This is a genomic window from Vibrio sp. 10N.286.48.C11, from assembly GCF_041469805.1.
Classification (GTDB): domain Bacteria; phylum Pseudomonadota; class Gammaproteobacteria; order Enterobacterales; family Vibrionaceae; genus Vibrio; species Vibrio crassostreae_C.
Map to the genome: position 1 here is coordinate 1 of NZ_JBFRLK010000001.1, position 115343 is coordinate 115343.

95 protein-coding genes, 8 tRNA genes, 2 pseudogenes and 1 riboswitch (1 of these 106 running past the window's edge) are annotated in these 115343 nt (G+C 44.7%); of the genes and pseudogenes, 59 read left to right on the forward strand and 46 right to left on the reverse strand.

Annotated features, from left to right (window positions below):
* The coding region (locus AB4209_RS00005) for a LuxR C-terminal-related transcriptional regulator (protein ID WP_372054374.1) at positions 1–573 on the forward strand (573 nt) is incomplete at its 5' end.
* A 102-nt stretch (positions 574–675) separates the two neighbouring features.
* Here the strand turns inward: AB4209_RS00005 and AB4209_RS00010 are convergent.
* A tRNA-Pro gene (locus AB4209_RS00010) sits at positions 676–752 on the reverse strand.
* A 255-nt stretch (positions 753–1007) separates the two neighbouring features.
* Here AB4209_RS00010 and AB4209_RS00015 point away from each other — a divergent pair.
* The 3 genes from AB4209_RS00015 to rluF all read left to right on the forward strand — a co-directional run bounded on the left by AB4209_RS00015 (position 1008) and on the right by rluF (position 3210).
* Entirely contained in the window at positions 1008–1148 is a 141-nt protein-coding gene (locus AB4209_RS00015) for a DUF3149 domain-containing protein (RefSeq protein ID WP_017062321.1), read from the forward strand.
* Between the two features lie 170 nt (positions 1149–1318).
* Positions 1319–1900, forward strand: coding sequence for a DNA endonuclease SmrA (smrA, locus tag AB4209_RS00020; protein ID WP_017062320.1), 582 nt, complete (start codon positions 1319–1321; stop codon positions 1898–1900).
* Positions 1901–2076: 176 nt separating this feature from the next.
* On the forward strand, positions 2077–3210 hold the full coding sequence (gene rluF / locus AB4209_RS00025; protein ID WP_017064161.1) for a 23S rRNA pseudouridine(2604) synthase RluF: 1134 nt from the start codon (positions 2077–2079) through the stop codon (positions 3208–3210).
* Between the two features lie 103 nt (positions 3211–3313).
* Here rluF and ybaK read toward each other — a convergent pair whose 3' ends face one another.
* The 8 genes from ybaK to hemA all read right to left on the reverse strand — a co-directional run bounded on the left by ybaK (position 3314) and on the right by hemA (position 11556).
* Positions 3314–3787 (reverse strand): Cys-tRNA(Pro) deacylase, encoded by a 474-nt coding sequence (gene ybaK, locus AB4209_RS00030; RefSeq protein ID WP_050651812.1) that lies wholly within the window; start codon positions 3785–3787, stop codon positions 3314–3316.
* 118 nt (positions 3788–3905) lie between these two features.
* Positions 3906–5567 (reverse strand): bifunctional UDP-sugar hydrolase/5'-nucleotidase UshA, encoded by a 1662-nt coding sequence (gene ushA / locus AB4209_RS00035; protein ID WP_017064163.1) that lies wholly within the window; start codon positions 5565–5567, stop codon positions 3906–3908.
* A gap of 454 nt (positions 5568–6021) precedes the next feature.
* Positions 6022–6876, reverse strand: a complete 855-nt coding sequence (kdsA, locus tag AB4209_RS00040) for a 3-deoxy-8-phosphooctulonate synthase (protein WP_017069619.1) — start codon at positions 6874–6876, stop codon at positions 6022–6024.
* A 22-nt stretch (positions 6877–6898) separates the two neighbouring features.
* Positions 6899–7708 carry a SirB1 family protein gene (locus AB4209_RS00045; RefSeq protein ID WP_017062315.1) on the reverse strand — a complete coding sequence of 270 codons (810 nt, stop codon included), beginning with the start codon at positions 7706–7708 and terminating at the stop codon, positions 6899–6901.
* A 27-nt stretch (positions 7709–7735) separates the two neighbouring features.
* On the reverse strand, positions 7736–8119 hold the full coding sequence (locus AB4209_RS00050) for a SirB2 family protein (protein ID WP_009848726.1): 384 nt from the start codon (positions 8117–8119) through the stop codon (positions 7736–7738).
* A 194-nt stretch (positions 8120–8313) separates the two neighbouring features.
* Entirely contained in the window at positions 8314–9174 is an 861-nt protein-coding gene (prmC, locus tag AB4209_RS00055; RefSeq protein ID WP_017062314.1) for a peptide chain release factor N(5)-glutamine methyltransferase, read from the reverse strand.
* Between the two features lie 5 nt (positions 9175–9179).
* Complete coding sequence (gene prfA, locus AB4209_RS00060) at positions 9180–10268, reverse strand: peptide chain release factor 1 (RefSeq protein WP_017062313.1); 1089 nt, start codon at positions 10266–10268, stop codon at positions 9180–9182.
* 28 nt (positions 10269–10296) lie between these two features.
* Entirely contained in the window at positions 10297–11556 is a 1260-nt protein-coding gene (gene hemA, locus AB4209_RS00065) for a glutamyl-tRNA reductase (protein WP_017062312.1), read from the reverse strand.
* Positions 11557–11716: 160 nt separating this feature from the next.
* Between hemA and lolB the strand changes: the two genes are divergently transcribed.
* From lolB to AB4209_RS00130, 13 genes are all read left to right on the forward strand, one after another.
* Positions 11717–12364 carry a lipoprotein insertase outer membrane protein LolB gene (gene lolB, locus AB4209_RS00070; protein WP_017067135.1) on the forward strand — a complete coding sequence of 216 codons (648 nt, stop codon included), beginning with the start codon at positions 11717–11719 and terminating at the stop codon, positions 12362–12364.
* Positions 12361–13236: a 4-(cytidine 5'-diphospho)-2-C-methyl-D-erythritol kinase gene (ispE, locus tag AB4209_RS00075; RefSeq protein WP_170962373.1), complete on the forward strand. Its 876-nt coding sequence runs from the start codon at positions 12361–12363 to the stop codon at positions 13234–13236. Before lolB ends, ispE begins: the two co-directional genes overlap by 4 nt.
* 27 nt (positions 13237–13263) lie before the next feature.
* Entirely contained in the window at positions 13264–14208 is a 945-nt protein-coding gene (locus tag AB4209_RS00080) for a ribose-phosphate pyrophosphokinase (RefSeq protein ID WP_004739814.1), read from the forward strand.
* Positions 14209–14431: 223 nt separating this feature from the next.
* A complete protein-coding gene (pth, locus tag AB4209_RS00085) occupies positions 14432–15022 on the forward strand; it encodes an aminoacyl-tRNA hydrolase (RefSeq protein ID WP_004739815.1) in 591 nt (196 codons plus the stop codon).
* A gap of 10 nt (positions 15023–15032) precedes the next feature.
* Positions 15033–16124 (forward strand): redox-regulated ATPase YchF, encoded by a 1092-nt coding sequence (ychF, locus tag AB4209_RS00090; RefSeq protein WP_010439159.1) that lies wholly within the window; start codon positions 15033–15035, stop codon positions 16122–16124.
* A 280-nt stretch (positions 16125–16404) separates the two neighbouring features.
* Positions 16405–16481, forward strand: a tRNA-Met gene (locus AB4209_RS00095).
* Positions 16482–16546: 65 nt separating this feature from the next.
* A tRNA-Leu gene (locus AB4209_RS00100) sits at positions 16547–16631 on the forward strand.
* 29 nt (positions 16632–16660) lie between these two features.
* Positions 16661–16735: transfer RNA gene (locus tag AB4209_RS00105), tRNA-Gln, on the forward strand.
* Positions 16736–16812: 77 nt separating this feature from the next.
* Positions 16813–16889 (forward strand) — tRNA-Met (locus tag AB4209_RS00110).
* A 72-nt stretch (positions 16890–16961) separates the two neighbouring features.
* Positions 16962–17046: transfer RNA gene (locus tag AB4209_RS00115), tRNA-Leu, on the forward strand.
* A gap of 42 nt (positions 17047–17088) precedes the next feature.
* Positions 17089–17163: transfer RNA gene (locus AB4209_RS00120), tRNA-Gln, on the forward strand.
* 54 nt (positions 17164–17217) lie between these two features.
* Positions 17218–17302 (forward strand) — tRNA-Leu (locus tag AB4209_RS00125).
* Between the two features lie 158 nt (positions 17303–17460).
* Positions 17461–18507, forward strand: coding sequence for a lactonase family protein (locus AB4209_RS00130; RefSeq protein ID WP_017062324.1), 1047 nt, complete (start codon positions 17461–17463; stop codon positions 18505–18507).
* A gap of 68 nt (positions 18508–18575) precedes the next feature.
* Here AB4209_RS00130 and AB4209_RS00135 read toward each other — a convergent pair whose 3' ends face one another.
* Positions 18576–19751 carry a 2-octaprenyl-3-methyl-6-methoxy-1,4-benzoquinol hydroxylase gene (locus AB4209_RS00135; protein ID WP_017062325.1) on the reverse strand — a complete coding sequence of 392 codons (1176 nt, stop codon included), beginning with the start codon at positions 19749–19751 and terminating at the stop codon, positions 18576–18578.
* A 308-nt stretch (positions 19752–20059) separates the two neighbouring features.
* On the opposite strand from AB4209_RS00135, the gene miaB reads away from it, so the two are divergent.
* The 5 genes from miaB to lnt all read left to right on the forward strand — a co-directional run bounded on the left by miaB (position 20060) and on the right by lnt (position 25792).
* Positions 20060–21484, forward strand: a complete 1425-nt coding sequence (gene miaB / locus AB4209_RS00140; RefSeq protein WP_065584439.1) for a tRNA (N6-isopentenyl adenosine(37)-C2)-methylthiotransferase MiaB — start codon at positions 20060–20062, stop codon at positions 21482–21484.
* Positions 21485–21647: 163 nt separating this feature from the next.
* Positions 21648–22769, forward strand: a complete 1122-nt coding sequence (locus AB4209_RS00145; RefSeq protein WP_017064169.1) for a PhoH family protein — start codon at positions 21648–21650, stop codon at positions 22767–22769.
* Positions 22770–23231 carry an rRNA maturation RNase YbeY gene (ybeY, locus tag AB4209_RS00150; protein ID WP_012603383.1) on the forward strand — a complete coding sequence of 154 codons (462 nt, stop codon included), beginning with the start codon at positions 22770–22772 and terminating at the stop codon, positions 23229–23231.
* A gap of 120 nt (positions 23232–23351) precedes the next feature.
* On the forward strand, positions 23352–24242 hold the full coding sequence (corC, locus tag AB4209_RS00155) for a CNNM family magnesium/cobalt transport protein CorC (RefSeq protein ID WP_012603382.1): 891 nt from the start codon (positions 23352–23354) through the stop codon (positions 24240–24242).
* A 32-nt stretch (positions 24243–24274) separates the two neighbouring features.
* Positions 24275–25792 carry an apolipoprotein N-acyltransferase gene (gene lnt, locus AB4209_RS00160; RefSeq protein ID WP_102394094.1) on the forward strand — a complete coding sequence of 506 codons (1518 nt, stop codon included), beginning with the start codon at positions 24275–24277 and terminating at the stop codon, positions 25790–25792.
* Positions 25793–25882: 90 nt separating this feature from the next.
* On the opposite strand, the gene AB4209_RS00165 is transcribed toward lnt, so the two are convergent.
* Entirely contained in the window at positions 25883–26353 is a 471-nt protein-coding gene (locus AB4209_RS00165; RefSeq protein WP_017062329.1) for a zinc ribbon-containing protein, read from the reverse strand.
* Positions 26354–26616: 263 nt separating this feature from the next.
* Here AB4209_RS00165 and leuS point away from each other — a divergent pair, with 263 nt between their 5' ends.
* From leuS to lipA, 12 genes are all read left to right on the forward strand, one after another.
* Positions 26617–29193 carry a leucine--tRNA ligase gene (gene leuS / locus AB4209_RS00170; protein WP_017071282.1) on the forward strand — a complete coding sequence of 859 codons (2577 nt, stop codon included), beginning with the start codon at positions 26617–26619 and terminating at the stop codon, positions 29191–29193.
* Positions 29194–29372: 179 nt separating this feature from the next.
* Positions 29373–30011 carry an LPS assembly lipoprotein LptE gene (gene lptE, locus AB4209_RS00175; RefSeq protein WP_102333779.1) on the forward strand — a complete coding sequence of 213 codons (639 nt, stop codon included), beginning with the start codon at positions 29373–29375 and terminating at the stop codon, positions 30009–30011.
* Between the two features lie 12 nt (positions 30012–30023).
* A complete protein-coding gene (gene holA, locus AB4209_RS00180; protein WP_017068505.1) occupies positions 30024–31049 on the forward strand; it encodes a DNA polymerase III subunit delta in 1026 nt (341 codons plus the stop codon).
* Between the two features lie 66 nt (positions 31050–31115).
* The gene (gene rsfS / locus AB4209_RS00185; protein WP_004735247.1) at positions 31116–31433 is read left to right on the forward strand and encodes a ribosome silencing factor; all 318 of its coding nucleotides are present in this window, start codon (positions 31116–31118) and stop codon (positions 31431–31433) included.
* A gap of 3 nt (positions 31434–31436) precedes the next feature.
* Positions 31437–31907: a 23S rRNA (pseudouridine(1915)-N(3))-methyltransferase RlmH gene (gene rlmH / locus AB4209_RS00190; RefSeq protein ID WP_136978998.1), complete on the forward strand. Its 471-nt coding sequence runs from the start codon at positions 31437–31439 to the stop codon at positions 31905–31907.
* A 6-nt stretch (positions 31908–31913) separates the two neighbouring features.
* The gene (gene mrdA, locus AB4209_RS00195) at positions 31914–33806 is read left to right on the forward strand and encodes a penicillin-binding protein 2 (RefSeq protein ID WP_017068507.1); all 1893 of its coding nucleotides are present in this window, start codon (positions 31914–31916) and stop codon (positions 33804–33806) included.
* Entirely contained in the window at positions 33806–34927 is a 1122-nt protein-coding gene (rodA, locus tag AB4209_RS00200) for a rod shape-determining protein RodA (RefSeq protein WP_017062334.1), read from the forward strand. Before mrdA ends, rodA begins: the two co-directional genes overlap by 1 nt.
* Before the next feature lie 3 nt (positions 34928–34930).
* A complete protein-coding gene (locus AB4209_RS00205; protein WP_136974115.1) occupies positions 34931–35770 on the forward strand; it encodes a septal ring lytic transglycosylase RlpA family protein in 840 nt (279 codons plus the stop codon).
* 93 nt (positions 35771–35863) lie between these two features.
* Entirely contained in the window at positions 35864–37045 is a 1182-nt protein-coding gene (locus AB4209_RS00210) for a serine hydrolase (protein WP_372054380.1), read from the forward strand.
* Positions 37046–37277: 232 nt separating this feature from the next.
* The gene (gene ybeD, locus AB4209_RS00215; RefSeq protein WP_026084358.1) at positions 37278–37556 is read left to right on the forward strand and encodes a DUF493 family protein YbeD; all 279 of its coding nucleotides are present in this window, start codon (positions 37278–37280) and stop codon (positions 37554–37556) included.
* 195 nt (positions 37557–37751) lie between these two features.
* Positions 37752–38411, forward strand: coding sequence for a lipoyl(octanoyl) transferase LipB (gene lipB, locus AB4209_RS00220; protein ID WP_017068510.1), 660 nt, complete (start codon positions 37752–37754; stop codon positions 38409–38411).
* A 4-nt stretch (positions 38412–38415) separates the two neighbouring features.
* A complete protein-coding gene (lipA, locus tag AB4209_RS00225) occupies positions 38416–39381 on the forward strand; it encodes a lipoyl synthase (protein WP_017064177.1) in 966 nt (321 codons plus the stop codon).
* Between the two features lie 204 nt (positions 39382–39585).
* Here lipA and AB4209_RS00230 read toward each other — a convergent pair whose 3' ends face one another.
* The 3 genes from AB4209_RS00230 to AB4209_RS00240 all read right to left on the reverse strand — a co-directional run bounded on the left by AB4209_RS00230 (position 39586) and on the right by AB4209_RS00240 (position 42593).
* On the reverse strand, positions 39586–40947 hold the full coding sequence (locus tag AB4209_RS00230; protein ID WP_372054382.1) for a sodium-dependent transporter: 1362 nt from the start codon (positions 40945–40947) through the stop codon (positions 39586–39588).
* Between the two features lie 289 nt (positions 40948–41236).
* Positions 41237–42031 (reverse strand): YggN family protein, encoded by a 795-nt coding sequence (locus AB4209_RS00235; RefSeq protein WP_372054384.1) that lies wholly within the window; start codon positions 42029–42031, stop codon positions 41237–41239.
* An 88-nt stretch (positions 42032–42119) separates the two neighbouring features.
* Positions 42120–42593 (reverse strand): GreA/GreB family elongation factor, encoded by a 474-nt coding sequence (locus AB4209_RS00240; protein WP_372054386.1) that lies wholly within the window; start codon positions 42591–42593, stop codon positions 42120–42122.
* 145 nt (positions 42594–42738) lie between these two features.
* Between AB4209_RS00240 and AB4209_RS00245 the strand changes: the two genes are divergently transcribed.
* Entirely contained in the window at positions 42739–44673 is a 1935-nt protein-coding gene (locus AB4209_RS00245) for an ATP-dependent DNA helicase RecQ (protein ID WP_372054388.1), read from the forward strand.
* Between the two features lie 64 nt (positions 44674–44737).
* Here the strand turns inward: AB4209_RS00245 and dinB are convergent, their stop codons facing one another.
* Entirely contained in the window at positions 44738–45814 is a 1077-nt protein-coding gene (gene dinB, locus AB4209_RS00250; RefSeq protein ID WP_029235195.1) for a DNA polymerase IV, read from the reverse strand.
* A 162-nt stretch (positions 45815–45976) separates the two neighbouring features.
* Here dinB and AB4209_RS00255 point away from each other — a divergent pair, with 162 nt between their 5' ends.
* The gene (locus tag AB4209_RS00255; protein WP_102333772.1) at positions 45977–47215 is read left to right on the forward strand and encodes a response regulator; all 1239 of its coding nucleotides are present in this window, start codon (positions 45977–45979) and stop codon (positions 47213–47215) included.
* 135 nt (positions 47216–47350) lie between these two features.
* On the opposite strand, the gene nqrM is transcribed toward AB4209_RS00255, so the two are convergent.
* The 9 genes from nqrM to bolA form a co-directional block, all read right to left on the reverse strand.
* Positions 47351–47605 (reverse strand): (Na+)-NQR maturation NqrM, encoded by a 255-nt coding sequence (nqrM, locus tag AB4209_RS00260; RefSeq protein WP_009848378.1) that lies wholly within the window; start codon positions 47603–47605, stop codon positions 47351–47353.
* 16 nt (positions 47606–47621) lie between these two features.
* The gene (locus AB4209_RS00265; protein WP_017059913.1) at positions 47622–48626 is read right to left on the reverse strand and encodes an FAD:protein FMN transferase; all 1005 of its coding nucleotides are present in this window, start codon (positions 48624–48626) and stop codon (positions 47622–47624) included.
* A gap of 174 nt (positions 48627–48800) precedes the next feature.
* On the reverse strand, positions 48801–50027 hold the full coding sequence (gene nqrF / locus AB4209_RS00270) for an NADH:ubiquinone reductase (Na(+)-transporting) subunit F (protein ID WP_017059912.1): 1227 nt from the start codon (positions 50025–50027) through the stop codon (positions 48801–48803).
* Between the two features lie 29 nt (positions 50028–50056).
* A complete protein-coding gene (nqrE, locus tag AB4209_RS00275; RefSeq protein ID WP_009848375.1) occupies positions 50057–50653 on the reverse strand; it encodes an NADH:ubiquinone reductase (Na(+)-transporting) subunit E in 597 nt (198 codons plus the stop codon).
* A 7-nt stretch (positions 50654–50660) separates the two neighbouring features.
* On the reverse strand, positions 50661–51293 hold the full coding sequence (locus AB4209_RS00280) for an NADH:ubiquinone reductase (Na(+)-transporting) subunit D (protein ID WP_008223083.1): 633 nt from the start codon (positions 51291–51293) through the stop codon (positions 50661–50663).
* On the reverse strand, positions 51293–52060 hold the full coding sequence (locus tag AB4209_RS00285) for a Na(+)-translocating NADH-quinone reductase subunit C (protein ID WP_017059911.1): 768 nt from the start codon (positions 52058–52060) through the stop codon (positions 51293–51295). Before AB4209_RS00285 ends, AB4209_RS00280 begins: the two co-directional genes overlap by 1 nt.
* Positions 52050–53294 (reverse strand): NADH:ubiquinone reductase (Na(+)-transporting) subunit B, encoded by a 1245-nt coding sequence (locus AB4209_RS00290; RefSeq protein ID WP_010439046.1) that lies wholly within the window; start codon positions 53292–53294, stop codon positions 52050–52052. The genes AB4209_RS00285 and AB4209_RS00290 overlap by 11 nt, the downstream gene beginning before the upstream one ends.
* Before the next feature lie 5 nt (positions 53295–53299).
* Complete coding sequence (locus AB4209_RS00295; RefSeq protein ID WP_372054390.1) at positions 53300–54640, reverse strand: Na(+)-translocating NADH-quinone reductase subunit A; 1341 nt, start codon at positions 54638–54640, stop codon at positions 53300–53302.
* A gap of 519 nt (positions 54641–55159) precedes the next feature.
* Positions 55160–55468, reverse strand: a complete 309-nt coding sequence (gene bolA / locus AB4209_RS00300; RefSeq protein WP_017059909.1) for a transcriptional regulator BolA — start codon at positions 55466–55468, stop codon at positions 55160–55162.
* 174 nt (positions 55469–55642) lie between these two features.
* On the opposite strand from bolA, the gene AB4209_RS00305 reads away from it, so the two are divergent.
* The 4 genes from AB4209_RS00305 (at position 55643) to AB4209_RS00320 (ending at position 59390) form a co-directional block, all read left to right on the forward strand.
* Complete coding sequence (locus AB4209_RS00305) at positions 55643–56794, forward strand: methyltransferase (protein ID WP_017059908.1); 1152 nt, start codon at positions 55643–55645, stop codon at positions 56792–56794.
* Between the two features lie 66 nt (positions 56795–56860).
* Positions 56861–57430 carry a YajG family lipoprotein gene (locus AB4209_RS00310; protein ID WP_017059907.1) on the forward strand — a complete coding sequence of 190 codons (570 nt, stop codon included), beginning with the start codon at positions 56861–56863 and terminating at the stop codon, positions 57428–57430.
* On the forward strand, positions 57430–57978 hold the full coding sequence (locus tag AB4209_RS00315; protein WP_017059906.1) for a peptidylprolyl isomerase: 549 nt from the start codon (positions 57430–57432) through the stop codon (positions 57976–57978). The genes AB4209_RS00310 and AB4209_RS00315 overlap by 1 nt, the downstream gene beginning before the upstream one ends.
* 53 nt (positions 57979–58031) lie before the next feature.
* Entirely contained in the window at positions 58032–59390 is a 1359-nt protein-coding gene (locus tag AB4209_RS00320) for an AmpG family muropeptide MFS transporter (protein ID WP_372054392.1), read from the forward strand.
* A gap of 66 nt (positions 59391–59456) precedes the next feature.
* On the opposite strand, the gene AB4209_RS00325 is transcribed toward AB4209_RS00320, so the two are convergent.
* Complete coding sequence (locus AB4209_RS00325) at positions 59457–60803, reverse strand: DUF4397 domain-containing protein (protein WP_372054394.1); 1347 nt, start codon at positions 60801–60803, stop codon at positions 59457–59459.
* A gap of 705 nt (positions 60804–61508) precedes the next feature.
* On the opposite strand from AB4209_RS00325, the gene AB4209_RS00330 reads away from it, so the two are divergent.
* From AB4209_RS00330 to csdA, 3 genes are all read left to right on the forward strand, one after another.
* Positions 61509–62243 carry an outer membrane protein OmpK gene (locus AB4209_RS00330; protein ID WP_372050946.1) on the forward strand — a complete coding sequence of 245 codons (735 nt, stop codon included), beginning with the start codon at positions 61509–61511 and terminating at the stop codon, positions 62241–62243.
* A 110-nt stretch (positions 62244–62353) separates the two neighbouring features.
* Positions 62354–63247: a 2-dehydropantoate 2-reductase gene (gene panE, locus AB4209_RS00335; protein ID WP_372054396.1), complete on the forward strand. Its 894-nt coding sequence runs from the start codon at positions 62354–62356 to the stop codon at positions 63245–63247.
* An 87-nt stretch (positions 63248–63334) separates the two neighbouring features.
* A complete protein-coding gene (gene csdA / locus AB4209_RS00340; protein ID WP_372054398.1) occupies positions 63335–64546 on the forward strand; it encodes a cysteine desulfurase CsdA in 1212 nt (403 codons plus the stop codon).
* Positions 64547–64615: 69 nt separating this feature from the next.
* On the opposite strand, the gene csdE is transcribed toward csdA, so the two are convergent.
* The 4 genes from csdE to AB4209_RS00360 all read right to left on the reverse strand — a co-directional run bounded on the left by csdE (position 64616) and on the right by AB4209_RS00360 (position 67672).
* Positions 64616–65044, reverse strand: coding sequence for a cysteine desulfurase sulfur acceptor subunit CsdE (csdE, locus tag AB4209_RS00345; protein WP_372054440.1), 429 nt, complete (start codon positions 65042–65044; stop codon positions 64616–64618).
* Between the two features lie 37 nt (positions 65045–65081).
* A complete protein-coding gene (gene tcdA, locus AB4209_RS00350; protein ID WP_048657895.1) occupies positions 65082–65891 on the reverse strand; it encodes a tRNA cyclic N6-threonylcarbamoyladenosine(37) synthase TcdA in 810 nt (269 codons plus the stop codon).
* Positions 65892–66004: 113 nt separating this feature from the next.
* Positions 66005–67117 carry a murein transglycosylase A gene (gene mltA, locus AB4209_RS00355; RefSeq protein WP_017059898.1) on the reverse strand — a complete coding sequence of 371 codons (1113 nt, stop codon included), beginning with the start codon at positions 67115–67117 and terminating at the stop codon, positions 66005–66007.
* Between the two features lie 81 nt (positions 67118–67198).
* A complete protein-coding gene (locus AB4209_RS00360; protein ID WP_017064193.1) occupies positions 67199–67672 on the reverse strand; it encodes a DUF2850 domain-containing protein in 474 nt (157 codons plus the stop codon).
* Positions 67673–67833: 161 nt separating this feature from the next.
* On the opposite strand from AB4209_RS00360, the gene argA reads away from it, so the two are divergent.
* Positions 67834–69171 (forward strand): amino-acid N-acetyltransferase, encoded by a 1338-nt coding sequence (gene argA / locus AB4209_RS00365; protein WP_017064194.1) that lies wholly within the window; start codon positions 67834–67836, stop codon positions 69169–69171.
* A gap of 283 nt (positions 69172–69454) precedes the next feature.
* On the forward strand, positions 69455–69646 hold the full coding sequence (locus AB4209_RS00370) for a hypothetical protein (RefSeq protein WP_046224581.1): 192 nt from the start codon (positions 69455–69457) through the stop codon (positions 69644–69646).
* Between the two features lie 81 nt (positions 69647–69727).
* On the opposite strand, the gene recD is transcribed toward AB4209_RS00370, so the two are convergent.
* The 4 genes from recD to AB4209_RS00390 form a co-directional block, all read right to left on the reverse strand.
* Entirely contained in the window at positions 69728–71938 is a 2211-nt protein-coding gene (gene recD / locus AB4209_RS00375) for an exodeoxyribonuclease V subunit alpha (RefSeq protein WP_017064195.1), read from the reverse strand.
* Positions 71938–75612, reverse strand: a complete 3675-nt coding sequence (gene recB / locus AB4209_RS00380) for an exodeoxyribonuclease V subunit beta (RefSeq protein ID WP_372054401.1) — start codon at positions 75610–75612, stop codon at positions 71938–71940. Before recB ends, recD begins: the two co-directional genes overlap by 1 nt.
* A 409-nt stretch (positions 75613–76021) precedes the next feature.
* The gene (gene recC, locus AB4209_RS00385) at positions 76022–79498 is read right to left on the reverse strand and encodes an exodeoxyribonuclease V subunit gamma (protein ID WP_372054403.1); all 3477 of its coding nucleotides are present in this window, start codon (positions 79496–79498) and stop codon (positions 76022–76024) included.
* Between the two features lie 127 nt (positions 79499–79625).
* Complete coding sequence (locus tag AB4209_RS00390; RefSeq protein ID WP_170960879.1) at positions 79626–80576, reverse strand: TDT family transporter; 951 nt, start codon at positions 80574–80576, stop codon at positions 79626–79628.
* A 208-nt stretch (positions 80577–80784) separates the two neighbouring features.
* Between AB4209_RS00390 and AB4209_RS00395 the strand changes: the two genes are divergently transcribed.
* The 9 genes and pseudogenes from AB4209_RS00395 to AB4209_RS00435 all read left to right on the forward strand — a co-directional run bounded on the left by AB4209_RS00395 (position 80785) and on the right by AB4209_RS00435 (position 91275).
* Positions 80785–81681 carry a LysR family transcriptional regulator gene (locus tag AB4209_RS00395; RefSeq protein WP_048657887.1) on the forward strand — a complete coding sequence of 299 codons (897 nt, stop codon included), beginning with the start codon at positions 80785–80787 and terminating at the stop codon, positions 81679–81681.
* An 88-nt stretch (positions 81682–81769) separates the two neighbouring features.
* On the forward strand, positions 81770–82063 hold the full coding sequence (locus AB4209_RS00400; protein ID WP_008223840.1) for a YebG family protein: 294 nt from the start codon (positions 81770–81772) through the stop codon (positions 82061–82063).
* Positions 82064–82218: 155 nt separating this feature from the next.
* A riboswitch (Fluoride riboswitch) is annotated at positions 82219–82303 on the forward strand.
* A gap of 194 nt (positions 82304–82497) precedes the next feature.
* Positions 82498–83190: an iron-sulfur cluster assembly scaffold protein gene (locus AB4209_RS00405; protein ID WP_102432259.1), complete on the forward strand. Its 693-nt coding sequence runs from the start codon at positions 82498–82500 to the stop codon at positions 83188–83190.
* Between the two features lie 21 nt (positions 83191–83211).
* Entirely contained in the window at positions 83212–84201 is a 990-nt protein-coding gene (locus AB4209_RS00410; RefSeq protein ID WP_136984408.1) for a GGGtGRT protein, read from the forward strand.
* Between the two features lie 211 nt (positions 84202–84412).
* Positions 84413–84556 (forward strand): annotated as a pseudogene (locus tag AB4209_RS00415) (MarC family protein); the annotation flags it as partial.
* A 258-nt stretch (positions 84557–84814) separates the two neighbouring features.
* A complete protein-coding gene (dapD, locus tag AB4209_RS00420) occupies positions 84815–85846 on the forward strand; it encodes a 2,3,4,5-tetrahydropyridine-2,6-dicarboxylate N-succinyltransferase (RefSeq protein WP_017059885.1) in 1032 nt (343 codons plus the stop codon).
* Between the two features lie 530 nt (positions 85847–86376).
* Complete coding sequence (locus tag AB4209_RS00425) at positions 86377–86727, forward strand: EF-hand domain-containing protein (protein ID WP_017059884.1); 351 nt, start codon at positions 86377–86379, stop codon at positions 86725–86727.
* Positions 86728–86851: 124 nt separating this feature from the next.
* Positions 86852–88174, forward strand: a complete 1323-nt coding sequence (locus AB4209_RS00430; RefSeq protein ID WP_032545691.1) for an efflux RND transporter periplasmic adaptor subunit — start codon at positions 86852–86854, stop codon at positions 88172–88174.
* Positions 88171–91275, forward strand: coding sequence for an efflux RND transporter permease subunit (locus AB4209_RS00435; protein ID WP_372054406.1), 3105 nt, complete (start codon positions 88171–88173; stop codon positions 91273–91275). The genes AB4209_RS00430 and AB4209_RS00435 overlap by 4 nt, the downstream gene beginning before the upstream one ends.
* 372 nt (positions 91276–91647) lie before the next feature.
* Here the strand turns inward: AB4209_RS00435 and purL are convergent, their stop codons facing one another.
* Positions 91648–95556 carry a phosphoribosylformylglycinamidine synthase gene (purL, locus tag AB4209_RS00440; protein WP_372054408.1) on the reverse strand — a complete coding sequence of 1303 codons (3909 nt, stop codon included), beginning with the start codon at positions 95554–95556 and terminating at the stop codon, positions 91648–91650.
* A 329-nt stretch (positions 95557–95885) separates the two neighbouring features.
* On the opposite strand from purL, the gene mltF reads away from it, so the two are divergent.
* Positions 95886–97454: a membrane-bound lytic murein transglycosylase MltF gene (gene mltF, locus AB4209_RS00445; protein WP_102394075.1), complete on the forward strand. Its 1569-nt coding sequence runs from the start codon at positions 95886–95888 to the stop codon at positions 97452–97454.
* Positions 97455–97770: 316 nt separating this feature from the next.
* Positions 97771–97902, forward strand: a complete 132-nt coding sequence (locus tag AB4209_RS00450; protein ID WP_017059878.1) for a hypothetical protein — start codon at positions 97771–97773, stop codon at positions 97900–97902.
* A gap of 61 nt (positions 97903–97963) precedes the next feature.
* Here AB4209_RS00450 and tadA read toward each other — a convergent pair.
* The 7 genes and pseudogenes from tadA to AB4209_RS00485 all read right to left on the reverse strand — a co-directional run bounded on the left by tadA (position 97964) and on the right by AB4209_RS00485 (position 104732).
* Positions 97964–98568: pseudogene (tadA, locus tag AB4209_RS00455) on the reverse strand (tRNA adenosine(34) deaminase TadA).
* An 86-nt stretch (positions 98569–98654) separates the two neighbouring features.
* The gene (locus tag AB4209_RS00460) at positions 98655–99944 is read right to left on the reverse strand and encodes a hemolysin family protein (protein WP_372054410.1); all 1290 of its coding nucleotides are present in this window, start codon (positions 99942–99944) and stop codon (positions 98655–98657) included.
* A 214-nt stretch (positions 99945–100158) separates the two neighbouring features.
* Positions 100159–101721 carry an AbgT family transporter gene (locus tag AB4209_RS00465; RefSeq protein WP_017059875.1) on the reverse strand — a complete coding sequence of 521 codons (1563 nt, stop codon included), beginning with the start codon at positions 101719–101721 and terminating at the stop codon, positions 100159–100161.
* Positions 101722–102019: 298 nt separating this feature from the next.
* Complete coding sequence (locus tag AB4209_RS00470; RefSeq protein WP_372054412.1) at positions 102020–102430, reverse strand: prepilin-type N-terminal cleavage/methylation domain-containing protein; 411 nt, start codon at positions 102428–102430, stop codon at positions 102020–102022.
* The gene (locus tag AB4209_RS00475) at positions 102420–103655 is read right to left on the reverse strand and encodes a hypothetical protein (protein ID WP_372054413.1); all 1236 of its coding nucleotides are present in this window, start codon (positions 103653–103655) and stop codon (positions 102420–102422) included. The genes AB4209_RS00470 and AB4209_RS00475 overlap by 11 nt, the downstream gene beginning before the upstream one ends.
* Positions 103652–104254, reverse strand: coding sequence for a PilW family protein (locus AB4209_RS00480; RefSeq protein WP_372054415.1), 603 nt, complete (start codon positions 104252–104254; stop codon positions 103652–103654). Before AB4209_RS00480 ends, AB4209_RS00475 begins: the two co-directional genes overlap by 4 nt.
* Entirely contained in the window at positions 104232–104732 is a 501-nt protein-coding gene (locus tag AB4209_RS00485; RefSeq protein ID WP_017095315.1) for a GspH/FimT family pseudopilin, read from the reverse strand. The genes AB4209_RS00480 and AB4209_RS00485 overlap by 23 nt, the downstream gene beginning before the upstream one ends.
* Before the next feature lie 102 nt (positions 104733–104834).
* Here AB4209_RS00485 and AB4209_RS00490 point away from each other — a divergent pair, with 102 nt between their 5' ends.
* Positions 104835–105266: a type IV pilin protein gene (locus AB4209_RS00490; RefSeq protein ID WP_102497419.1), complete on the forward strand. Its 432-nt coding sequence runs from the start codon at positions 104835–104837 to the stop codon at positions 105264–105266.
* A gap of 128 nt (positions 105267–105394) precedes the next feature.
* On the opposite strand, the gene dnaJ is transcribed toward AB4209_RS00490, so the two are convergent.
* From dnaJ to grpE, 5 genes are all read right to left on the reverse strand, one after another.
* Positions 105395–106543 carry a molecular chaperone DnaJ gene (dnaJ, locus tag AB4209_RS00495; protein WP_017068546.1) on the reverse strand — a complete coding sequence of 383 codons (1149 nt, stop codon included), beginning with the start codon at positions 106541–106543 and terminating at the stop codon, positions 105395–105397.
* A gap of 284 nt (positions 106544–106827) precedes the next feature.
* A complete protein-coding gene (dnaK, locus tag AB4209_RS00500; protein WP_017059868.1) occupies positions 106828–108741 on the reverse strand; it encodes a molecular chaperone DnaK in 1914 nt (637 codons plus the stop codon).
* A gap of 389 nt (positions 108742–109130) precedes the next feature.
* Entirely contained in the window at positions 109131–110168 is a 1038-nt protein-coding gene (locus AB4209_RS00505) for a polysaccharide lyase family 7 protein (protein ID WP_017059866.1), read from the reverse strand.
* 257 nt (positions 110169–110425) lie between these two features.
* A complete protein-coding gene (locus AB4209_RS00510) occupies positions 110426–111700 on the reverse strand; it encodes a dicarboxylate/amino acid:cation symporter (protein WP_102333754.1) in 1275 nt (424 codons plus the stop codon).
* Between the two features lie 388 nt (positions 111701–112088).
* Positions 112089–112670, reverse strand: a complete 582-nt coding sequence (gene grpE / locus AB4209_RS00515; protein WP_019823922.1) for a nucleotide exchange factor GrpE — start codon at positions 112668–112670, stop codon at positions 112089–112091.
* Positions 112671–112813: 143 nt separating this feature from the next.
* On the opposite strand from grpE, the gene nadK reads away from it, so the two are divergent.
* Together nadK and recN are read left to right on the forward strand one after the other, a co-directional pair.
* Positions 112814–113698, forward strand: a complete 885-nt coding sequence (nadK, locus tag AB4209_RS00520; protein ID WP_017066747.1) for an NAD(+) kinase — start codon at positions 112814–112816, stop codon at positions 113696–113698.
* A 294-nt stretch (positions 113699–113992) separates the two neighbouring features.
* Positions 113993–115343: the 5' portion of a DNA repair protein RecN gene (recN, locus tag AB4209_RS00525; protein ID WP_017098044.1), read on the forward strand. 314 nt of this gene lie beyond the right edge of the window; the window shows 1351 of its 1665 coding nt (coding positions 1–1351); it begins with the start codon at positions 113993–113995; its stop codon lies off the right edge, out of view.

A 115343-nucleotide genomic window follows, 5' to 3' on the forward strand; every position in this document is an offset into this window, starting at 1 on the left:
CAAAGTATGCTCCCGCCCTGGGAAAGGCTCAGTGCTAAATCCCTAAAAAACGATGACTTAGTTCTGATTATTATTGATTTCCCGACAATGAGTAAGCAATACATTGAGAAATACCAGGAGCTCAGAGATGACGTAGCAAGTGATGTCCATGAAGTGCTACTCAATACACCAGGCGATTTCCCGCACTCTGAAATGCTTAAATGGCAGTATCTTGTCGGCATTTTTTATACGTCGGACACCCTTGAAAAGCTCGTGGCCGGCTTTAACTGCATTTTGCAAGGCGAGATGTGGATGAGCAGAAAGCTGATCTATAAATACATCCGTTTTTATAGAGACAGACAATGCGCCAAAACCAGCCCTCATTACCTCAAGCTGACCAAACGCGAGCAGCAGATCATTAAGTTACTCGGTGATGGAGCATCTAACACTCAGATAGCAGATACCCTCTATGTCAGTGAGAATACGGTCAAAGCACACCTTCACAACACGTTTAAAAAAATCAAGGTGAAGAATCGCTTACAAGCTTTGATCTGGGTTAAGAACAACGTTGCGACAAATGAGTTTGTCCAATAGACCTAACTCTCTGCCCTCAACCATAAACAGTCAATGCAGTTAGAATGTAGAAATCCCAAATACAAAAAAGCCGTAGCATCTCTGCTACGGCTTTCTTTAATGTGGTCGGTGAAGAGGGATTCGAACCCCCGACCCTCTGGTCCCAAACCAGATGCGCTACCAAGCTGCGCTATTCACCGAGATATCTAACTGGCTCATTGCCTGTCGATGGAGCGTATAATACGGGTTCTGAATTTATCCGCAAGGGCTTTTTCTCATATTTATTGCGATTTTGAATCGTTCGAACAAAAGACATACAACAACGAGCATGATGTGACGAAAAACACACAGTTACCAACAAGTATTTAACTTATGAAACAGGATTGATCCAGATCAGTGAATTGATAATGCTTGTTAATACACTAAGCCATGTCATATAACTTTGAGGTATACACATGGACTTTTGGCTAGATCTCCTATTTGGTAATGCGGTGGGACTATCTTCAATGATAGTAATCTTCGGGGCTCTGGGTCTCATGATGTTTTATGGAGGCTTCTTCATATACAAAGTTATGACTGAAAAATCTCCTCACTAGAATCGCTCTGCCTAAATCATTTACTTTTAAGTATTCTTTTACTTTATAAGTAAATGTCAAAACGCTTTGCACCGGAGCAGACTTATTGTCTTCTCCGGTTTTTTCATTTTTAAACCTAACCTCAACTTAGGTATACTTACCCTATCCTTCTCCAACTTGAGATACACACTATGTCTCATGATGATGACTTAGATCTATTCCAAGAAATGATGGGCGATGTTAAACGTATCGACCATGACACCGCTGAACACCAGAAAGTACACCGAGTCACCGAATCTCACCTTGCTAAGCGTGAAGCCGCTATGTGGCTGTCTGACGACGAGAAAGACTACTTATCATTAGACTATTCGCCAATGATCAAGCCAGACGATGTTGTTGCTTATAAAAAAGACGGTGTACAAGAAGGCGTATACAAAAAGCTGCGCCTAGGAAAATACCCTATTCAAGCCAAGCTCGACCTTCATAGGAAAACACTGAAAGACGCACGTAACGAAGTGCTTTCATTTTTGCGTCAGTGTTTAAGAATGGATGTTCGTACCGTCATCATTGTTCATGGTAAGGGTGAGCGTTCGAATCCACCTGCAATGATGAAAAGCTACGTGGCAAATTGGCTAACACAAATCAACGACGTTCAATGTGTTCATTCTGCTCAGCAATTTCATGGTGGTACGGGCGCAGTCTACGTAATGCTCAGAAAGAGTAATGAGAAAAAGCTAGAGAACAGAGAGCGCCATCAAAAACGCACCAGTTAATAGGTTGAGATAGATAAATGGACTAGTAACGATTTTGCATCAAGATCGATATTTCGTGCCTAGACTCACACCAAGTGCTAAAATTACCTCAGTTAACGAATTTCAACTCAAAGCAACTATCCAAAGGTTGCTTTTTGTTTATCTACATTTCCGTTGTGAAACGCTAAGAGAATATCATGTCACAAGAATCCCAAGCTAAACGCCTTAATAAATACATCAGTGAAACTGGTTTTTGCTCACGCCGCGAAGCCGATAAACTGATTGATGCAGGCCGAGTTACTATTAACGGTAAGATCCCTGAAATGGGTACTAAAGTCTTGCCAGGTGATGATGTTGAGATCGACAATAAGCCTGTTCGCTCAAAAGAGAAGCCGATTTACATTGCTCTCAATAAACCAACAGGTATCACCTGTACGACTGAGCGTGATATTCCTGGCAACATCGTCGACTTTATTGGCCACCACAAGCGCATTTTCCCGATTGGTCGTCTAGATAAGCCTTCTGATGGCCTTATCTTCCTAACCAATGACGGCGACATCGTAAACAAGATCCTACGTGCAGGTAACAACCACGAGAAAGAATACGTGGTGCGTGTAGATAAGCCGATTACGACGGAATTCTTGAAGCAAATGGGCGCTGGCGTTCACATTCTCGATACAGTCACTTTGCCATGTAAAGTAGAGAAAGAGACTAAGTTCTCATTCCGAATTACGCTAACACAAGGCCTTAACCGCCAAATTCGCCGTATGTGTGAAGCGCTCGGTTATGAAGTATTTAAACTGCGTCGTGTTCGTATTATGAATATCTCACTAGACGGTATTCCTAACGGCAAATGGCGCTACCTGAGCGACGAAGAGATCACTGAAATTTTAGCGATGTGTGAAGGCTCAGTAAGTACGGAAGATGCGTCAAAAATGAACGCGAAAGGTCAACGCATTCGCAAAGCGACTGACGCGAAACTTTTTGATAGCCGTGAAGAGAACCAAGCTTCAACAGCGCGCCGTAATCAAAACGAGAACCGTACACGCACCTACCGCGGTAACAATGCGGATGAATTCCGTCATGCACCTAATTCAAAGCGTGGCCGCAATTCATCGAATGGTGAAAGCGGTGGTAATACCGAGAACTGGAAATCGAACTCTCGTTCAGAGCGTTCTAATTCAGATAGAAATCGTTCGGATCGCAATCGCACAGATCGCGATAATACCGATCGTAGAAGCGGGAAGCCGGCAAACCGCAGCCAAGATTCAAACAGACCGAACAAACCTGCACCAAAGCGTGTTGGTGGTACTTTAGGTCTGAAGAAGTAGTCTGAATCAGTAAGACGAGACTCTCGATATAAAAACGCCCGCTAGATTAGTCTAGCGGGCGTTTTTGTTTGTCATTCGATAGTTTTATCATCATGACAACAATCTATAAACATAGATCAGCAAACTGGCCGCGAGTCAGCAGTGTTAAGTCTTTTGGGTCTAATTCAATCTCTAGCCCACGCTTACCTGCACTCACACATATCGTTTCAAAACCTGTCGCACTGGAATGAACGAAGGTAGGTAGTGCTTTCTTCTGACCAAGCGGACTAATTCCCCCCACGACATAACCCGTGGTTTTCTGAGCAATATCTGGATCAGCCATCTCTGCTTTTTTGCCTTTCGCCGCTTTTGCTGCCAGCTTTAGGTTTAGCTTCTGGTCGACAGGAATAACGGCGACTGCCAAATCTTTCGCCACACCATTCAAGCAGAACAACAGCGTTTTGAATACACGTTTGGGATCTTGACCAAGCGCTTCAACGGCTTCTAAACCATAGTTCGTATTATTGGCATCATGATGGTACTGATGCACGCTATGAGCGATTTTCTTTTTCTTGGCGAGATTGATTGCTGGGGTCATAACAAATCCAAACGATAGATAAACAAAAAGCGACGCCGAGGCGTCGCTTTAGTTAAATTTATCATGGTGCTAGAGTCAATCTAATTTAGCACCTATTGATACAATTGCTTGGATTCAATTACTTGTAAACCATTTGGCCTGAAGGCGCGTACTTGTTCACGTCAACCGGGCTGTTTGCTTCTAGGTACTCTTTCAGTACTTCAGCATCAACAAAACCAGTATTTACGTAACCTGGGTGATCAGACAGTTTAGGGTAACCGTCACCACCAGCAGCGTTAAAACTTGGTACTGTGAAACGGTAAGTTTCGTCTAGACGAAGCTGTTTGCCACCGATGAATACATTCGATACTTCACCGTTCGCTACTGTCATAGAGATACCAGCAAACTGAGCGTAAGCACCAGAATCGATTGGTTTAGTCGCTACTACATTTAGGTAATCCAGAACTTCTTTACCCGTCATGTCTGTGTAAGTCAGGATGTTTGCAAAAGGCTGTACCTTCAGTACATCTTTGTAAGTAACATTACCGGCTTCAATTGAGTCACGAACGCCACCAGAGTTCATCACAGCGAAGTCTGCTTTTGCACGCTCCATGTGAGAAGTCGCAATCAAACGACCTAGGTTGGTCTGTTGGAAACGAACGACGTTACGATCGCCTTCAAGCTTGCCATTTGTCTCAGCGATTTGAACTTCTAGCTGTGCCTGACCTTGCTCTTGGAAAGGACGTAGGAATTCAAGTAGCTCTGGGTCTTGTGCGATTTCATCTTGAATAAGAACACGTTGCTTCTTACCGTCGATCTTAACTTTCTTCTTAAGGTTAACTGGAATCAGGTCGTAGCTCACCATCTCTAGCTCGCCATTACGGAATTCGTAATCAGCACGACCTACGTACTTGCCCCACTCGTGAGCTTGAACGATGTAAGTACCGTTCTGTACGTCAGGCTTACACTCATCACCCGGCTTGAAGTTTTTCTTCGCAACGTTAGGGCCTTCCATACATACAGGCTCTTGAGAGTGACCACCAACGATCATGTCTAGATCGCCTTCGTTTAGGTAACGAGCAAGTGCGACATCACCCGGAGCATTAACACCACGTTGGCCATTTTCGTAGTGACCCATATGAGTCACAGCAAAGATTAGATCCGGTTTTTCTGTTTCTTTAAGTTCAGCGATTAGCTTCTTCGCTTCTTCTTTAGGATCACGGAAGTCGATGCCTGCGATAAATTCAGGGTTACCAATCTTTTGGGTATCTTCAGTTGTTAAACCAATAACCGCAATCTTGATGCCTTGCTTTTCGAACATCTCGTAAGCTTGGAACTTACGTTCACCTGTCGCTTTATCGTAGATGTTTGCAGATAGCATTGGGAAGTTAGCCCAGTCGATCTGCTTTTGTAATACGTCTAAAGAGTTATCAAACTCGTGGTTACCCAATGCCATGGCATCGTAACCAATTTTGTTCATACCTTTAAAATCAGGTTCTGCGTCCTGAAGGTCTGACTCTGGAACACCCGTGTTGATGTCACCGCCAGATAGAAGCAACACGCTACCGCCTTCTGCTTCAACTTCTGAACGAAGTTGGTCAACTAGCGTTTTACGTGCAGACATGCCGTATTCGCCATATTTATTCTGCCAGAAACGACCATGGTTATCGTTTGTGTGAAGAATCGTTAGCTTGTAAGTTTCGTCTTGGTTCCAATCATGAGCTGATTGAGACGCACACCCAGCTAGAGTAGCTAGAATTGCAGCACTTAGTGCTGTCTTTAGAATAAGGCGTTGCTTCATTGTCATACCTTTGAACTTTTTAGGGAATCCACTGCTTTTTATAATCTATTGCGACCCCTTTCCTGGAGTTCGAACAATAAGACTTCAACATGACTAATCTTAAATTAACATTCTAGATGTAACACGACGATTTCATATTTATGTCGAATTGGTCACGCATAGGTCAACAGTTAAGTGTAACAAAATTATGAGATTACACTCAAACTTCCCCTGCATCACAAGCAATCGTTTACTTACAAAGTGTGATGAATATCAGCAATTTACTGCAAACAGGACTGACCTCACACTCATATAAGAGTTTCTTAGGTAATAACCCGCCACGTTAACAACTCTTTAAATGAACGGTTTATGTTCGGCTGCTTTTACGAGATTAAAAAAAGCCCAATTCAGAGAACTGGGCTTTCTTAGATCAACTTTGTGAAATAACGTTTCCGTTACTTCACATCCATCTCAATTATTTAATATCAATATGCTCAAAGCCTTTGATAAGGTCATCAAGTGCTTTCATCTGCTTCAAGAACGGCTCTAGTTTGTCTAGAGGTAGCGCAGATGGGCCATCACAACGAGCTTGGTCTGGGTTTGGGTGAGCTTCAATGAACAGACCCGCAATACCCGTAGCAAGACCCGCTTTAGCAAGTTCAACCGTTTGCTCACGACGACCGCCAGATGCAGCACCTGATGGGTCACGCATTTGTAGAGAGTGCGTCACGTCGAAGATGATTGGGCTACCGTTTGAAGACTTCTTCATTACGCCAAAGCCAAGCATATCCACAACAAGGTTATCGTAACCCATGCAAGCGCCACGCTCACAAAGGATGATGTTGTCATTACCGCACTCAGCGAACTTATCAACGATGTTGCCAACTTGATTCGGGCTCATGAACTGAGGCTTCTTCACGTTGATTACTGCGCCAGTCTTAGCCATTGCTTCAACAAGATCAGTTTGACGAGCTAGGAATGCAGGTAGTTGGATTACATCAACCACATCCGCAACAGGCTGAGCTTGAGCTTCTGTGTGGATATCAGTAATGATCTTCACGCCGAAAGTATCTTTCAGCTCTTGGAAGATTTTGAGACCTTCTTCCATTCCTGGACCACGGTATGAATGAACTGAGCTGCGGTTCGCTTTATCAAAAGACGCCTTAAATACGTAAGGGATGCCCAGCTTCTCGGTTACTTTTACATAGTGCTCACAGATCTGCATAGCAAGATCACGAGATTCAAGAACGTTCATGCCTGCAAATAGCGTAAATGGCTTGTCGTTAGCAATTGGCATATCGCCAATGTGAACTGTTTTTTGTTCCATCATATTCTCTCTAAATAATTATTAATTAGTGAACGACCACTGTCTTTTCGTTCATGACGTTCACTTGAGATTTCAGTAACTCAGATGCCGGGTCATCTGGGCATTGGTCGATAAAGTATTGATAATCGGTTGCGGCTACTTGGTGACAGTCTAGCTGCTGATAGATAAAACCGCGGTCACGGATTTCATACGGATCATCCGGCACAAACGTTAACGCAAGATCGGTACACTTCAATGCAAGTGTATAACGCTCTTCTCGCAGCAGTGCACTCTTGAGCAGGGCTAACCACTTACCAATAATCGTTGGGTGGTCGGCGACTTCTAGGTGCTCAGGTTTCACCTTAGCGAGTGGGCCATCATGGCCAATTAGCCATGCTCGCAGCGTTTGTTCGCCAACGTACTCACCGTTATAAGGGTTAATGTAGGCCGCAGCTTGCCCGTACCAACTTACTTTAAGTAAGAATTGAGTCGGAAAAGAGACGCCCTCTACAGGAAAGCCTAGCTTGCGACCTAGAAAAAGAAAGATCGCCCCCAGACTCACTGGAATGCCTTTCTTTCTCTCAAGCACTTTATCGATGAACGCGTTTTCCGAAGAGAAATACGCATCTTTATCGCCAGCAAAGCCCCACTCATAAAAGAATAGTCGAATAAAAAATTCAAACTTCTGCTGTTCATCGGTTTCATTAACCAAAGCAAACTCGGCGTCTTTTAACAATCTCGCCAGCTCTTGCTCTGCCCAACTGTCTTGAGTTTCTGGGTTAATCGCTTTATTTAAGATCAATGCACCTTCAGCTAATTCTAGCTGGTCAAAGTCTTCATCAAAAAATTCGTACATAGATAGTTAACCGAAATAAGGAGATAATTAACCGAAAAATGTTGGTGTCTTGGTCATTGCGATTTTGCCTGCCATCGCTAACCAGCCAAGCGCACCAAAGAAAGAGAATACTCTCAGTAGCTTGTTTTTACCTAACTTAAGCGCAAAGAAACCTAATGCGATGTAAGCCATAACACAAGTTAGTTTTTCGGTTAACCATGGTGCTGCTGGTGTAAATGGAATAAAGCCAGTGATGAAAATCAAACCAATACCCGATAGCAATAGCAACGAGTCATTGATATGAGGGAAACGCTGCAAGAAAGGATGCTTAAGCTTAGGTGAGTTAGCCATCATAAGAGCGAAACGAATCGAGAGAAGTAGCGCACTTATAGCAATCGTTAATAGGTGAAAATGTTTTAGACCTTCGTACATGGTATTCCTTTATATTTTTATATGTGCTTTCGTTAACACGAGCCTCACAATACCCGTTAATGCTCTGTATTTCTGCGTTAATTCTCTGTATTTCCGCGTTAAGTGCATTATCGAGTTAAGTGTATTGTCGAGTTAAAGGTATCAATTTAGCAAGTTCATCATCCATTGCTCACAAGACGATTAACAATCACTAACTATGAACAGTAACGACCCAATGTCACTCGGTCATTACCACCGTAATCTTTCTCTGTGACAACATCGAGATAACCGAGCGCCTGCATAATCTCACGAACTGCCAAACCTTGGTCATAGCCGTGTTCAAATGCTAACCAACCTTCATTTTCCAAAAAGCCACGTGCGTTTTCAGAAATGTATCGAATATCTGCAAGCCCTTTCTCTTCAGCAACCAGTGCTGTGATCGGCTCAAAACGCACATCGCCTTGAGACAAATGAGGATCATTCTTCTCAATGTATGGCGGGTTAGAAACAATCAGAGAGAATTTCACAACGCCTTCAGAGCTCAAAGGCTCAAACCAACTACCATGCAAAAAAGTCGCATTGGTGATGTTGAGACGCTGTGCATTCTCTGTCGCAAGCTGCTGCGCTTCAGGGCGAAGATCAATACCCGTCACCTGTCGATTCGGCATCTCAGACGCCAATGCTAACGCGATAGCACCTGTACCTGTCCCTAAATCGAGAATCGCGCCTTGCTTGCCAAAGGTTTTATCCAACGCTACTTCAACCAAACGCTCGGTATCTGGGCGTGGGATTAATGTAGAAGGGGAAACTTTTAACGGCAGTGACCAAAACTCACGCTCACCGATAATGTAAGCCACAGGCTCACCGGTTAAGCGACGTTTTAGAAGGGCATTGAATTCAGACTCTTGCTCAGAGGTGAGATGCTTCTCAGGCCAAGTCAGTAGGTAAGATCTTGGTTTATCTAAGGCGTGACAAAGCAGTACCGCGGCATCAATAGAGGGTGATGTGTTATCACCCTCTTGAAGCTTTACGATTGCTGCTTTTAAAGCACTTTCAACCGTATATGCTGACTGCATACTGGTTAGTTGTTCTCTGCAAGTGCAGCAAGCTGATCGGCTTGGTGCTCTTGAAGTACAGGATCAAGCAAGCTTTGCATGTCACCTTCAAGTACTTCGTTAAGACGGTAAATTGTAAGGTTGATACGGTGATCCGAAACACGGCCTTGTGGGTAGTTGTACGTACGAATACGGTCACTACGGTCACCCGAACCTAGTAGATTACGACGTGTATCAGAAACCGCTGCCGCGCGGCGCTCTTCTTCTGCTTGAACAATACGAGCAGCAAGAACAGCCATCGCTTTCGCTTTGTTTTTATGCTGAGAACGCTCGTCCTGACACTCTACTACTGTACCCGTTGGTAAGTGAGTAATACGGATTGCTGAATCCGTGGTGTTAACGTGCTGACCACCCGCGCCTGATGCACGGAAAGTATCAATTTTAAGGTCGCCCGCTTTGATTTCTGGAAGATCCGCTTCTGGGATCTCAGGCATAACCGCAACCGTACATGCTGACGTGTGAACACGGCCTTGAGATTCGGTTTCAGGTACACGTTGTACACGGTGACCGCCTGACTCAAACTTCATGGTGCCGTAAACAGCGTCGCCACTAACCTTAGCGATCATCTCTTTGTAGCCGCCTTGCTCAGAAGCATTGCTGCTCATGATTTCAACACGCCAACCTTTCTTCTCAGCAAACTTAGAGTACATACGGAACAGGTTGCCCGCGAAGATACCTGCTTCATCACCACCCGCACCTGCGCGGATTTCTAGGAAACAGTTACGCTCATCGTTTGGATCTTTTGGAATCAGAAGGATCTGTAGCTCATCAGTCAGACGCTCAATTGCTGCTTTCGCATCTTTGATTTCATCTTGAGCCATTTCACGCATTTCTGCGTCGTCTTCGTTTGCCATCTCTTCAGCAGCTTCTAGATCTTCTTTCGCTTGCTGGTATGACTGGAAGCAAGCTGTCACTTCTTCAAGTTGAGAGTATTCTTTCGAAAGTGCACGGAATTTGTCTTGATTCCCGATTACATCTGGATCACCAAGTAGATGTTGAACTTCTTCATAGCGTTCAACAAGTGTTTCAAGCTTTACTAGAATCGAGGCTTTCATAATGTCTTATCTTGTTGGAGGTCTAATATTATTGAGGGTTTTCTAAGCCCAAACTCTGTCTAATGACCATTAATTTTGCAGGTTCTCCTTGCTCAGCTGCACTTTGAAGTGCGCGCGTTGGAGCATGGATCAATTTGTTTGTGAGCTTATTGCTGAGCTCGAGTAAAACTTTTTCAGGGTCACCGCCAGCGGCAAGCGATTGTAAACTTTTACTTAATAATTCTTCGCGGATTTCGTTAGCCGATTTACGGTAATCTCGAATACTGTCTACCGCTTGTAAAGAGCGCATCCAACTCATGAACGCGGCACTTTCTTCACTGACGATCGCTTCAGCTTGAATCGCTTCAACTTTACGTTGTTCGATATTGCCATCAACAATCGACTGCAAATCATCAACCGAATAAAGGTAGGCATCATTTAGATCACCAACCTGCGATTCCACATCACGTGGAACGGCAATATCAACCAATAACATCGGCTGATGCTTTCTTGTTTTTAGAGCAGTCTCAACCATACCCTTACCGATAATAGGCAATGGACTTGCGGTTGAGCTAATTACGATGTCCGCTCGATGAAGATGATCAGGGATCTCATTCAAGCTGATCACTTCAGCACCAAATTCTTCTGCTAGCCCTAGAGCACGTTCTCGAGTTCGGTTCGCCACAATCATTTTTGTACAGCCATTCGCCGAAAGGTGCTTAGCCACCAGCTCAATGGTTTCACCCGCACCAACCAGTAACACGGTTGAATCTGCGATGGATTCAAAAATATGCTTGGCTAAGGTACAGGCTGCGTAAGCTACAGAAACCGCGCTTCCGCCGATTTCAGTTTCAGTTCGAACACGCTTCGCAACAGAAAATGATTTCTGGAATAGTTTTTCCATTGAAGCATCAACGGATTTGTTCTCTCGCGAGTCCGTATACGCTTGCTTCACCTGACCTAAGATCTGCGGTTCACCCAAGACTAAAGAGTCCAAACCACAAGCAACGCGCATTAAGTGTTTAATCGCCGCCTGCTCTTCATGGATATAAAGGCTTGGCTTTAGCTCTTCTGGGCTAACTTGATGGAAAACCGACAACCAATCGATGAGTTTGTTTTTAGCCACGCCTTTAACGTCGCAATACACTTCAGTTCGATTACAGGTAGAAAGTATGACACTTCCATTCACGTGTGCATTTGCGTTAAGTTGCTTGAGTGCCTCAGATAATTTATCTGGACCAAAAGCGACTTTTTCTCGCAATTCAACCGACGCTGTATTGTGATTGATACCTACGGCAAGCAAAGACATGTATCAGAAGTTCTCGATCAGGGAATGGAAACAAGGGGCGAATTTTACTTGATGCATGGCTCTATTTAAAGAGCAAGCGGGATTTGTTTTCCTGAGTTCGTGAATTCAATGCTATAGTTGAAGCGTTTTTTAGATAAATTTGAACAAGTTGTGAGCAAACATGAGCAAGCTTCTCAAAATCGCGTCTCTTATTTTTATGGCCATAACTATGGTGGGTTGCTCGTCTATCCCAGAACAACCAACCAGCGTTGAATGGCAAAGTCATCAAGATCGGCTTTTACAGATAGACAACTATCAAGCCTCAGGCAAGCTCGCTTACATTTCCCCAGAGCAACGTCAAAGCCTAAATTTCATTTGGAAACATTCACCAAATCAAAGTCAATTAAGGCTCACTACTTTTCTCGGTCAAACTGCACTGAACCTAACCATAGATCCATCGGGTGCAAAAGTCGTGACCTATGGCGATCAAGTATTTACTCATGCGAGCGCTTCAGTCTTGGTTGAGCAGCTGACAGGTTTACAGATCCCTATTGATCACCTGCCACAATGGTTCCTTGGCATTCCAGACCAAGCCGATAGCTACCAATTGAACACGACCAACACGCTTGAATCTCTCACCAAACAAGTCAGCAACCAATTATGGACACTGAGTTTTGCTAACTATCGCAATACAGAGATGCCGAATAAGCAACTATCGGGTGAAGACAACACTAAGGTAGAGATAATCCCACTCCCTACTCGATTGTCATTCAAGCAAGACAATAACAAAATCAACATTGTAGTTTCGAAGTGGACACTGAAAAGATGATAACAACGCCAACCCATTGGCCTTCTCCGGCTAAACTGAATTTATTTCTCTATATCACTGGTCGACGTGACAATGGCTATCACGAACTTCAAACTTTATTTCAGTTTGTCGATTTTGGTGATGAACTGACGGTTACCGCAAACTCAGAAACTAGCTCGATAACAATCACACCAGAAATCCCTGGGGTAGCACTTGAAGACAACCTGATCTGGAAAGCCGCTACTGCGCTACAGCAATATACCTCAACCTGTTTCGGTGCCGATATTGAACTCAAGAAAGTACTGCCTATGGGTGGCGGTATTGGCGGAGGCTCTTCAAATGCAGCAACCGTGTTGGTCGCTCTGAATTATTTATGGCAACTCAACCTGTCAGACGATCAACTCGCCGAGATCGGTTTGAAGCTTGGTGCTGACGTTCCTGTCTTCGTTCGAGGCCACGCCGCCTTTGCTGAAGGGGTTGGAGAACAATTGTCACCAGCTAATCCGGATGAAAAATGGTATCTAGTCGCCAAACCTCAAGTGAGCATAGCAACTGCAGACATATTCAAACATTCAGAATTAACTCGAAATACGCCAAAGCGAGCGCTAGCAACGCTTCTAGAGCAAGAATACGTAAACGATTGCGAAAAAATTGTGCGAATGCTGTACCCAGAGGTTGATAAGCAACTTTCATGGCTGCTACAATACGCGCCGTCGAGATTGACTGGTACAGGTTCGTGCGTTTTTGCTGAATTTAACAGCAAAAAAGAAGCCGAATTGGTGCGAGAACAACTGCCTGACACAGTTTCCGCTTTCGTAGCGAAAGGAAGAAACATTTCTCCTTTAAAAGAAACTCTGGCTGAATACCAATCAGCCCACCCACAATCTATTTAAAACTGGACGCAACCCGAGGTTTCCACCGTGCCTGATATGAAGCTATTTGCTGGTAACGCAACACCTGAACTAGCCCAACGTATTGCTGATCGTCTATACATCTCTCTTGGCGATGCTACTGTAGACCGTTTTTCTGATGGCGAAGTCGCTGTTCAAATCAATGAAAACGTTCGTGGTAGCGATGTATTCCTGATTCAATCAACTTGTGCACCAACCAATGACAACCTTATGGAATTGGTGGTAATGATTGACGCAATGCGCCGTGCTTCTGCTGGCCGTATTACTGCTGTAATCCCTTACTTCGGTTATGCCCGTCAAGATCGTCGTGTACGTTCTGCTCGTGTGCCAATTACTGCAAAAGTTGTTGCAGACTTCCTTTCTAACGTTGGCGTTGACCGCGTTCTTACTATCGACCTACACGCAGAGCAAATCCAAGGCTTCTTCGATGTACCTGTTGATAACATCTTCGGCACTCCAGTTCTTCTAGAAGACATGGCTAACCGTGGCCTAGAAAACCCAGTAGTGGTTTCTCCAGACCTTGGTGGTGTTGTACGTGCTCGTGCAACGGCTAAAGCGCTAGGTGATGTTGACATCGCTATCGTTGATAAGCGTCGTCCACGTGCTAACGTTTCTGAAGTAATGAACCTAATCGGTGATGTTGAAGGTCGTGACTGTGTTATCGTTGATGACATGATCGATACGGGTGGCACACTATGTAAAGCAGCTGAAGCGCTTAAAGAGCGCGGTGCTAAGCGTGTATTCGCTTACGCAACTCACGCTGTTTTCTCTGGTACTGCTGCGAACAACATCAAGAACTCTGTTCTAGACCAAGTTATCGTAACGGATTCTATCTCTCTATCTCCAGAGATGGCTGCGACGGGTAAAGTGACAACACTTAGCCTTTCTCGCATGCTTGCTGAAGCGATTCGTCGTATCAGCAACGAAGAATCAATCTCAGCGATGTTCAACTAATCAAAGCCCAATAGCTTTTTTTACAAAAGCTTGGTTTTAGAAACACGCGAGAGAAAGATATTAAGCACTTCAGTCAATGAAGTGCTTTTTTTATGTCTGAGTAATATTGCACTGCTAGTTATCACAAACAGGAATAATCGCGCAGCTATCAGCTAGCTCGCACCTTTTTCATAAACTGTGATATCATACGGCGCTTTTTGAAATCCCAAGAGAGATCCATACCTTGAGCCAACAAATAAAACTTCTCGTTGGACTGGCTAATCCAGGTCCAGAATACGCCAAAACTCGCCACAACGCGGGCGCTTGGGTAGTTGAAGAATTAGCGCGTGTACATAACGTGACACTAAAGAACGAACCAAAGTTCTTTGGTCTAACGGGTCGTATCATGGTTCACGGTGAAGATCTTCGTTTGCTGATCCCAACGACTTTTATGAACTTGTCAGGCAAAGCAGTTGCAGCCTTAGCAAAGTTCTACCAAATTAAACCAGAAGAGATCATGGTCGCTCACGATGAGTTAGATCTGCCTCCTGGTATTGGAAAGTTTAAAAAAGGTGGTGGTCATGGCGGACATAATGGTCTGAAAGACATCATCAGCAAGCAGGGTAACAATAAAGAATTCTATCGTCTTAGATTAGGCATCGGCCATCCAGGACACAAAGATAAAGTTGCAGGTTATGTATTAGGCAAAGCTCCTCAAAAAGAGCAAGAGTGTATCGAGGCCGTCGTTGACGAATCGGTTCGCAGCCTAGACATCTTATTAAAAGATGGCCTACCAAAAGCACAAAATCGCTTACATACGTTCAAAGCAGAATAAGGTTTATATCATGGGTTTTAAATGTGGCATCGTTGGTCTACCAAACGTTGGTAAGTCAACTCTGTTTAACGCACTGACTAAAGCAGGCATCGAAGCAGCAAACTTTCCATTTTGTACGATCGAACCAAACACAGGTATCGTTCCGGTTCCAGATCTACGCTTAGATGCATTAGCAAAAATTGTTAATCCACAGAAGATCCTTCCAACGACAATGGAATTCGTAGATATCGCGGGCCTAGTTGCTGGCGCATCTAAAGGTGAAGGTCTTGGTAACAAATTCCTAGCTAACATCCGTGAAACTGACGCTATCGGTCACGTTGTACGCTGCTTTGAAAATGAAAACATTGTTCACGTTGCTGGCAAAGTATCTCCAATTGAAGATATCGAAGTGATCAACCTAGAACTTGCACTGGCTGACTTAGACAGCTGTGAGCGTGCAATTCAACGTAACGCGAAGAAAGCGAAAGGCGGCGACAAAGACGCTAAATTCGAAATCACTGTACTAGAAAAGCTACTTCCAGTTCTAACTGAAGGTGGTATGGCACGTACTGTTGAACTTGGCAAAGAAGAAGCGGCAGCAATCGGCTACCTAAACTTCCTAACGCTTAAGCCAACAATGTACATCGCAAACGTTGCAGAAGATGGTTTTGAAAATAACCCATACCTAGACGCTGTTCGTGAATACGCAGAAAACGAAAACAACGTTGTTGTTGCTGTTTGTGCAGCAATCGAATCAGAGCTTTCTGAGCTTGATGACGAAGATCGCGAAGAGTTCCTTGCGGATATGGGTATCGAAGAACCAGGTCTTAACCGAGTGATCCGCTCTGGTTACGAACTACTGACTCTTCAGACTTACTTCACAGCTGGTGTTAAAGAAGTTCGAGCTTGGACAATCCCTGTAGGTGCAACTGCGCCACAAGCAGCGGGTAAGATCCACACAGACTTCGAGAAAGGTTTCATCCGTGCTGAAGTTGTTGGATTCGATCACTTCATCGAATTTAACGGTGAGAGCGGTGCGAAAGACGCAGGTAAATGGCGCCTTGAAGGTAAAGAATACATCGTTAAAGATGGTGACGTTGTTCACTTCCGCTTCAATGTATAATTCTGATTAAACATCTAGAAAAAAGGCCAGTGAATTCACTGGCCTTTTTGTTTTTCCCCTTTCTAAATTGTCCCTCACCAGAAACTTAACTTCCTATATATATCGCCTTTTAGACCTGTTTTTTGTCGACAAATACGCCTCTTTGCCTAAAAAGAAACCGAACAGATGTTTATTCGCGATTTATTCAAAAAAAAAGTTGACGGGTTTCACTCAACTCCGCATAATGCGCCCCGTTCACAGCGAAGCGGCAACGTTTCGAAATGAGCAACAATATGGAAATGGCTACTTAGCTCAGTTGGTTAGAGCACATCACTCATAATGATGGGGTCGCAGGTTCAAATCCCGCAGTAGCCACCATTTCCTAAGCACTCTATTTGATATTAAAGTTTGTCTTTAGTAACAAAGAGTTTTTAGGAAATAACGCGGTCGTGGCGGAATTGGTAGACGCACCAGATTTAGGTTCTGGCGCCGAGAGGTGTGAGAGTTCAAGTCTCTCCGACCGCACCATATTGAGATATCTTAATTGATATCATTGTTGGGCTATCGCCAAGCGGTAAGGCACCGGCTTTTGATGCCGGCATTCCCTGGTTCGAATCCAGGTAGCCCAGCCACAATTTAAAGTGTAATTATCTTTAAAAAGATAATGGCATTGAAAGCAAGATTATATTATATTGTCTCGCTCTCAGATGGCTACTTAGCTCAGTTGGTTAGAGCACATCACTCATAATGATGGGGTCGCAGGTTCAAATCCCGCAGTAGCCACCATTCTTTCTTCGAGAAAGAAAAGACAACGTTGTATTGAATCACCAATATTCAGTATGACTATAAAGATTTGCTGCGGTCGTGGCGGAATTGGTAGACGCACCAGATTTAGGTTCTGGCGCCGAGAGGTGTGAGAGTTCAAGTCTCTCCGACCGCACCATTATTTAGAATGTGTTTCTTTCATTAGATGACCATTCATTGTTGGGCTATCGCCAAGCGGTAAGGCACCGGCTTTTGATGCCGGCATTCCCTGGTTCGAATCCAGGTAGCCCAGCCACATTACAACGTTATATTGAATCACCAATATTCAGTATGACTACAAAGATTTGCTGCGGTCGTGGCGGAATTGGTAGACGCACCAGATTTAGGTTCTGGCGCCGAGAGGTGTGAGAGTTCAAGTCTCTCCGACCGCACCATCATTAAATAGAACCCAGCTTTTTAGCTGGGTTTTGTTTTATCTGGAATATGCAAATCTGCTAGCCAAGTCACCAAGTATTCTCTTCTATAACCTCACTTTTAATACGATTTTATAAGACAATGTCAGCTCCATTTTCTAATTGAGTATGACTAGCCTATGAAACCCCTCCCCTTAACGATCGGTTGCTACACAGATACACCAAGTAAAAGCCGAGGTGTTTATCAAACTCAGTTAGATCTAGAAACAGGAAAACTATTACCTCTAGAGCTGATCATCAAATGTACTAACCCCTCTTTTATTACTGTAACAAAGACTGGGATCTATACTGCATCGGAAGTGGACCAGCAAAAACAGCCCCAGCTCATTCATATACCTAATGTTGATTCACAGCTAACACACAATACAAGCCTCATCTCGGGAGATCACCCTTGTCACGTCGCGATAGATCCACACAATAAGTTTGCTATCACGTCGCAATACTCATCAGGCACATTCGATATTTTTAGCTTAAGTATCAACGGCAGCATCGATAAACGACTCAAAACAATCCAGATGGTTGGTTCCGGGCCAAACAAAGAGAGACAAACTAGCCCACACGCCCATCAATGCCTGTTCTTACAAAACTCACCACAGTTTGTGACTGTCGATCTCGGCACCGATCGCATCAACTTCTATTGCTTTGATGAAGAGCAAGAAGAGTTCCTTGATGAGCCAATGCAGTCTATTAAGGTGCCCGCCGGCAATGGACCTCGCCATTTAATCTTTAACAAAGCTGAAGACAGAGCCTATGTGGTCTGTGAACTCTCTGAAACGTTGCTGACTTTGGAAAAGGTTTTAGGCATTTGGAATGTAGTGGAAGAGATTGATGCATTGCCTAATATGGAGAAGGGAGAAGCCGCAGCTGCGATTAAGCTATCGCCTGATGAGCAATTCCTTTATGTGTCATGTCGACACCAATCAAGAATCAGTAGCTTCAAAATCGACTCTGAGACTCAAAGGCTGACTTTCATTGATAGCTACGACACTGAAGGCAAATTCCCAAGAGACTTCCATATAACGAACGATGGGAAATGGCTTATCGCCGCCAACCAGCACTCCAACAACATCACCTCATTCAAGCGAGATAATGAAGATGGGTCTTTGGTTTATACAGGGTACTCTTTAGAGATCGATGCACCGGTTTGTGTGACGCAACAGCGATAGTAGTCATCTGATACAAAAAAGGAGAGCATTCGCTCTCCTTCTCTTTATAAAGTGTCTGTAATACTCAATTAAAGGCCCAGGGCATACTTCAACACTTGAGCTTTAATCGGCCCTGAGTTCTCTGCTAGCTTGAGTGCAGCATTACGCACAAACTTAAGTGGACCAATGTCGTTGCTGAATGTCTTATAGAAGAAATCCATACCGCTTTGCATCACTAAGTTGTCACCTCTTCTCATCACCTCGTAGCGTCTTGCTACAGACTGGTTCAATTCACCCTTTTCTTTGGTGACATCCAGCAGTACTGATACATCTTTGAAGCCTAAGTTAACACCCTGCCCAGCCAAAGGGTTGATGGTATGCGCAGAGTCTCCGACCAAAATACAGTTATTCTTCGAGTATGATTGAGCATGACGTCGTGTCAGAGGAAAAGAACCCGAATTCAAGACTTTGATATCACCTAACTCTTTAGGAAAGTGAGTAAGTACTTCGTTACGTAGTTTTTCAGGGGCCATTGCTGACAGTTGCTTAATACGCAGTGGAGAATCATACCAAACTAACGAGCCCAGCCCGACTTCTTGACCGTCAGAGGTTAGAGAACACAAAGGCAAAAATGAACGAGGGCCACTTGGTAGAAATTGCTGCCAAGTAATATCTTGCTGAGGTTGTTCTGTTTCTACATTGATAAGCATACAGTGTTGTCGATAATCCCAAGCCGTGATGCCAATGCCAGCTTGTTGGCGAACGGCTGAATTCGCACCATCAGCACCAACCACCCACTTCGCAGACAACTCAGCCCCTGATTGAAGCTTTACGATATTGATTTCACCAAACTCAATCACATCGAGCTTTTCTGGGCATAACAGTTCGAGATTGTCGTAGGCATCAAATTGAGACCATAAACCTAATTGAATGAGTCTGTTCTCAACGATATAGCCCAAACGAGGAAGGTCTAGTGAGGCAGCATCAAATCGAGTACGACACTCTGGGTGCTCCCACGTCTCTAAACGTTTATAAGAACACACTCGCATTGCTGCAATACTTTGCCATGCACCAAGATTTTCAAGCAAATCGACCGATGCTTGAGAAATCGCTGACACACGAATGTCCATCGCTTGCGATTCATCAAAAGCTTGTGGGGCAAAACCTTCGATCACCGCAACACTCAGACCTTGCTTTGCAAAACCGATTGCTGTTGCTGCGCCAACCATGCCGCCACCGACTACTACAATATCGTAACTGTTCATATTTCGTACTTATCAGTTTGATTCTTTGACTGTTTTTGATTGTACTTTTTCATAACTAACTTGTAACCAAAAACCTTATTCGAAAAAAGGGTTATCCCTTATGGCATATGGCGTTAACGATAATAAAAACCACTACATAAGAGATTTGTTCAGACTACTAGTCAGTCGGTTTTGAAACCAGTACAATACGCCGCTTGCCGCTAGAGCCTGTCATAAAATTGAATACCGAATTATGACAAACGGGGCTAGCGGATGAATAATGGGCGATTTGCTCCCTTAAATTAAACTAACGATCGAGCGAACATATAATGAGTAAGAAACTGCTAATTAAAACTTGGGGCTGTCAGATGAATGAATATGATTCATCAAAAATGGCCGACCTGCTTAACGCTGCAAATGGCTATGAGCTAACTGAAGTACCTGAGGAAGCAGACGTACTACTATTGAATACTTGTTCTATCCGCGAAAAAGCGCAAGAAAAAGTATTCCACCAGCTTGGTCGTTGGAAAACGCTTAAAGATAAAAAAGAAGGTGTGGTGATCGGTGTGGGTGGCTGTGTAGCGACTCAAGAAGGTGATCACATTCGTCAACGTGCACCTTACGTAGACGTTATCTTTGGCCCACAAACATTACACCGTTTGCCAGAGATGATTAAATCATCACTGTCTAACGAAAAGCCAGTAATGGATATCTCTTTCCCAGAGATCGAAAAGTTCGATAACCTGCCAGAGCCAAAAGCTGAAGGCGCGACGGCGTTCGTTTCTATCATGGAAGGTTGTTCTAAATACTGTACTTACTGCGTTGTACCATACACACGTGGCGAAGAAGTTAGCCGTCCAATGGATGATGTACTTTTCGAAGTTGCTCAACTTGCAGAGCAAGGCGTACGTGAAGTTAACCTGCTAGGTCAAAACGTAAACGCATACCGCGGTCCAACACACGAAGGCGATATCTGTTCATTCGCAGAACTGCTTCGTCTTGTTGCTTCTATCGACGGTATCGACCGTATTCGTTTCACAACAAGCCACCCGCTTGAGTTTGGTGACGACATCATTGAAGTTTACAAAGACACACCAGAGCTAGTGAGCTTCCTTCACCTACCAGTACAAAGTGGTAGTGACCGTATTCTTACGATGATGAAGCGCCCACATACGGCTATCGAGTACAAATCTATTATCCGTAAACTGCGTAAAGCTCGCCCTGACATTCAAATCAGCTCTGACTTTATTGTTGGTTTCCCTGGTGAGTCTAAGCAAGACTTCCAAGATACAATGAAGCTAATTAAAGACGTTGATTTCGATATGAGCTTCAGCTTTGTTTTCTCTCCACGTCCAGGTACGCCAGCGGCAGATTACCCATGTGATGTACCAGCACAAGAGAAGAAAGATCGTCTGTACGAACTGCAGCAAACGGTAAACACACAAGCTATGCGTTTCTCTCGTCTAATGTTAGGCACAGAGCAACGTATCCTTGTTGAAGGCCCATCAAGAAAGAACCTAATGGAACTTCGCGGCCGTACAGAAAACAGCCGTGTTGTGAACTTCGAAGGTTCTGCAGACCTAATCGGTCAATTCGTAGATGTGAAGATCACTGAGGTTTACACCAACTCACTACGTGGTGAGCTAGTTCGCACAGAAAAAGACATGGGTCTACGCGTTGTTATGACTCCAGCAGAAATGATGGAAAAAACAAAACGTGAAGACGAGCTAGGTGTAGCGACATTTACGCCATAGGCAATACAACTGTTTGAGCACAAAGCGCAAACACAAAGCTTGAAATTACCTAACTAAGTGACCATCTTAGAAATAGGGATATCACCATCAGAAGCCCGGTCTAAATCGGGCTTTTTGCTCTTTGTTTTATTTAAGAGTGAGTGGCACAAAATGAGAGGCTAATTTGAGCAATAAAATCGTTACCTTAGAGATAAATCTAGAACCAGCAGACAACAAGCGCTTGGCAAGTTTATGCGGACCATTTGACGACAACATCAAGCATCTTGAGCGTCGTCTGGGCGTTGAGATTAATTACCGTAGCAACTTTTTCACCATTGTTGGTAAGCCTCACACTACAGCCGCTGCTTTAGACATCATCAAACACCTCTATGTTGAAACGGCTCCAGTTAAAGGCAACATAATCGATATCGAACCAGAGCAAATACATCTGGCGATCACCGAGTCAGGCATTTTGGAGCAACACGTCGAGTCTGAAATTGACTACGGCAAAGAAGTGACCATTAAGACTAAAAAAGGCGTCATCAAACCTCGAACGCCAAACCAAGCACAGTACCTAATGAACATGGTGACTCATGACATCACCTTTGGTATTGGGCCAGCAGGTACAGGTAAAACCTACTTAGCCGTTGCTGCAGCAGTTGATGCACTTGAACGCCAAGAGGTTCGCCGAATCCTACTGACTCGTCCTGCTGTTGAAGCCGGTGAGAAGCTTGGTTTCCTACCGGGTGATTTAAGCCAAAAAGTAGACCCATATTTACGTCCACTTTACGATGCGCTGTTTGAGATGCTTGGCTTTGAGCGAGTTGAGAAGCTGATTGAACGTAACGTAATTGAAGTTGCGCCACTGGCTTACATGCGTGGTCGTACATTGAATGATGCGTTTATCATTCTTGATGAGAGCCAAAACACCACGGTAGAACAGATGAAGATGTTCTTAACCCGTATCGGTTTTAACTCACGCGCTGTGATCACAGGTGATATTACGCAAATCGATTTACCTCGTGGTGCAAAATCAGGCTTACGCCATGCGACTGAAGTGCTCAATGAAGTCGACGACATTAGCTTTAACTTCTTCATGTCTGAAGACGTCGTTCGTCACCCTGTAGTTGCTCGTATCGTCAACGCATACGAGAAGTGGGAAGCAAAAGACCAGAAAGAGCGCAAAGAGTTTGAAAAGCGTAAACGTGAAGAGCGTGAAGCCAAACTTCTTGAGGCTCAGCAGGTAGTTACGACACAATTAGCAACACAAAATAGCTCTGTAATTGCAGAACAAGGTGATAAATAGATGTCTATTGAACTAGACCTGCAATTAGCGGTCGAAAATGAGCAAGGTCTTCCAACTGAGCAAGATATTCAGCTTTGGTTGGACAAGACAATTCCTCAGTTTCAAGAGAACGCTGAGTTGACGGTTCGTATCGTTGATACACAAGAAAGTCACCAGCTCAATCATGAATATCGTGGCAAAGATAAGCCAACTAACGTGTTGTCTTTTCCATTCGAGGCTCCTCCAGGGATCGAGTTAGATCTACTGGGCGACCTCATTATCTGCCGCCAAGTTGTCGAAAAAGAAGCAGAAGAGCAAAGTAAGCCTCTGCTAGCACACTGGGCTCATATGGTTGTACATGGCAGTCTGCATCTGCTAGGTTATGATCATATCGAAGATGATGAAGCTGAAGAGATGGAGTCACTCGAGACAGAAATCATGCAATCTATGGGGTTTGAAGACCCTTACATTCTAGAAAAGTAAATTGATTCTAGTAAAGTAGGTTGCAGAGAAACAATAACTCATCGAACCTGTGATTTTCACAGGAATCTGAGTTGTAACGTGTGCTATCACACTTCTGATAGCGTTATTTTTTGAGAAATCATGAACGAAGGTAACCCCCCCACTTCTGAGGGAAGTAAAAAATCTGAAGGTCCGAGTAGAAAGTCCTTCTTTGAACGCCTAGGCCAACTATTTCAAGGTGAAGTAAAAGATCGCCAAGAGCTCGTAGATGTAATCCGCGACTCAGAAATTAATGACCTAATTGACCACGACACACGCGACATGCTCGAGGGTGTTATGGAAATTTCAGAGATGCGAGTACGCGATATCATGCTGCCTCGCTCTCAAATGGTTACAGTTGAACGCACAGATGATCTAGATACATTGATTGCGCTCATTACTGATGCTCAACACTCTCGCTACCCAGTGATCAGTGAAGATAAAGACCATGTTGAAGGCATTCTATTAGCGAAGGACCTACTTAAGTATTTGGGTTCAGAAAGTGCTCCATTTGATATCGAACAAGTGATTCGCCCTGTCGTGGTTGTTCCTGAAAGTAAGCGAGTTGATCGCCTGCTTAAGGAGTTCCAAGAAGAGCGTTACCACATGTCTATCGTTGTCGATGAGTTTGGTGGAGTTTCTGGCCTGGTAACCATTGAAGATATCCTCGAAGAAATCGTTGGTGAAATTGAAGACGAGTTCGACGATGAAGAAGAGCTAGATATTCGTAAGCTGAGTAAGCATACCTTCTCTGTAAAAGCTTTAACCACTATTGAAGAGTTCAACGATACGTTTAACACTGCCTTTAGTGACGACGAAGTGGATACGGTAGGCGGCATGGTTATGACAGCACTCGGCCACCTGCCGGTTCGTGGCGAAATTGTAGAAATCGAAAACTACCATTTCAAAATAACATCAGCAGATAACCGTCGTGTGATTCAGCTACAGGTAACCATTCCTGACGAACAGCCTCTTCCGACTATCGAAGAATAACAACTTCTCTCTAAAGAGATGACAGAAATTAGATGACTAATACCTTTATTCATCGCCTATTACGGCCGCTTGCGGCCGTTTTTGTTGGCGCTATAACCACCCTTTCATTCGCTCCATACTCTATATGGCCTCTTGCTATTCTCAGCCCAGCTTTGTTGCTGTTACTGATCCACAACCGCTCTCCTAAAAGTGCGCTTTGGATTGGCTACGCATGGGGTTTAGGTCAATTCACCACAGGTATCAGCTGGGTATACGTCAGCATTGATGGTTTTGGCGGCATGCCACTGGCAGCCAACCTATTTTTGATGGCATTGCTTGTTGGCTACCTAGCCGTTTATTCAGGGCTATTTACCTGGGGTTTGAATAAATTCTTCCCTGCCAATAACCTAAGCCGCTTTTTCCTCGCAGCTCCTGCATTGTGGTTAGTCAGCGATTGGCTGCGTGGATGGGTAATGACGGGCTTCCCTTGGCTTTGGTTAGGCTACAGCCAAATCGATTCGCCATTAGGTTCATTTGCACCGATTGGCGGCGTAGATCTAGTAACTTTAGCGATCATTGTTTCAGCCTCTGCATTCACTTATGCGATTGTTAACCGAGCTTGGAGCATCGCTCTCATTCCCGCCGTCGTATTTAGTGCAGGCTTTGGTATTCGCAACATCGACTGGGTCACGCCGAACCCTGAAAAAACCACGTCAGTCGTCTTAATCCAAGGCAACGTCGATCAAGACAGCAAATGGCTGCCGAGTCATCGCTGGCCAACCATGATGAAGTACACCGACCTAAGCAGAGAAAATTGGGGAGCGGACATCATCATCTGGCCTGAAGCCGCTATTCCAGCATTCGAAGTTGAGATCCCATCTTTCCTACGTAACTTGGATAGCGCAGCGAAGATGAACAACAGCTCGATCATTACCGGTGTACTGAATCAGTCTGAAGATAAGAAATACTACAACAGTGTTCTTTCTATCGGCGTGAATCCATATGGTGAGTACAGCTACGATCCAGACGAACGCTACCATAAACACCACCTGTTACCATTTGGTGAGTTTGTGCCGTTTGAAGATATCTTGCGCCCATTAGCACCTTTCTTTAATTTGCCAATGTCATCATTTAGCCGTGGCGACTTTGTTCAACCCAACATCGTGGCAAATGGTCGTCACTTAGCGCCTGCGTTGTGTTACGAGATCATCTTTAATGATCAAGTTAGACAGAACGTAACCGACGAGACTGACTTTATTTTAACGCTCTCTAACGATGCGTGGTTTGGTCGTTCGATTGGCCCTCTGCAACATATGGAAATCGCACAGATGCGTGCTCTGGAGCTTGGTAAGCCAGTTATTCGCTCGACCAACAATGGTGTGACGGCAGTTACCGATTACAAAGGCAACATCCTCAAACAAGTACCTCAGTTTGAAACGGCAGTGTTAAAAGCTGAACTCATTTCAACGGATGGTCAAACGCCTTATCACACAGTAGGTACTTGGCCACTGTATATCTGGGCGATGCTCAGCTTGGTGATTGGTTGGGTAATTAGAAAGCCAAAAAGCTAGATTCGACGAAAAGTGATTTGAGGGTTGACTGATCGGGTCAACCCTTTTTCATTGCTGTGGTTTTGCGTTGATACGCTATGGTTCAGAAGCTTACGGTTTAAGGGCTTTACGACTAAACCCTTTAGAACCACATTTAATGCATGGAATGATATTGGTTGGGTGGTTATATTCGGTTTGGTGACCACACTCGTCACATACTAAGGTTCCCAAGCCAATGACTTCACCCGCTTGATACAAGCCTTGGTGTTCTAAGTCTTGGAACAGTTCAACCCATTCCACCTTAGTACGATCAGTAATATCCAACAGCCCTTGCCAAATAGAGTCCGCAATCATCAAATAGAATGGACCGCTTTTACTCTCTTCATAGCTTTCGGAAAACTCTTTTAAGTCCGACTTCACGTAGGCAGAGATCAATGAAAGCTCATCTTTAGTCATATCATTAGCTGCTTTCGCAAACTTGCCCGACGTTTCGATTTTGTTGTTGAGCTCTTCAGGGCTATGCTTCAGCGTTTCAATCACCTCTTCGACGACTTCTTCATAGAGCGCTTTTTTCTTCGGCATAACAACCTCCTTAAGATAACCAACCTTTTAGTGAGCAAACGGATGCGCTGCAATGCACTCCCGCTTACAAACAAATGCAATTCATACTCTTAAGTATAGTTGCCCTGCGAAATTCAGTGAAAATTACACAATCTACTAAGCGGTAACTGCAAGTATGAAGGGTATAACTATTGTTGTACTCAGCTCCTTTAGGTATTCTATGACGATCTGTAAGATTCTGTTCTAACCGAACTCACAAATTCCAAGATAACCGGATACCATCGATGCAAGAACAATATAACCCGCAAGAGATTGAACAAAAGGTTCAACAACACTGGGATAACAGCGAGACTTTCGTTGTAAGTGAAGACCCAAACAAAGAAAAATTCTACTGTCTTTCTATGTTCCCTTACCCAAGTGGCCGACTGCACATGGGTCACGTGCGTAACTACACCATCGGTGATGTGGTATCTCGTTTCCAACGTCTACAAGGCAAAAACGTAATGCAGCCAATTGGTTGGGATGCATTCGGCCTACCTGCAGAAAACGCCGCTGTTAAAAACAATACAGCACCTGCACCATGGACTTACGAAAACATTGAGTACATGAAGAACCAGCTTAAGCTTCTAGGCTTTGGTTACGACTGGAACCGTGAATTCGCAACGTGTACTCCAGAGTACTACCGTTGGGAACAAGAGTTCTTCACTAAGCTTTACGAAAAAGGCCTGGTTTACAAGAAGACATCTTCAGTGAACTGGTGTCCAAACGACCAAACAGTACTGGCAAATGAGCAAGTAGAAGACGGTTGTTGCTGGCGTTGTGACACTCCAGTAGAGCAAAAGAAAATTCCACAGTGGTTTATTAAAATCACTGAGTACGCTCAAGAGCTACTAGACGATCTAGACAACCTTGAAGGTTGGCCTGAAATGGTTAAGACCATGCAGCGCAACTGGATCGGCCGCTCTGAAGGTGTTGAGCTATCTTTCGCTGTTAACGGCGAAGAAGCACCATTAGAAGTGTACACAACACGTCCAGATACACTAATGGGTGTTTCTTACGTTGGTATCGCTGCAGGTCACCCTCTTGCAGAGAAAGCATCGAAGAACAACCCAGAGCTTGCTGCATTCGTTGAAGAGTGTCGTAACACTAAAGTTGCTGAAGCTGAACTCGCAACGATGGAAAAGAAAGGTATGGATACTGGCCTAACGGCTATCCACCCTCTTAACGGTCGTGTTGTTCCTGTATACGTAGCAAACTTCGTACTTATGGATTACGGCACAGGTGCGGTAATGGCGGTTCCTGCTCACGATCAACGTGACTACGAGTTCGCAACTAAGTACGGCATCGATATCATCCCAGTAATCAAACCTGAAGATGGTTCTGAACTAGACGTGTCTGAAGCGGCTTACACTGAAAAAGGTGTACTGTTTGATTCTGGTGAATTCGATGGTCTTGCGTTCCAAGAAGCATTCGATGCAATTGCTGCGAAGCTTGAAGCTGAAGGCAAAGGTAAGAAGACAGTAAACTTCCGTCTACGTGACTGGGGTGTATCTCGTCAACGTTACTGGGGCGCTCCAATCCCAATGGTAACCACTGAAGACGGTGAAGTTCACCCAGTACCAGCAGACCAACTGCCAGTCATTCTTCCTGAAGATGTAGTAATGGATGGCGTAACGAGCCCAATCAAGGCTGACAAGTCTTGGGCTGAAACAACATTCAACGGCGAACCCGCTCTACGTGAGACTGACACGTTCGATACGTTTATGGAGTCTTCTTGGTACTACGCACGTTACTGTTCACCGCAAGCAGACGACATTCTAGATCCAGAGAAAGCAAACTACTGGCTACCAGTTGACCAATACGTTGGTGGTATCGAGCACGCTTGTATGCACCTGCTTTACTCTCGTTTCTTCCATAAGCTTCTACGTGATGCTGGCTACGTGACGTCTGATGAACCGTTCAAGCAACTACTATGTCAAGGCATGGTTCTGGCTGACGCGTTCTATCACGAAAACGAAAAAGGCACCAAAGAGTGGATTGCACCGACTGACGTAACGGTTGAACGTGACGGTAAAGGTCGCATCGAAAAAGCAGTCGACAACCAAGGCCGCGAAGTTGAACACTCAGGCATGATCAAAATGTCTAAGTCTAAGAACAACGGTATCGACCCACAAGAGATGGTAGACAAGTACGGCGCTGATACAGTACGTCTATTCATGATGTTTGCATCACCTGCAGACATGACGCTTGAGTGGCAAGAGTCTGGCGTTGAAGGGGCTAACCGCTTCCTTAAACGTGTTTGGAAATTGGTTCACGCTCACTCTTCTAAGGGTGCTGCTGAATCTGTTGATGCTTCTGCTCTGTCTGGTGACCAAAAAGCACTTCGCCGTGATATCCACAAGACTATCGCGAAAGTAACGGACGATATCGGCCGTCGCCAAACGTTCAACACAGCAATCGCTGCGATCATGGAATTGATGAACAAGCTAGCGAAAGCACCTCAAGAGTCTGTACAAGATCGTGCAATCCTTGATGAAGCGCTAAAAGCTGTTGTTCGCATGCTTTACCCAATGACGCCACACATCTCTTACGAAATGTGGATTGCACTGGGTGAATCAAACGTAGACTCAGCAACATGGCCAACTTTCGATGAGAAAGCGCTAGTTGAAGACGAGAAAACTATCGTTGTTATGATCAACGGTAAGCTACGTGCGAAACTAACCGTTGCTGCTGATGCAACAGAAGAGCAAGTTCGTGAGCTTGGTCTAAACGATGAGAACGCTAAGAAGTTCCTAGATGGCTTAACTATCCGTAAAGTTATCTTCGTACCAGGTAAGCTTCTAAACATCGTTGCTAACTAATTTCGTTAGCACAATGCAATTGCTAAAGAATTAACGAACTTAATTCATCAAAAGCAGTCTGTAGACAGGGTAGCTAATTGCCCTGTCTACTTATTTAAGCGCTTTAGACTTGAGCCTAACCACTCAAACGAACTAAAGCCTTTAAATAAGTATTCTACCTTCATGAGAGCCATCAAATAATGCGCCTGATTTCACTATCTTCATTGAAAGTTACTGTTGTTGTTTTAACCGTCAGCCTATTAAGTGCGTGTGGTTTCCACCTACGTGGTGATTACTCCGTACCAGAAGAACTCAACAAGATCTCCGTAACCAGTTACGACCAATACAGTACGTTTACACGTATGATGAAAGGTCAACTGCGTATGAATGATGTAGAAATTGTGCTACCGGCTGAGAATACACCTAACCTGCATATTATTAGTGAGAGCGTAGGTGAGCGAACTCTGTCTCTATACCAAAACACTCGTGCAGCAGAGAAAGAACTGACATTCCGCGCTTCATACCGCGTAACTGTCCCGGATCTAGGCTCAAAGACGTTCTCAACCAGCGTAACCCGTAGTTACCTAGATAACCCGCTAACTGCACTTGCGAAGTCGGTTGAACGAGACATGATCGAAGATGAGATGCGTAAGTTGGCAACAAGCCAAATCCTTCGTCAGATGGCTCGACTAAAAGCGAACATTGCAGCTGATAGCATGGACCTAGATGCACTAGAGCACGTTCAAGTGAAAGAACTCGAAAAGCAATACAACATCAAGAATGTTGAGATCGTACCAGCTTCAGAAGAACAACCAACACTTAGCGATTCGGCTGAGTAATAGGTTTATTTGATGCGTATTTTTGCTGACCGCTTATCAGAGCAACTTATTAAACAGTTGAGTAATGTTTACCTAATTTTTGGTAACGAACCGCTACTGTTGCAAGAGAGCCGAGAAGCGATTCAAAAGGCTGCAAAACAGCAAGGCTTTGAAGAACGTCACCGCTTTGCGATTGATAGCAGTCTCGACTGGAATCAAGTCTACGACTGCACTCAAGCACTGAGCCTATTCTCTAGCCGTCAGGTCATCGAGCTTGAACTGCCAGAGTCAGGCGTCAATGCCGCAATAGCGAAAGAGCTACTCGCAATCTCCGAGCATATCCACAGTGATATCTTGTTAATCTTGGTGGGCACTAAGCTCACCAAAGCTCAAGAAAGCGCTAAGTGGTTTAAGGCTCTTTCGAATCAGGGTCACTGGGTCAGTTGCCTAACGCCAGATGTCAGTCGGTTACCTCAGTTTGTCCAAGCGCGTTGCCGTCAAATCGGTTTAACGCCAGACCCTGAAGCGATTCAAATGCTGGCGCAATGGCATGAGGGTAATCTATTTGCTCTCACCCAAAGCCTAGAAAAACTGGCTCTCCAATACCCAGATGGAAAACTCACGTTAGTACGCTTAGAAGAATCGCTGAGTCGACACAACCATTTTACTCCATTCCATTGGAGTGATGCGTTATTGGCAGGCAAAGGTAACCGAGCACAACGAATCCTGCGTCAGCTAGAAGCTGAAGGTGTCGAACCCGTCATTTTATTACGTAGCATACAACGAGAGCTTGCTCTGCTATTACAAATGCAGCAACAAATGAAACAGATGCCGATTGGTCAGGTCTTCGAAAAACACCGTATCTGGCAATCTAAAAAGCCTCTTTATAACGCCGCGCTAACAAGAGTTTCGATTTCTCAATTACACTCTTTGTTCGCGTTGCTCACTCAAGCTGAATTGATGACAAAAACTCAATATGAGCAGTCGCCTTGGCCACTAATTCATCAGTTAAGCGTAGAGTTTTGTATCCCTTCAGCTTCAATACCATTCCACGCATAAAAGCGTGTTATATTCTAGGGTCAACAAGCCCTAAACAAAGCTAAATTCAGATTAAAGGAACACCCAGTGTTACGTGAAGAACTAAAAGATTTTCTTGCAGACAAAGCCGACGACATGAAAGCAGAATCGATTGTAACTATCGATGTAGAAGGCAAATCAAGCGTTACTGATTACATGATTGTTTGTACTGGCACCTCTAAACGCCATGTTGCCTCTATTGCACAGCATGTTGCTGATGAAGTGCGTAAAGCGGGTATGCAACCTCTAGGTATGGACGGTCAGCAAGAAGGTGAATGGGTTGTTCTAGATATGGGCACAAGCATGCTTCACGTTATGCAAGAAGAGCATCGTGAGCTGTACCAACTAGAAAAACTTTGGGGCTAAGCTTTGAAGATCCAGTTAATCGCAGTTGGCACAAAAATGCCAAAGTGGGTTGAAGAAGGCTTTAAAGAATATAAACGCCGCTTCCCTCATGATATGCCATTAGAGCTCATTGAAATTACTGCGGGAAAGCGCGGTAAAAATGCGGATATTGCACGCATTCTTCAAAAAGAAGGCGAAGCGATGTTGGCAGCGGTTCCAAAAGGCAACCGCATTGTCACGCTTGATATCCCAGGTAGAAAGTGGGATACACCTCAACTTGCTGAGCAATTAGAAAGTTGGAAGCTGGATGGACGTGACGTATCTATCCTAATTGGCGGGCCTGAAGGATTAGCACCTGCATGTAAAGCGGCCGCAGACCAAAGTTGGTCTCTGTCTGCGCTTACTCTCCCTCACCCATTAGTACGCGTTATCATGGCTGAAAGCTTGTATCGAGCTTGGAGCATCACTGCTAACCACCCTTATCATCGAGAATAAGCGTTAATGTTACGTAAACGTAGCCAAATCCGCGATTACAAAGCAGAAGCACGACTATTTACTAGCCGTGCTTTTGTTGCGTTTGCGGGGATCATAGTCATGATGTCGATGTTGGTTGTTAACCTGTACAACATTCAGGTCAATCAATACCAAGACTATAAAACTCGTTCTAACGACAACCGTATCAAGGTCGTTCCGATCGCCCCTAACCGTGGTTTGATTTACGATCGCAACGGTATACTTCTTGCCGAAAACCGTCCTGTTTTCAATCTAGAAATCATACCCGAAAAAATTAAAGATATGGATGACACGCTTGCTCGTCTGCAAGCATTAATTGAGATCCCGCCAGAGCGTATCGAGCGCTTTAATCGTGATCGTCGTAATTCACGACGCTTTAAATCAGTACCTATTCTTAATCAACTGTCTGAAGAACAAGTTGCCGTCTTCTCTGTAAACCAACACAAATTCCCAGGTGTTGAAGTTACGGGAACTTTGAAGCGTTTCTACCCTTACGGTGATGTGCTCACTCACGTAATAGGCTATGTATCGCGCATCAATGACCGTGATATGCAGCGCTTGATGCGAGAAGAAAAAGACGCCAATTACCAAGCTACACGTGATATCGGTAAGTTGGGTATTGAGCGTTATTACGAAGATATGTTGCACGGTACAGCTGGCTACCAAGAAGTCGAAGTTAACAGTCGTGGACGAGTGATTCGTACCCTCAAATTTGTCCCTTCGGTTCCAGGCAAAGATATCGTACTTAACTTGGATATCAAGCTACAGCTATACGTACATAAGTTACTTGATGGCCGCCGTGGTTCAGCTATCGTTCTCGATCCGAAAGACAATGGCGTGTTAGCCATGGTATCGAGCCCAAGCTACGACCCAAACGCATTCGTGCATGGTATCTCGTCTAAAGGCTATAACGCGCTACTTCAAGACAAAAACCGCCCTTTGGTTAACCGTGCCACGCTAGGGATTTACCCACCAGCATCGACGATCAAACCCTTCATTGCTGTTGCTGCTCTGCAAGAAGGTGTTATTACACCAAACACTACGCGCAATGACCCAGGCTATTGGAAGATACCAAACTCAAAAACGAGACCATTCCGTGACTGGTTGCGTTGGGGACACGGTGTCGTGGATATAGAAAAAGCGATTGAAGAGTCGGTGGATACCTTCTTTTACCAAATTGCTTATGATCTCGGCATTGATCGCATATCCAAATGGATGATGATGTTCGGCTTTGGTGATTATACTGGCATCGATATCTACGAAGAAAGCAAAGCCAATATGCCAACTCGTGATTGGAAGATGGCCAGACACCGTGTGCCTTGGTATCAAGGTGATACTATTCCAGTTGGTATTGGACAGGGCTACTGGACTGCAACACCCATGCAGATTGCAAAAGCCACATCAGTTTTGGTCAATGAAGGTGAAGTAACCGCACCTCACCTACTTCGTTCAACCATTGATAACGGTCGTCCATTCGATGAACAAATCATGTCGGACATTGAAACTTACCCACCGCTAACCGGGGTTAAGAAGAAGTATTGGGATATCGCTCAGGAAGGTATGAGGCTGGCTAACCACGGTAAAAAAGGCACGGCAAGACGTTCATTCCAGAAAATGTCTTACCAAACCGCTGGTAAATCGGGTACCGCGCAGGTATTCGGCTTAAAAGAAGATGAAGAGTACAACGCGGATGAAATCGCAGAGCACTTACGCGATCACGCCCTCTTTACGGGTTACGCGCCTTTTGAAGATCCTGAAGCCGTCGTGACTATCGTTCTAGAGAACGCAGGTGGCGGTTCTTCTAACGGCGGCCCAGTAGTAAGAAGGATTTTAGACCATATTATCCTTGCAGAAGATTATCAAAGTGAGCCAATTAAATAATGAAACTTGATCCTTCAACTGGACGAAATAGAGCCCTATTCGAAAGGCTGCATATCGACCTGCCGCTTTTGCTTGGCATTCTGGTTTTAATGGGCTTTGCCCTGCTGATCATGTACAGCGCAAGCGGACAAAGCCTTGCGATGATGGACCGCCAGGCGATGCGCATGGCTCTGTCTTTAGGTGTGATGATCTTCCTAGCGCAAATCTCACCTCGTACTTATGAAACCTTGGCACCACTGCTATTTGTAGGTGGTGTCATCTTGCTATTGGGCGTGTTGTTCTTTGGTGAAGCCTCTAAAGGCGCCCAGCGTTGGTTAAACTTCGGCTTTGTTCGATTCCAACCGTCAGAGCTATTAAAGCTCGCGGTGCCTTTGATGCTGGCACGATTTATCGGTAAGCGCTCACTTCCACCAACATTCCAAACATTAGCGATCTCGCTAGTGATGGTGTTTGTACCGACGATTCTAATCGCAAAGCAGCCTGACCTAGGTACATCTATCCTTATCGCCGCATCAGGTATCTTCGTGATATTCCTGGCAGGAATCAGTTGGAAAATCATTGCTAGCGCCGCAATCGCGTTAGGGGCATTTATTCCAATCTTATGGTTCTTCTTGATGCGTGAATATCAAAAGGTACGTGTAAGAACCCTCTTTGATCCTGAATCAGATCCATTAGGTGCGGGTTACCACATCATTCAAAGTAAGATTGCGATAGGCTCTGGTGGTATTTCAGGAAAAGGTTGGCTGCAAGGCACTCAATCTCAACTAGAGTTTATTCCAGAGCGTCATACCGACTTCATTTTTGCGGTCATTGCCGAAGAGTGGGGCATGATTGGTATATTGTTCTTGCTTGCTATCTACTTGTTCATTATTGGACGTGGCTTAGTGCTTGCGAGCCAAGCTCAAACCGCATTCGGTCGAATGATGGGCGGCAGTATTGTACTGAGCTTCTTCGTTTATATTTTTGTAAACATTGGCATGGTAAGTGGCATTCTACCTGTGGTTGGTGTTCCTCTTCCTCTAGTCAGTTATGGCGGTACTTCAATGGTTACCCTCATGGCTGGTTTTGGTATTTTAATGTCGATCCATACACACAGAAAAGCATTCTCAAAGGCGACCTAATCGATGTCTATTACAACGTTTCCAAAAAAAGCATCCTTGGTTGATGAGCTGCCAATCAAAAAAATAGCCTCTATCTTAGGGCTAGCGATTTTAATCAATGGTTGTTCTTCAAAGCAGCCAACAGGCCGCTACGATATTGATTCAGATATTGCACCAGACGCACCTATCTCAGTAGAGCATCTCGAGGATGCTCACCCTCAGTATGAACCTTATAGTTTAGGTGGTAACACGGATTACACTTTACGTGGCGAAGACTACAAGATCGTAAAGAAGACCGAAGGGTTTACTGAGAAAGGCAAAGCCTCTTGGTACGGTAAGAAATTTCATGGTCACTTAACGTCTAACGGCGAGATCTATGACATGTATTCGATGTCTGCGGCGCACAAAACATTGCCAATTCCAAGCTATGTAAAAGTGACGAATACCGACAATAACAAAACGACGATTGTTCGTATCAATGACCGCGGCCCATTCCATGAAGGCCGAATCATTGACCTTAGTTATGCGGCAGCTTACAAGCTCGATGTGTTGAGAACCGGCACGGCAAATGTTGAGATTGAAGTCATTACTGTGGCTATGCCAACCGACGCAAATAAAAAGGCTGCTTTACCGCAATTTATTATTCAAGTCGCAACATCTCCACATGAAGATAGAACAGAGAAGTTAGCGAAAGATCTAGCCGAAAAGCTAGAAGTAGCAACGTTCTTGCAGCCAAATGATGACAACTACCGTCTGATGATTGGGCCATTTCATGACTATGCTCTGACTCAAGAGAAATTAGAACAAGTTAAGCTAATGGGTTACCCGTCAGCTTATATAAAAAAACACACCCTAACTCGCTAATTAATCTAACAGTTACTTCTGGTAATCAGCGCTCTGGTGTGACAGAGTGATTCTGTTAATATATGAATAGTTCACCAAATAATTGCATTCAAAATGATTAAATCTAATAAACTTGTTAAATCGATTTTTGCTACTTCTGTTGCTCTTTCTGCAACGATAGCTACATCGTCATTCGCCGCTCCTATTGTTGTTCCTGATGCACCTCAAATCGCCGCTAAAGGTTTTGTTCTGATGGATTACCATTCAGGCAAAGTACTAGCAGAGAAAGAGATGAATACTCAGCTTTCTCCAGCAAGTTTAACCAAGATGATGACGAGCTACGTGATCGGCCAAGAGCTCGACCGTGGCAACATCAACCTAAACGACGATGTTGTAATCAGTGAAAATGCTTGGGCTAAAAACTTCCCAGATTCATCTAAGATGTTCGTTGAAGTGGGCACTACGGTTAAAGTTGAAGAATTAAACCGCGGTATCATCATTCAATCAGGTAACGACGCATGTGTTGCTATGGCTGAACACATCGCTGGCTCTGAAGATGCATTCGTTGACCTAATGAACGCTTGGGCAAGCTCTATCGGCATGAAAGACACGCACTTTGCTAACGTGCACGGTCTAGACAACCCGAACCTATACTCAACGCCTTACGATATGGCGCTACTTGGTCAGGCGCTGATTCACGACGTACCAGACGAGTACCGTATCTACTCAGAGAAGAAATTCACATACAACGGCATCACCCAATACAACCGTAACGGTCTGTTATGGGATAAGAGCATGAACGTTGATGGCATCAAAACGGGCCACACAAGCAATGCAGGTTACAGCCTAGTAAGCTCAGCGACAGAAGGCAAAATGCGCCTAGTGGCTGTAGTTATGGGCACCAAGAATGCGAATGCTCGTAAAACAGAAAGCAAAAAACTGCTTAGCTACGGCTTCCGCTTCTTTGAAACAGTGGCACCACACACAGCCGGTGAAACCTTCGTAGAAGAGAAGATCTGGATGGGTAGCAAGGACACAGTTGCACTGGGTGTCGACGAAGATACTTTCGTAACGCTACCTCGTGGTCAAGCTAAGAACCTGAAGGCAAGCTTCGTTCTTGAGAAAGAGCTAGAAGCGCCAATCAGCAAAGGCGATGTAGTTGGTAAACTATTCTACCAAGTAGACGGTGAAGACGTTGCTGAATACCCACTACTAGCACTTGAAGATGTAGACCAAGGCAGCCTATTCAGCCGTCTATGGGACTACCTAGTTCTTCTGTTCAAGGGTTTATTCTAAACAAGCAAAAGGTTTGTTCTAGGTAAAACCCAAGCTTGTTGTATAGCTAACCTAATGAGTAAGTTCATGATTTACTCATTAGCGAACCAAAAGCCGCCATGTGCGGCTTTTGTTGATCTTGAGTTCGGTGATATTTACACGTAATATTCCGCCTTATTACTCGTGTCTGTTGACCGAACACGCTTTTTATCGACATTTCGCCAATTTGCGAGAGTCTAGCCTTTTGGAGCTAATCATGAACATCAATTCTGATGCAAAACTAAAAGACCTCTTAGAGTTCCCTTGTTCATTCACTTACAAAGTAATGGGCCACGCTAAGCCAGAACTGACTGAGCTAGTACTAGAAGTGATCCAGCGTCATGCTCCTGGTGACTACAGCCCAACGCTAAAACCAAGTGCGAAAGGTAACTACCACTCTGTTTCTATCAATATTACTGCGACTTCAATTGAGCAAGTAGAAACTCTTTATAAAGAACTGGGCGAGATCGAAATCGTTCGTATGGTTCTGTAATCTCCGATTACACATGAAAAACAGCGGCTTATTGCCGCTGTTTTTGTTTAAAGCGCCCTATCTAGCTCAAATTCATTCAACTTAATTTTCAATAAATACAAAGAAAGTTGAAAAACCTTGCAGTCCGTCTGTAGTTAGAATCATGTTTCGCGTTTATAATGCGTTCACTTTATTAATCCTTGAGGGAGTGCAGCTTTGCAAAATAAGCTAATCGTAAAAAAATTAGGCCGTCAGGATTACGAACCTGTATGGAAAGCCATGCATAAGTTCACAGACGAACGCACGGAAGAAGACCTAGACCAAGTTTGGTTGGTTGAACACAACCCTGTCTTCACTCAAGGACAAGCAGGCAAAGCTGAGCATGTATTAAATGCCGGTGATATCCCTGTAATACAAAGCGATCGCGGTGGCCAAGTGACTTACCACGGCCCAGGCCAATTAGTGGCTTACTTTCTGATTAACATCCGCCGCAAGAAATTCGGAGTACGTGATTTGGTGACTCATATCGAGAACCTCGTAATCAATACTCTGAAAGCTTACAATATAGATTCAGCTGCCCGACCTGACGCTCCTGGTGTTTATGTCGATGGCAAGAAAATCTGTTCACTTGGATTACGTATTCGACGTGGCTGCTCGTTCCACGGGTTAGCACTCAACGTCGATATGGACCTGTCTCCATTCCTACGTATTAACCCATGTGGTTACCAAGGTATGGAAATGGCGCAGGTAAGCCAACTCGGCGGACCAAGTGAACTAGAAAACGTTGAGCAACAGTTAATACAAGAGCTCGTAGAGCTACTCGGCTATGACCAAGTAGACATTCAAGCCACCAGTAACATTACAGCAGAAGCATAAAATCATGAGCAAACCAATCCAAATGGAAAAAGGCGTTAAATATCGTGACGCTGACAAAATGGCATTAATTCCCGTAAAGAATATGCCTGCTGAACAGAAAGAAGTTCTACGTAAGCCTGAATGGATGAAGATTAAACTTCCTTCAGACAGCCATCGTATTCAAGAAATCAAATCAGCAATGCGTAAAAACAACCTGCACTCAGTTTGTGAAGAAGCGTCTTGCCCTAACCTAGCCGAGTGTTTCAACCACGGTACGGCAACGTTTATGATTCTTGGCGCTATCTGTACTCGTCGCTGCCCGTTCTGTGATGTTGCCCATGGTCGTCCTGTTGCTCCTGAAGCTGAAGAGCCGAAGAAACTGGCTAAAACAATTCAAGACATGAAACTGAAGTACGTTGTAATCACTTCAGTTGACCGTGATGACTTGCGTGACGGCGGTGCTCAGCACTTTGCTGACTGTAACCGTGAGATTCGCGAACTCAACCCAAATATTCGTATCGAAACACTGGTTCCAGACTTCCGCGGTCGTATGGACGTTGCGCTTGACCTAATGAAAGACAACCCGCCAGATGTTTTCAACCACAACCTAGAGACAGCGCCACGTCTATACCGTAAAGCGCGTCCAGGTGCGAACTACAAGTGGTCTCTTGATCTACTGAAGAAATTCAAAGAGCAGCACCCTGATATCCCAACAAAATCAGGTGTGATGATGGGTCTTGGCGAGACAAAAGAAGAGATCGTTCAAGTACTGAAAGACCTTCGCGAACATGGTGTGACTATGCTGACACTAGGTCAATACCTAGCACCAAGCCGTCACCACTTACCAGTAGAACGCTACGTGCCGCCTTCTGAGTTCGATGAGCTGAAAGAGATTGCTCTAGAGCTAGGCTTTACTCACGCAGCGTGTGGCCCGTTTGTACGTTCTTCTTACCATGCGGACTTGCAAGCTCAAGGTATGGAAATTAAGTAATCACGATTGCTTAACGAACAATGCAAAGGCGCTGAATATTATGTTCAGCGCCTTTTTTCTATCTTGTTCGTGCCGCTATAGCTTTATATTTCGTGCCACTAAGCTTTATATAAAAACAACAAAGCCACTCTTTATGAGTGGCTTTGTGCTTAATATTTCAAGTTCAGAGGAGGTAATTTCAAAAAGCCCAGATAGGGTTCTGCATTAACCGAAAGATGCCCAGATAACCGTTGCTACCAAAATTGGGCACACAAACTTCACATACATTGGCCAAACCTTACCAAACCAACCAAGTTGAAAATCAGGACTGCCTTGTTCAAGCTCTTTCACTTTTGAAGCTCGGCTCCATACCCAACCACCAAACACACAGAACATCAGTGCAGCGACTGGTTGAAGATACTGAGTTGCAATCATCGCTACCATGCCAAACATCGCAGCAAAGTTGTAAACAATCACCACACTAAACATCGCGATAGCACCACCAATCACCCAGCTTGTTGGCGTTCGTCTAGTATTGAAACGCTCACTCACTAGCGCAACCGGGCCTTCAAGCATCGAAATCGAAGAAGTCAGTGCAGCAATCGTTAGTAGTAAAAAGAACACAATCGCAAAGATCTGTCCAAGCACACCTAAACTATCAAACATCAACGGCAAAACCGTGAATACTAGCGTGTCAGAGCTTAATAGTGAGCCGTCTTCAGCGTAGATTTGAACGCCTTTTTGCATCGCAACAAACATTGCTGGCATCACCACTAATCCAGCAATAAAAGCGACAGCAGTATCCACCAGAGTTACGTTCATCGCCATTTTTGGTAGGTTCTCTTTCTTGCTTAAGTAAGAGCCATAAACCAACATCGAGCAACCGCCAATAGTGAGTGAGAAGAACCCCTGTCCCATTGCCGCCAGAATCAGTTTTCTATCCCACACTTTCTCAAAGTCTGGAATAAGGTAATGTTTTAGGCCTTCCATCGCGCCAGATTGCGTCATGATGTAAACAAACAATAAGCCAAATAAAACAAACAGCGCAGGCATCAAACGAGTCGACCATTTCTCGATGCCTTGCTTAACACCGCCCTGCACAATCAAGATAGTCAGTACATAGAACGCGACGGTACCAAATACGTTGCGCTCAACACTGAAGCCCTTAAACCAATCAGCAATCGCTTCTAGGCCGATAAGATCCGCGACCGCACCAATTAGGAAACAGATCAACCAGCCACCAACAATACTGTAAAACGCCAACACTGCGCTTGGTACACTCAGTCCAACCCAACCGACAAACTCACCGACTTTCTTACCCAAAGGGTTTGTCGTCAAAGATCGCATGCTATCAACTGAGTTTGCTTGGCCGTGACGGCCTATAGCCATCTCAACCACCAACATAGGGAAAGCAACCACGAAGATCATGATCAAATAGACTAAAAGGAAAGCGCCACCACCGTTGCTAGCAACTTGAGTCGGGAAACCCCAAATATTACCCAAGCCAACCGCTGCACCAGCCGCTGCTAAAATAAAACCTAAACGAGAGCTAAAGTGCTCTCTTGAAGAGGAAGATTGTTGGTCCATATCGCCCGCATTAAAAATCAGTGAACTAGTTGAGAAGTACAGTAATAAAAAGCAATGATAGGCACAACCAATAAATGAACAATTCTCTGATTTTTACAATCAATGCGCTATTTAGAACAACAAAATTAACAAAAAACCAGTCTTATCGTTCAATTATAAGCAAAAAAGCGAAGCAGTAGGCTTAAGAAGGAAATGGATTGAATTGAGATAAATACTCGCCGTGTGGTTCCATTTATACAAACAAAAAGAGCACCGACCGGTGCTCTTACTATTCATCACTAGACTCGAATTAAATTGTGAAGACTTGGTAATCTTTTAAGTTCGGAATGATTTCATGCAGCTCTTGCTCTTGTTCTGCCATCTCATCAAGTGAATCACAGAACTCATTCGCTTCCTCCTGTACTTGTTGAGAGTGTTCTTTCATTCGCTCTTCAACTTTCAGCTTTAATTCAGCCATACTGTCAGCCAGTTCAGTCAGGTTTAGGCCACCGTCTTGTTTCATTTTTTCTGACATCGCATTAAAAGCGCTAGAGATAAATTCTTGGTTAAAGATTTCTTTCGCCTTCTCGAAATCTTCAGACCAGCCATTGGCCATCGAATCAAAGCTTTCTGCAGGCAACACTAATTCGCCATCTTTGTAATAACGCGCTTCCAGTTCTGCAAAGTAGGTTTTCATTGATTCTTTTACATTATCAAATGACTCAGGTGAATCCAGGCTAGCCGCGATATCATCAATCACGTCATTGGCTAACGCTAAGCTATCGTTGGCCATTTGTTTCGCTCGAGGTAAGTACTCACTCATGTTTTCGCGATATTTCTCAATCGCCGCTTGTTGGTCGGCATCAAGCTCAACCTTCTCACCATGAATATAGAGGTCGTTGTTATCATCAAAAACGGCCGTATCACCATTCACTTGATGAATTTCGACTTTTTGGTCATCGATTCGCAATTCATTTTTCAAATCAACTCGACACTGAGCAGCAAAAGTTGGCAGGCTCACAAAAGAGATTACCGCTGTTAACGATGCGATTAATACATTGTTTTTAATAAATATTTTGTTTTTCATAAATACATTGTTTTTCATAACATCCTCTCATCAATCTGACAGATTACTATACCCTTGGTATATGCTCCTTTGTCAGAGAAACGTTTTATATCTATTAGTCAGTTAGTTAGTCGATAGAGATAACTTCGTAGCAAAACTGTTTATCTGCGACCTTAAACTCAATCTCATCACCAACTTCTTTACCCATTAGAGCCTGGCCAAAAGGTGCATTTGCCGTCACGATGGCAATCTCATTCTCATTCCACGTGACAGAAAGTCCGCCGACTCTCGGCCCCATAAAAAAGTGTTTATATTGATCATGCTCGTCAATGACCACAACGTAACTGCTCACCGTAACCTTCTGGCTATCACGCAACACTAAGTTACGATAACACTGAATATCGTCTTCACACTCTTGTACCCTCACCGCTTGACCATGGGCGAGATACGAAGCTTCTAATGCCAATGTATCGTACTTATGTTCAGGCACAGTCTCTTCATCGGTCGCAGCATCAATCGCACGCTGAGTCGCAGATTGTGCGATACGTAATCGGGATTCGAGTTGCTCTATGATTATTTGGCGAAGCTCAGACTTATTCATACTATTGGGGTGCTTTTCTATAGGAGCTACAGAATAGAATTAGGTACAATCAGGTGCAAGACATTTGATTCATCAAGCGACGCTATCATGAATAGGCGCCCGCTTTAGCATCAATACGACACTTAATAACTCAGGTAGAACATAAATGATTGAGCAGAAGCTAAAACAAGTATTCGGATTCGACTCACTGCGCAATGGGCAAAAGCAAGTCATTGATAACGTTCTATCTGGTCACTCGACTGCCGCGATATTCCCGACAGGCTCAGGTAAATCGCTGTGCTATCAATTACCAGCATTAGAGTTACCGCACTTAACCTTGGTGATATCGCCACTGTTAGCCTTGATGAAAGACCAACTCGCTTTCCTGCACAGTAAAGGCATTAGCGCAGCGGCAATCGAATCAAGCCAAGACCGACAAACCACACAACAGGTTATGCAGTCAGTGCGTAACGGTGACACCAAGATCCTCATGATCTCCGTCGAGCGCTTGAAGAACGAACGCTTTCGTCAGTTTATCTCCCAAGTGTCGATCTCACTGCTTGTGGTCGATGAAGCGCACTGTATTTCAGAATGGGGACACAACTTCAGACCCGACTACCTGAAGCTTCCTCAATACCAAAAACAGCTCAATATTCCTCAGGTTCTACTACTGACAGCCACTGCGACTACAGCGGTTATCCAAGATATGAAGTCAAAGTTTGAAATTGATGAGGAGCGCGTTGTGGTTACGGGTTTCTATCGTCAAAATCTCGATCTGTCGATTCAACCTTGTGAACAAACCAGTAAGCTAGAAATCTTGTGCAATGTGGTTAACCAAGCTTCTCTCGCTCCGACTATTGTTTATGTCACCCTTCAACAAACGGCAGAGATGGTGGCTCAGCAGCTTCGCAATGCTGGCGTTAATGCAGTGGCTTACCATGCGGGTCTTAAGCCTGAAAATAGAGATGCTATTCAACACCAATTCATGAATGATGACGTGAGCTGTATCGTCGCAACTATCGCGTTTGGTATGGGCGTGGATAAGTCCAACATTCGCCGAGTGATTCACTTTGACTTACCAAAATCGATCGAAAACTACTCACAAGAGATCGGCAGAGCTGGTCGAGATGGGCAAGCGTCTGAATGTATTTTACTGGCTAACAAACACGGTTTAAGCACACTCGAGAACTTCGTTTTTGGTGATACGCCAGACAACATATCGATACAAGCGGTATTAAAAGAGATCTACGAAAATCAAAACATTGGCGCTTCTGGCTCGAATCAATGGGAGATCATGCTTAATCAACTATCACGTGAATCCAACATTCGTCAGTTACCGCTAAAAACACTACTGGTGTACCTCGAAATTGAAGGTGTGATTGAGCCCAAGTACAGCTACTTCGCAGACTACAAATTTAAGTTCATTCGTCCGAAACAGCAGATCACAGAGCAATTTCAAAGTGAACGTCGTCAATTTGTCGAAGCGATTTTCCAATGCTCTCCTCAAGCAAGAGTGTGGTGCCAAGTCGACTTCGATGCGCTTTGGACACACTTCCAAGCCGATCGTCAGCGTGTGATTGCGGCTATCGACTACTTCAATGAACAAGGTTGGATTGAACTAGAAAGCAAGCAGATCACCGATGTCTACGCGATCCACAATACTTCTGAAGATATGATGCAACTGTCAGAGCGTCTAACTGAGTTGTTTAAAGCAAAAGAAAACAGCGAGATAAACCGCCTTAACCAAATGCTGAATTTCTTTGAGGCGGATACTTGCCTAAGCTCACGCCTTGCGAGTTATTTTGCCGATGATAAAGCACCAACAAACTGCGGTCACTGCTCTGTATGTCGAGGAGAAGTGGCAATCTTACCAACCGTTGATGTTGAACCTATCGATGATGAGACGGTGATGACATGGATACATGAGTTTATTTCGGCTAGCCAACAACTGATTACCGACGAGGCAATTACTCGCTTCTTATGTGGAATCGCCACCCCGCTTTCAACCAAACTCAAAGCCAGTAAAATGGTCGGTTACGGCAAGCTAGAGCAGCAACCGTTCAGTGATACCTTAGCGCGAGTAAAACAACTTCCTAGGTAATTCTTACTTATAAAAAACCGACTAGGCTATGAAGCGTAGTCGGTATTCATCTCACTCATTATCTTTAAAAGAAGCTCAACTGACGCATTTGGTCTTTAGGTTGCAGCATTACGCTTAAACCAAGCAGGCGTATTTCTCGCCCCTGTTGTCTTTTCAGTATTTCACTAAGCAGCTCTTTGAAGTGTTCACGATCGAGAGAGGCATGGATGTGTTCAATCGTGGTTTGTTGAAAGTCGGCGAACTTGAGCTTAATGCCCTGCTTGATGATCGCTTTGCTTGGGCTAGCCTTTTCTAAGCGAGTCTCGAGTTCAGGAAATAGCTTATCTTCGATTACCTGCCAACATTCTGCGTAGCTTGAAATGTTTTGGGTAAAGGTGCGCTCTACACCTACCGATTTTCGCTCGCGCTCGATGATAACTTCTCGATCATCAATGCCATGACTGCGCTTCCAGAGTGATGCACCTTGACGGCCAAACTTGAGTAGCAGGTCTCGATAGTCAGACTCTTTGATATCCTTACAAGTAAAGAAACCCGCTTGGTGCAGCTTTTCTATGCTCACTTTGCCGACACCGGGAATCTTTTCAAGTGGTAGCTCATCGATCACTGATTGCACGTCTTGTGGAGGGATAACAAACTGACCATTGGGCTTATTCAGATCTGAGGCCACTTTCGCCAAGAATTTAATCGGTGCAATTCCTGCAGAAGCTGTCAGGTTCAGTTCGTTCCAAATATCACGGCGAATAGACTCGGCAATAAGTGTTGCTGAACCGTGACACCGCTTAGAATCGGTGACATCAAGGAAAGCTTCATCCAAGGAAAGTGGTTCAATGATTGATGTGTATCGAGAGAAGATTTCACGGATCTTTTTAGATATCTCGACATAGACCGACATTCTTCCCGGCACAACCAATAGATTAGGACAAAGCTGTAGGGCCTTTCCGGTAGGCATTGCAGAGCGAACACCAAACTTGCGGGCTTCATAATTACAGGTGCTCAAAACGCCGCGTTGCTTTTCATGCCCACCAACAGCTAACGGGCGATTTCGGTAAGCAGGGTTATCACGCATTTCTACAGCCGCGTAAAAACAATCCATATCGACATGGATTATTTTTCTGACTTTCTCTTGGTCCGAACTGCACATTTGGAAATAACTCAACCTTACAACTGTATCTATGAACAGTATAATCAATTATTCTCAGATTTAAAATGATCTGGAGTCCAGCTCAACAGGTTTCACTTCATTCGCCGCCCACTATTCTGATAGTATTGTTAGGAGTATTTAGTCTATAAGTAGGGATAGCTTTTGAGTGAAAAAATACTAGTGGTAGAGGATAGTCGCGCATTCAGAAACTATCTTTACCAACAATTTAAGAACGATGGCTATGAAGTTGCGTTGGCGGAATCTGTAGAAGAAGCCAAAGCGATCTTAGAGCAAGAAACGGATTTCTTGTGTGCAGTCCTCGACTACTGTTTACCTGACGGCCAAGACGGCGAGATCATTGATCTCGTCTTAGGCTATCAACAGAAAATCATTGTCCTGACCGGGATGTTCGACAATCAACTGCGAGAGCAAGTCCTAGCCAAAGGCGTTATCGATTACATACTTAAAGACAGTATGTCATCAGTAAGCTACCTACTTCCCCTGGTTCAAAGAATTTCGAATAATCGCCATCACAAAGCATTGGTTGTCGATGATTCAGCGGTCGTTCGCCGTTACATAGCTCAACTTCTAGAACACCAATATATCCAAACTATCCAAGCCGAAGATGGCGAACAAGCATTAAAGCTCCTTCATAACGATCCCGATATTACGTTCGTTGTTACAGACCATGATATGCCGAAGAAAGACGGTATAGCGATGATCCGTGAGATACGACGCGATCACGACAGAAACCAGTTGGCTATTCTAGGGTTATCAGGCAGCGATGATCGCACCATGACAGCTCGATTCCTTAAAGCGGGGGCTAACGACTTCCTTTACAAGCCTTTTAACCAAGAAGAATTTTTTTGCCGTATCCATCAACTGCTTGATATGAAAGAAGCGGCCAACGAGCTATTTCGACATGCCAACGAGGATGCTCTTACTGGCTTATGGAACCGTCGTTACCTGTTCAATCAAACATGTAAAGGTTGTGAGCAGCGCAGTATAGCCATGATGGATATCGACTTCTTCAAGAAAGTGAACGACACCTACGGTCACGATGGTGGTGATGCAGTCCTCGTGGAAGTCGGCAAGATCATCAAAGACCATTTTAAAGATGATGTTGCTGTACGCTTCGGTGGCGAAGAATTTTGTATTCAGTCGTGTGGTTCGTTTGAGAGCTTTGTTGACAACTTAGAGTCCATGAGAGAAGCCATTGAAAGCCATGTTGTTGAGCATGACTCTCAAAGAATCAAGGTCAGTATCAGTATCGGCGTAACCGATTTAGACGCGAAGCTAGATGAGCAGATCAAAGCCGCTGATGAGCTTCTTTATACGGCAAAAGAGCAAGGTAGAAACCAACTAGTGTTTGCGCGTAACAGCATGCAAATCGAACAATAGTCATTCGCCTCTGTTTCCATTTTTGGTATACCAAGATTAATTGCTAGACCTCAAAACTAAAAAAGCTCAAGACGATAATCTTGAGCTTTTCAATTTGAGGGCATAGATAACTCTATCCCCTATGACTGTCACCAATTAAGCGATACGGTCTTTACTCCAAGCCGCTTCTTTTTGTTGACGCTCAGCCAGCTTCTCTTCACGGTAAGCTTCACGTGCTTCACGCTTCTTACGCGCGTCACAAGGTTCAGGGCAGTTACATACTTTATCAATACCAACAGCACCTAAACCGCCACAGCTACCTTTCACAACTTTCTTTTGGATAATGTAGCCAATTGACATCGCTGCGATTACTGCAAGAAAAACACCAAATGTAATCAGAAATGTATTCATAATTATCTCGCTTACCTTATTTACCTAAGTATGGCTTAAATGCTTCAGAAGCAATTTCTTTAAAGCCATCTGCTGTTTTTACCACCATGAACACTGGGATGTTATGTTGGTTTGCGACTTCCATTCCTTTTTCCTCACCTAAGACCATAAGGCCCGTAGATAAGCCGTCTGCAGTCATTGAAGACGGGTTTAAAACAGTCACAGAAACCACTTTATGGTGAAGAGGCTTTCCTGTTTCAGGGTTGATGATGTGTGAGTAACGAACACCATCACGTTCAAAATAGTTACGGTAATCACCAGAGGTTGCGATAGCCATATCACCCGGCTCGATGATCTCTTGGATATTACGCTCATCAACGCTTGGTTTCTCAATCGCGATACGCCAGCCCACGTTCTCACGGTTTAAACCTTTCAGACGAATTTCGCCACCAACTTCAACCATGTAGTTGTGAATACCGATAGAATCAAGGTAGTCAGCGACGACGTCAACACCCCAACCTTTTGCAATCGTGGATAGATCGACATACAGGTTAGGTAGGTCTTTCTTCAACATGTTGCCTTCAACACTAAGATGATGGATACCAATCTTAGCCTTGCGAGCCGCCAGCTCTTCATCTGATGGCACAACTTCAGGACGAGCTTCAGGACCAAAACCCCATAAGTTAACTAACGGACCAACCGTTACATCCAGAGCTCCTTCAGTAAGACCGTTCAAACGAATCGCTTCTTTCACAACCGTCGCTGTTTGCTCAGATACTTCGAACGCATCCGCACCTTTATGCTGGTTGAAACGGCTTAATTCGGAATCTTCACGGTAAGTCGACATCTGGTCGTTTACTTCTTCAAGTAGACGATCGATCTCTGTATGAACTTCATTAGACTCAGGAAATTCATCACCATTGATGTATTTAATATTGTAACTCGTGCCCATCGTTGGGCCACTCAAATGCACTTGCTCTCTTGACTGCTCACAGCCCGCAAGAAAAATCAAAGAAGTTAATGCAACAAGCCAAATTCTCACTTGCTTACTCCTGTCTAATGTTGAGGATTTATATAAGGAAAAATAAGAGTAAAAAATAGGTATTTTGAATGCCTTACTCTTTCTTATATAAGCCAGTATGTTGTCAAAAGCTGTCTTAGAAAAACAAATGGCTGACTCGTAGGAGTCAGCCATAATATCAATCACTTAAGTGGATTAACCACCGAAGTCATCTAGTAGGATGTTTTCATCTTCTACACCAAGATCTTTCAGCATGCCGATAACAGCAGCGTTCATCATCGGTGGACCACACATGTAGTACTCACAATCTTCAGGAGCTTCGTGATCCTTCAGGTAGTTTTCGTACAGTACATTGTGGATGAAACCAGTGTAACCGTCCCAGTTGTCCTCTGGTTGAGGATCAGACAGTGCACAGTGCCACACGAAGTTTTCGTTTGCAGCCGCTAGGCCATCGAAATCTTCAATGTAGAACATCTCACGCTTAGAACGTGCGCCATACCAGTAAGACATCTTACGAGTAGACTTAAGACGCTTAAGTTGGTCGAAGATATGAGAACGCATAGGCGCCATACCTGCACCACCACCGATGAATACCATTTCATTGTCTGTGTCTTTAGCAAAGAACTCACCAAATGGACCAGAAATAGTACACTTGTCGCCTTCTTTAAGAGACCAGATGTATGAAGACATCACACCAGGAGCAACATCAGGGTTGTTTGGCGGCGGAGTCGCGATACGAACGTTCAACTTGATGATACCTTTCTCTTCTGGGTATGAAGCCATTGAGTAAGCACGGATTGAATGTTCTTTAACGATAGACTCGTAACGGAATAGGTTGAACTTATCCCAGTCACCACGGTATTCCTCAGGAATATCGTAATCTGCGTATTTCACGTGATGTGGTTCAGCTTCAATCTGAATGTAACCACCCGCGCGGAACGGTACTTCTTCACCTTCAGGGATTGCTAGCGCAAGTTCTTTGATGAAAGTAGCTTCATTGTTATTCGAGATAACAGTACATTCCCACTTTTTAACACCAAAGATATCTTCGTCTAGTTCAATCTCCATGTCAGTTTTCATAGCAACTTGACATGCAAGACGTTCGCCTTCGCGAGCTTCACCTTTTGTGATGTGATCAAGTTCAGTTGGAAGGATGTCGCCACCACCAGACTTAACTTTTACACGACACTGACCACAAGAGCCACCGCCACCACAAGCAGAAGATACGAAGATACCAGCGCCAGCCAGGGCACCAAGTAGCTTGCTACCAGGTTGAGTAACGATCGCCTTTTCAGGGTCGCCGTTTACTGAAATAGTGATGTCACCTGATGGTACTAACTTAGACTTAGCGAAAAGAATCACTAGTACTAGAGCCAGTACAATAATGGTAAACATCGCTACGCCAAGAATAATACTAAACATTTGTTATTCCTTATTACTGGGTGCTTACCCTACAGTTGAACACCAGAGAAAGACATAAAGCCTAACGCCATCAGACCAACAGTAATGAACGTGATACCAAGGCCACGAAGACCTGGAGGTACGTCAGAGTACTTCATCTTCTCACGGATACCCGCAAGAGCAACGATAGCTAACATCCAACCCACACCAGAACCGAAGCCGTAAACAACAGATTCAGCAAAGTTGTAGTCACGAGTTACCATGAAAGATACACCACCAAAGATTGCACAGTTAACTGTGATCAGTGGAAGGAAGATACCTAGTGCGTTGTACAAAGGTGGGAAGAAACGGTCTAGAACCATCTCTAGGATTTGTACAAGTGCCGCGATAACACCGATGAATGCGATGAAGTTAAGGAAACTTAAATCGACACCTTCAACAAGCGCGTTTTCTTTCAGGATGTGTGTGTAAACAAGGTTGTTTACAGGAACAGCGATTGTAAGTACTACAACTACCGCAACACCAAGACCAAAAGAAGTTTTAACTTTCTTAGATACCGCTAGGAATGTACACATACCTAGGAAGAAAGAAAGCGCCATGTTTTCGATGAAAATCGATTTAACTAGCAGACTAATATAATGTTCCATGACTACCTTACCCCTTCGCTTCTACTTGTTCTGGTTTGAACACACGAATTGCCCAAATCAAGAAACCAATTAGGAAGAATGCAGAAGGTGCTAGAAGCATCAAGCCGTTTGGCTGATACCAACCACCGTTGCTCACTAGAGGTAGTACTTCCATACCAAATAGTTTGCCAGAGCCTAGAAGCTCACGGAAGAAACCAACAGTGATAAGAACGAAACCGTAACCAAGACCGTTACCAAGACCATCGATTAGAGATGGGATTGGCGCAGACTTCATTGCGAATGCTTCAGCACGACCCATTACAATACAGTTAGTAATGATTAGGCCTACGAATACAGATAGCTGCTTAGAGATATCGTATAGGTATGCTTTAAGCACTTGGTCTACCACGATTACTAGTGATGCGATAATTGCCATCTGAACGATGATACGCACACTGTTAGGAATGTGGTTACGGATCAAAGAAACGAAGAAGTTAGACAGAGCAGTAACGAACATTACCGCGATAGTCATAACAAATGCTGTTTCTAGCTTAGTGGTTACCGCAAGAGCAGAACACACACCAAGAACCTGTAGCGCGATTGGGTTGTTGTCCAACACCGGCGCTAAGATGCTCTTTTTAATTTCTTTTGCACTAGACATTAGTTCAGACCTCCGTCACGAACTTTTGCTAGGAACGGACCAAAGCCCATATCACCTAACCAGAAGTCAAATGTATGTTGAACACCAACGCTAGTCAGTGTTGCACCAGAAAGGCCATCTACACCGTGCTCAGAACCTTGAGGAGCGCCACCTTTAACAACCTGAATAGCAGGTTTGTGGTTTTCGTCGAATAATTTCTTACCAACGAATTGAGCGCGCCAAGATGGGTTCTCAACTTCACCACCAAGTCCAGGAGTTTCACCTTGCTCGTAGTAAGTGATACCAGAAACTGTGTTGCCATCAGTTTCTACCGCAACGAATGCGTACATCATTGACCATAGACCGTTACCGTGAACAGGGATGATAACTTTAGAAGTTTCAGCGCCATCTTTCACAAGGTATACAGTACCCGTGTTAGCACGACGAAGGATCTTAGCGATGTCATCTTCAGCTGAAAGCTTGATTGACTGAGCTGGATCTTTTGCCGCTTTACGTTGGTCGTATGCAGCAGCATCGCCGTCAACGAAATCGCCAGTAGCGAAATCAACTAGACGAGGTTCAATGTTCTCTGCGTACAGTTCAGGGATATTACCCGCAAGTTCAATGCCCGCAACTTCAAGGATCTTAGTTTGCTGATCTAGAACCGCGTTAGCTTGTTGCTTAGGTTTAAGAACAACTGCAGCTGTTGAAACGATGATTGAGCACACTAGGCTCAATGCGATAACAACAAACAGCGTCTTTTTAATGCTATCGTTATTACTTGCCATAGCGCGCTAGTCTCCGCTTAATGTTCTTCTCGATTACAACGTGGTCAAACAGAGGAGCAAATAGGTTTGCGAATAGAATCGCAAGCATCATGCCTTCTGGGTATGCAGGGTTAACTACACGAATCATTACACACATTGCGCCGATTAGGATGCCGTACCACCACTTACCACCATTGGTAAATGACGCTGATACAGGGTCTGTTGCCATGAAGAACATACCAAATGCGAAGCCACCTAGAACTAGGTGCCAGTGCCAAGGCATGCTGAACATTGCGTTAGTGTCAGAACCGATCACATTAAACAATGTTGATACAGCAATCATACCGATCATAACACCAGCAATGATGCGCCATGAAGCAATGCCCATGTATACGATCATTGCAGCACCGATCATAAGTGCAAGCGTTGATACTTCACCGATAGAACCTGGAATGTTACCAATGAATGCGTCCATCCAAGTGATCGTCTCACCAGATACCGTGTTCATTAGCGCGCTACCACCGCCTTGAGCCCATTGGCTAAGCGCTGTTGCACCAGAGAAACCATCAGCTGCAGTCCAAACTACGTCACCAGAAATCTGAGCAGGGTATGCAAAGAATAGGAACGCACGGCCAGCAAGTGCAGGGTTTAGGAAGTTACGACCCGTACCACCAAAAATCTCTTTAGCAACAACAACACCGAAGGTAATACCTAGTGCAGCTTGCCATAGAGGAAGTGTTGGCGGAACAATAAGCGCGAACAAGATAGAAGTAACAAAGAAACCTTCGTTAACTTCGTGCTTACGCACCATACAGAACAGTACTTCCCAGAAACCACCAACGATAAAGACCGTCGCGTAGATAGGTAAGAAGTAAGTCGCACCCAAGAGCATCTTACTGCCCCAACCTGCATCGGCTCCTAAGGAGGCTCCAAGCATTTCGGTTAGCCAGTAGTGCCAGTTACCATCAATGATAGAAACTAGTTCTGCACCTGAATACATGTGGTTTAGTGCTGCAATAGCTTGACCACCTGCGTTGTACATACCCCAGAACATTGCTGGGAATACCGCAAGCCAAACCATGATCATGATACGTTTTAAGTCAACGCTATCACGGACATGCGAGCTTTTCTTTGTAACTGTACCTGGTGTGTAGAAAAGTGTTGCTGCAGCTTCGTAAAGCGCAAACCACGTTTCGTGTTTACCACCTGGTTCAAAATGATGCTCGATGTCTTCAATAAACTTTTTAAGGCCCATGAAAATTACCCTTCCTTCACAATTGTATCTAGGCATTCACGAAGTAACTGACCGTACTCGTACTTACCAGGACATACAAAGGTACACAGTGCTAAATCTTCTTCATCTAGCTCTAGCGCACCAAGTGCTTGTGCACTATCAACGTCGCCAGCACATAGATCGCGAAGCAGCAAAGTAGGCTCCATATCTAATGGCATTACTTTCTCGTAGTTACCAATTGGAACCATAGAGCGATCACTACCGTTTGTTGTCGTTGTCATGTTGAACAACTGACCTTTAAACACGTGACCAAGGAATGAACGAGTAACAGAGAACTTGTTCTTACCAGGCATAGCCCAGCCAAATAGCTCTTTATCACGACCTTCACGAAGAACCGAAACCTGTTGATGGTAACGGCCAAGGTAAGCATGTGGACCTGAAGCGTGAACACCAGATAATACTGAACCTGAGATCAGGCGAACTTCACCTGGCATCAACTCGCTGTCCGTCAACTCTTCAAGGCTAGCACCAATTTGAGTACGAACTAGGCGTGGGTTATTAACTACTGGACCAGCCAGAGAAACAACACGCTCAGAGTAAATCTCACCAGTAAGGAACAACTTACCGAATGCGATAACGTCTTGGTAGTTAATGCTCCACGCTACATTTTGTGCATTTACCGGGTATAGGTAATGCATATGCGTGCCTGCAAGACCTGCAGGGTGTGGGCCATCAAAAACATATTCTTCAACGTTAGACTGAGCTGAACGAGGTAAGCTAGTACCTTTTTTACAAACGTACACTTTACCGTTAGTCAGAGTTGAAAGAAGATCTAAACCAGCAACGAAAGCATCAGACTGCTCGTTAATGATTAATTCTGGCTCAGCTGCTAGCGGATTAGTATCCATAGCAGTAACGAAAATAGCCTGAGTTTCAGAATCAACTGCTGGAACCTTGCTGAACGGACGAGTTCGCAAAGCGGTCCATGCGCCAGACTCAACTAACTGAGCTTTAACCGTTTCACGGTCAAGACTTGCTAGTTGGTTAGCTTCATAGCTATTGAACGTGATTTGCTCATTGCCTGCTACTTCAATCACTACTGATTGAAGAACACGCTTAGCACCACGGTTCACTTCAATAACTTTACCGCTTGCTGGAGAAGTAAATACAACACCTGGGTTCTTTTTATCTGCAAAAAGAACTTGGCCTTTCTTCACTTCATCACCAACGCGAGCATGCATCGTAGGACGCATACCAACGTACTCTTCGCCAAGCAAGGCGACTTTAGTGATGGACTTACCATCATTAATCACCTGGGATGGAGTTCCTGCGATAGGAAGATCCAAACCCTTCTTTATTGTAATCATACGCACTTGCACTACTTTATCGGGAAAAAGATTCTTTTAATTGCGTAAATTCAGGACGTTTTAAAATCGCCCTTAGACACGACATTACAGTGTCCGGTTTTGGTAAATTTGAGATACCAAAATCGCAACATTTTCATAATAAAATCACCACACGAATCATGTGAGATTTATCAGGTGCGATATTCTAGCATTTTTTGACAACTCGATGCCATGACCAATAACTTGAATACAGCCTTTATTTGGTGAGATTTGAAGCATATGGCCTCTCAAATATGTATAAATTTGACGAGCCGCACAGATAAAATGGCTTTTGAATCGTGTTTTAAACAAGAGATTAATACTCTGTCACAAACTAATATTTTACTAGTTATGTTGAAACACTGTTAATAAAAACATTACTCATTGTAGGTATTTGAGCTCGTTCAATTTGACATCAGTTTGGGTGATATAAGAACGAAAAATACATACGTTTGACGACAAAAAAAGCGCCATGGCGCTTTTCTCTGTATATAGGCCTTCTTACTTTCCGCCACCCATACACATTGGACTGTCTGGCACGCTATCTAGCTGCTTCATCCATTCATCTTTTGTATAAGTGTGAATAGACAGTGCGTGGATATTATTGGCTAACTCTTCTGAAAGTGCCTTATTTACCGCTCGATGACGAGCAATAAGACGCAAACCTTCAAACACATCGCTGACAACAATCACTTTGAAATGACTCTCAGAACCAGCCGGAACATTGTGCATATAGCTCTCATTGACCACGTTTAAATGACTTGGTGAAAACTCATTGTGCAATTTTGTTTCGATAACTTCTTGGATCATTGTGATTCCTTAATAACGTATTGGCATTATCCGTGGGCTGAGTATAAACCCTAACAGGTCGAGTGTCTGAGTATTTCATAGCGAATGGCATAGGTTTGGTTGAGTTTTTTCTATCTTGTTCAGCCTGCATTTGAGACAATATCTTTGTTATTTCTTACATAAGTATCTCAAGCAATGAAAACCGAACTTACCCTTCACGACAGAACTTTGACCTTACATCGTTTCCCGAAACGTTCAAATGAAACCCTTCAAGCTTGGGATGCGGGCGACGAATACATTATTAGCCATGTTGAAGAGATGAACCTTGAACCTGGTAAACACATCCTGATCATGAACGACAGCTTCGGTGCCCTATCGACTTGGTTCTCGAAAGATCATGATGTCACTATGATGAGCGACTCATTTATCTCTCACCGTGGCGCCCTGAAAAACTTGCAGCGCAATCAAAGTAACCGAGTGAACTTCTTGAACACGATGGATGATATCCCACACGGTATCGACCTTGTGATCATGCAGCTGCCAAAAACAAATCGTCACCTAATCTGGCAACTGAGCCAGCTACGCCAAGCATTGCCTGTAGGCTGCCAAGTGATTGGCGTCAACAAGGTAAAAGAGATTCACACTTCTACGCTTAACCTGTTCGAAAAGTACCTAGGCGAAACCAAAACATCACTAGCGAAGAAAAAACACCGCTTAGTATTCTCGTCTCCAAACTGCCAGCCTATTCAAACAGTAGAGCCTTTTGTTGAATGGGATGTGGACGGTGAAGATATCCGTCTGAAAAATTTACCAAATGTTTACTCAGGGGAAGCACTCGATCAAGGCGCTCGCTATATGCTAGAGCATATCCCTCAAGATCCAGAGCTGCGTCATATCATCGACCTAGGCTGTGGCAACGGTGTATTGAGCGTAAAAGCAGGGCAATTGAACCCACAAGCTCGTATTACCTGTGTGGATGAAAGCTTTATGGCTGTGGAGTCAGCACGCCAAAACGTCAAGGATAACCTTGGTGAAGACGGCAACTTCCAGTTCATCGCCAACAACTGTTTAGATGGCTTTAAGAAAAACAGCACCTACTTAGTGATGTGTAATCCTCCATTCCATCAGCAACAAGCGATTACTGATCACATTGCATGGCAAATGTTCTGTGATGCAAAGCATGTTCTTAGCAATGGAGGCAAATTAATTGTTATTGGCAACCGACACCTCGGATACGATGTCAAACTAGCGAGACTATTTGGTGAAGCTAACGTTGAAACGCTTGAACTAAACCAAAAATTTGAGATATTACAAGCAACAAGAGAGCCTGCGAATTTTAATAAATAAGCAGAAACGACTTCACAAGAATTTAAGATACCGAGCTTCTGGTGTGAATTTAGAAAGGATAAAGGAATGAAAAAACTGATTTTGGCTGCTTCTATTATGGCTTTGACAGCATGTTCAGCCCCTCAGCAAGAACAGATCAATGTAATGCCAGAAGCTTCACTAAGCTCAAGCAACCTTGTACAAGGCAAAACATACACACTAACCAGTAAAGATGTTCGTGCCGCTCAATATGTTGCATTGGTTGATAGTGGCCGTTCAAACATTCAGCCAATTCACGCTAAGCAAAACATGCGTATTTCTCTAGAAAATGCTGTTGCACAGCAGTTAGAGTCTCAAGGTTTTCGTGCGAGCGTAAACAGTGAAAACTCGATTGTTTTAGAGATTCAAGAAGCACTCGTTACCGTAGAGCACACCATTATGGAAAACAAAATGGACGGTAAAGTAACGCTTGAAGTTACCGCTGAAACACCTGAAGGCAAACTAGTTAAAACATTCAACGGCACTGCAACACGCACTGGTGCATTGAGTGCATCTAACGACGACATCTCTATGGTTCTTAATGACGTGATTAACTTGGTTCTTACTGAGATCGCTAACGACCAAGAGCTACAAACTTACATGAAGGAACGTTTCTAATGGGTCGTATTTTATCTTCTATCGCATTAATGCTAGTGAGCGTGAGCGTTTGGGCTGGTCCTAAAGTAAACGTGGAAACAACATTAGGCGACTTCACTATTGAGCTTAACCAAGAACAAGCACCGGTTAGTGCGGAGAACTTCCTAAAATACGTTGCTGACGGCAGCTACGAAGGCACTATCTTCCACCGTGTTATTCCTGGCTTTATGGCTCAAGGTGGCGGCTTCGATCAAGAGATGAATCAACAAGCAACTTACGCTCCTATCAAGAATGAAGGCAGCAATGGCTTGAAGAACGATACAGCAACAATCGCGATGGCTCGTACTAATGCGCCAGATTCTGCAACTCGTCAGTTCTTCATTAACTTCTCTGATAATGACTTCTTGAACGCAAAAGGTAGCAACCCAGGCTACGCTGTATTCGGCAAAGTAACTGAAGGTTTTGATGTTGTTCAAAAGATGGCAACGATTCCAACCAAGCGAATGGGCCGCATGTCAGACATACCAGTTGACCCAATCGTCATCACTAAAGTGACCCTTCTTAAGTAATCCAATCTAACGCCCTTATTTCTTAAGGGCGTTTTTCTACACAAGGACGCCCTATGTCATCAGGCACTCCCTCTCTTTCTTGGATGCAGACTTTCCGCAGCTACCTAGATAAACGCCTACTTTGGGTGTTTATGCTCGGCTGTTCGAGTGGCTTCCCATGGGTTCTTATTGGATCCAATATGTCTGGTTGGCTAAAAGATGCAGGTTTAACGCGTGCTGCCATCGGCTACTTTGGCAGTGTGTTTGCCGTGTATGCGATTAACTTTCTATGGGCACCATTGGTAGACCGAGTAAAACTGCCGGTGCTTCACGCAATACTCGGCCAGCGACGCAGTTGGATCTTTTTCTGCCAATCCATTGTTTTAATCGGTACCTTATTCATCGCAGGCGTCAATCCCGCAGAGAACTTGGCGTTTACTTCAATGTTGGCGCTCGCTATTGCCATTGCCTCAGCCACGCAAGACATCGCGATTGATGCATTTCGTATTGATACCTTCCCAAAATCCGAAGCATCAAAACTGCCGCAAGCTTCTGCAATGGCCGTAATTGGTTGGTGGACGGGGTATTCACTACCAGGCTACCTTGCCTTTATTAATGCAGACTCAATCGGTTGGAATGGCGTGTATTACGGAATGGCAGGTGTCGTTGTTGTATTAATGCTGTTTACTCTTTTTGTCGGAGAGCCAAATACACAACGTGAAGCCCTACAAGAACAAGCACAACAGCGACACAATAAAGTGGTCGGCTCAAAGCTTGTCGCTTGGTTCAGTGTGACGGTAATTGAACCATTTTATGATTTCTTCAAAAGAAACGGAGTTCAAGTTGCCATTACTCTATTGCTGTTTGTGTTCCTATTTAAGATAGGTGAAGCCTTCCTAGGTCGCATGTCGATCACCTTCTATAAAGAGATAGGTTTCAGTAATGAACAGATCGGTCATTACTCCAAGTTAATTGGCTGGGGCGCGACGATATTCTTCACTTTGGTAGGCAGTGTCTTCAATGTGAAATTCGGTATTGTACGCGGACTGATGATTGGCGGTGTTGCCATGGCAGCCAGTAATCTAATGTTTGCATGGATCGCTCAAGCAGGCCCAAGTGAAACACTGTTCTTGGCAACGATTATTGTCGATAACTTCACGACCGCCTTTTCAACAGTAGCTTTTGTCTCTTTCTTAACGTTATTAACTGGGCAGGCCTTCTCTGCAACCCAATATGCATTACTCGCATCCTTGGGTAACTTCGGTCGAACAACACTGGCTTCATTTAGTGGTGAATTGGTCGATTACCTCAATGATTGGTCAACCTTCTTTATACTGACCGCACTTATGGTGATTCCAAGTTTGATCATGCTCTACTCGTTACGCCACTTTTTCACGGATTTATTAGAGAAAGCCAAAACTAACCAAGAATAGAGTCAAAGAAAACAAATAAGAAGAGGGTAGCATTGATCTACCCTCTTCTACGTTCTGTCTTCAGATCTAGTCTGTTGTTTCACTGACAATTAGGTTAAAACCCGTACCCATCGAATCATCAATCGCCACGACTTGATACACCACACCATCAGCTAAGGTTGCGGGCGCAGAGTCGATAGCCACAACTGACGGCTGACCCGCTACAGTAATCGTCACAAAGTAAGACCCCGCCGCAACATAAATGCCATTCGCATAATCTCTGAATTTCACATCACTTAGCGCCGGAGTGCTACCAGAGATACCCGTGTTTTCTGTTAAGTAGATATCAACCGAAGCCGCAATTGGGTTAGCCGCCGCATGGGTAATGTTTAACACCGCACTGGTCGCAACCGGGCGACGGTTTTCAGGAACAACGAGTGGTTCCAAATTGAGTGGACTTAACGTACCCACTGCATAAATGCTGTAATCCATCCCAGCAAATACAGCTAAACCATCAACATCGATAAATGTTGGAGTCGTCGTTGCAGTTTCGTAAATATCAATATCGTAGCTACCTGCAGCCAAGTCTAGGAAGCCGCGAATCTCTTTAAACATCAGAGCATCAAGAGGAGCAAACTTAGTAGAGTTAACGAACACATCGACATCAGGTGCACCATCAACCAAATGCCCCACTCTCACTTCTGCCTTTTCTGCCATATCGTAGATTAAAGATGAACCCTGACCATCCATCACCATCAACTTCACCGGAGATGCACTGTTTGAATCAGCTCTTGGCACCGCCGCAATCGTTAGCTCGCTACCGCCAGAAAGAGTGATTTCTCCAGAGTCAAAAGCAATAGCACTACCACTCACGGTTTCTAATCTCACTCGGTATTGCCCTTCTGGGATATTGAGTACGTCAGTAAAGTCCTTATAACCGAGAGTACCAAGCGGAGCGCCCAATGGATCATTCGGTGCCGTTACATATAAGTTCACATCCCCAACCCCTGTTGCCGCGTGAACAACTTGCACATCTAAACTTGAACTTGTTGCCGTTCCCTCAGCAGGCCTTGTAACAACTAAAGCCTCAACCGGGTTATTAGAACCATCAGCATCGCCGACCACCATTACGGTGTAATCTAGGTTACCGCTCAAATCGAATTGGCTTGGCGGAATCACAGTCGCTACTGCGTCACCTGGGAGTTGGACATCGACTTGCAGGGTTGTCTGTCCTTGATCTACTGAGGTATATCCGGATGCTTGAGCATAATCGACACCGCTCCAACGAGCCTGACTATTTACTAAGACATTAGCCAACGGAGCATCTGGCGATGCATGTACAGCTTGTAGTTGAGTTGTTGGTTCATCGTCATCATCACACCCCACAATGAACAGGGCTGACATCGCTACCGCGAGTACTGGTGAATATTTCATCGGTCTTCTCTCCAAAAAAGTTAGACCAGTTCGTCACACAAATGATTAGTCCAATAACTAATCTTTAAAAATTGTCTCAAAATCTAGTGCAGTGAACTGTCTTTAATTCTCCGTGATTCAAAAAGTAGCTAGGTTGAAATTCCTAGTCAGTCATCACATGAGTTGTTCATCAATTGATTCCAACATCATTACGAAGTTGGTCAAAAATAGATCAAAGACAAGATTGAAAGGAGGTTTGAATGAGTCATTTTTAAAGAGAAAACGCTTAGAAAGGAATACTGTTGATTTTGATATGCATGTCACTCTAATTAGTAGAATCGTTTGCTTAGCACAGTATTTCACCTATTTATCCACAAAATAATCGAGTTTCACAAAATCAATAGAATTAGATGTGCACCAAGATGCATTGACACATTAAAGTTCCATCATTTAGATCGTTAGTGTGATCAAGCTCACCATAATAATTATAGTTTTCACTCTGTCTCACTTTTATTTGAGAACAAAATCGCTATTATGCTCGACATTCGGACATACAAACACGCACGGATTAGCGGGTTACTTATTTTAAACATAGAGAGTTCCATTATGCGTAAATCACTTTTAACTCTTGGCCTACTTGCAGCAGCATCTGCTCCAGTAATGGCAGCTGACTATACTGACGGCGATACTCACAAGAACGATTACAAATGGATGCAGTTCAACCTAATGGGCGCATTCGACGAGCTACCAGGTGAATCTTCACACGACTACATTGAAATGGAGTTTGGTGGCCGTTCAGGAATTTGGGAATTATATGGTTACGTTGATTTCTTTAATGTTCTAAATAATGACAGCAGTGACAAAGCTGGTTCTGACCGTATCTTTGCAAAATTTGCACCTCGTATGTCTCTAGATGGCCTTACAGGTAAAGACCTGTCTTTTGGCCCAGTAAAAGAGCTATACATCGCGAACCAAACTGTAATCAATGGCGGCGCTGAGTACTCTTTCGAGACTACTGAATTAGACCAAGACGGTAATCCTGTAGTTAAGTCCAATGAGCCTCTATACCAAACATTCATTGGTCTTGGTTCTGATGTAGAAGTGCCATGGTTAGGTAAAGTTGGTCTAAACCTATACGGTATGTACGATCTAAACGCTAAAGACTGGAATGGTTACCAAATTTCAGCTAACTGGTTCAAACCATTCTACTTCTTCGAAAATGGTTCATTTGTATCTTACCAAGGTTACATTGATTACCAATTTGGTGTTAACGATGATTTCGCTGCATTGAACTCTTCTCATGGTGGTCAAATGTACAACGGTCTTTACTGGCATAGCGATCGTTTTGCTCTAGGTTACGGTCTAAAAGCTTACAACGACGTATACGGCCTTAAAGATGGCGGTTTAGCTGGCAAAACTTCTGGCTTTGCTCATTACGTAGCAGCTACTTACAAGTTCTAATTGAACTTCTAAGAAAGTTTCCTAAATGGCACCCTCGGGTGCCATTTTTTATTGCTTTCATTTAATGCCTCGCTATCCTTGCAGCATCACTTTCTTATCTCGGTATTGCTGTGAACATCATTATTGTTGGGCCAGGGGCCATCGGCTCTTTATGGGCAATAAAACTACTTCAAGCTGGTCATAATGTGTCTTTGTGGAGTCGTTCCACTGATAACTCAATTGACTTATCACTTGATGGACAAGCTTCCCTTTCCTTCAGTAACAACAATATCGAACGATTAGCCGCGAGTGATCTGGTTATCTTCACCGTCAAGGCTTGGCAAGTCGAAACCGCAACCACTCCGCTCCTCCAACATCTCGACCCAGACACCATTCTAATGTTCATGCACAATGGAATGGGCGCGGTCGACAACATTGCCACTCAAATTAATGCTCACCCGATAGTATTGGCAACCACGACCCAAGCAGCATTCAAACCTGATCGTAATAGTGTATCTCATACAGGAATAGGACAAACCCAGTTGGGTGCTTTTAACCAAACGGGTCAACAGTGCACGTTTTTGGTTGATGTATTGGATGATGCTCTCCCCACTGTGAGTTGGAACCCACAAATAAAAATCGCGCTTTGGACTAAACTCGCCATCAACTGTGCTATCAACCCACTGACTGGGTTAGAGCAAGTCAAGAATGGCGAACTTGCAGAGCAAAAGTTTGGAGATACTTTAAGCTCTATCGTTGAAGAGCTCACAAAAGTTATTCAGGCAGAAGGTATTGATTGTTCGATCGAAGAGTTAGAAGCGAGCGTCAAACAGGTAATCCAAGCCACAGCCCAGAACAACTCATCCATGAAGCAGGATATGTTTTACCAACGCAAGACAGAGATCGACTTCATCACTGGACACCTGATAAAAACAGCAAATAAGCATCAGATAGAAGTTCCCGTTAACCAAAAGCTGTTCGATCAAGTCAAAGAGCAAGAAAATAGCTGGAATCATCAAGATTAGTCAGCAACGGTCAACAAGTCGCGATAAAATAACAATACCGCTAAGCATAACGCTGGCACCAATTTCCAAGATTTTAGGTAAGAATAGATGCTTGATATCAATCACATCCGAGAGCAGTTTCCTGCGCTATCACAAACCATCAATCAACAACCATTGATTTACTTAGACAGCGCGGCAACGACACAAAAACCTCAGGTAGTTATTGATGCCATTAGCCAATATTACTCCAAACAAAATGCCAATGTTCACCGTGGTAGCCATAGCTTAACAGCGAACGCGACCAGTCAGTTTGAAGCTACCAGAGATAAGGTCGCTCAGTTTATCGGTGCAAGCTCTTCAAAAGAGATCATCTGGACTCGTGGTGCCACCGAGGCGCTCAATCTAATTGCTCAAACTTACGCAAGAAGTACCCTTCAGCCAGGCGATGAGATCTTAGTGAGTGAAATGGAGCATCACGCCAACATAGTGCCTTGGCAAATTGTTGCACAACAAACCGGCGCTAAAGTCGTTAAAGTACCGATGACATCGGATTGCGAATTTGACCTAGTCGCGTTTGATACGCTTTTAAATGAACGAACCAAGATTGTTGCATTAGCTCAGATAACCAATGTGACGGGTTCTCGTCAGCCAATTGAAGCTGTCATAGAAAAAGCACACAAGATGAATGCGATTGTTGTGGTCGATGGCGCGCAAGGCATCGTCCATGAGCCTATTGATGTTGCAGCTTTAGGTGCGGATTTCTACGTATTCTCTGGACACAAGCTCTATGCCCCTGCGGGCATCGGTGTGCTTTACGGCAAGCTTGAATTGTTAGAAGCGATGCCACCTTGGCATGGTGGTGGCAAAATGGTCGAGCGCGTCTCTTTCTCTGGCACTACTTTTTCAGAACTGCCAGGCAAATTCGAAGCGGGCACGCCAAATGTGGCAGGAGCCATAGCACTAAGCACCGCAATAGAATGGTTAAGTGGTTTTGTACAACAAGATGTCGAAAATCATATCCACCAACTACAACACGAGACTTATCTTGCTCTCAGTAAACTGGATGACATTCAGATTTTAGGGTATCAACCTAACGCAAGTGTGATTACTTTTGTGATGGATGGTGTTCACCATCAAGATATAGCGACTCTACTGGATCAGCAAGGTATCGCAGTACGTGCAGGACATCATTGTGCTCACCCATTAATGGATGCACTTAATGTGAAAGGAACGGTTCGAATTTCATTTGGTATTTACAACAACATGGATGATGTTGAAAAGCTCGTAGCGGCGATAGAAAAAGCCGTTGATATGCTTTAGGGAGTAGCGAAATTACTTAGGGTTGGCGTTTAACGTCAACCCTTTTTGCTTCTGTGTATCAAGGAGATATTAAGCACTTAGCTCTTGGATTTGAGCAACAATCGCTTTTAATCCATTACCGCGAGATGGGCTAAGGTGGGTAATTAGACCGATTTGTTCAAAGTAACCATCAATATCGAACGCTTGAACCTGCTCTGATGTTTTTCCATCATACGCAGCCATCACTAATGCAATCAGACCGCGCACAATACGAGCATCAGAATCAGCACAAAAGTGCCAAACACCATCGATATTCTGAGAAACCAACCACACTTGGCTTTCACAACCAGACACTACAACCTGCTCACTTTTCAGTTCATCAGGCATGTTAGGTAGTTTTTTTCCCCATTGAATCACTTGGCGATAACGGTCTTCCCAGCCGCTGAATGTCTGCATTTTCGCGACAATATCATCACTGGTAATTTCAGTGCCGAAAGGAGAGCTTGGGAAGGTGGTCATTTTCATATCCAGTCGATTGTTAATTGAGTAGAAGACGTTACTTAGCGTGCTTTTGAATCAGCTTTTCTACAATACGTGAAACAGCCACAAAACCAAACGTAGCAGTTACCACCGTTGCCGCACCAAAACCCGTCGCACAATCCATGCGCTTTGGACCTTCTGCTGTTGCTTTCGCAGCGCATACACTGCCGTCAGCTTGAGGATATTTCAGCTGTTCAGTTGAGAACACACAATCGATACCAAACTTACGTGCTGGATTCTTAGGGAAATTATGATGACGACGAAGGGTGTCTTTTAGCTTCTTCGCTAGCGGGTCTTGAATCGTCTTGGTCAGATCGGCCACTTTAATTTGCGTTGGGTCGATTTGACCACCAGCGCCACCGGTAGTGATCACCTTGATTTTGTTGCTACGACAGTACGCCAGCAGTGAAGCCTTCGCTTTCATGCTATCAATCGCATCTAACACAAAGTCGAATTCTTTCGATAGGTATTCAGCCTGATTGTCTGGGCCGATAAAGTCATCAATCAGGTTAACCTTACACTCAGGATTAATCAGCTTGACGCGCTCTGCCATCACTTCGATTTTGCTCTTACCAACGGTACCCGACATAGCATGAATCTGGCGGTTAATGTTAGTTACACACACGTCATCCATATCGATCAACGTCAGCTCACCTAAACCGGTACGAGCAAGCGCTTCAACCGCCCATGAACCTACACCACCAATACCGATCACACACACATGTGCTCCTCTAAGTATGTCGACTTCACTATTGCCATACAGGCGACGAGTGCCACCAAATCGTTGGTCATAGTTTTCTGAAGCTGGAGTGGTCAATTCACGCATTCTTGCCGCCAATTTATTTCTGAGAAAAAGAAAAGAGTGCGTTTTATACGCACTCTTGAATAAAAAGTCTAGGGGATTAGCGATTCGCTTTCAATGCCCTTTTTTATTGTAGCTTACTCAACCTTTTCAGGAGGCAAAGCCCAAGGCGCTTCAGTTGCGCTGCCATCTAAACCGAGCTTCCACACACGACCAAAATGCTTGTAATGGCCCGCTTCTGTACCCGCTCGAGGGCCCATGCCGTGGTAAAGGTCCAAATGGTTTTGCTTAACCGCGCCGCCCGTATCCAAAACCAATAGCAGTCTTAGTTGATGAGCGCCGCTCCAAGTACCATCAGCATTCAGTAGTGGAACCTCAGCAAGAATCGGTGTTCCCATAGGTAAGATAGAGCGATCGCCCGCTACCGCCGCCATCGGTAATAGAGGAATGCCCGCGCTGCCCATTACCGATAGGTCGTCTCTCGCTTCAAAGAAAACGAAAGAAGGGTTTTGCTCAAGCAGCTCTTTCACTACTTCAGGATCGTTTGCCAATACCCACTCTTTGATTGCTTTTAGCGACATTTTTTCGCGTGGAACTAAGCCTCGTTCAATCAGAACACGGCCAATGCTCACATAAGCTTTATTATTCTTACCCGCGTAGGCGAAATACTGCAGCGTGTCATCATCACCGAAGTGCACAAATCCACTGCCCTGCACTTCCATCATAAATGGGTCGATGCGGTTTGCTGAATAACCTAACTCAAGGCCTTGACCTTCTAATGCGCCGTTGTAAATCTCTTCGCGTGTTGGACACTCTTTGCCACACTCAGGAAGCCCGTAAACAGGGTAACGGTATTCTTCATTCGCTTCGTGGCGCAGCTCCATCACAGGAGAAAAGTAGCCCGTGAACAAAACATTGCCTTGTTTATCACCACCACCTAGTTGAGCGGTTTGAACGCCAAAATTCGCTAGCTCGCTTGGATCTCCACTCAGCATCGCCCACTCATTGAGTTGTTGATAAAGCGGCTCATAGATTTTAGCCATCGAAGGGGATTTAGAAACCACCATCTCAGCTTGTTCTGCAAATGCGGTGTAGTCTCTTGGTTTATTGGATTCAACCTGATCGACCTTATTCAAGGTGCGAGGAAATTCGTCATCAAGGTGTTGCTGAGCAAGATCAGTGGGTTGAGCACAGCCAAATAACAAAGAGGCAGCGACAAGGGGAAGCCATTTTTTAATCACAAGAGTCATCCTAAAAATTCTATGCATCGAGGATGACAAAAACAGTCAGATAACACAATCTTAGATTGTAAGAGTTTACAAGAAGATAACCTATCGGACGGAGTTATCGATATGGCCCTTAAGGCGGAAGATGGGATTGTAGTGACTGTCAGAATCGAGCACCATTTCTGTATTGTCAGAATTGGTCATGCGGAAGCGATAGGTTTTATCACCCGCCTTGTATTCAAAGTAGTTTCCATCAAAGTCAAAGCTCGTCGAAACAACAGACCCACGAACTGACACACCATTAGCATTCAGAACAAACTCATCGGTCGCATAATGTGCAACATCTTGCTCTATCCAAGTGCCGTATATCAGATTGTCGGGCGTCGCCGCATTTTGCACTCGGGAAAGCACATCGCCGAACAAAGAAACCACCGCAAACGAACCCACTAAGGCTAGAACCATTAAACAGCGTTCAATGATCTTACGCTTCAACTTAGATTGATTGCGCTGATCAGCTTCGCTGTAGAGACCTTTGGTTATCTCATCGATTTTGTTCTTTGTTGCTGGAGCTTGTTGCATTCGGTGACTACTCATAAGGATGCTATGCGCATTCTACACTGAGACAGTTTATATATTGAAGCCTAGATAAGAATAGTTTGCGCTTTATTCCAAAAAGGTGTTGTTTACATTTGAATTTAAATGCTAAATTATCGAATAAACAAACAAAATGGACTTGTTCTGTGAAATTAAGAAGTACAGCGCTAGTAAAAGGTTTCAGACAATCAACCCCTTACGTAAATGCTCACCGTGGCAAAACCATGGTCATTATGCTGGGAGGCGAAGCCGTTGCCGACAGGAACTTTGGTAACATTATTAGTGATATAGCCTTGCTCCACAGCCTTGGAGTAAAGATTGTTCTCGTTCACGGGGCAAGACCGCAGATCAACCAATTGCTTGCCAAGCAAGATTGCCATACGCCTTATCACAAGAATATTAGGGTCACTGATGAATATTCTTTGGGCGTCGCTATGCAGGCTGCTGGACAGCTTCAACTTGCCATCACCGCACGCCTCTCAATGAGCTTAAACAACACGCCGATGGCAGGCACTCAACTCAATGTTATGAGTGGTAACTTCATTACGGCTCAACCGCTTGGCGTGGATGACGGTACGGATTATTGCCACAGCGGGCGTATTCGTCGAATCGATATCGAAGGGATCAATCGCACGCTTGACCAAGGTTCAATTGTACTGCTTGGCCCTATTGCCAGCTCCGTGACAGGCGAAAGCTTTAACCTACTTTCTGAAGAGGTCGCTACCCAAGTTGCTATTCGTCTAAAGGCCGACAAGCTGATTGGCTTCTGCTCCGAACAAGGGGTAACAGATGAACGCGGTAACGTGCTCGCCGAACTCTTCCCTAAAGATGCCAAGCAAATTCTAGAACGATTAACGGAATCTCAAAATCCTGCCGAAGACATGAGCACAGGAACACTGCGCTTCTTGAAAGGAGCGATCTCCGCTTGTCGAGCTGGTGTGCCTCGTTGTCATCTAATCAGCTACAAGGTAGATGGCGCATTAATCCAAGAGTTGTTCTCTTTTGACGGTATTGGAACCCAAGTGGTCATGGCTAGTGCCGAGCAAGTAAGACAAGCTCAGATTGACGATATTGGTGGCATATTTGACCTTATTCGTCCTTTGGAAGAACAAGGCATTCTCGTTCGTCGCTCAAGAGAACAATTGGAACAAGAGATTCACCGCTTTACGATTATCGAAAAAGACGGACTGATTATTGGTTGCGCTGCACTATATGCGTATCCGGAAGATCACATGGCAGAGATGGCGTGTGTGGCGATTCATCCTGATTATCGTGATGGCAACCGCGGGCAAATATTACTGGACTACATGCGTCATCAATCGAAGTCTCGTGATATCGACCAAATTTTCGTTTTAACCACACATAGCCTGCATTGGTTCCGTGAACAAGGGTTTTACGAGATCGGAGTTGATGAGCTACCGATGGAAAAACAGGGGCTGTACAACTATCAACGTAACTCAAAAATCTTAGCGTTAAATGTGTAAATAAAGTTTTGGACTAAAATCTCACTTCAAAGGAAAAATAATTGCAAATGTAATCGTTTTCTATATGAGATTTATTAACTATGCACTTTCACTCACACGTATAATTGTATAGAATTTAGACGCTTTAATAATCTTAACAAATGTTTTTATTGGAATTGCCATCTCGATAGTCATGTCGAACTCATTGAGGTGGTCACTGCACGGATTGCTATACCCGTTGACGGCCAGCACGCTAACATTAGCTATGCTCGTTAATATAAACAGCAAAAAGAGCAATATTGATATGAGAACCATTGTTTGTAACTCGCTGCAAAGTTTTTGGGATATGGCTGATAACCAATTCTTAGAAGGGCTAGACGTACACTGCGTGTTCCCTGTTAGCGAGAATCTAAAAGAGTTTATTTTGAATTGCCAAGCAAAGTACAAGATAAACCACATATCGTTTACTCGAGCGTTTTTAGGCTCTGATTCCTAATAACGCTCAAAGCAACCAAGGATGGTTGCTTTGTGTTTGTCTAGCCCTAAGTTCAAAACCTTCTCTAGCCGTCCATAACGACTAATTCGTTAAGCGACTGCCTAAACCACTCACTCGCTCTGTTTTCACCTTAATCCCACGCTTCAACACATTTGTATCGCTGAACATCATCAGTCGTTTCTTCGCACGTGTAATACCTGTATAGATAAGCTCCCGCGTTAAAATAGGGCTGAAATCTGGCGGCAAGATCATTAAGGTCAGATCAAATTCACTACCCTGAGATTTGTGTATTGTCATTGCATAAGCCGTTTCATGATCGGGCACTCGGCTTGGTAGCACAGCTTTTACGCTGCCATCGGGCAACTCAAAATAGACCTTCAAACGAGGGGTTAAGTCAGGTTGACTAGAACCCGCCTCAAGCATACAGATACCAATATCACCATTGTACAAACCCAAGCCATGATCATTTCGCGTCACCATAACAGGACGTCCGTGATACCACAGCTCATCATTATGAGGGCTCACCAAACGCCTTGCGGCCAGTGCTCTTTCAATTCTGTGGTTGAGGCCTTTAACACCAAAATCCCCTTCACGAATGGAACACAACAGTCGGCATTGGCTGAACAAATCGAGTACCGATTTCGCTCTCGCTTCTTGAGTTTCTAACTCTTCCAACGGCACATTCATTCTATTGAGGTACGCACCATACTCGTTAACCAAAGTACGCAGCATCAGGTTATAGCTGTCACTCGACAGAGGGTGGTTTTCGATATCGCCAAAACCTTTGGCAAACACTTGGTCTACTTGATTCGCAGAACCATTATTGATTGCTTTTGCCAGCTGACCGATACCGGAGCGCGCATCGAAACGATAACTCTTCTGCAGCATACACAAGCTATCCGCAATCGCAGGCGGATTCACCGCTCCAGCTTTGTCTTGTCTTGGTTTAGCTATCGCATCAAAACCTGTCATCTCTGCAATCAAATTGCCTTGCGCTGTGCTGTACCCTGCAGAGTTGAATGAACAGATATCACCGAGCACAGCACCTGCCTCTACTGAAGCGAGTTGGTCTTTATCACCCAATAAGATGAGCCTTGCGTGCTCAGGAAGTGCATCCACCAGCTTATACATCATCGACAGATCAACCATTGAAGCTTCATCCACTACCAAGATATCAAGGTGGAGTGGATTGCGTCGGTTATGCCTAAACTCAGCACGGTTAGGAATCGCGCCGAGTAATCTGTGTAAGGTGCTCGATTCGGTCGGTATGTTGGCTTTCACTTCAGGCGCTAATGGCAGCTGTTCAATTGCTTTACCGATCGACTCGGTTAAACGCGCCGCCGCTTTACCCGTTGGTGCCACTAGCTTAATCGTTGGTGTTTTACCTTGGCTGAGCGATTGCTCGACCATCGCCGACAGTAATTTGGTTACCGTGGTTGTTTTACCAGTACCCGGCCCACCAGAAATCACCGCAAAACGACGACTCAGCGCCACCGCTGCCGCGACTTTTTGCCAGTTCAAACATGCCGATAACGGCACCAAGTCGTCCAACACATCTAAGTCCGTCACCTGCTTAGCTTGTACAATCGCTTGGTCGATTGATCCCCAATCTAAAGCCTGCTCATTCACAATATCAAGATGGTCACACACCAATTGTTGGCGTAATACCTGAGACGTCTGCTGATTTGCTTCAGCCCTGGCTAAGGCGTTAAACAGAAAATGATAGCTACGTGCAAAAAGCAGATTGAGCGTTTCAGTCAGCGCTTTTTTCTGCTCAGTATTGAACTCTACCGGCTTACTTAAACGGTTTAAGGTCTCAGCCAACACAACTTCGTAGTTCCAATAACGCTGTAAATAGACACGCTGCCCATCGAACATTAGAGGCTTAACACAATCGTTGGTCGTTCCCACTAAGTTTGATGATTGAAGCACAGCCACCCAATCAATACCCAACAGTTTTTGGTTCAATTGCAGTGCAGTTTCACCGTATAACCCAAGTAACTGAGCAAGATCTGCCGCTAGTTCAGGGCCTGTCGTATGCTGCTGTATAAGCTGAGTACAAATGTGTCCTTTGCCTAATTCATGGCTCACTACCCCCGCGAGAAAGCCGATCTCTTGAGGGTAGCTCGTGGCTTGCTGAGCAAGAAAACGGGCAAATTGATAATCCAACTGACGAATAGAACCCTTATCCGCAAGAAACTGGAGTACATCCATCAGTTGCTCAGGAATAAGTGAAACTGGCTTTGCTGTGTTCGCAGTATCTATGCCGGTATTAGTGGTCGTTGTTGTCATTATAAAAGCCCCATCTGTCCAGTTTCATCGTCATTCAATTGTGCCGAACGTCTGTCTATCACTTTACCGTCAATCAATTGATCCATTTCATCAAGTAAAGCCAGTGTTGGTTTGGCCGAGAAAATACCTTGCTGAGATTGGCCGTCCATTCCTCGTAAGAACAAGTAGTACACGCCACCAAAATGTTGTTCGTAGCTGTAATTGGCAACGCGGCTGCGTAAGAAACGGTGCAACGCCAATGCATAGATTTGATATTGCAAATCATAGCGATGGTCGGCCATCGCCGATTTCAATGCCTCGCCATGGTAGACAGCAACATCATCTCCTAAGTGATTCGATTTCCAGTCGAGTACATAGTATTTACCTTGGTGCTCAAACACCAAATCGATGAAGCCTTTCAACATACCTTGCACGGTTTGGAAACCTAGATCGCCCGCTTTGGCTGACAATGGATCGTGATATTGAATGGTTTGATTCAGTTCAGATGCAGCCAATACTTCGATCGGCAGTAAGAATTCCATCTCAACTAAACGTTGCGTCGAGTCTTTCTCGCTTAGCTTTAAGTTCTTGCCGTCTAATTCGGTGTTCAGCACTGTATCGACCAGTTGCTGAAGCACAGGTAGCCACTCTAATTCATATTGCTCTGATTCTAATAAGTGAGTGATTACTTGCGTGTTATGTTCACTGGTTGCTGGCTCGGTAAATTCAACCTCCTCAAACAAGGTGTGTAAGAAAGTACCTGGGCGAGCACCACGAGGGAACGTAAAGATAGAGCGTTCAGGCTCAATCAACTCAGACTCATCCTGCTCATCAGCCGAGTCAATATCAAAACCAGACACCTCAATGGTCGCGTCATGGCTCGCGCCGTGACTGCCTTGCTTTACAAGCCCCGAGTAACTGGTGATACGCCAAGCTCGGTCGATTGAAGCCTTGAGTTCATTAGCATGTAAGTCGTCACTCACTTGCTCTGTTTGTACAAACACCTGTTCATGAGCGGTTGGTGTTTCGGCTAACAGCACACTTGAATTTTTGCCTTCAATTGCCGTTAGAGCTTGATGCAATTCGGCAATACCCTGCTCTTGTCCGTTTTGAACCAAGTAGCCCATCGCACTCAAATGCACGCCTGTCGGTTCTTTGGTTGAACGCCCTTTACGCAGTGGCGCTATACCAATAAAACAGCCATAAACCGCACGAGTCAGCGCTACATAAACCAGGCGCAAATCTTCCGCTAGTCGTTCTTTATCGGCTTGCGCTAAGGCACTGTCGCTGCCAGTAATATCGAGTACTGTGGTGTCTGAATCATGGTCGTAGAATTTGCCTTCGCTCGCTTCTCGGTAACTCGCGACAAATGGGAGGAATACAAGGTCATATTCCAAACCTTTCGATTTGTGAATAGTAACGATTTGAACCAAGTTTCTCTCTGACTCAAGACGTTGAATGTCATCTTCACTGCCGCCTAAACCATTTTGTGCATCTGATATCGCTTCTGCCAACCAACGCAACAAGCCATAGTCACTGTCGAGCTCCTGCCTAGCTTGTTGCAACAATTCGCCAATGTGCATTAAATCAGTGAGTGAGCGCTCACCATTTTCTTCTTCCAGTAAGCGTTCCGCGAGATGTCGTTTACTGATCACGCTGCGAAGCATTGGCAACACGCCGCGCTGAAGCCACAACTTACGATATTCTCTAAACTCGTTAACGACGTTTTCCCACACCACTTCATCGTTGTTGAGTTCATCCAATGATGCGGCATCCAGAGCAAACAACTCCGACGCTAAACTGGCGCGTAATGCTCGGTCATTTTCAGGTGTCAGCACCGCCTGCAACAAACGTTGAATATCTTGTGCGACCAAGCTGGTGAACACACTGTCTCGGTTGGATAAATACACGCTCGCAATGCCTTGTTCAGACAGCGCATTTTTGATCAGGCGACCTTCACTGCCGGTTCGAACCAAGACAGCAATATCACCCGCATTCACGGCATGTTGTTTTTTGCCGTTATCAAAATAGACTTGCTGGTTTTGAGAAGCGGTCAGAATGGTTTGAATTTGACTCGCCGTCGCCTCTGCCATTGCCTTGTGATATTCGCCCTTTGGTAACGGCTTGTCTTCAGCCTCTTGCAGCCAAAAGGTGAGTGCGTGCTGAGTTTCTCCGTTCATTACCCATTGGCGTTTGTCGGCCGATGGACTGGCAGCAACGGGCAAGAATGGAATGTCTTGATCGTAGATAAACGGGCTATCCGAGTTCATAAAAACTTGGTTTACTGCGCTGACCATATCGGCACTTGAACGCCAGTTAGTGCCTAAGGTGTAGTGAGCACTAACTTGGTTTCTCGCCTTGATATAGGTAAAGATATCTGCGCCACGAAAGCCATAAATAGCCTGCTTCGGGTCACCGATCATAAACAAGCCGCACTGCGGATTATCGAGATAGATTCGGCTAAAAATACTGTATTGCAGCGGATCGGTATCTTGGAATTCATCGATCATTGCAACTGGGTAGAGTGTGCGAATTCTTTCCACCAGCAAGGACTGCTCATCGACATCAATCGACGCAGATAACTGAGTCAACAAATCATCAAATGATAACCACTGCTTTTGCTGTTTCGCCTTTGCTAGCATAGTTCGACAATGGGTAATCGCATGTGCCAGCAATGGAGCTTTCAAGTCGGCTGGGTGATTTAAGAAATCTTCAATCGCTTCGAAAACGGCATGCTGAGGTGCGACGCCTTTTGGTGTTTTTTCAATTAACGTTGCTTGTGAGAACTTCTCTAGTTTATCTGGAAACTGGTAATCATGAGTGTCGCTCTGCGCCCATGCTGTCACAGCTTCTAACCATGTCGGCAGAGATTTCTTAGTGTAGCTACGCTTGTTCACATCCGAAGCAGAGATCAAAGCCAAAAAGTCCGCTTCGGATTCACACCACAGCGCTTTAAGTTGCTTCACTTTATCTAGGTTTTGGTTGTGCAGAGTTTGCAAGTCGCCCGACATCGCATCTACCGTCAATTTCAGCGGAGATCCTGTCAGATAACGATTTACGTCTGCTAATAATGCAGCCGGTGAACCCCAGATATTACGAACCTCACCAGCCAGTTGAATGGGCAGCGGGTAAAACTGTTTACGCCAATAGTCAGCAACTACTTGTGCTTTTAGGTGGCTTTCATCGGTCACAAATTCGTTATCAAAGCGGCTTCCAGACTCAAAAGCATTTTGAGTCAACATTCGCTGACAGAAACCGTGAATGGTGTATACCGCAGCCTCATCCATTTGTCTTTCAGCGTTAAGCAGAGTTTTAGCCGCGCCAGCATGATCATCGATGGCTTGTAACAAAGGCGCAATCACTGGGTCGTCACTTTGCCCACGTGCAAACGCAATGCGTGCATCATGAATACGAGCACGAATACGATCTCGCAGCTCAGCCGTAGCTGCTTCAGTAAAGGTCACCACCAGAATTTGGTCTACGGTTAGCGGCTCATGGTGTCGAGTGGCTTCAGTCAGATCACCTTGTGGAGCGGCCGTGCCATGCCCGAGCAGTAGGCGTAAGTACAAGCCAGCGATGGTAAATGTTTTACCTGTACCCGCTGATGCTTCAATTAAACGCGCGCCATGAAGTGGAAACGTCATGGTATCGAGTGTCTGTGGAGCGATTACCTGAACACTGCTTGTGGTCGTCATGCCTTACTGCCTTCTGATAAATGTGTTGTTACAAATGTGACCTAGCGTGGAAAACGTCATTCAATTTACGTCCTACGCTAATTTGTTAATAGTTAGTGCGATCTCTCTCACGGATCAATTCGGATCGCCCCGCTACTATGCGCCCACGAGTTCAGGAGCACGTACGAGTTTTGTACTTTACGGCGTTACTTTGAACCACAGAATAATGGTCCCTCTGACCTGTGGCCGTACAGCGAACGCCCTACACTAATAATGATTTACTGGCGGCCACTTTATTTCCTGTACCTTGCTTCTATTCACCTTGATTCCCTTCATCTTGAAAGCAAGCGTACCAAACGCTTACCAGCGACTCTCTTTTGTCTTTCATTAATTCAGCGCACTCGCTATTGATCTTGTCGATCACAGCCACCTACTCCTGATCTTCCAGATCGGCAGTAGCCAACCTTGCCGCCTGTAGCACAAGCGTTGAATACATACGCGACTCAGTAGCCAATTCATCGTCCCATTTAGACCAGATTCGTGAGATGTAGGTATCTCTACCCTCGCCCGTGAAGGCGAAGCTGTCATTAAAGGTATCGGCCATTTTCTTGAGTGACTTTTCTTCATCATCGACCCACTTACCACGGCTAAAGCCCGCTTCAACACCAGCTAATGCCGTTTTCGGGAAGTATGGCAATGGTGCAGTCATACCTTGATAAAACAATCGTACTAACTCAGCTAATATACTCTTCGCTTGCTGCGCATCGCCGATAGGTTGTAGCGTTTGGTGAACCACGCCCTCTTTTCTGTCATAGCCAATAATATGGGTCGTTTTTCCGTGTCCCATAGCAGCGCAGGATAGATGATCAATCCACGCAGCCAAGTAATCTTGAGAGCGTATTTTGCCGCTACGGAAACGCACTAGACCTGATTGATAGTTTTGAGTTAACCACCCCATCAAGCGAACAGGCTTGCCTTCGCCTAACACGTCAAACTCGATATTCACTTCGAGATCTTGCTGCGGTGATCCGCTCACAAATCTAATCTCTTTGGCTAAGTCTTCCGCTTGAACACGATTGGTTTCAAATTCGATGTCACCAAAGGCGCCGACCGGTAATCGACCTTGGGCTTTTTGCTCAGAGACAAACAGTCGCACCGCTTCGTCTGCGCCTTCTGGGTGGTCCAGCAACACTTGCAGCAGCGCATCTTTAAGCTGGAAGCTTTCTAAGCCATTAAGCACGAACGGCTCGTCGTCTTCCATTACCGGAAGCGGTGGCTCAAACACCACTTTTAGACGGCGATTAAAGAAGTATTGCACCGGCAAACGCCAGAAACGCTGTAGCTCAACCAAATCGAGTTCTAACGGATAGCTCGCACCAAGCAAATAGTCATCCAAAGCGCGATTGAATTCACCACTGCGCTCACCAGAACGATTTGCCGCAGGAAGCCATTCTTTGGCGTAGCTCAATACATGACCTGCATCACCTTGCGTAAAGGCTGCTGGGCTAAATGGTGTCATGGTGTGTTCAAAGCTGATTGCTTGAGTCAGTTTGATACCAGAATCATCACTTGGTAATGATTGGTCTTCACTTAGGCAGTAGTTCTGGTGGCAGTACTCAATCAACTCAGAAACCAATACCGACGGTACTCGCTCAGTATTATCTTGAATCGAGCGGCCGACATAACTGATGTATAAACACTCTTGCGCCGACAACATCGCTTCTAAGAATAGGTAACGGTCATCATCACGACGAGAACGATCTCCCGGACGAGTGCGTCCGTTCATCAAATCAAAACCTTCCGGCGGCATTGAGCGTGGGTAAACACCGTCATTCATGCCTAATAGACAAACAGTTTTGAACGGGATAGAACGCATCGGCATCAGGGTACAAAAGTTCACTTGCCCCGCTAAGAAACGCTGACTGATACGCGCACCCGACAGTTTATTGTTTAAGTACTGATAAATGATGCTTGGCGATAGCTCTTGTTCGTACAAGGCATCATCAAGCTGTTCATTCAATTGAGAAAGTGCATCACGAATCGACTTAAGCACCACCTCGCCTTCTAGCTCAACAGCGAAGAAATCATCAATCATTTGCAGCAAGGTTTCACGCCACATATCGATGGATTGCGTCTCAGCAAGGCGTTGACGGTAATGGGCAATACGATCAATAAAGTGCGCTAACTTACCAGCAAGTTCGGCGTTAATGCCCTGAACTTCGTTATAAGCTGCAATTGGAGAGTGTCCAGTTTCAAACAAACCTGCGGAATCCGACATCGCATAACCCAGTAACATACGCTGGATACCAAATAGCCAAGTATTTTGCTCGGTGGCAGGCAAATCAAACTCTGTTGCCGTAGAAGAATCGACGCCCCAGCGGATACCCGCTTCTTCAACCCACTGCTTAGCTTGTTCAAATTGAAATTCATCAATACCGAAGCGTGCCATCATCGCTGGGATTTCTAATAGCTCTAGAAGTTCAGAAGCTAGACAACGCGTGTTCGGTAACGCGACCAACTGCATGAACGCGGTCAGAATTGGGCTCTCTTGGTCTGCCGTTCTATCCGAGATCGAGTAAGGGATATAACGCTCACCCGGAGCATTACCAAATACCGCCTGAATCGCAGGGCTGTAGGCATTGATATCTGCCACCATCACGATGATATCGCGTGGCTTTAGTGTCGGGTCAGCGTCAAACATTGCTAACAGCTGATCATGAAGAACTTCAACCTCACGCATTGGGCTGTGACAAGCGTGTACCGTCAACGAGCGATCGCCCAGCTCAACCACTTGTTTGTGGTTGCTGGAATCTAAGATGTGATCGTCTTGGTGTTCTTCTAGCTCAAGAATATCCGCTTGCAGTTGATGCAGCAGGCTGTCTCTCTCAACATCAATAAAGAACTCATGCTCTTCACTGTCTGATTGAGACAGCAAGAACAGGTTATCTCTGCCCAGTTTACCCATAGACGCAAGTAAGCTATTACCGACCGCTTGGCTGGTATGCAGTTCGTCTTCAATATTGGCTTCAATGCCATCTTTCAATGGTGAGGCTTCGCCTTCAAGTAGAGGTAAACCATCAACCAAAGCAAACTGCTTACGACGCTGCGCTTCCACTCTAGCCAAGTATTTACGGTCACGAATATCGCCCCAGTAATGTTGGCAAGGGTTGGTAAACATCAGGTGGACATCAATCTGTTCGCCAAGTGCTTTCAAAGCATCCATGTAGCGAGGAGGCAGTGACGAAATACCAAACACAAACAAACGTTTCGGCAGGTGTTGTAACTGGCCTTGTTGATTAGCTAACGCTTCAATGAAGTCGTGATACAAGTTGCCACGGTGATACTTTGATTGGCCTTGAGAGAGCGTTTGCTCGTAGAGTGCCTTCCACAAAATTGGCTGCCAAGGGTGCTCTTGTTGCCCTTCACTATCAATCAATTCTGCAACGGGTTCTCCCGCTTCCCACATCGCCATCCACTCAGGTCGATACACCAAGTAACCATCGAAGATATCGGCAATTTTCTCTGCCAATTGATACAGCTTAGAGCCGTCTTCGTCGTTTTCAAGATAGCGCTGTAGGGGTAAGAAATCAGGATGGTCAAGCTTCGCGGGTAGCAAATTCATTAGCTTCCACGTCATCGCTTCTTTATTAAAAGCACTGCGTTTCGGTACATCAGGAAGCACTTGGGTAAACATATCCCAAATGAAGGTTGCTGGGAGAGGAAAATCGATATTTGCTGCTACACCAAACTCTTTGGCGAGTTCCATCTTAAGCCATTGAGACATACCAGGGCTCTGAACCAAGATCTGCTCTTTTTCGAAAGGATTGGCTAAAGGGTCACTTTTGATTAAGTGAACGAGAAGGATTTTTAAAGTATCAACTTTATTGGAATGATAAACAGTAAACAAAGTGCACTCACGCTAATCTTGCCACAATATACTGCCAGATTAGCATAAGTGCTGAGTTTGGATGAGGAATATAAGCTTATGAAATACCGAAAGCTTAAGCTTCGTTTATCTTTTGAACTATTGCCTCTTACAATCTACCCGCTACCGCGCCTAAAACACGATGAGGTTTGTAGTTCATGTAGTAACGAACAGCGACATAACCCACAACCAACGTAGCCACAATCAATTCAAGATACGCTAGGCCAAACACTTGATTGATGTAATGCGCTTCAATACCTTGTGCTTGCATCCACGCAGCCAGTTTAAACAAGGCTGTTGCACCAATCACGATTGGGAAGGTAAACGCTGCATAACCAGGGCTAAATGGAAGACGAAGTAGTTTGAAAAACGCCATATAGATAATGAACGTCATCAACACTGCAATACCAAATAGTAAACCAATGATCACAGGTGAAGGGCTAGCAGTAACGGTTAAGTAACCCGCTAAAGATAGGCTTGCCGGTGCTGCCATAATCGCAATCGTTGGTTTTGCAGCATCTGGCACTTCGTGAGCGAAGATCAAACGGTAAACCATGATTGGTAGCATTACTGCGTAAACCAATAAGCCGAATACCAAAGTCGCGTTAGCTACTGGCTCTAAAACTGGATTACCAGAGAAAGAGACGTCAGCGACGATAATACCGATCGGTGGCACAAACCAGCTTGGCACCATGTGGTGAATCTCAAAGTTTTTAGCTCTGTGGTACAAAAAGCTCATTAGAAACACAACGTGCAAAGCCACAGAAGCCAACCACATAGCTTCTTGTAAGAATTGAGAGATTGGCGCCAAAGACGCTGACACCACCATGCACCCCATTGCAAATGTTGGTACCACACTGCCGACAACAGGGTGAGCAAGATCTTCACGAAGTAAATGACCGTGAATCAAAAATTTCACAGCTAAAACAAGAAGCAATACCGCTGCAATAGCTGCACTGATCCACTGGACTAAGCCTGGGGTGTGCAAAATACCTTGTGCGACTAAAACGCCATCCCAGCACCAGCCTAAGCTTGCGATTGCTAGTGCTAACCCTGCCATGGGTGTTGGAGCTCCTGTTAATCTATATTTAATACGTTGAATCATGTCAGCCTCTCTTAAACTTAATTCACTAAACTTGTGAACTCATCAGCTTGTTGAAGCCATAATACGCTTGCGCTTCGTTAAACAATATCCAATTATATATAACAAGTGTTCATCAATACTGAACAGAACCCGTTTTCACCAGCAGAGCAAAACTAGGAATCTGATGGCTAATATTTCAATTAAACAACTCAAAGTGTTTGTCACCATTACCCAGCATTCGACGCTTACCGCAGCATCAGAAGCGCTGTTTTTGTCTAAAGCTGCGGTCAGCATGGCACTAGGCGAAATGGAGAAACAACTCGGCCACTCTCTATTTGACCGGGTCAACAACCGATTAATTCTCAACCAAGAGGGACATAAGTTACTTCCTTTGGCTGATGAAATACTTCACCGAGCTGCGGGTATTGATGTTTTGTTCCGTGACGACCAGCCTTTAAGTGGCAATTTAAAGGTCGGCGCGAGTGACACGATTGGTAATCAGGTCGCACCGTTTATTTTGTCAGGTTTTCGTGAACGAACTCAGCACCAGGATCAAAGCTTGTTCATTTCAAACAGTGCACTGATCTGTCAAAAGTTGGTGGATTATGAACTTGATATCGCGCTAATTGAAGGAAAAACATTACACCCTGAACTCATTTCGAGTCAGTTTAGCAGCGATGAAATGTGTATTATTGTTAGTAATCAACATCCTCTCGTTTCAAAAGAAAAAGTAACTTTAAGCGATTTAGAAGGCAGCCATTGGATTCTACGTGAATCAGGCTCAGGGACTCGCGAGTTTTTCCTTCGTGCCGTCGCACCACGTATCGAACACTGGTATGAATCTTTTGAACTCAACACGACAGAGGCGATCATCAATTCGGTTTCTGCCAATCTTGGATTCGCGTGTTTATCACGATTGGCGGCGCAACGAGCGATTGATTCAGGCCGGGTGAAAGCGCTCGATGTGCCACTCGACATGAAACGACGTTTCTGGATGCTGGTACATAAAGACAAATACCAGAGCCCGCTGCTGAAATCTTTCATGAGTTATTGTGAAGACTGGGCTACACATCAAGATTGAGGCCGCATAGTTGGGGCTCCAACTGGACTTTTAACATCAGAAACTGTATAAAAAGCCAGTAAAATTTATCAAACTTAGAGGATTAACCATGGCTGTTATCGTCAAGTACGTGGTGGAACGCAACGGAGAAGAGAAAATGACTTTTACCTCTAAAGCCGAAGCTGACGCATACGACAAAATGCTGGATATGGCTGATGAGCTTTTTGAACTGTTAGGCAAAAGCGATTTAGTTGAAGATGAAGGCAAGCAAGAAGAACTTGCAATGTACCTAGCGAAGAACAAAGAAGAAGTTCTTTACGCATTAGGTGCTAAGCGTAAGCCAGCTCCGAAAAAAGCTAAGAAGCTTGAAGCTGTTGAAGACGCAGAAGAAGATGCAGCTTAACTAGCTGATACCTTTCTAAAAAACGTCAATGACGCCTCTAATCAGAGTTCGTTATTGGCGTTTTTTTATACTTTTCGAAATATAATGAAGCTTGTTTATAGTCGAAATCGCTCTAAACATTCGCTTGCACAAAAGTGTGATAAAGATCTAATCTATAGCCATCAGGTGATGGGGTTCCACCTAAGCTTTTGCTTCAACCGCCCGTTCTTTTCGAACAGTGCTAATGACTCCTACAGAATCGAAAACAGGTAATACTGTTGGATGTATCGCTATTCCTCCATTTTGAAATGGACTTAGTCTATTGAGACCAAGACCCATGACACCTTTGGATTATCGATACTCAAGATCTGTAGTGAATTAGCCGCACCTCTTCCAACACGTCCTGTTTTCTCAACGCCCTAGGTCTTAAATGGCTCTACAAGTGAGAAAACATTATGCACTACTCTTCAGAAATTCAATCAATGTGCCCTATTCAAAGGGGTGACCTTCACAATTCAGCTCCAATTCCAGTTGAAGGCGCAATGGTTAGCCCAAAAGATGTCATCGCTATTTCTGGCTTAAGCCACGGTGTTGGCACTTGTGCACCACAACAAGGTGCTGCAAAACTGACTCTTAACGTAAAAAACGGCATCATCGAAGAAGCACTAATCGAAACGATTGGTTGTTCAGGCATGACTCAATCAGCCGCGATGGCCGCTGAAATCCTCACCGGAAAAACTATCCTAGAAGCACTTAATACAGACTTAGTATGTGACGCTATTAACGTAGCCATGCGTGAAATCTTCCTGCAGTTTGTTTACGGTCGAACTCAATCAGCTTTCTCTGAAGGTGGTCTAGAAATTGGCGCTGCATTAGAAGACTTAGGTCAAACACAGCGCAGCCAAGTGGGTACCAGTTACTCAACCGCTGCAAAAGGCGTACGTTACCTAGAGCTTGCAGAAGGTTACGTGACCAAGCTTGCACTTGATGATCACAGCGAAGTGATTGGCTACGAATATCTCAACCTCGGCAAAATGATGAAGGCGATTAACCAAGGCGTGCCAGCGAATGAAGCGGCCGACCTTGCGACAGGGACCTATGGCCGCTTCGATGAAGCCGTGACCACGATTAACCCACGCCAACACTAATTGCCAATTTAGAGGAAAGATATGATGAACACTCAATTTAATGAATCAGTAACTCGCGTATTGGCAGAAATGAACTTCGACTCTTTGGAGCAAGCTGACCAATACTGTAAAGCCCACAACGTTGATCCAAAAGCGCTAGTGATGGATACCCAACCTATCGCTTTTGAAAGCGCTGCAGATGCTTATATCCTTGGCTCAGCACTGGCGTTATTTCGTAAAGCCACCAGCGCAGAACAAGCCGCTAATATTATTGGTGAAGGTCTTCAAGCATTCACCAAACCTGGCAGTGTTGCTGAACAACGCCAAGTTGGTATTGGACATGGCGCGCTAGCCGCTCGTCTTCTCAATGAAGAGAGCCACTGCTTCGCCTTCCTAGCGGGTCACGAATCTTTTGCTGCAGCAGAAGGTGCGATTAAAATTGCGCTAAACGTCAACAAATCACGCAAAAACCCATTGAAAGTGATCTTAAATGGCCTAGGTAAAGATGCGGCTTATCTTATCTCGCGCATCAACGGCTTCACTTACGTGCGCACTCAATACGACTACCAAACAGGTGAACTTGTTGAAACTGAACGTCGCCGTTTCTCACAAGGCCCTCGCGGCGACATCTTGTGTTACGGCGCTGATGATGTACGTGAAGGTGTGGCTATCATGCACACAGAAGAAGTGGATGTCAGTATTACGGGTAACTCAACCAACCCTACTCGCTTCCAACACCCTGTAGCGGGTATCTACAAAGCAGAACGTACTCGCCAAGGTTTGCCATACTTCTCAGTAGCTTCAGGCGGCGGTACAGGTCGAACATTACACCCAGATAACGTAGCAGCAGGCCCAGCGTCTTACGGCATGACAGATACCATGGGCAGAATGCACGCTGACGCCCAGTTCGCAGGTAGCTCTTCTGTTCCTGCTCACGTGGCGATGATGGGCTTCATCGGCATGGGCAACAATCCAATGGTCGGTGCTACAGTTGCATTGGCTGTCGCAGTAAGTGAATCTCAAAACGCATAGCGCCAAAACGAGATCCACCGTCGGCCTGTTATATAGAGGCCGTTGTGTCGAGCTTAATAATTGAGAAACTCGCAATAACGCGCGACCAAAACTCTACACCTATCACTAAAATCAAACAGCCAGCCTTATGCTGGCTGTTTTTTATTCACACGTGCTCTACTATCTATTTCTAATAATTATTTGTATCTAAGATTAAATACATTCTGCTGTCGTATTTGGCGAGCGCTTCGTTAAAGCCGTTGGACCAAGTGCATTGAATGTAATTACCCGAATGATGGGTTTGATACTCGCCGTTATTGGTATGCAGATGCTGATTGAAGGTATTGAACAAGCTCATAAGGCGCTGTTTATCTAAAGAGGGGATTCACAGGAGAATGTTGATTAACGCACCAATCAATTTGTGTTGATCTGCAGTGTTTTCTCATTGCAGAAAACCATCTCTCAAAAGACAAGCAATATCATTTTACAGACTTTATCCCGATACGCCCTTTCATAACGAGGGCGCTCTCTTTATGATGAACGCAATTAAATTAACTTTGCTAACGGCAGCGCTTGTTATTCGAGCCGTTGTTTTGGAATAGCAAAATCAAGACTCAACACATGGAGATTCAACATGGCTTATTTTTCACTAGCCTTCGGTACGGCAACCAAAAATCGCGACAATAAAATCATTGAAGCGTTCTTCCCTAACCCGCTTCTAAACCCAAGCGACGCTCTTGTAGCAGCTGTAGCTGAAGTGTCAGGTTACGCTGAAGGCAACCAAGCTATCGAAATCTCTGCTGCACAAAGCGCAGAACTGGCGAAAGCATTCGCAGCAAACGATGATGCAGCTAACGCATCTTTCGCAGAAAAAGCGGCAGCGTCTGAACAGCCACTTGTTCTTGTTGTTCTTGCTACTGACGAGAAGCCAGCATCAGTTGCTGAAGGCTTCCTAAAGCTACAACTTATCTCTAACCGCCTAGTACAACCACACGGTACGGTACTGGACGGCATCTTCGGTCTACTGCACAACATCGCATGGACAAACGAAGGCCCTATCGACCTACCTGAGCTGGCTGAGCGTCAAATCGAAGCTCGCCTTGCAGGTCGTGCTCTGTCTGTAGATTGCGTAGACAAGTTCCCTAAAATGGTGGACTACGTAGTACCAACAGGTATTCGTATTGCTGACACTTCTCGTGTTCGTCTTGGCGCACACGTAGGCGAAGGCACAACAGTAATGCACGAAGGTTTCATCAACTTCAATGCTGGTACAACTGGCGTGAGCATGGTTGAAGGTCGTATCTCTGCGGGTGTTGTTGTAGGTAACGGTTCAGACATCGGCGGCGGCGCTTCTATCATGGGTACTCTGTCTGGTGGCGGTACGATGGTTATCTCTATCGGCGAAAACTGCCTACTAGGCGCAAACGCTGGTCTTGGCTTCCCTATGGGCGACCGTTGTACGGTTGAGTCTGGTCTTTACGTGACTGCGGGTACTAAGGTTCGCATGTTAGATAAAGAAGGCAACGAAGTAGAGATCATTAAAGCTCGCGATCTAGCTGGCGTTTCTGATCTTCTGTTCCGTCGTAACTCAATCACTGGCCAAATTGAATGTCTTGCGAACAAGTCTGCTGTTGAGCTAAACAGCGAACTACACAGCAACAACTAATCTAAGCGCTAGATGCTAGATGCTAGATGCTAGATGCTAGATGCTAGAAAATAATAAGCCGCTGGGGTTCAATCCAGCGGCTTTTTTGTATGTTCTGGGAATCATTATTGCCCCATTACCAGTCAGAGTTAACAGAATTTTAACATGTATTTGCCCTACTAAAAGTAATCCCTTGTCTGTTGGATATTTGCAAGGCAAACTGCTGGGCAAAAGTTCGAAAACACTCTGAATGTCTAAAAATCGCCATATTTTTCGAAACTAGGGATTTTATATCATTGGCTTTTCGGTTTCGGTTTCGGTGGCTGAAAGTTTGGGATAATTTGAAAACCATTTGGACATAGCTATGCCTGTACTCTTACCAGAGTACTAGCGGCAGAAGTTTCATAATTTCTGTTGCGCTGCGCTTACAAACCGATAAGAACATAAATCGATATCTACTTAGCCATCTTTACATACCTTTACATCACATGACGTTATCTTACTTACATTAGTATATTCTTAAGTAGTGAAACAAAGAGAAGGAAAACGTCATGAAAATCAAAAGCACGATAATCGCGTTACTCGGTATCGTTATTGCCTTCGGAGCAATGGCTGGTGGAATGAATAAAGGCATGAATAACAATATGTCACGCCCAGTATTTTCACAGTTTGATCTCGATGGTGATGGCAAGATAACCGAAGCCGAGTTCAATCAAGCACGCTCAGAACGTATTGCCCAGCGAGCAGAAGAGGGACGTACGTTGAAAAATATCAATCAAAGCCACAGTTTTGCTTCGTTAGATAGCAACGCGGATCGCGCTATCTCTCAACAAGAGTTTAATGCTCATCAAGGCATGGTGAACCCCAAAAATACCATGGGCAAAGGCAAAAACAATCAGTAGCTCAATTCAATCAGGCCTCCATTTGTGAGGCCTGACTTATTTTGAGATCAAGGAAGCAAATCCGCTTATGTTGGTGTGCTACCTTTTGCTTAAGGAAAAGCTAATATATAGTAAGGGAATCGCTATGACTAGGTATAGCTGGTTACAAAGGGCTCTGTTTGTTCCTCCTGTTTTGTTGGGCATCGCGTTATTGGTGATCGCGCCAGGGATGAAGGCTGAACCGCCTAATGCGAGTAATACGGCTGCTAAAAAGGTGGTTCGGGTGTTGAAAGTCGAGCCGCGAAATATCCAACCTTCTGCCATCGGATATGGACATACCGAGTCTGTTCAAGACTGGCAGGCACAGTCTGAACTTGACGGCGCGGTTGTGTGGGTTTCTGAGCAATACAAAACGGGCGCTATTATCCGCAAAGACAGCGAACTCCTTAGAATTGACCCCACCGCTTATCAACTTACTATTGCCCGTTTGCAAGCTGAGCTTGAAGTGCTAATGCTAACGAATCAGACCATTATCGATTCGCTCAAGATTGCAGAGAAAGAGTTTGAGGTACAACAGTCAGAATATGCCCGCTCAATCAAATTGAGTGAAACCGGGCATATCTCCAAAACAGAGAAAGACCGCGCGACCAAAGACTTGCTCAGCAGCCAGCAACAGCTCCAGACACAGAAAAACCAACTGGCAATTAATCAAGCGCAGCAAAAGGTTTTGCAAACGGAACTAGCACTTGCAAACCGAGATCTCGAACAAACCGTAATTAAAGCCCCATTTGATATTCGCATTGTCGAAACCTTGGTTGGACTCGCCGAGTATGTCAACAAGGGGGAATTGCTGCTCAAAGCGGATGACATCGATGCCGTTGAGGTTCGCGCGCAGTTTCCGCTTGGTAAAATGCGTCCGCTAAGAAATTCCAATCGCTTTGACTCGCTTGACGAAGATGTTCATAGCAACTTGAGCGCGACAGTCGAGCTCCAAGCAGGCGATAAAGTAATTACTTGGCCTGCCGAGATCAGCCGATCCGGCGGTGAAATCGATGCTCAGACTCAAAGCCAAAGCCTGGTTGCACAAGTAAATCAGCCCTATCAGCAAGCCATTCCCGGGGAGAAGCCACCACTTATTCGTGGGACTTTCGTTAAAGTCACGATTAAAGCACCAATGATGGAGCAACAAGTCTTGCTACCGATAAACGCCATCCATGATGGTAAAGTTTACACTGTCTCTGAAGGTAAACTGAAAAGCAAACCTGTCAGGATAGATTTCGTCCAAGGGCAGGTTGCGGTGATCAAATCTGGCGTGGAATTCGGTGATGTGGTTGTGCTAAGTAAACTTTCACCCGCCGTTGAGGGGATGGCTTTACAACCGCAACCGGATGAGAAAATCGGCCTTTGGTTGGATACGCAGAGCGGATTTAAAGCCCTAAACGCGATTCAGAAAGAGGGCAAATTATGATCGCTTTTTTTGCTCGGCACACCACTGGCGCCAATGTCCTGATGATGGCGGTACTGCTGTTAGGGGCTTTTGCCTTGCCCAAACTGCAGAAAGACACTTTTCCGTTGACGCCGACCAAAAATATTGAGGTTCGGATCGTTTATCCGGGCGCGTCACCTTTTGAGATGATGGAAGAAGTGTGTTACCCGTTGGAAGATTCTCTCGATAAGCTGAGTGGAATTAAAGAGTTAAGCTGTGATGCCCGAGAGAGTTTGGTCATCGCCAATGTGGAAATCGGCGATGATGAAGACATTGACACTTTAACCAGCGATATTCAACAGCAGGTTAACGCCATCAGTGATTTTCCGGATCGAGTTGAGCAGATCACGGTGTCGAAACTGGACCGAGTGGCAACGGTGGCCAGTGTCGCGATTACCGGCAATATGTCAGATAGGGACTTATATCTCTATGCCCAACAAATTAAGCACAAGTTAAAAGAGAGCTCATTGATCGCTCAGGTGACCGTGAGCGGTTTTGCGGATCAAGAAATAGAAATTCGCGTATCGCAGTGGAAGTTGCAGCAGTACGGCCTGAGTGTGTCCGACTTGTCCAATCTAGTACAACAGCAAAGTATCAGCACTCCTGCTGGCGTATTTAGTAATGACTTGGAAGAGATCAGCGTCCGCTTCGACCACTTAGGCAGCAACGTCAGAGACTTCGAAAATATCGTGATTAAATCCAGTGAGACGGGGACTCAGGTTCGCCTCGGTGATGTTGCCGTTATTCAGCAGAAGTTCACTAGCGATGAAAATCAAATCCTGTTCAATGGTCAGCGTGCCGCTTTGCTTCAGGTGTCCAAAACGCAATTTCAAGATACCTTAACGGTCAAAGATGCGATCGTCAGCATCGTTGAAAAAGAACAGGCGAGAGCCCCTGAAGGCGTCGCTTTAACCATCACCCAAGATTCCAGCACCAATATTATTGAGCGTCTGAGAATCCTCACCAGCAATGGCGCACAGGGATTAGCACTGGCATTTTTGATGTTGTGGGCGTTTTTTAATATTCGCTTTAGCTTTTGGGTCACCATGGGGCTGCCGGTTTCATTCCTTGGCGCCATTTTTGCGATACAACTTCTCGGTTATACCCTGAATATGATGACGCTGGTCGGGCTGATTGTCGCGATTGGTCTGCTAATGGACGACTCGTTGATCATTGCAGAAAACATCGCTGCCAAGAGGCAACAAGGGCTACCCGCGTTTGACGCTGCAGTTGAAGGTACCAAACAAGTCTTCCCAGGTGTGATTGCATCGTTTGCTACCACCATCATGGTGATAGGGCCGCTGATGTTTCTCACAGGCAAGATGGGCGAAGTACTACGCTATATTCCCATCGTGTTATTGATTACCTTGCTTGTTAGTCTGATAGAAGCTTTCTTGATCTTGCCGTCTCATTTGGCACATAGCCATACTGAATCTCGCTCTAATCCTATACGGGACAAGTTCATTGCCGGTTTTGAAAACATCAGAGACAGATTCTTTGTGCCAGTGAGTGTCAAGGCGATGAATGCACCTTATCTTTCAGTAGGGATATTGGTGATGGTGGTGATGATTTCAACCGCTTCCATTTCGTCAGGTTGGCTGAAATTCAAAGCCATGCCTGCCTTGGAAAGTGATGTGCTGCAGGCGCGTATCTTGCTCCCTCAAGGCAGTTTACTGAGCCAGACAGAGGCGGTGGTGGAGAAGGTTTCAAACGCGCTTGATGAACTCAACCAAGAATACGCAGAGAAATACCCAAGCTCAAAACCTTTGGTCGCGAGCACCACGATCATGTTCAACTCAAATGCTGATGCTAATGAGTCGGGGCCGCATATGGCAACCGTCAGTGCCGATCTATTGCCAGCGCAATTTAGGCAGCAGAGCATTAAAGATCTGATCCAAGATTGGAAACAAAAAGTAGGCCCTACGGCGGATGTGGTTTCACTCAAGTTTACCGATAAAGAACGGGGCATTGCTGGCAATGGCATTGATATTCGGGTTCAGGGTGAGTCGTTACAAGAGCTCAATCAAGTCAGCCGCTCGCTGGTGAAATGGTTGAAGGGATTTGACGGTGTCTATAACCTCTCCACCGATCTGCGTGAGGGCAGAACCGAATTTCACGTTAACCTTAAAGATGAAGCTGGCGTGATGGGAGTTAATGCTTCCAACATTGCTCAAACGCTGCGCAGCGCGGTAAAAGGCAGTACTGATCTGACGGTTTTCCAACAAGGCGAGCTGGTGGATATTAGTGTGAGACTGGATGAGTTTACGCACCAAGCTAGCCTGTATGAGTTGAATAACTTGATGGTGACGGCAGGCAATGGAACCCTAGTTCCATTATCAAGTGTTGCGACGTTTGACAGAAAACAAGCCTTCTCGCGAATTCACCGCATTAATGGGATGAACACTGTGGTTGTGCAAGGCAATATCGATACGCGGGTTGCCAATGCGCGTGAAATCATGCTGCAGTTCAATAGCGAATTTGTCTCGCAAACTCAACACAAATTCCCAGACATCACCTTCACCTCGCAAGGTCAGGATAAAGAAAGCTCAGATACGGGCTCCTCGCTGGCGACCTTCTTTGCTCTTGGCGTGGTGGGGATTTATCTTATTTTAGTGTTCCTGTTACAAAGCTACACTCAACCGATTGCTGTGCTGCTGGCAATCCCTATGGGCTGGATTGGTGTGGTATGGGGGCACTTGGGCATGGGGTTCGATTTGACTATTCCAAGCTTGGTTGGCTTTGCTACCTTAGCGGGTATCGTCGTTAACGATAACATTCTGTTGGTCAATTTTATTAAGAAGAATATCGCCCAAGGCGAGCGCTTGATAGACGCTTGTCGAGAGGCGGTACGTGACCGATTTAGAGCGATATTTATCACCTCGTTAACCACATTTGCAGGATTGCTTCCACTGTTAACCGAAACCAGTACGCAAGCGCAATTTCTGATCCCGTTAATTGCCAGTATTGCGTTTGGCTTAGTCTCGGCTACGTTACTAGCGTCAATTGTTGTGCCTTGCGTGCTGCTTATTTTGGACGATTTAAAGCTGACCAAATGGGCAGAAGGTGCTCAATCTTCCCTTTGAGGCCCTTGGGAGTGCATGCTGAACCATGTCATTTAGCCCGGCATGAAAATGGTAGTTTGCGTAGAATTTATTTGGCGATTAAACCCTATCACTGACTGCTGTTTTTTTGCGTACAAAAAACAATAGGGTCAGGTCTTGTCTTTTGCTCTTTGGTGGCAGTTTTTCTATCAGGTTTAGTTATTTGTCATACCTGAAGTTATTAGTCATTTGCTAATGTTTGATTTTCCAAAACTCATTTCTGTCCAAAAGTTTGTTATACACACATCCACTATACGGTGATCCCTACACCACACTCACCACCAAAAAAAGCGCAGACCTTTCGATCTGCGCTTGTGGTTATTGTCCCGATAACACTGTTTAAATCGTTTTCAATTAACCCACGTTCTTACGTGCGTTTTGGAACATACGCATCCAAGCGCCATTCTCGCCCCAACCTTCCGGAGACCAAGAGTTTGCAACCGTACGGAATACACGCTCTGGGTGAGGCATCATAATTGTCACGCGGCCGTCAGTCGTTGTTAAACCTGTGATAGCGTTTGGCGAACCATTCGGGTTATTCGGGTATTGCTGCGTTTGGTTACCGTTGTTATCAACGTAACGTAGAGCAACCGTACCTGAGTTTTCAATCGCGTTTAGGTGGTCGTTATCACGTACTTCTACGCGGCCTTCACCGTGAGAAACAGCGATTGGCATACGAGAACCTTCCATGCCGTTGAAGAATACAGAATCTGACTTCTGAACTTCTACTAGGCTGAAACGTGCTTCAAAGCGCTCAGATTCGTTGCGAACGAAACGTGGCCAGTACTCCGCACCTGGGATAAGTTCACGTAGATTCGACAGCATCTGACAACCGTTACACACACCTAGAGAGAAGGTATCTTCACGCTTGAAGAAGTTTTCAAACTGGTCACGAGTAGAGTCATTAAACAAAACCGACTTCGCCCAACCTTCACCAGCACCTAGTACATCACCGTAAGAGAAGCCACCACATGCCACAAGGCCGTTGTATTCTTCTAGTACCGCTTGACCTGTTAGGATGTCGCTCATGTGAATATCAGTTGCTTCGAAGCCTGCACGGTCGAATGCTGCTGCCATTTCAACGTGAGAGTTAACACCCTGCTCACGTAGAATCGCCATCTTAGGCTTAGCACCTGTGTTGATGAACGGTGCTGCGATGTCTTCGTTTACGTCAAAGCTCAGTTTCACGTTCAGACCTGGGTCCGAGTTGTCTTTCTTCGCTTCATGTTCTTGGTCAGCACATACTGGGTTATCACGCAGACCTTGCATCTTGTGCGTTGTCTCAGCCCAGATAGTACGTAGTTCAGTACGGTTACGTTCAATCACTACAGACTCGCCAGACTTAATCACTAGTTCATCTGATGCTTCCCCTTCATCAACAACGCTGCCAATCACATGAGAACATGCTTCTAGACCGTTAGCTGCAAGAGTAGAAAGTACTGCGTCTAGGTCGTCGTTACGGACTTGGATTACTGCACCTAGCTCTTCGTTGAACAGTGCTGCTAGCGTGTCTTCACCTAACGCTTCAATGTTTGCATTAACACCACAGTGACCTGCGAATGCCATTTCTGCTAGCGTTACGAATAGACCACCATCGCCTTTATCGTGGTAAGCGACAACTTGGTCGTTCGCTACAAGTGCTTGAACGCCTTCGTAGAAACCTTTTAGTTGCGCTGCGTTGTCTACGTCTGCTGGCTTGTCACCAAGCTGCTTGTAAACCTGTGCAAGTGCTGTTGCACCCATACGGTTTTTGCCGTTACCTAGGTCGATAAGAACTAGGCTTGTATTACCTTTGTCAGTGCGAAGCTGAGGAGTAATCGTCTTACGAACATCTTCAACACGTGCAAACGCAGTGATAACAAGAGATAGCGGAGACGTTACTTCTTTCTGCTCGCCATTCTCTTCCCACTTAGTCTTCATCGACATTGAGTCTTTACCCACTGGGATAGTTAGACCCAGAGCTGGACATAGTTCTTCACCAACCGCTTTAACCGCTTCGTAAAGACCTGCATCTTCACCTGGGTGACCTGCTGGAGACATCCAGTTAGCCGACAGTTTAATGTGTTTGATATCGCCGATGTTGGTCGCTGCGATGTTAGTAATTGCTTCACCAACCGCTAGACGAGCCGATGCGCCGAAGTCTAGAAGTGCCACTGGCGTACGCTCACCAAGAGACATAGCCTCACCGTGGTAAGAGTCGTAGCTTGCCGCTGTTACTGCGCAGTTAGCAACAGGAACCTGCCATGGACCAACCATTTGGTCACGAGCTACAAGGCCTGTTACCGAGCGGTCACCGATGGTGATAAGGAATGTTTTCTCAGCGACTGTTGGCAAGCGAAGAACACGGTCAACCGCTTCGTTCATCTCGATGCCAGAACGGTCAATCGCAGGGTTGTTAGCTTTTAGCGTTTTCGCGTCACGGTGCATCTTAGGTGTTTTACCTAATAGGATGTCCATTGGCATGTCGATTGGCGTGTTGTCGAAGTGTGAATCTTCTAATTTCAGATCACGTTCTTCAGTTGCTTTACCAACCACTGCGTACGGTGCACGTTCACGCTTACAAATCGCGTCGAACGTTGCCATGTCTTTATCAGCAACCGCCATTACATAACGCTCTTGAGATTCGTTACACCAGATCTCAAGTGGGCTCATGCCCGGCTCATCGTTTGGCACGTCACGTAGATTAAAGATACCGCCACGCTCGCCATCGTCGACTAGCTCAGGAAGAGCATTCGAGATACCGCCCGCGCCCACATCGTGGATAAATGCGATTGGGTTCGCATCACCAAGCTGCCAACAACGGTCGATAACTTCCTGACAACGACGCTCCATCTCTGGGTTTTCACGTTGTACAGAAGCGAAATCAAGATCTTCAGAAGAAGAACCAGAATCCATTGAAGATGCCGCACCGCCGCCAAGGCCGATGTTCATCGCAGGACCACCTAGAACGATTAGGCTTGCACCTACCGGGATCTCTTTCTTCTGAACGTGCTCATCACGGATGTTGCCAAGACCACCAGCTAGCATGATTGGTTTGTGGTAACCACGCACTTCTTCACCTGCGTGAGAGTTTACTTTCTCTTCGTAAGTACGGAAGTAGCCAAGTAGGTTTGGACGACCAAATTCGTTGTTGAATGCCGCGCCACCAAGAGGACCTTCAAGCATGATATCCAGAGCAGTAACGATACGGCTTGGCTTACCAAAGTCAGTTTCCCAAGGTTGAACGAAGTTCGGGATCTTAAGGTTAGATACAGAGAAAGCAACAAGACCCGCTTTTGGCTTACCACCAATACCGGTTGCGCCTTCATCACGGATTTCACCGCCTGAACCTGTCGATGCGCCTGGCCACGGTGAGATTGCCGTTGGGTGGTTGTGCGTTTCAACTTTCATCAAGATGTGTGTTTTTTCTTGGTGGTAGCTGTACTGGCGAGTTTCTGGATCTGGGAAGAAACGACCAACTTCAGAACCTGTCATTACCGCTGCGTTATCTTTATAAGCAGACAGAACATGTTCTGGTGTCGTTTCAAAGGTGTTCTTAATCATCTTGAACAATGATTTTTCTTGCTTAACGCCATCGATAGTCCAATCAGCGTTAAAGATCTTATGACGACAGTGCTCTGAGTTCGCTTGTGCAAACATCATTAGCTCGATGTCCGTCGGGTTACGACCTAGCTTCTCAGTGAAGCTTTCAAGAAGGTAATCAATCTCATCTTCTGCAAGTGCAAGACCTAGGGTAACGTTTGCTTTTTCAAGCGCTTTACGTCCACCAGTTAGTAGGTCAACTTCCGCATAAGGAGCAGGCTCAGCAACGGTAAATAGTGCCGCCGCTGATTCGAAGTCAGTGAAAACCACTTCCATCATACGGTCGTGCAGGATTGCTTTCAGCTCAACAAGTTGAAGTTCAGAAAGTTCAGCAGAGGTTTCAATGTAGAAAGCAGTACCGCGCTCTAGACGTGACACTTTAGCCAGTCCGCAGTTGTGTGCGATATCTGTTGATTTTGAAGACCAAGGCGAGATAGTGCCTGGGCGTGGCGTTGCAAGCAGCAGTAAACCTTCAGGTTCATGCTCTTCAATCGTTGGACCGTAAGTCAGTAGCTTTTCTAGCTTCTCAACTTCAGACTCATCTAGGTCTGCCGTTAGATCAGCAAAGTGGGCAAACTCAGCGTAAATACCTGTTACAGGTAAGCTTAATTCACGACAAAGCTCTAAAAGCTTGTTAACACGAAACTCAGATAGAGCTGGGGAGCCACGCAAAATTCTCATGTGCTTACGTCTCTTATGCAGTTGATTAAGGTAGTATTGGAATAAATTCAGTGGGTTAAAGGAAAAACCTAACTGTTTTCTTCGAAGCTATTCCCGAAGGTTTAAAAACCTATGCCGATCCCACCTCTTCAATGCGAGCGCATTATAAAGCATTTCTTTTTGTGACGTAACACCAAAAGCAACCGTTTGCGTGATTTTTTTTATCTTTCTGCGTAAATGGTACTTTTGCTGCATTTATCACCACTTTTACAACTGTTTAATTAAACCTGCTTTGCCAGCCTTGCGGGGTTTGGTATAAAGGAGCTTCCACTTTTCGAGATTTCATTTTGATGCCTAAATTTACGCTCATCTTTTCGTCTAAGTTCCTTCTGCTCGCCATCGCCCTATTTGGGTTGGCTGGATGCCAGATTGAATCTGAACCTAAAAGTGTCCTTGAGCAGATACGAGATCGTGGCGTTCTTCGTGTCGGCACCCTAAATAACCAACTCTCTTATTACATCGGTCCTGATGGTCCTGCTGGCTTGGATTACGAATTAGCTCGTGAATTTGCGCAGGAGCTTGGTGTAAAGCTTGAGGTTAAACCCGCTTACCGTTTGTCTGGCTTGTTCCCTGCACTGCAGAAAGGCGAAATCGATCTTATCGCGACCGGCTTAACGCAAAACAACAAACTGACACGAGCTTATCGCGCCGCACCTGCTTATTACTACGTAAGCCAACAGGTCGTATACAAAAAAGGCCAGTGGCGACCGAGAAACCTTGAACAACTGATCAATTTCGAGAATGAGCGTCAGGTTGACTTTGTTAAAGCACAAACTGAATCAGAAGAGGCGGCGTCTACTGACACATTAACGCCATCTTTGGTTGTGGTGAAAGACTCACACTTTGAGCCAACACTAAAGCAGCTGCAGAAAACACACGATGACTTTATCTATGATGCGGTCGGCAATGCTGATATCAATGACCTGCTAAAAGAAGTATCAACAGGCGAACGTTTATTCACAGTGGCCGACTCTATCGAGCTATCACTGGCGCAACGTTTGTACCCAGATGTTGCCTTGGCATTTGAGCTGACAGAAGACCAACCTATCTCTTGGTACCTAAATAGATCGGAAGATGAAAGCCTGTATGCTTTGCTGATTGAGTTCTTCGGTAACCTAAAACAGTCTGGTGAACTGGCTTCACTAGAAGAGAAATACATCGGCCACATCGGCACTTTTGACTACGTTGATACTCGTGCCTTTATCCGCGCACTGGACAGCAAGTTGCCAAAATGGTCGCCGCTATTTCAAAGGTACTCTCAAGAATTTGATTGGCGCTTGATTGCCGCTTTGGCCTACCAAGAATCACACTGGAACCCTGTTGCGCGCTCACCAACGGGTGTTCGTGGCATGATGATGTTGACACTGCCCACCGCGAAGAGTGTTGGGGTAACCAACCGTCTCGACCCGAACCAGTCGGTACAAGGCGGTGTTGAGTACCTGCGTCGTATCGTGAACCGAGTACCAGATTCAATCACTCAACACGAAAAGATCTGGTTTGCACTTGCTTCATACAATGTCGGTTACGGGCACATGATGGACGCGCGTCGCCTCACGAAGGCACAAGGAGGAGATCCTGATGCTTGGGGCGATGTGAAAGACAGATTACCTCTGTTAAGACAGAAGAAGTACTACAGCCAAACTCGATATGGGTATGCGCGTGGTGATGAAGCGAGAAACTACGTTGAAAACATTCGCCGTTATTACCAAAGCATTATTGGCCATGTAAATAAGCGCAATAAAGAACAAGAAGCGACCCTTGAAGGTTTGGTGGTGATCCCACCTTTAGAAACCTCAGGTGCTGAATCGAGTATCAGCGCAGCTCAGTCGACAGTAAGCAGTTCTGAGCCTTCACAGTAAAACCCAAAAGAGCAATGCCATCTAGCATTGCTCTTTTTTATTGTCTTTTTTCGACTCTTCTTTCGTCACTAAGGGATAAGGGAAGCAGGCAAGAAAATGATGATGAGATCTAGAGTGTCATATTGCAGTAACAATCGAACCTTATAACGGCACACCACAATCAAGATTATGCTCTGTTGCACTGCAATGCTGGCTTTAGACTAGAACTGCTCTTCTATTTAAGCCAAGCGTGCGACAGGCCAAACAAACGAATAACACTATAATTAAATCGTTAGTCCAAACTAAAAAGTCAGACGACAAATAGGAAATCATTGAAATGATGAAGAAACTGAAATCGAAACGCCTTGATAAGACCGTTGCTGCAAACCGTCGTAAGCGTATGCTTTCAAATAATAAGAAGAAGATCATTTGGCGCAATCGCGCTTTCATGCAGATGATTGCTGAGTAAATGTAGTTACTCAGTCAGTTTGCTTGGCACTCTTGCGATAGAGAGTGCCGAAAGTACGCTGCTATTTCTTATTGCCAGCCTTCATCTCTGCTTCTAAACGCTGCTCTTCCAACAGACGTTCTTGCTTTCGCTTCTCTTTTATCTCTTTTCTACGACGCTTGAAAAACGCTTGTAATTGCTCACGGCACTCTTCCTCTAACAAACCATGTTCAACGTCGGCATAGTGGTATGAGGCCTGGCTTTCAAACAAATTCAACACTGTACCTGCAGCGCCTGCTTTTAAGTCTGGAGCACCAAACACAATGCGCTTTACTCGGCTGTGTAGCAAGGCACCTGCGCACATTGGGCAAGGCTCTAGCGTAACGTATAAAGTGGTATCGAGTAGCCGATAGTTTTCTAAGGTTTGACCGGCTTTACGCAAGGTTTCAATTTCTGCGTGTGCCGTAGCATCGTGGCTGCCAATCGAACGGTTCCATCCTTCAGAGATAATCTCCCCATCTTTTACTAATACTGCACCAACAGGAACCTCTCCCTCGCTCTCTGCTTGCGTAGCCACCTCGATGGCGCGTCGCATGAAGATTTCATCTTGAGGGGTGAATTGATGGTCTGACAAAGGGAACTCCAGAAACAAAGGATAAAAACGAAAATAGGTATGCGGTGAAGCATACCTAATCTTAGAGATAATGAACAATAAAGAGGTAATAGACAACAACAGACAATGAACCATTGCCGCTTGCTGGTTGGTCGAACTGTTAGCTATTAGCGTCTTCTATGTCATCGGCTATTGGCGTCGCTTTGATACTCACAATGCGATTGTTCTCAACAGAGATAATTTCAAACTGCCACTGCTGGTATTGAACAACTTCGCCTGCATCCGGTAAGCGCCCTATTAACCATGTCACAAGGCCATTCAGCGTTTGGAAGCTCTCGCTTTCGCCCTCAAAATCCGATAGCTCTAAACGGTTTTTCAGTTCACTGATAGGAATCAATCCATCCACCAACAAACCGTCTTCCACTTGCTCGGTCCAAAGATCGTTCGGATTATTCGATAGCTCGCCAGCAATCGCCTCAAGAATATCGTAATGAGTCACAAGACCTTGAACATCGCCATACTCGTCGACAATGAATGCCATCTCGGTACCCGACTCTTTAAAGTAGCCAAGTAGACGCAGAGCTTTCATCGATTCTGGAACATAGATCGGCGAGCGAGACAGCCCCATGATCACTTGAATGCTTAGATTGCCCGCCTGATTCAGCAAGGCTTTGGCTGACACTGTACCCACCACTTTATTGAGGTGATCTTGGCACAATGGAAACACACTGTGTTTTGATGAACGCAGTTTCTTTAATATCTGCTCAACGGGTTGGTCGACATCCAGAAAGTCGATGTCTCGACGCGGAGTCATCAATGAGCTCACAAGACGATCATCAAGCTGCAAGATATTACGAATCATCTCTTGTTCGCCGCGTTCAATCACACCCGATTCTGAGCCCTCTTTCACAAGTGCATGGATATCATCTTCGGTAACGCTATCTTCTTCACCGCCTCGGCCCATCAACTTAAGAATACCTTCCGTTGAAGCCGACAACGCAAACACAAACGGCGTCGCGATTTTAGATAACCAGAAGATTGGCAGCGCGACTAACACAGCAATGTTTTCAGATTGAGACTGAGCAAAACGCTTTGGTACCAACTCACCGACAACGATAGCGAAATAAGTAATACCTACCACCACAACCGCAGTAGACAAGATGTTCGCTTGTGTTGGGTCTAGTCCCCACAGTTCAAGTTGAACGGCTAGTGGAGCCGATAGCGTCGCCTCACCCACAATCCCGCTGAGTAGGCCGATTACCGTGATACCGATTTGGATTGTAGAGAGGAAGCGGGTTGGGTTTTCTTTGAGATCAAGAGCAACCTGAGCGGAGCGGTGTTTTTCGGCTAAGCGTTTCAGCCGACTATTTTTTGCTGCTACCAATGCAATCTCAGACATGGCAAACAGACCATTTAAAACAATTAACCCTACTAAAAGCAGAATTTTCATGTGGCTTGGATTTCCTAAATTTACCGGCCAACAATTAGCCGTAATCCGGAGTATAAGCTGAGTGCCTTTATTTTGAATATAAAAAGTTTTGGATATAGAAAGTTTTGGATATAAAAACCTTGGATATAAAAAACGGAAAAAATAGCGAAAAAAAGCCCGCACATTTCGGTGCGGGCTTAGCAATGAATAAAGCTTAGTTTTGCTTAGTTCAATCTTACATTGTGTAAGTGTAAGGTGCTTGGATACCTAGTGGGATACCAAGAGCCCAGTAAGCTAGCAAGAAGATAGACCAACCGATTAACATCGCAATCGAGAATGGCATCATTAGAGAAGCTAGAGTACCGATACCTGTCGACTTAACGTAGCGCTGACAGTAAACAACAACCAGTGGGAAGAACACCATTAGTGGAGAGATGATGTTAGACACTGAGTCACCTACACGGTAAGCCGCTTGAGATAGCTCAGGAGAGATACCCACAACCATTAGCATTGGAACTAGGATAGGACCAATCAGTGCCCACTTAGCTGAAGCAGAACCAACAAGAAGGTTAACTGCAGCCGTTAGTAGAATCATACCAACAACCGTTGCTTCACCTGGAAGGTCCATCGCTTTCAAGCCTTCAGCACCGTAAAGTGCCAGCATAGTACCGATGTTTGATTGAGCGAATGCAGATAGGAACTGAGCACAGAAGAACGACATTACAATGTATGCGCCCATCGTTGCCATCGTCTCAGACATTGCTTTGATAACATCATTACTATTCTTGAATGTACCCGCTACACGGCCGTAGACGATACCCGGAATAATAAACAGGATGAAGATCAGAGGAACAATAGACTTCATCACTGGTGCTGAGAACGCCGTTAATTCGCCTTCAGGTGAACGAAGTGCTGAGTTTTCAGGCATTAGAGCCGCGATAAGCAGACCAATACCGGCAACCATTGCCCAACCAGCGAATTTGAATGCTTTAGATTCAATGGCTGTGAACGTACCTAGATCAGGTGCTTGTTCTGCATCTTCATCTACAGGCGTATTAGCAAGACGAGGCTCGATAATTTTCTCTGTAACGTACCAACCAATTGCCACAATTAGAATTGAAGACAAACCAGTAAAGAAGATGTTCGCTAGAGGGTTGATCACATATGCAGGGTCAAGAACGTTTGCCGCTGTTTGAGTGAAACCAGCTAGTAGCGGATCAATACCTGAAGGGATAAAGTTCGCTGAGAAACCACCTGATACACCAGCAAACGCTGCTGCAATACCCGCTAGAGGGTGACGACCCGCAGCGTGGAAGATGATACCGCCAAGAGGGATTACTAGAACGTAACCTGCATCAGCTGCTGTGTGAGACACGATAGCAACCAAGATTAGCATCGGCGTTAGTAGCTTAGCTGGCGTGAAGTTAAGCATCTTCTTAAGGCCAGTCGTAATGAAGCCTGAAGAGTCTGCAACGCCAACACCTAGCATAGCAACAAGTACGATGCCTAGAGGTGCGAAGCCTGTGAACGTGGTAACCATATTCGCTAGGAAGCTAGCAAGCGCTTCACCAGTTAGTAGGTTGTTTACTTCAAGAGCAGCACCCGTTTGAGGGTTGATTAAGTCGAATGAAAGATTCGATAAAAGTGCAGATGCTACCCATACAATAACTAGAGCCCAGAAGAACAGGATTGCTGGATCTGGAATTTTGTTGCCGGCGCGTTCAATGAAGTTTAGAAAGCGGTCCATACCACTGATCTTCTCAGTCGATGGTGCTTTTTTTACGGCTTGGTTACTCATTGTAACTCCATATGTGATGTTGTTTTGTTTAGGCCTAATATAAGTTTTGACCACGGCCTATTGGTACAGCACATATTCTATTAAAGTCGTTGTTAAAAAGCACAAGATTCCACCTAATTTTCCATAAATGGAGACATATTTTGCAAAAATACCATACAACCACAACAATATGAAAACATAAAAAACACCATTCCATATACAGAGCTTTAACTAGCACGTAAACAATGTCCGAGGAGTGAAAATTATCAGTAAAAGGGGTAGCATGAGCCTTGGCATGCAGTAAACGTTTGCTTGAGGGTCAATCAAACTCACTGTATTTGGAAATCATAGTATGTAATTCGATAACTCGATTACTACCAAACCGGTCTTCCCATGAGCTTGTTATCTGAACGGTCTTCAGCGCTCCAGATAAACTGTTCGTCACTGTCCAATTAAGTTGATATTTAACATGCGAATGATCCATACCATCAACAATATCCGTAGCAAAATCCGCAGGCGTTATACTCGATAAAGCGGCAGATGCACCACGAGTTCTAAACCATTCCAGCTTATTTTCAGCCAAATGCAGAGCTTCTACACTATGAGTAGCAAAGTCAGATTTTTGCTCAACATACGTTTGTAATTTAATTAGCCCTAGAGAACTAACACCGATCAACAAAAACGAAATAAGCACTTCGATTAGGCTAAAACCTTTCTGTTTACAAATCATTCCATGAACCTTTTTGCCATTGAATTTGCGTAAATTCTTTTCTTGAATTATCGACCACATCTTTATTAAATCTAAAATCCAGTGAATCAAAGAACACAGCGGCTTGGTTCGGTGCATCAAAGTACTGTCCGCCAGATACCTTAAATGCACCGTGTTGATAGTAAGAGGTGATAGTTCGGTAGCTTTCTTCAATAACACTCGGGACATGATTCAGATGAATATTGGCATCATAAGACACCCAATCGGCAGGGGTAGGTGAATAATCAACATTAAGGTGAAATAGTACACCTTTAAGATGATTTGAAGTCGCCCCTGTAGAAGGTTTTCCCATAACAGACATCAGCCCATCATGAATTAAAATTGTAACTCCATTAGTTGAGGCTGTAGCATCAACTAAATCATTGTATTGCGCTTTAGTGATTTCACAGCCTCCTTCAACCCATAAATGATGATTGCCTGCATTAATCAGTGTTGCCAGAACTTGCCCACAATTAGCTAGTATTTTGGGTGTCCCACTCCCATTAATCACCGAAAATGTCCCTTCATCTCTTATATCGTTATGCTTTTCAACTGGAACACCGAAAAAAGACTCAAAAGGTTGTACGCTTGAATCTAAGACAAAATCATTGCCATCTCCATTGGACAAATGATCATTACCTGTAACATTAGAGCAATCAGCCCCTGATGGATTTTGAAAACCGGCATATGGAGGTACACCATGTACCACCCCTTTATTATCCATAGATGAATAGTGATAGCGGCTACGATATCGAAGCGCAACACACTCCCAACCATCACTACTTAAAACACCAGGATCTGGTGTTGAAAATGTGGTACTTGAATGAAAATAAACATCGGCACTCGACTGTATAGCACCAGAACTAAGTGAACCTCCAAATACGATATTTTTCTTCAAATGAGAATGCCCACTCGCAGACGATATTTGATAACCTGTTAGAATTGCATTGAAAACAGGGGTGACTTGATTCTTCATTGAGCACACTGTAATTGTAGGAGGAAGATTCCCTTCATTTTTAAACTGAGTGAAACCACACTCTAGACCACCTTCAGCCTCCCATTGCTGCTTGCGCGCTTCGACCTCATTTTGAGATCTTTTTATTTGATAAAAAACTGAACGATAACTACCAAAAGTCAACATTAACGCCGTAACTAGTAATACACTTGTTGTAAGTAAAACAACCGCACCTTGTTGATTTTTATTCATCGCCAATTCCTATTTTTTACAATCACACTTGATGAATAATTAACGGACGTATCTCCTACTAATTCAGCAGAAATAGTAATGGTTGCCATGCCTGAACTAACACCTTGAGCTTCAACACTTGATTGATTGACATTGAAATCAATCACTCGTATTTGATTCGGCTCAAAAATTGAAGAACATCCACTAGTAGCCGCTGATACCGTTTTTACGATACTGGAGGGACTATCACAAACTTTGACTAAGCCGGAATCAAATACAAAAGCAACATTTCGAATCTCTGATTGATGAGCATATGCAAATGCGACCATTTTGGAGTCTGGTGATATATATAAGGTATTTGTGGCTCCTGATAATTTTAGAGACACACCAGTCCCTCCATCGTAGCCTGCTCGCTGGATATCCTCTTTAAAGTATTGAAGAGTGCCTGAAACTTGTTGTAATAATAGTAATTCTTTACTTCTCTCGGATGCGATGTTTTGTCCCGATATAAATACCGCCCCCACACTTCCAATAACTACAATTCCCAAAATAGAAGAGATCATTAATTCAACTAATGTTGCACCGAATTGCTGCCTCTTAAGTGCAGGTCTGATAACCATAAAAGTCTCCTCCCACACCACAGATTCTCATTCTTCCAGAAGTACTATATGTTATAAGCTTTAAAGGCTTAGAGTTCATATCAAATAAGAGATGCCCATCTTTAGCTTTACCGTTTACTCCACTAAATTTAATTTGTTCAGAACTGTAGTTAACGGTGAAATCTATGTTTCGAAATGAAACTCCTTCCATTGTAAGGATTGCCGTACCGGTATTCGGAACATCGAATTCAGTCAATTCAATTTTCCAATCACCGGTGTCATTTGAGTTACCATTCATTAGAAAATGAGCCCAAAGATCAGTATTTCTCATAACTGCCTCAGATTTCGCCTGCATCATAAAACCATTCAGCTCGGTAGCTAGCCGTTGCATTTTCACTGTTTCCGAGACCGAACTAAAACTTGGAGCGGCAACTGCCAATAATATAGAGAGCACTGATATGGTTATGAGTAGCTCTAAGAAGGTAAACCCGCGAGACATTTCCCAAATTCCTATGTAAACCGATACGTAACCGTATTTAATCTTGCAAGGATGCTACCACCGAAGAAAAATAGGCTGAATATAGAGAAGGAACTACTCGTGATGATTCGAAAAAATAAATGTAACAACAACAACTTAAGTAACAAAGGGATGACATTGATCGAACTATTGATCGCAGTGGCTCTTATTGGAGTACTAACCGCTATTGCCTACCCAAGCTATACCGAGCATGTAATAAAATCCCATAGAACAGCAGCATTAGCTGATATGGCAAAAATCCAACTCACGCTTGAGCAGTCTTACAATGGTGTATATAGCTGGGGAAGTATTGTTTCAGGAGGGGCTTGTACTATGTGTGAATCACCAAGTGATCGCTATGTATTTTCTGTCGCAAGTTCAAGCAGCATGGCATATATAATAACTGCCACGGCACAGTCAACTAAGGGGCAAAGTGGTGACTCTTGCTTAGGCACTCCCAAAACAATGACGCTAAAATCTTCAGGTGAAGAATCCCCTGCAGATTGCTGGAACTAGTAGAAATTAATGCCCTTGGTTTGATTAAAGAATGACTAGGCATATACATGGCTGCATTTTTTAACTAAACGAGATGATCAAAAAAGCCTGCACACTGGCAGGCTTTAAAATTTTCAAATCACTATCAATTACTTAGTTAGGTCATCGAAGAAGTTTTTAACACCGCTGAAGAAACCTTCAGACTTTGGCTTATGCTTGCTTGCCGCTTCACCACCACAGGTTTCTTCGAATTCACGCAGTAATTCTTTCTGGCGAGCGCTTAGCTTAACTGGAGTCTCAACCACTAGCTTAACGATTAGATCACCCACACCGCCACCACGAACGCCTTTCACGCCCTTGCCACGCATACGGAACATACGGCCCGTTTGTGTCTCTTCTGGTACCTTAAGGTTTACACGACCATCCAGTGTTGGAACTTCAACTTCACCGCCTAGAGCAGCCATAGAGAAGCTTACTGGTACTTCGCAGTAAAGGTTGTTGCCGTCACGTTCGAAGATGTTGTGCTCTTTTACGTGTACTTGTACGTACAGATCGCCAGCTGGAGCGCCGTGCTCTCCCGCTTCGCCTTCGCCTGATAGACGAATACGATCGCCAGTATCAACACCAGCAGGGATCTTAACGTTAAGTGTTTTCGTCTTCTGTTTGCGACCTTGACCATGACATGAGTTACATGGGTCTTTGATGATCTTGCCTTTACCGTTACAAGTAGGACAAGTCTGTTGAACCGCAAAGAAACCTTGGCGCATTTGTACTTGGCCGTGGCCATGACAAGTGCCACACGTTTGTGCAGAAGAACCCGCTTTCGCGCCGCTGCCGTCACAAGTATCACACTCTACAAGTGTTGGTACTTCGATTTCTTTAGAAACACCACGAACCGCTTCTTCTAGAGAAAGTTCCATGTTGTAACGTAGATCTGAACCACGTTGTGCACGCTGTTGACCGCCACCACGACGACCGCCGCCGAAGATGTCGCCAAATACGTCACCGAAGATATCGCCGAAGTCACCTTGGCCACCGCCGCCGAAACCACCGCCGCCGCCCATGCCACCTTGTTCAAAGGCTGCATGACCGTATTGGTCGTAAGCTGCTTTCTTTTGAGAATCGGTTAGGATCTCGTACGCTACTTTTACTTCTTTAAACTTATCTGCTGCGGTCTCATCACCCTGGTTACGGTCCGGGTGGAATTTCATCGCTAAGCGTTTGTACGCTTTTTTAATATCGCGCTCTGATGCATCGCGGCTTACGCCTAATACTTCGTAAAAATCACGTTTTGACATGTTCTAGGTCACCAAAATAATTGCTACTACCGAATGATCACTTCAGTAGTCTGTGTATCAATCTAGATAAAAGTTCTGCCGGCTGAAATGCCGAATAAAGCTATTATCTAGATCGACAAGTCTAAATACAAATTTACGGGCGTGAGAGTTACCTCTGACGCCCGCAATAATAAGTCTTTGAGACAAATTTCTAAGCAGATAGCTTGAGTCCTAAGTGGAAGCGCGGAGCCTACGTTAGTAGGTGGACACTTCCGATAACGAAATCAGGCTACTCTGCGACGAAATTATTTTTTGTCTTCTTTAACTTCTTCAAACTCAGCGTCTACAACATCGTCGTCTTGCTTAGGTTGTTCACCAGCGTCAGCACCAGCTTGTTCAGCTTGAGCTTTCTGTTGAGCAATTTCCATTAGCTTTTGAGCTGCTTGCATAAGTTCTTGAACTTTAGCGTCGATAGCTTCTTTATCGTTACCAGACTTAACTTCTTCTAGTGCAGTGATAGCCGCTTCGATTTTAGCTTTCTCGTCTGCAGGTAAAGCTTCACCAGCTTCTTCTACTTGCTTCTTAGTGCCGTGAATCATTTGGTCAGCTTGGTTACGTGCAGTTACTAGCTCTTCGAACTTTTTGTCCGCTTCTTTGTTAGCTTCTGCTTCTTGTACCATTGCTTCGATCTCTTCCTCAGACAGGCCGCCTGATGCTTGGATAGTGATCTTCTGCTCTTTACCTGTTGCTTTATCTTTAGCAGATACGTTCAGGATACCATCAGCATCTAGGTCGAATGTTACTTCGATTTGTGGCATGCCACGTGGTGCTGGTTGGATACCTTCTAGGTTGAACTGACCAAGAGACTTGTTGTAAGTCGCTTGCTTACGCTCACCTTGAAGAACGTGGATAGTTACTGCGTTTTGGTTGTCTTCAGCTGTAGAGAACACTTGATCCGCTTTAGTAGGGATAGTTGTGTTTTTCTCGATAAGCTTAGTCATCACGCCGCCCATCGTTTCGATACCGAAAGATAGAGGAGTAACGTCTAGTAGTAGAACGTCTTTAACGTCACCAGCTAGTACACCACCTTGAACAGCAGCACCCATTGCAACAGCTTCGTCAGGGTTCACGTCTTTACGTGGCTCTTTACCGAAGAATTCAGTTACTTTAGCTTGAACCATAGGCATACGAGTTTGACCACCAACTAGGATAACGTCAGTGATTTCGCCTACAGATAGGTCAGCATCCGCTAGAGCAACTTTTAGTGGCTCAAGAGAACGTTGAACTAGGTCTTCAACTAGAGACTCAAGCTTCGCACGAGTCACTTTGATGTTCATGTGCTTAGGACCAGTCGCATCAGCAGTAACGTAAGGTAGGTTTACGTCAGTTTGAGTAGTAGAAGAAAGCTCGATTTTCGCTTTTTCTGCTGCTTCTTTAACACGCTGCATTGCTAGTGGATCAGCTTTAAGGTCGATACCTTGCTCTTTCTTGAACTCATCTACTAGGTAGTTGATCATGCGGTTATCGAAATCTTCACCACCAAGGTGAGTGTCACCGTTAGTTGAAAGAACTTCGAAAGTCTTCTCGCCTTCTACTTCATCGATTTCGATGATAGAGATATCGAATGTACCACCACCAAGGTCGTATACAGCGATAGTGCGATCACCACCTTGCTTGTCTAGGCCGTAAGCTAGAGCAGCAGCAGTTGGTTCGTTGATGATACGTTTAACATCTAGACCAGCGATACGGCCAGCATCTTTCGTTGCTTGACGTTGAGCATCGTTGAAGTAAGCAGGAACAGTTACTACTGCGCCAGTTACTTCTTCGCCTAGGAAGTCTTCAGCTGTTTTCTTCATTTTCTTAAGAACTTCAGCAGATACTTGAGGAGCAGCCATTTTTTGGCCTTGCGCTTCAACCCATGCATCACCGTTGTCAGCCTTAACAATGTTGAAAGGCATGATTTCGATATCGCGTTGAACTTCTTCATCTTCAAAACGACGACCGATTAGACGCTTAATTGCGTATAGCGTGTTTTGAGGGTTAGTAACTGCTTGACGTTTCGCAGGTTGACCAACTAGCGTCTCGCCGTCAGTGTATGCGATTACCGATGCTGTTGTGCGTTCGCCTTCAGCATTTTCTAGTACGCGTGGTTTGTCGCCGTCTAAAACAGCAACACAAGAGTTAGTAGTACCTAAATCAATACCAATGATTCGACCCATCAGGCTATCTCCGAAATATAATCTATATTAGTTTTTTGCTATACCCACATATGTGGGGGGCGGTAATCAGGGATTCAACCCTAATACACAAAATTAAAGTGCAAATGTAATTTGCTTTCGTATGCACCATAGATAAGGGCTGCAAACTGGTTTTCAAGGGAATAAGTAAAAAAAATCTATTTTTTCCCGTATCTTTTTACATAAAGGTAAAAAGTGACCGATCCCTTGCCAATTAAGGCTCCAATGTTGAGAAACTCTCGCATTTGTCGCCACATTGAAACCTCAACCCTATTCCAGATGCCATAAAAAAAGACCTTCATGTGGAAGGTCTTTTTCAAATAGATATTAATCAGTTAAATATTGTTCAAATGGTGACTGATTCAGCCATATTATTGGTTGAGCACTAACTGGTAGAAGCTCGCTTGAGTGTAATCACCCGCTTCCATACCACGCCATTCACAGGCTGAGCTCGACTTCTTAGTGTTGCATTGATTGTATGCGCCCGCCTTGAAGTACATCCAGTCCTGTCCATAACCAAGGTCGATATCATGCCCCTGATACTTACCCTTAGCCAAATCAACATCATACGTCTTCACAATAGGATCGGCTGAGTTTGGATTCTTAGTAAAGGTTAAGTGCATGATGTTATCTTTGATATTCACATCGTATGAGAACACTTCACCTAGCTTGATGCCATCAGCAGGGTCCGAGCTGCCTTTTTTCAGATTGTATTGACCAAATACATCATGGCGAATGTCTTTACGAAGTTTCTTTCCGTTTTCATCCTTCGCGTTTTTCATCTCTGTCGGCGGGTTTAACTCATAGTTCCACGTTAACGAACCATGCTCATGTTCTGGCAACTTGCGGTAAACAATTTTCAGAGGTTCATTATCCGACCCATGGATTTGACCAATAACCACAGAGAATGCACCGGTTTTCTTATAGTTACCGCTGGTGCTCACCTGATCAACAGAAAGTGTTGCCGTCATCTGGCCACCGATAGAGCCAAACTCTTCCGCGTTCTTATGGCTTGAAATCGCGAAGTTGTTGCTCGGCGCAGAGTAGCTATCCGCTAGCATCGCTCTTAGCTCACTACGCGTGTTTTTACTGTTTGGCGTCGTTGGAGCTGTATTCGGAGCCACAAACACCATCGCACCAGACTCGGCATCCGTGTAGAACCATTTAGGGTGAACGTAAGGCGTGTCTACATTCGACAGTTCCTTTTTACCAATCTCCAGCGTTTTACCTTTTCTAGACCCTTCAGTCGTCAGCTCCGGTAAGTTAATTTTCCATTTAGATAAATCGAAGTTTTGTGCTGGTGCTTTTGCAGGGTCAAGATTGAACTGTTGACCAATATCGTGATTAGAAGCAAGAGCGGGAGCGGCTAAAAGGCTGGCAGTCAGTAGGCTAAGGTAAGACAGCTTCATTATTGGGTTTCCTTTATGTCGTCATAATGTAGGTTGTCAGAACAATATAATAATATTGTATTATTATATGTGATCTATATTAAAGATTGAAAACTGATGACCCATTCAGCGCGAGTAAAAAGAAAAAATGAGACTTCGCACCAACATAGCCCCCTCTTTTAACTCAGCAGCAGACAGCCCAAAGCACTTATCATCAGAAACAAAAAAGCCCCGCTCTCATTGAGCGGGGCTTCTAATTATCGAATCTTAATTAAGAATTATGCTTCTGCTTTCTTTAGCTCAGCTTCTTCGTTAGCTTCAACGCCGATTTCGTTTTCAGATTTCGCTACGATAGTGTTAACCGCAGTATCACCAACAACGTTAGAAGAAGTACAGAACATGTCACAGATACGGTCAACAGCAGCAACAATCGCTAGACCTTCTGGTGGCAAACCTAGTTGGTGCAATAGAACACCGACCATAACCACACCACCACCAGGAACACCACCAGCACCGATAGAAAGTAGCAAGATAGTTAGACCTAGAGTAAAGATATCAGCAGTGTTGATTGGCTGACCGAATGCGTTTGCTACGAACATAGTTGCTAGTGCGATGTAGATAGATACACCAGACATGTTCATTGTTGCACCTAGTGGTACACCGAAACCTGCCACTGACTTAGATACGTTTAGTTTGTCCGTCAGAGTACGCATTGTTACTGGAATCGTCGCGTTCGAGCTTGCAGTCGATAGTGAGAAAAGGATTTGCTCACGAGTTGCACGTAGGAACTGCTTTGGAGAAATACCAGTGAATGAACCAACCATCATTGGGTAGAAGAAGAAGATCCAGAACACAAGCATCGCTACAACAAGCGCTACATAGCCAGCAACTGACATTAACGTGTTTGCATCAAGTGTTGCACCTAGTTGAATCATCAGAGCAAATACACCGTATGGCGCAAGGCTCATTACTAGGCCGATAAGCTTCATCATGATCTCGTTAGCCATCTTGAATGTCTTGATAGCTGGGCCACCACGAGAATCAAGAGCTTGGATAGCAAGACCAGTCAGAATAGCCATGAAGATGATTTGCAGCATGTCTCCACTTGCAAATGCTTCTACAGGGTTGCTAGGAACGATATTAACAACAAGAGAGAAGATATCTGGCGTTTCAGTTGTTGTAAGCGCAATTGTCTCAGAAACTGTACCCGCTAGATTCGCACCAGCACCCGGTTGGAAAATAAGACCAATCGTTAGCGCTGCAGAAATCGCGATGATGGTGTTAATAATGTAAAGACCAAAGGTTTTACCACCAAGACGACCAAATGAACGAATATCTTTTAGCTCAACAATACCGCAAACAATAGATACGTATACAAGAGGAACTACAAGCAATTTGATAAGTGATACGAACATACCACCAGCACCTTCGGCAGCGCCAAGTAGATACGTATCAAAAATAGCAATACCGCTGAATAGGTACTGAATAGCAGTACCAATAAGTAGACCGGCGAACAAGCCTACAAAAATTTTACTTGAGAGCGATTTATCCATCGTTCTTCTCCAGTTTGTTGTGTTTGAAATTTGTACTTTTATAGTTATATATGCGACCAAAATCGCTATATGGCAGTGAATTTTACATACAAAGATAACAATTAAAAGTATTTATTTACAAAAACACTACAAATGTGACATCAAAACATTTACTCAATCACAACAAGTTTCATAACACAAAACTCTAAATCGCTGATCTGAATGAAATAAAAAGAACGACATTCTTAATGCGGTTTTGATGCTTATTTACGTGGACTCTCAAGTTATAGGCACAAAAAAAGAGAGGCCTATACCTCTCTTTTTATTTTACGCAAACCAGTGATTTATTTTGTCGCTGCGACTAACTCAGTCAATGCACCAGTCAATCACTTGGCAACGTAATTCGTCATTACTTAGCAACCATAACCATCGCTGGGCGAACCACACGACCGTTTAGTTCGTAGCCTTTTTGCATCACAAACATAACCGTGTTTGACTCGTGGTCTGGGCTTTCTTGGATAGACATTGCTTGGTGGAATTCAGGGTTGAACGCTTCACCTTCAGGGTTGATCTCTTTAAGACCAAACTTAGCAACTGTATCTACGAACGTCTTGTGCGTTAGCTCAACACCTTCAAACAGTGGCTTAACCACCTCGTTTTCAGCGTCTGCCGCTTGCATTGCACGCTCTAGGTTGTCGATTACAGGAAGCAGACCTTCAGCAAACTTGTTCAAAGCGAATTTACGCGCTTTATCAATTTCTTGTTCGCTACGGCGACGCATGTTTTCAACTTCAGCTTTCGCGCGAAGAACAGAATCTTGCTGCTCTTTCACTTTAGATTCGCTAGAAAGCAGGGCAGCTTCCAGTTGAGCGATTTTTGCTTCCTGCTCATCAGCAGCGTCTTCATTCAGCTCAGCTTCTTCAACTTTCTCAGCTTCAGCGATGATCTGATCTAGCTCTTCTTCGGTTACTTTGTTTTCTTCGTTGCTCATGATATCTCCAGAATTCGTTTTCAATGCAAGTGACAGGCGTGTTTGCGCCCCAAATTGATATAAAACACTCGCATAGACGTTCAACTTGCCTTTATTATGGGGATGAAGAATTTTGATTCAAGCCTAATTCGTTTGGAAACGTTATGAAAAAGCCATTTGAAGTCATCGCCATTATTGGTAAACCTCGAGATCAGCAAGCAATTCAGACTCATAGAGAGCTCTATCAGTGGTTAAGTGCTGAGGGTTATCAAGTGTTTGTTGATGACAGACTCGCCACTATTTTAGACGACATCCCAAAAGAACATTTTTCTAGCCTGATTGAATTAGGTAAACGCGCCGATCTCGCCATTGTGGTCGGCGGCGACGGAAATATGCTCGGTGCCGCTCGAATCTTGTCACGTTTCGACATTTCAGTGATTGGTGTTAACCGAGGCAACCTTGGTTTCCTAACCGATCTCAACCCTGAAAACTTCCAGAGCGCGTTGACTGATGTTCTCAAAGGCGAGTTCATGGAAGAAGAGCGCTTCTTACTTGAAACGGAAATTCATCGTCACGGCCAGATAAAAAGCCACAATGCGGCACTTAATGAGGCAGTACTGCACCCCGGACAAGTGGCGCACATGATCGAGTTCGAAGTGTATATCGATGATAGCTTCGCCTTCTCACAGCGCTCTGATGGCTTAATCGTCTCAACACCGACAGGTTCTACCGCTTATTCGCTTTCTGGCGGCGGCCCTATCCTGTCATCAAGCCTAAATGCTATCTCACTAGTGCCAATGTTCCCGCACACCCTTTCAAGCCGCCCACTTGTGGTGGATGGAAAGCGTCGTATCAAGCTTATCGTATCGCCTGATAACCGCGGTACACAGGAAGTCAGCTGCGATGGCCAAATCTCGCTACCGGTTTCTCCTGGCGATGAGATCCATATTTACCAAAGCCCGAATGTACTCAAGCTGATCCACCCTAAAGACTACAACTACTACCATGTTCTACGTAACAAACTAGGCTGGTCGAGTAAGCTGTTCTAAAAGAATAAACGCTCCAGTGGTAACCGAAAATTTGAAAGGCTGACGACATTCGTCAGCCTTTTTCATTACCAGTAAAAAGCCCGCCAACTCTCTCTTCGTCTCAATGATTCACACCGTCATTCCCAAGAAGGAGGAACGACTGAGTTGGGAATCTATAGCGGTTTCAGTGATCTACGAACAACCTCAATTCTGATAACAGTCACAAAAAAATTTCACCCACCGACTTTACTGTATAAAGAAACAGTATATACTGAGCTTATATACAGTATTGTTCAGTTATACAGGTAAATAAAAATGCTGGCTCATCTAAGTGTTAATAATTTCGCTATTGTTAAGTCTTTACAGCTAGAACTCTCTAAAGGCATGACAACAATCACCGGAGAAACTGGTGCGGGTAAATCTATCGCTATCGATGCTTTAGGCTTATGTCTTGGGGGAAGATCCGATGCAGGAATGGTTCGACAAGGTGAAGAAAAAACCGAAGTCAGTGCCGCTTTTTTACTTGAGAACAATCTGCATGCTACCCGCTGGTTAGAAGACAACGAGCTGCTTGATGGCGGTGAATGCATATTACGTAGAACCATCTCTAAAGAAGGTCGTTCTCGCGCATTCATTAACGGCAGTCCTGTCCCTCTTTCACAGTTGAAATCGCTTGGGCAGCTGTTGATCAACATTCATGGTCAACATGCGCATCATCAGTTGATGAAGAGCGATTACCAAATGGCCATGCTTGATCAATACGCAGGCCACTTGAACCTGTTGAAATCGACACGTAATGCTTACCAAGCCTGGCGACAAGCCGATAACCACTTGAAAGAGTTACGTGAAAATAGCCAGCAAAATCAAGCTCAAAAACAACTTCTTGAATACCAAATCAAAGAGTTAAATGAGCTGTCTATTGGGGAGGAAGAATATGAAGACCTCGAACAAGAGCATAAGCGCCTCTCCAATAGCGGAGAACTGGCCACAACCTGTCAGCAAGCTATCGAGCTTATTTATGAAGGCGAAGAAGTTAATGCGCTTGGTATTCTGCAATCGGCCAATAACTCCTTAATTCAGCTAGCTGAGCTAGATGAAAGATTAGCCGAGTTACCAAACTTGCTTTCCGAAGCCATTATTCAGATTGAAGAAACCAACAACGAGTTAAGAACATACCTAGACAGCATTGATGTTGATCCCGGTCGTATGGCTTACGTTGAGGAGCGTTTCTCTAAAGTGATGTCGATGTCTCGTAAACACCACGTGTTACCTGAAGAGCTGTATAAGCACCATCAAGACTTACTACAACAAGTTGAAGCGCTTGATTGCTCTGATGAAAAATTAGAAGAACTGGCAAACGAGGTGGAAAACCAATACCAATCGTTCGTTGCTAAATCAGAGAAGCTTCATAAATCTCGAACTCGTTACGCAAAAGAGCTCAACAAGCTGATCACGCAAAGCATGCACGAACTGAGCATGGAAAAAGCGCAGTTTGCCATTGAAGTGAACAACACCAACACACACCCTTCTCCATTGGGTATGGATAACGTGACCTTCATTGTTTCGACCAACCCAGGCCAACCGATGCAGCCGATTGCGAAAGTGGCCTCTGGTGGTGAGTTATCACGAATCTCATTAGCGATTCAGGTGATCACAGCGCAAAAAG

What these genes read in the sequence shown, in the direction of transcription:
- AB4209_RS00015 (WP_017062321.1), top strand. Translation starts at nt 1,008, where the DNA reads ATGGACTTTTGGCTAGATCTCCTATTTGGTAATGCGGTGGGACTATCT.
- smrA (WP_017062320.1), top strand. Translation starts at nt 1,319, where the DNA reads ATGTCTCATGATGATGACTTAGATCTATTCCAAGAAATGATGGGCGAT.
- rluF (WP_017064161.1), top strand. Translation starts at nt 2,077, where the DNA reads ATGTCACAAGAATCCCAAGCTAAACGCCTTAATAAATACATCAGTGAA.
- ybaK (WP_050651812.1), bottom strand. Translation starts at nt 3,787, where the DNA reads ATGACCCCAGCAATCAATCTCGCCAAGAAAAAGAAAATCGCTCATAGC.
- ushA (WP_017064163.1), bottom strand. Translation starts at nt 5,567, where the DNA reads ATGAAGCAACGCCTTATTCTAAAGACAGCACTAAGTGCTGCAATTCTA.
- kdsA (WP_017069619.1), bottom strand. Translation starts at nt 6,876, where the DNA reads ATGATGGAACAAAAAACAGTTCACATTGGCGATATGCCAATTGCTAAC.
- AB4209_RS00045 (WP_017062315.1), bottom strand. Translation starts at nt 7,708, where the DNA reads ATGTACGAATTTTTTGATGAAGACTTTGACCAGCTAGAATTAGCTGAA.
- AB4209_RS00050 (WP_009848726.1), bottom strand. Translation starts at nt 8,119, where the DNA reads ATGTACGAAGGTCTAAAACATTTTCACCTATTAACGATTGCTATAAGT.
- prmC (WP_017062314.1), bottom strand. Translation starts at nt 9,174, where the DNA reads ATGCAGTCAGCATATACGGTTGAAAGTGCTTTAAAAGCAGCAATCGTA.
- prfA (WP_017062313.1), bottom strand. Translation starts at nt 10,268, where the DNA reads ATGAAAGCCTCGATTCTAGTAAAGCTTGAAACACTTGTTGAACGCTAT.
- hemA (WP_017062312.1), bottom strand. Translation starts at nt 11,556, where the DNA reads ATGTCTTTGCTTGCCGTAGGTATCAATCACAATACAGCGTCGGTTGAA.
- lolB (WP_017067135.1), top strand. Translation starts at nt 11,717, where the DNA reads ATGAGCAAGCTTCTCAAAATCGCGTCTCTTATTTTTATGGCCATAACT.
- ispE (WP_170962373.1), top strand. Translation starts at nt 12,361, where the DNA reads ATGATAACAACGCCAACCCATTGGCCTTCTCCGGCTAAACTGAATTTA.
- ychF (WP_010439159.1), top strand. Translation starts at nt 15,033, where the DNA reads ATGGGTTTTAAATGTGGCATCGTTGGTCTACCAAACGTTGGTAAGTCA.
- AB4209_RS00130 (WP_017062324.1), top strand. Translation starts at nt 17,461, where the DNA reads ATGAAACCCCTCCCCTTAACGATCGGTTGCTACACAGATACACCAAGT.
- AB4209_RS00135 (WP_017062325.1), bottom strand. Translation starts at nt 19,751, where the DNA reads ATGAACAGTTACGATATTGTAGTAGTCGGTGGCGGCATGGTTGGCGCA.
- miaB (WP_065584439.1), top strand. Translation starts at nt 20,060, where the DNA reads ATGAGTAAGAAACTGCTAATTAAAACTTGGGGCTGTCAGATGAATGAA.
- ybeY (WP_012603383.1), top strand. Translation starts at nt 22,770, where the DNA reads ATGTCTATTGAACTAGACCTGCAATTAGCGGTCGAAAATGAGCAAGGT.
- corC (WP_012603382.1), top strand. Translation starts at nt 23,352, where the DNA reads ATGAACGAAGGTAACCCCCCCACTTCTGAGGGAAGTAAAAAATCTGAA.
- lnt (WP_102394094.1), top strand. Translation starts at nt 24,275, where the DNA reads ATGACTAATACCTTTATTCATCGCCTATTACGGCCGCTTGCGGCCGTT.
- AB4209_RS00165 (WP_017062329.1), bottom strand. Translation starts at nt 26,353, where the DNA reads ATGCCGAAGAAAAAAGCGCTCTATGAAGAAGTCGTCGAAGAGGTGATT.
- leuS (WP_017071282.1), top strand. Translation starts at nt 26,617, where the DNA reads ATGCAAGAACAATATAACCCGCAAGAGATTGAACAAAAGGTTCAACAA.
- lptE (WP_102333779.1), top strand. Translation starts at nt 29,373, where the DNA reads ATGCGCCTGATTTCACTATCTTCATTGAAAGTTACTGTTGTTGTTTTA.
- holA (WP_017068505.1), top strand. Translation starts at nt 30,024, where the DNA reads ATGCGTATTTTTGCTGACCGCTTATCAGAGCAACTTATTAAACAGTTG.
- mrdA (WP_017068507.1), top strand. Translation starts at nt 31,914, where the DNA reads ATGTTACGTAAACGTAGCCAAATCCGCGATTACAAAGCAGAAGCACGA.
- rodA (WP_017062334.1), top strand. Translation starts at nt 33,806, where the DNA reads ATGAAACTTGATCCTTCAACTGGACGAAATAGAGCCCTATTCGAAAGG.
- AB4209_RS00205 (WP_136974115.1), top strand. Translation starts at nt 34,931, where the DNA reads ATGTCTATTACAACGTTTCCAAAAAAAGCATCCTTGGTTGATGAGCTG.
- AB4209_RS00210 (WP_372054380.1), top strand. Translation starts at nt 35,864, where the DNA reads ATGATTAAATCTAATAAACTTGTTAAATCGATTTTTGCTACTTCTGTT.
- lipA (WP_017064177.1), top strand. Translation starts at nt 38,416, where the DNA reads ATGAGCAAACCAATCCAAATGGAAAAAGGCGTTAAATATCGTGACGCT.
- AB4209_RS00230 (WP_372054382.1), bottom strand. Translation starts at nt 40,947, where the DNA reads ATGGACCAACAATCTTCCTCTTCAAGAGAGCACTTTAGCTCTCGTTTA.
- AB4209_RS00235 (WP_372054384.1), bottom strand. Translation starts at nt 42,031, where the DNA reads ATGAAAAACAATGTATTTATGAAAAACAAAATATTTATTAAAAACAAT.
- AB4209_RS00240 (WP_372054386.1), bottom strand. Translation starts at nt 42,593, where the DNA reads ATGAATAAGTCTGAGCTTCGCCAAATAATCATAGAGCAACTCGAATCC.
- AB4209_RS00245 (WP_372054388.1), top strand. Translation starts at nt 42,739, where the DNA reads ATGATTGAGCAGAAGCTAAAACAAGTATTCGGATTCGACTCACTGCGC.
- dinB (WP_029235195.1), bottom strand. Translation starts at nt 45,814, where the DNA reads ATGTGCAGTTCGGACCAAGAGAAAGTCAGAAAAATAATCCATGTCGAT.
- nqrM (WP_009848378.1), bottom strand. Translation starts at nt 47,605, where the DNA reads ATGAATACATTTCTGATTACATTTGGTGTTTTTCTTGCAGTAATCGCA.
- nqrF (WP_017059912.1), bottom strand. Translation starts at nt 50,027, where the DNA reads ATGTTTAGTATTATTCTTGGCGTAGCGATGTTTACCATTATTGTACTG.
- nqrE (WP_009848375.1), bottom strand. Translation starts at nt 50,653, where the DNA reads ATGGAACATTATATTAGTCTGCTAGTTAAATCGATTTTCATCGAAAAC.
- AB4209_RS00280 (WP_008223083.1), bottom strand. Translation starts at nt 51,293, where the DNA reads ATGTCTAGTGCAAAAGAAATTAAAAAGAGCATCTTAGCGCCGGTGTTG.
- AB4209_RS00285 (WP_017059911.1), bottom strand. Translation starts at nt 52,060, where the DNA reads ATGGCAAGTAATAACGATAGCATTAAAAAGACGCTGTTTGTTGTTATC.
- AB4209_RS00290 (WP_010439046.1), bottom strand. Translation starts at nt 53,294, where the DNA reads ATGGGCCTTAAAAAGTTTATTGAAGACATCGAGCATCATTTTGAACCA.
- AB4209_RS00295 (WP_372054390.1), bottom strand. Translation starts at nt 54,640, where the DNA reads ATGATTACAATAAAGAAGGGTTTGGATCTTCCTATCGCAGGAACTCCA.
- bolA (WP_017059909.1), bottom strand. Translation starts at nt 55,468, where the DNA reads ATGATCCAAGAAGTTATCGAAACAAAATTGCACAATGAGTTTTCACCA.
- AB4209_RS00305 (WP_017059908.1), top strand. Translation starts at nt 55,643, where the DNA reads ATGAAAACCGAACTTACCCTTCACGACAGAACTTTGACCTTACATCGT.
- AB4209_RS00310 (WP_017059907.1), top strand. Translation starts at nt 56,861, where the DNA reads ATGAAAAAACTGATTTTGGCTGCTTCTATTATGGCTTTGACAGCATGT.
- AB4209_RS00315 (WP_017059906.1), top strand. Translation starts at nt 57,430, where the DNA reads ATGGGTCGTATTTTATCTTCTATCGCATTAATGCTAGTGAGCGTGAGC.
- AB4209_RS00320 (WP_372054392.1), top strand. Translation starts at nt 58,032, where the DNA reads ATGTCATCAGGCACTCCCTCTCTTTCTTGGATGCAGACTTTCCGCAGC.
- AB4209_RS00325 (WP_372054394.1), bottom strand. Translation starts at nt 60,803, where the DNA reads ATGAAATATTCACCAGTACTCGCGGTAGCGATGTCAGCCCTGTTCATT.
- AB4209_RS00330 (WP_372050946.1), top strand. Translation starts at nt 61,509, where the DNA reads ATGGGCGCATTCGACGAGCTACCAGGTGAATCTTCACACGACTACATT.
- csdA (WP_372054398.1), top strand. Translation starts at nt 63,335, where the DNA reads ATGCTTGATATCAATCACATCCGAGAGCAGTTTCCTGCGCTATCACAA.
- csdE (WP_372054440.1), bottom strand. Translation starts at nt 65,044, where the DNA reads ATGACCACCTTCCCAAGCTCTCCTTTCGGCACTGAAATTACCAGTGAT.
- tcdA (WP_048657895.1), bottom strand. Translation starts at nt 65,891, where the DNA reads ATGCGTGAATTGACCACTCCAGCTTCAGAAAACTATGACCAACGATTT.
- mltA (WP_017059898.1), bottom strand. Translation starts at nt 67,117, where the DNA reads ATGACTCTTGTGATTAAAAAATGGCTTCCCCTTGTCGCTGCCTCTTTG.
- AB4209_RS00360 (WP_017064193.1), bottom strand. Translation starts at nt 67,672, where the DNA reads ATGCAACAAGCTCCAGCAACAAAGAACAAAATCGATGAGATAACCAAA.
- AB4209_RS00370 (WP_046224581.1), top strand. Translation starts at nt 69,455, where the DNA reads ATGAGAACCATTGTTTGTAACTCGCTGCAAAGTTTTTGGGATATGGCT.
- recD (WP_017064195.1), bottom strand. Translation starts at nt 71,938, where the DNA reads ATGACAACAACGACCACTAATACCGGCATAGATACTGCGAACACAGCA.
- recB (WP_372054401.1), bottom strand. Translation starts at nt 75,612, where the DNA reads ATGACGACCACAAGCAGTGTTCAGGTAATCGCTCCACAGACACTCGAT.
- AB4209_RS00390 (WP_170960879.1), bottom strand. Translation starts at nt 80,576, where the DNA reads ATGGCAGGGTTAGCACTAGCAATCGCAAGCTTAGGCTGGTGCTGGGAT.
- AB4209_RS00395 (WP_048657887.1), top strand. Translation starts at nt 80,785, where the DNA reads ATGGCTAATATTTCAATTAAACAACTCAAAGTGTTTGTCACCATTACC.
- AB4209_RS00400 (WP_008223840.1), top strand. Translation starts at nt 81,770, where the DNA reads ATGGCTGTTATCGTCAAGTACGTGGTGGAACGCAACGGAGAAGAGAAA.
- AB4209_RS00405 (WP_102432259.1), top strand. Translation starts at nt 82,498, where the DNA reads ATGCACTACTCTTCAGAAATTCAATCAATGTGCCCTATTCAAAGGGGT.
- AB4209_RS00410 (WP_136984408.1), top strand. Translation starts at nt 83,212, where the DNA reads ATGATGAACACTCAATTTAATGAATCAGTAACTCGCGTATTGGCAGAA.
- dapD (WP_017059885.1), top strand. Translation starts at nt 84,815, where the DNA reads ATGGCTTATTTTTCACTAGCCTTCGGTACGGCAACCAAAAATCGCGAC.
- AB4209_RS00425 (WP_017059884.1), top strand. Translation starts at nt 86,377, where the DNA reads ATGAAAATCAAAAGCACGATAATCGCGTTACTCGGTATCGTTATTGCC.
- AB4209_RS00430 (WP_032545691.1), top strand. Translation starts at nt 86,852, where the DNA reads ATGACTAGGTATAGCTGGTTACAAAGGGCTCTGTTTGTTCCTCCTGTT.
- AB4209_RS00435 (WP_372054406.1), top strand. Translation starts at nt 88,171, where the DNA reads ATGATCGCTTTTTTTGCTCGGCACACCACTGGCGCCAATGTCCTGATG.
- purL (WP_372054408.1), bottom strand. Translation starts at nt 95,556, where the DNA reads ATGAGAATTTTGCGTGGCTCCCCAGCTCTATCTGAGTTTCGTGTTAAC.
- mltF (WP_102394075.1), top strand. Translation starts at nt 95,886, where the DNA reads ATGCCTAAATTTACGCTCATCTTTTCGTCTAAGTTCCTTCTGCTCGCC.
- AB4209_RS00450 (WP_017059878.1), top strand. Translation starts at nt 97,771, where the DNA reads ATGATGAAGAAACTGAAATCGAAACGCCTTGATAAGACCGTTGCTGCA.
- AB4209_RS00460 (WP_372054410.1), bottom strand. Translation starts at nt 99,944, where the DNA reads ATGAAAATTCTGCTTTTAGTAGGGTTAATTGTTTTAAATGGTCTGTTT.
- AB4209_RS00465 (WP_017059875.1), bottom strand. Translation starts at nt 101,721, where the DNA reads ATGAGTAACCAAGCCGTAAAAAAAGCACCATCGACTGAGAAGATCAGT.
- AB4209_RS00470 (WP_372054412.1), bottom strand. Translation starts at nt 102,430, where the DNA reads ATGATTTGTAAACAGAAAGGTTTTAGCCTAATCGAAGTGCTTATTTCG.
- AB4209_RS00475 (WP_372054413.1), bottom strand. Translation starts at nt 103,655, where the DNA reads ATGAATAAAAATCAACAAGGTGCGGTTGTTTTACTTACAACAAGTGTA.
- AB4209_RS00480 (WP_372054415.1), bottom strand. Translation starts at nt 104,254, where the DNA reads ATGGTTATCAGACCTGCACTTAAGAGGCAGCAATTCGGTGCAACATTA.
- AB4209_RS00485 (WP_017095315.1), bottom strand. Translation starts at nt 104,732, where the DNA reads ATGTCTCGCGGGTTTACCTTCTTAGAGCTACTCATAACCATATCAGTG.
- AB4209_RS00490 (WP_102497419.1), top strand. Translation starts at nt 104,835, where the DNA reads ATGATTCGAAAAAATAAATGTAACAACAACAACTTAAGTAACAAAGGG.
- dnaJ (WP_017068546.1), bottom strand. Translation starts at nt 106,543, where the DNA reads ATGTCAAAACGTGATTTTTACGAAGTATTAGGCGTAAGCCGCGATGCA.
- dnaK (WP_017059868.1), bottom strand. Translation starts at nt 108,741, where the DNA reads ATGGGTCGAATCATTGGTATTGATTTAGGTACTACTAACTCTTGTGTT.
- AB4209_RS00505 (WP_017059866.1), bottom strand. Translation starts at nt 110,168, where the DNA reads ATGAAGCTGTCTTACCTTAGCCTACTGACTGCCAGCCTTTTAGCCGCT.
- AB4209_RS00510 (WP_102333754.1), bottom strand. Translation starts at nt 111,700, where the DNA reads ATGGATAAATCGCTCTCAAGTAAAATTTTTGTAGGCTTGTTCGCCGGT.
- grpE (WP_019823922.1), bottom strand. Translation starts at nt 112,670, where the DNA reads ATGAGCAACGAAGAAAACAAAGTAACCGAAGAAGAGCTAGATCAGATC.
- nadK (WP_017066747.1), top strand. Translation starts at nt 112,814, where the DNA reads ATGAAAAAGCCATTTGAAGTCATCGCCATTATTGGTAAACCTCGAGAT.